Genomic DNA, 113,820 nt, shown 5'->3' with positions numbered 1-113,820 from the left:
CGACCAGTCGCCGGGTGTGCGCCTGCGCGGGACGGTCAGCTTCACCCCCGTCGACAGCGGCACCCGAATCACTGAACGGATACAGTTCGCAGCGCCTCGCCCGCTGGCCGCGTTCACCGTACGCGAGGCGGTCAAGGCGCACGCCAAAATGCTCGACGGCATCCGGCGGCATTTCGAAACTCGTTGAGTCAGCGAGGCTTCCACTCCGAAGTCAGAGCCCAGTCAGACAGGTATTTGGTAGCACTCCAGCCGCCGTCGACCACGATCGTCTGGCCGTTGATGAAAGCCCCGCCCGGGGAGCACAGGAACGCCACCGTGCTGGCGACGTCCTCGACCGTGCCCAACCGTTGATGCGGCGTCATTTCGGTGTTGATGCGCCGGAACCGCTCATCGCCCAGCCGATGCTCGGTCATAGCGGTCTGGATGACTCCAGGAGCCACTGCGTTACAACGGATTCCCTGCGCCCCGTACTGGCAGGCAATGTGAGTGGTCATCGCCGTGAGTCCGCCTTTGGCCGCGGAGTAAGCGCCGCCTCGCATGCCGCCGACGACGGCGAACGTCGACGTGATGTTGATGATCGCCGACCCGGGCTGCAGGTGCGGCAACACCTCACGGATCAAGCGGAATGGTGCCCGCAGCATCAATCCGAGGAAGTGGTCCAGGGATTCGTCATCGGTCTCGTGCAGCGGCTTCGGGCTGCCCACGCCCGCCGCGTTGATCAGGAAGTCGATGCGGCCCCAACGAGCGAGGGCGGCGCCGACGATTTCGCTGGGCGCCGCGTCGTCGGTGAGATCCACGGCGTGCGTAGCCAACCGGTCCGGATCGCCGACCCCCCGCGCCAGTTGGTCGAGCTTGGTTTCGTCGCGCCCGGTCGCGAAGACCGCCATGCCGGACTCGGCAAGCTTTGCGGCGCAGCCGGATCCGATGCCGCCGGTCGCTCCCGTCACGATCGCTACCTGCATGTCACTGCCCTGCCTCTTCCAGCGCCGCCTTGATCCGGTGCTTGAGCACCTTCCCGGCGTCGTTCTTCGGTAGATCGTCCCAAATGACCACCTGCTCGGGGGCTTTGAAACGGGCAACACCCGAGTCCTCCAAAAATGCGCGCAGGCTCGCGGTGTCGGGAATCGAGGCGGTGGCCGGCACGATTACCGCGCACGCCCGTTCACCAGTTCGGTCATCGGCCAGGCCGACGATGGCGATCTCGGCCACGTCCGGGTGGCTGACCAGGACGTCCTCGACTTCTTTGGGTGAGATGTTCTCTCCGTTGCGGATGATCACGTCCTTGGCCCTTCCGGTGACGACAAGGTAGTCGTCGTCGACCCAGCGGCCCAGGTCGCCGGTGCGAAAGTAGCCGTCGGCGTCGAAACATCCGGCGTCGTCTTCGGGGTGCAGATAGCCGACCAGCATCTGCGGTCCGCGCACCAGGATTTCGCCGTTGTCCAGCTTGACCGTGGCCAGGCCGACCCGGCCGTCGGTGTCCGCGGCGTAGTCGCGGTGCTGGGGGGACCCCACCGTCGTCACCGGCACCTCGGTGGATCCGTAGACGCGGGTAACTACTGCGGACCCGAAATATGCAGCCGCTCTTCGGATCAGCGAAGGCGACACGGAAGCGCCACCGCAAATGAACAGTTTCAGAGTGGGCAACCGGGTGCCCGCGCGCCGTGCCGCCGCCAACAGTTGCTCCAGGAATGGAGTCGCGCCCGCCATGTGGGTACAGCGCTCGGTGTCCATCAAGCGCACCGCCTCGTCGGCGTTCCAGCGTTCCATGAGGACCGCGGCGGCACCGAGCAGGAAAGGAGCTTCGAACGCGTAGATGGAACCGCCGATGTGAGCGATCGGCGAGGCCACCAGAAACGAGTCGCACGGCTCGACCATCCAGTGGTCGCGTATCTGGCTGAGCAGGGCGTTAATTGAATTATGGCTGTGCAGAACACCTTTCGGGCGACCGGTGGTGCCAGAGGTGTAGAGGATCATGCGCACCGCGTCGGGGTCCAGCGTCGGCAGCTGCACGGCCGCGGGACTCCCGGCGGTCAGCATCTCGAATGGCACCTGGTCGGAGCCGCAATCTCCGCGCAGCACAACCACATCCGGTGGCGACGCCAACTGGGCACCGACCCGGCGCAGCATCGCGGCGTAGTCGTGCCCGGCGAGGGTGGACGGAATGAAAATGATTCGGCTGTCGGCGTCTTCGAGGATGAAACGCAGCTCCCGATCCCGTAGCGATGGCAGGATCGGGTTAGCCACCATGCCGGCGAGGGTGGCGGCCAGGTACACCACCGCGGCTTCATGCCAGTTGGGCAGCATGAACGACACCACGCTGCTCGGCGGGATGCGCCGGAGCAGGGCGTGAGCCAGCGCTGTCGCACGCCGGTGCAGATCGGCACAGGTCAGTCGGTTGTCACCGTCGATCAACGCCACGCGCCCCGGAGTGTCCCGCGCCGCCGTCCGCACGGCGTCCCCCAGCGTGGTGTCCGTCCACCAACCACGCGAATAAGCAACGGCAGCGCGCTCGTCGTCCCAACGAACCCACCGCCCGTCTTTGAGCTGCCTAGCCACGCACTCGTCGCATCGTCATCGAATGGCGGAAGCGGGCCGCCGGGTGGGTGTTGATCGTGACCTGTGCGACTTGACCATCGGAGGCCCGGTATGTGCGCTGCACCTGGAGGGCGGGCGTGCCCGATTCGACGTCCAGGCCCGCGGCCAAATCGGATGACAGTAGTACGGCGACGATCTCCTGATGAACCTCAACGATACTGAGCCCGAACAAGTCCTCGATCAGCGGAAAGACGGGCCCTTGGTGTCGTTGCAATAGCCGTCCCACCGCCGCGAATGCACGGTTGATGTAGTACTCGGTTCGGCACAGCGGGGTGGCGGTGTCGCCGATCCCGTCGGTTTGACGGTAGCCGCGCACGGTGAGCCACTGCTCACCGAGGGCCAGACCGGTGCGGGCGGCGAGTTCATCGTCGATGCTGACCATCGCTACGGACTCCGCCGCAAATCGGGTACCGGTGGCGAATTCCAGCAGATCGTTGATCGACATGACGTGCTGCACGTAGGAGTCGGCCGAAGGTCGTGGCACCACCAGGGTTCCGGTGCGTGGACGCGATGAGACCAGGTTGTCGTCGCGCAGTCGGCGCAACGCCTCCCGGATCGTGTAGCGACTGACCGAGAATCGCTCGCACAGCTCGTGTTCCGTCGGCAGTTGGGAGCCGACCGGATAGACACCGTCGACGATTTCCTTGCGCAGCGTGCGCGCGACCTGCAAATAGCGGTGGTCGACAGCTTTGGTGTCCGACAACGCCGTGGCCCCTTCAGGTTTCCCGGCGCAGTGCCAGGACGCTGCCGTCGGCATCCGCCGACAGATAAAGGGTGCCGTCGGGGCCGGCCGCGATACCGGCGAACGGTCCCTGCGGCCCGGAGAACGGCGGCATCCCTCGCAGCGGTTTGGGACTGACACCGGGGGGCGCCCCCACCGGCAGGTCCGCGACGATGGTGCGCCGGGCTCCGCTGCTCAGGTTCACGGCGATGAGTTCCTTTGCGCCGGCGTCGATTACATAGATGTGATCGTCGAGCACCAACAGCCCCTGCGGCCGCTGCAGCCCCTCGAGTAGTGGGACAGTGTCGCCCAGCTTGAGCACCCGCCCGGCGCCGGCCTCGGAGACCAGGCAACCGCCGTCCCGGGTGACTGCCACGCCGACCGGTTCGGCCAGACCCGCTGCCAACACCTCGACGCCGCTGCTGTTGATGCCGAGCACCCGTCCGGTGCCCAGTTCGGCGACCACGAAGCTGTCCGGGGCGGCCACCGCTACCCCGTACAGCTGATCGAAACCGGTTGCCAGGAAGTCGCTTTCGTTACTGTCCGGCCTATATCGGGCTACTTCGCCGTTGGAAGTGGTGACGACGAACTCACCGGGGCCGGTGGCGGCCACGCCGCGCAGGAACCCCGGGTAACCGGGACTGAACAACATGCCGGCGGTACGCATCGCGCCATCCGCCAAGGCGTAGAAATAGGTTCCATCGGCGACGTAGAGACTGCCGTCAGCGCCGACGGTCAGGTCCAGCGGCCAGTTCAAACCACCGGGCAGCACGGCCCGGGTGGTGCCGTCACCCAGGATCTCGGTGATCTCGCCGGTGAAGTTGGAGACGAACAGTCGCTCGCCGACGAACGTCAGGTTGTCCAGTCCCGGATTCAGATTGGCGAGGACACTGCGCTCACCCGAGCGTGGATCAATGCGCAGCACCTGACCACTGTGCACCTGGGTCGAGACGATATGGCCCGCCGCGTCGAACTTCACCGCGTCGGGGACGCCGAGGTCCGCGGCGACCCGCTCCGGCTCACCGCCTTCGGGGTCGATGCGCCAGATCTCGTTGGCCCCCATCACCGGGAAGTACAGCAATCCGTCCGGCCCCACCTCCATCGCGTTGGGCGACGGGACGTCTTCCAGCAGTATCCGGGGTGCGCCGCCGTTGCGGTCGAGTTCGAGCAGGCGACCCCCCGCGCGGCATTCCCCGACGAACAGCCTGCCCCGGTGCACGGTGATGCCGTTCGCGGACGGAATGTCGTCACGAAGAACACGGCTGCGGCCGGCAGGGTCGCGCATGCTGACCCGCCCATCCATCACCTCGGTCGCATACAGGTTGCCATCCGGATCGAAAGCCACGTCGTCGGGAGCGATGATGTCGCCGCCCTTGGCGCTGACGGTGTCGAGTCGGCCGGTCGCCGGGTCCAGGGCACTGATCTGGCTGCCCGTCACCTGGGCGATGTAGATGCGTCCGTCGGGACCGGTGCGCAGACCGTTCGCCCCGAACAGTCGACTGGGCTCAGTGAGCCGGGTCAGCGTCCAGCCTTCGGCAACGCTGGGAGGCCGGGCGGCGCTGTAGCGAGCAGCCTTCACCGCTCGGACGATAGCAATCCCTATTGGTCCAGACAATAGCCCAGCACAAAAACCGCTACGGTCTTGACGTGCAGCGCAGTAGCAGAGAATCATGCTCTCTAATGGATGCACGTCATTATCTTGTCCGGACAATTACGTGACCGGGGATCTTCTCAGCCTGGCCGGCCGGGTCGTTGTGGTCGCCGGCGCCGGCGGCGGTGGGATCGGCACCACCGTCACGCGAACGGTCGCCGAGGCGGGGGCCACCGTCATCGCGGTGAGCCGCGGCCAGGACAATCTCGACGAGCACGTGGGACCGCTGATCGCCGACGGCCTGGCGGTGTTGCCAGTGGCGGCCGACGTGTCCACCGACGACGGCGTCAATGCTGCCCTGGACGCCGCGCGTGAGGCCGACGGCGAGTTGTACGGACTCGTCAACGTCGCCGGTGGGGCGGATCCATCGACGTGGATGCCGTCCACCCGCGTGACGCGCAGCGACTGGCGCGAACTCTTCACCCGCAACCTCGAGACCATGTTCTTCATGAGTCAGGCGGTGGCCGCCGAATTGAAGAGCCGCAAGCGATCCGGCTCGATCGTGTCCATTTCGTCGATCAGCGGGATGAACACCGCCCCGTTCCACATCGCGTACGGCACCGCCAAAGCCGCCATCGTGGCGGCCACCCGCACCATGGCCGCCGAACTGGCATGCGACGACGGAGGTGCCATCCGGGTCAACGCCGTCGCCCCGGGCGTCACCGAGACACCGGCATCCCGGACCTACACCGACGACGATCCCGAGCGTGACCGCCGCGCCATCGCGATGGGTCGACGTGGGCGTCCCGACGAGGTGGCCGGCGCGATCCTGTTTCTCCTGTCGGACCTGTCGACCTACATAACCGGACAGACCTTGCTGGTCGACGGCGGACTCAATTTGAAATGGGGACACCTGGGAGCGGACAACACGTCGTTGTTCCTCAAGGACGAGTCCTTCCGCGCCGCGATACAGCGCTGGGACTAAGGAGATCGCGATGGATGACGAACTGACCGCTCCGGTGACCATCGGGGTCGAGGCGTACATCTCCGAGGAGTATGCGCGTGCCGAACGGGACAGGCTGTGGCGCAAAGTATGGCAGCAGGTCGGACGCGTTGAAGATCTACCAAAGGTGGGCAGCTACCTCACCTACGACATACTCGACGACTCAATTCTGGTGGTGCGTACCGGCCCGGACACATTGACGGCGCACCATAACGTGTGCGTGCACCGCGGCCGTCGCCTGGTGGATACCCCCGCGGGCGCCAAAAGCGCTTGCGGACACAAGAAGTCCTTCGTTTGCGGATTCCACGGCTGGACCTACGACCACGACGGCAAGTGCGTACACATTCCCGAACAGGCCGATTGGCAGGGAGCGCTGACACCGGAGAACACCCATCTGACCACGGTGCACGTCGACACCTGGGGCGGTTGGATCTGGATCAACATGGATCCCGCGGCGGAGCCGCTGCGCGAGTACCTTGAACCCGCCGCCACCATGCTCGACCCCTTCAACCTGCAGAACATGCGGTGTAAGTGGCGCAAATGGCTGCATTTCCAATGCAATTGGAAGGTCGCGATGGAGGCGTTCAACGAGACCTACCACGTCGCCACCACACATCCGCAGTTCAACAAGTTCGGCAATTTCCGGGGCTGGGCCGCCGCCCACGGTAAACACAGCAACATCGGCTACGACGCGCCCAAAGATCTCTCCGAAACGAAATCCAAGATCCGGCTCGGCACCGGGGCAGACGCGCGCGTTTCGACCGCAGAGATGCAGCTGTACACCTTGGAAGAGACCAACGCCACCACCACCAGGACACTGGTCGATGCCGCGCTTCGCCTGGTCGACGAGTTACCCGAGGATGCGCCGCCTGACAAAGTGCTCAGTCACTGGCTAGCGTCGGCGCGCCGGGACGACGAAGCGCGCGGGGTGATCTGGCCGACCATAGATCCCGAGCACCTGGCCAACAGCGGCACCGCGTGGCAGATCTTCCCGAACTTCCAGATCGGGCAGGGCTTGACCACCGCACTGTGTTACAGCGCCCGTCCCCACGGTTACGACCCGGACCAGTGCATCTTCGAGGCATCCTGCTACGAGCTGTATCCGAAAGGCGAAGAACCGCAGACGGAGTGGGTGTATGCGCCACCCGACGACCCGAACTGGCGCAGCGTGTTGCCGCAGGACTTCTCCAACATGGCCGCGGTGCAACAGGGCATGAAGTCGCTGGGGTTCCGTGGCCCCAGACCAAACCCCTACATGGAGCGCAGTACCGCGAACCTGCACCGCAACCTGGCGGAGTACATGGGAACCGGGGCCCCGCGAGAGCTGGCCGCCGAATTCGAGAGAGAGACGGAGATGCAACGATGAAGGTCAATCTTGGCTTCGGAGCCCACAACTCCCAGGACTGGGACCGGGTGCTCGCAGAGGACTTCAGCCAGCCGCCCGCGACGCCGGACTGGGAGTGTGTGCAAGGTACGCTCGCGATCGCCGACCTCGCCGAGCCGCTGGGGTTCGACGGCGTCTGGATGCCCGAGCACTGCGGAACCCCATACGGCATGACGCCCAACCCGATTCAGGCGCTGAGCTACTTCGCCGGGCGCACCGAGCGGATCAGTCTTGGCACCTTCGTCGTGGTCGCACCGTGGTGGCACCCCATCCGGTTGGCGCATCAAATCGCCTACCTCGACATCCTCTCCAACGGCCGCTACGACACCATCGGGATCGGCCGCGGGGTCTCGAAGGGCGAATTCGAGGCCGTGGGTGTCCCCCGCGAAGAAAGCCGGCAACGCTTCAACGAGACCCTGGACATTCTGCAGTTGGCGTTTTCCGGGGAGCGGTTCTCCTACGACGGGGAGATCTTCAAGGTGCCGGAGATGTCACTGCGCCCCGAACCGCGCAGCCGCGATTTGTTCAATCGAATCTACAGCTCGTCGTCTACGGCGGAGTCGCTGGAAATCCTGTCCCGGCGGGGCATGGTGCCGCTGTTCGTGGGCAACAAACCCATCGAGGAGGCGGGGCGAGAAGTGCAGAAGGTCAACACTTTCCGTCGGGAAGAAGGCCTGCCGCCGTGCCAACCCAAGAACGTGATGTTCATGTACTGCACGGCCGACCCGGACGACGCCGCGCGATCCGAAGAGTGGATCTGGACGGCCAACCGTGACGTCACAGTGCACTATGGATTCGCGGACGCCTCGAATTTCAAGGGCGTCAAGGGATATGAAGCCTATGCGGCGCGGGAAGCCACCGCCACCGCGGTATTGGCGTCATCGGTCACCGGTTCCGAGAGCAAAGCAGCAAAGGGCCCCTCGAAGACGCCGGGTTATCACGCTTCCAATCTGTTGATCGGGACGCCGGAAGACATCTACCAGCGGATTACAGCGGCCCAGGAAGCGTGCTCATTCTGCGAGCTGACGATCGTCCCGCAGTTCGGCACCATGCCCTACGACGACGCGCTGGCCAGCACCCGGCTGTTCGCACAAGAAGTACTGCCGGCCGTCCAGAAGATGGACGCGCCACTGCATCCCGCGGCACTCCCGGAGAATGCCCTGGCATGACTGGATTCTCCGACTGCCCCCCGACAACGGCGCCCGTCGACATCGACTTGGACGCGTTGCGGGAGAAGTACCGCCAGGAACGCGAAAAGAGGCTGCGTCCAGAAGGTTCCAAGCAGTACATCGAACTGGTTGACGACTTCGCCGGATACTACGAAATCGACCCGCACTCGCCGGACCTGGTGCGCGATCCGATCTCGGCGGACATCGATGTTGCCGTGCTTGGCGGCGGATTCGGCGGCCTGCTGTGCGCAGCGCACCTGAAGAAGGCCGGCGTCGAGGACGTTCGCATCATCGAACTCGGCGGCGACTTCGGCGGCGTGTGGTACTGGAACCGCTACCCCGGACTGCAGTGCGACAACGAATCATACTGCTACATACCGCAACTGGAAGAACTGAACTACATCCCGAGCAAGAAGTTCGCCGACGGGACGGAAATCTACCAGCACTGTCAGCGCATCGGTAAGCACTACGGCCTCTACGATTCCGCGCTCTTCTCCACCCAGGTGCGGGCCCTGCACTGGGATGAGGACATCAAGCGCTGGCGGGTCGGCACCAACCGTGACGATGACATCCGGGCGCGGTTCGTCGTCGTCGCGTCGGGACCGTTTCACCGTCCCAAGCTGCCGGGAATCCCTGGGCTGCAGGACTTCCAGGGCCACAGCTTCCATTCGTCGCGCTGGGACTACAGCTACACCGGAGGGGACAGCAACGGCGGCATGGACAAGCTCGCCGACAAACGCGTCGCGGTAGTGGGCACCGGGGCGACCGCTATCCAGATAGTCCCGTTCTTAGGCCGGGATGCCAAGCACCTCTACGTTTTTCAGCGCACCCCATCCTCGGTAGGGGTCCGCAACAACACCCCAACCGATCCCGAATGGGTTAAATCGTTGCAGCCGGGCTGGCAGAAGGAGCGGCAGCGCAACTTCCATGCGTGGACGTTCGAAGGAATGGCGCCCGGACAACCGGATCTGGTCTGCGACTTCTGGACCGAACTCGGCCGCAACACCGCCGCCCGGGTGCTGGCCCTGGAAGATCCCGGTTCGTTGACCCCGGAGCAGTTCATGGCGATCCGGGAGGAGGAGGATTTCAAGGTCATGGAGCGGCTGCGTCACCGCATCCAAGACATCGTCGACGATCCCGACACCGCAGAGGCGCTCAAGCCTTATTACAACTTTCTGTGCAAGCGCCCATGCACCAACGACGACTACCTCCCGACGTTCAACCGTCCCAACGTGACGCTGGTCGACGTCTCGTCGTCCAAGGGGGTGGAGCGAGCGACCGCAAAAGGGCTGGTCGCGAATGGCGTTGAATACGAGGTCGATTGCATCATCTACGCCAGTGGGTTCGAGATCACGACGGAGATCAGCCGTCGGTACTCCCTGGAAGCAATCGAGGGCCGTGACGGTCTGTCACTCTTCGACTACTGGAACGACGGCTACAAGACGTTGCACGGCATGACCAGTAGAGGATTCCCCAACCAGTTTTTCACCGGATTCACCCAGGTCGGCATTTCGGCGAACATCGCTGCGAACTACGAATTGCAGGGCGAACACATCGCTTACATCATCGCCCAAGCGCTGGCCCGCGGTGCGACCACCGTCGAGCCCAGCCAGGAGGCGCAGGATCAGTGGGGCAAGACGATTCGCGAGACCGCGATCGACAACAGTGCATTCGATCAGGCCTGCACGCCCGGGTATTACAACAACGAAGGGGGCGGAGCCGAGGGCATCCGGTCACATCTAGGTGAGCCGTACGGGCCAGGCTTCTATGCTTTCGGTGACCTGCTCGCGGAATGGCGCGCCACCGGCACACTCGATGGCCTAGATCTGAAATCGTGATGACTGAACTCAGATTCGACGATCGGGTTGCGGTGGTCACCGGCGCCGGGCGCGGCCTCGGGCGTGCCTATGCCCTGATGCTGGCCGCGCGAGGTGCCAAGGTCGTAGTCAACGACACCGGCGGCACGCTGACAGGGGATGACGCTGACCCATCGCCGGCCCACCAGGTAGCCGCCGAAATCGCCACGGCCGGAGGGCAAGCCGTCGCCTGTGTCGAGTCGGTCACCACCCCCGCGGGCGGGCAGGCGATCATCCGGGCCGCAGTCGACCATTTCGGTCGCATCGACATCCTGATCCACAACGCCGGCACGGTGCGCCGCGGGTCACTGAAAGAGATGAGCTACCAGGACTTCGATGCCGTGCTGGACGTGCACCTGCGCGGCGCCTTCCATGTCGTGCGTCCGGCGTTCCCGCTCATGTGCGAGTCCGGTTACGGCCGGATCATTCTGACCTCGTCGATTGGCGGACTGTACGGCAACCACGGGGTAGCCAACTACGCCGCCGCGAAGGCCGGACTGGTGGGCTTGGCCAACGTGGTCGCGCTCGAAGGTGCGGCCGAAGGGGTGCTGTGCAATGTCATCGTTCCCTCGGCCGTGACGAGAATGGCGGACGGCCTTGACATCTCGGCGTATCCACCGATGGGTACCGACCTGGTGGCACCGGTGGTGGGCCTGCTGGCGCACGAATCCTGCCCGATCACCGGTGAGATGCTGATCGCCATCGCCGGTCGAGTGGCCAGAGCGGTGGTGGCCGAAAGCCCAGGGGTGCAGCGGTTGTCGTGGACGATCGAGAACGTCGCCGAGCAACTCTATGCGGTACGGGATCTGGCCGCGCCACTGGTCTTCCCGCCGGTGCCGAACGGACATGCCGATCACATCCGCTACAGCTTCGAGTCCGCCACGTGGGCGGGCCGGGAAAGCGCGCATCATGCCTAGTACCGGGCCACTGGCCGGCGTGCGCGTCGTCGACCTCACCGCAATGGTGATGGGACCTTACTGCACCCAGATCATGGCCGATATGGGCGCCGACGTCGTCAAGATCGAACCCCCGCAAGGCGATGACACCCGGTACATCTCGGTGGGGCCGGCGCCCGGCATGAGTGGTGTATTCGTCAATGTCAACCGCGGCAAACGAGGAATCACCGTCGACCTGAAGTCCGAAGCGGGCCGGACGGCCCTGCGCACACTGATCGAACGGGCCGACGTGTTCATCCACTCGATGCGATCCAAGGCGATCGCCCGGTTGGGATTCAGCTACACCGACGTCGCCGCGATCAACCCGGACATCGTCTACACCAACTGCTATGGCTACGGGAGGCGCGGACCAAACCGGGACCTGCCCGCTTACGACGACACCATCCAGGCCGCCTGCGGACTCCCGTCTGTGCAGGAGCAGCTGACCGGCGAGGCCAACTACGTCGGGACCATTCTGGCCGACAAGGTAGCCGGCCTGACCGCTCTGTACGCGACGATGATGGCCCTGTTCCATCGCGAACGCACCGGCGAAGGGCAGGAGGTGGAGATCGGCATGTTCGAGGCGATGGCGTCGTTCATGCTCGTCGAGCACGCCAATGGCGCCATGTTCGATCCGCCCCTGGGCCCGGCGGTCTATCCGCGCACGGTCGCACCCAATCGGCGGCCCTACCGCACCAGCGACGGCTACATCGCGGCGCTGATCTACAACGACAAGCATTGGGCGGCGTTCATCAACGCCGTCCGACCGCCCTGGACCAGCGATTTGTACGCCACGCTCGAGGGCCGGGCGCGCCAGATCGACACCGTGTACGCGCTGCTGGCCGAGACATTCGCCCAGCGCACCACCGGCGAATGGCTGGACCTGTTGCGCCGGCTGCAGATTCCGGCATCGCCGATCTCCAGTCCTGCCGCGCTGTTCGACGATCCGCACTTGGACGCCGTCGGGTTCTTCGAGACGGTGGACAGTTCGCACGGGCCGGTGCGATTCCCGGGCGTGCCGACGTGGTTCTCCCGCACCCCGGGACAGGTCGCGGGTCCGGCGCCGGAACTCGGTGCGCACACCGACGAGGTGCTCGACGAACTGGGTCTGCGGGCCGCGGAAGCCAATCCCGCCTGACCTAGCCGGACTAGCCGGCCGTAAACACCCGGTAGAAGTAGGTCAAGTTGTCAGGCTCGCCGTAGTCGACGCGTTTGAAGGCCTTGCTGATCGGGTTGGCGTGAGTGCGAGTGCCGGGGTGGTACACAGTGAGGGCGCCCAGATGCCGGGCCAGATCCGCCGGTGTGTCCACCCACACGTAACCGGCGTTGCGGACCATGACTTCACCGATGTAGCAGCCGAATACGAAAATCGATTCGGCCATGACGTCGGATCCCGGTTCGCGGAACCCGGCCAAGATCGCGTCTACGTGCTGCAGGGAGTCGGGCGTGTAGTCGAGTTCGATGCCGGACACCGTACGGGCGGCATCGGCGGCCCGTCCGGCCAACTCGGGTGCGGCGGCGGGTGTCGGCAGCGCCGGTAGACGGAGTGCCCGTCCGACCCAGGGCGGCCCGGCGTCTGTCCTGGGAGGGGTGTAGTCGCGCATGGCGCGGGCGGGAGAAGGGGCGGGAGGAGCGGTCCTTTCGCGCCGGGAGAACCAGCCCATGTCGTCGCCTTCTGTCCGGGTAACGCGTATTCGGAGTCCAGGATACGAGGCCCGTTGCGGCCGGCCCTGCCGCGCTACCCACGCAGGCGCAAAACCGTTGTGTGTCTTCGGCTATCCCGCGTGTCGGTCGGTTCGATCCAGCCGCGCCGGCTCTAAACTTTCTCGGATCAAGAGGAGGGGCAGCGACGTATCGGCATCAAATACGGCGCCGGACGGCAAGGTGGTCGCGGCGCGCTGACAGTCAGCACGGAACCGGGCGGAGATAACGCCGCACCGGCGGCTTCTGCTTCCCGACGTGCAGGGAAACCCCGTTGGGTGGCGCCGGTCCGCCGAGTGGGTCGGGTCGCGGATCGCCCCGAGCGGCAACGCGGTATTCCGGCCCTGGACGGTCTTCGGGCGATCGCCGTCGCGCTGGTACTGGTCGGGCACGGCGGCATCCCGGGTGTGGGCGGCGGATTCATCGGCGTCGACGTCTTCTTCGTGCTCAGCGGATTTCTGATCACGTCGCTCCTGCTCGACGAGCTGGGACAGTCCGGCCGTATCGACCTCGCCGGATTCTGGATCCGCCGGGTCCGCCGACTGTTGCCGGCGTTGTTGCTCATGGTTCTCACGGTCGGAGTAGCCCGCGAATTTCTGCCCTACCAGGCGCAGAACGGACTGCGCGGCGACGCCATCGCCGCATTCCTGTGGGTGGCCAACTGGCGGTTCGTGGCCCAGCAGACCGACTACTTCACCCAGGGCGCTCCCCCTTCGCCGTTGCAACACACCTGGTCACTAGGCGTCGAAGAGCAGTACTACTTCGTCTGGCCGCTGCTACTGATCGGCGTGACGCTGCTGATGGCGGCCCGAGCCAGGCGTTACTTCGCCAAGATCACCGTGGGCCACGTTCGGTTGGCCGCCTTCGTCATCGCCACCGTGGGAGCACTGGCGTCGGCGGTGGCCGCGATTGCCTGCACCTCCGACGCGACCCGCGATCGGATCTACTTCGGCACCGACACCCGTGCCCAAGCTTTGTTGGTCGGCGCCGCCGCTTCGGCACTGCTGGTGCGGGATTGGCCGGCGTTGAACCGGGGATGGTGCCTGATCCGGAGTAGGTGGGGCCGGCGAGTCGCGCGGACGCTGCCGCTGGTGGGCTTGGCTGTCCTCGCGGCGATCACGCATCTGGCCACCGGGGGCGCCGGCGAATTCCGACACGGTCTGCTGATCGCGGTGGCGATTGCCGCCGTCCTGGTAATCGCCCCCGTCGCGCTGGAACAGCGCGGCGCGGTGGCCCGGGTGCTGGCATGGCGTCCGTTGGTGTGGCTGGGCACCATCTCCTACGGCGTCTACCTCTGGCACTGGCCGATTTTCCTCACGCTCAACGGAGAGCGAACCGGCTGGACGGGCCTGGGGCTGTTCGGTGCCCGGTGCGCGGCGACCGTCGTGGTGGCAGGGGTGTCCTGGTGGGCGATCGAACAGCCCATCCGGCGCTGGCGACCGCAACGGGTCGCGCTGTTGCCACTGGCCGCCGCCACCGTCGCCAGTGCCGCTGCTGCGACGATCATGGTGGTTCCGGTCGGGACGGGGTTGCGCGAAGTCGGCCTGCCACCGGACGTGTCCGCGGTGGCCGCGGTGTCCCCGTCACCGCCGGGGGCCGGCCTGCCGACACCGCTCGGTCCGCGTGACCCCAATCAGCCATTCACCGTTTCGGTGTTCGGCGATTCGATCGGGTGGACGATGATGCACTACCTGCCGCCGACACCCGGCTTCAAGTTCCTCGACCACACGGTCATCGGATGCAGCCTGGTGCGCGGCACGCCGTACCGCTACATCGGCCAAACCCTGGAACAACGCGCGGAATGCGACGGCTGGCCGGCCCGCTGGGCGGCCCAGGTCAGCCACGACCGTCCCGATGTCGCCCTGCTCGTCATCGGCCGGTGGGAGACGGTGGACCGGGTCAACGAAGGCAAATGGACCCACATCGGTGACCCGACATTCGATGCTTATCTCGATTTCGAGCTGAATCGCGCGCTGGACATCGTGGGCGCGACCGGTGTCCGCGTCATGGTCGCCACCGTGCCCTACAGCCGCGGCGGTGAAAGGGCGGACGGCCGGCTGTACCCCGAGGATCAACCCGGTCGTGTCAACGAGTGGAACACCATGTTACGCAACGCAATCAGCCACCGGTCCAACGTCGGAATCGTGGATCTGAACAAAAAGCTATGTCCCGACGGTGTTTACACCGCCAAGGTCGACGGCATCAAGGTGCGCAGCGACGGCGTCCACCTCACCCCCGAAGGTGTCAAATGGTTGTTGCCGTGGCTCGAGGAGTCGGTTCGCTGACTAACCGGTTGTCCGGCAACTGAGTTCCATGCTGTCACTGGCCCGGGCCGGAAAGTTGAAGCTGACGTAACCATTACCTGGATCCCGGACGTGATCGAGATAGCTGCGGGTGTCGGTTGCCTCGGTGTTGTCTGCGATCACCAGCGCCCCCGGCGACAGCTTCGGCTCGATCAGCCGAATCACGGGTAGATACAGGTCTTTCCAACCGTCCAAAAGCACGAATCCGACTGGCTTGTTCAACTCGGCCAGCGTGACCAACGCATCCCCTTCCAGAATGGTGATCACATCGTCCAGACCGGTCTCGGCGAATGTCCGCCGGGCAGCAGCGATCTTGGCCTCGCTGAGTTCGGTGGTGATCACCCGGCCGGTGCCGTTGTCGCGCACGCCCGCCGCCAGGTGAATCGCGGAAATGCCGAAAGACATCCCGAATTCGACGATGGTCTCGGGGCGGGTCGCCCGCACCAGCGCGTACAGCAACCGGCCCGCATCAGGGGTCACCGGGATGTAGAACTCGCTCATCGCTTCGGTGCGCTCCTGCACGGTCATCGGCCGGGCAAACTCGCCCTGCCTGTCCCGTAACAGCGCCATCTGGTCTTGGGCGGCGGCGTACATCCGGTCGAGCGCCGAAGTGACCCTGGGGTCCTGCAAGGTGTTGGTCATGGCAGCGGTCAGCCCAGCGCGTTCTGATCTCAGGCGACGACGTTGATCGGGTCGCCGATCGTGACCATGTTGAAGTACCAGGCGGCGTTGTCCGGGCTCAGGTTGATGCACCCGTGGCTGACGTTGGCGTAGCCCTGCGAGTTCACCGACCACGGCGCCGAGTGGACATACACCCCGCTGCCGGTGACGCGTACCGCGTATTGGGCGGTGATCAGGTACCCGTCCGAGGAATTGAGTGGGATACCGATGGTGCGGGAGTCCATGACGACCGACCGTTCCTTCGACATCGCATTGAAATTACCGATCGGCGTGGGACGGCTCGGCTTGCCCATCGAGGCCGGCATGGTCCGGAGGATGACGCCGTCGCGGCTCACGGTGAATGTATGCGCGGATATGCTGGCGACGCCGAGCAGGGCGTCACCGGTCTCGAAGCCCTCGGTCAGCTCCTGAACGCCCACCGAGATGCGGGTGTGCGCAGGCCAGTACTGGTCCGGAATCCATTGCACGACATTGCCGTCCAACCACTGGTAGTGGCCCGTCGGATTGCCCGGGGCGCCGATGCGGATGGATCGTTCGGCCGCGCGGCGATCGGTGACCGGTGCGGTGAACGTCACCTCTACCGGAGCGCCCACGCCCACCACCGCCCCATTGGAGGGGAAGACGGACGCCACCGCGGGCAGCGGGTGCGGCACTGGAACGGCGCCGGTGGCGGGGCTGCCGGACCCAGCCGCGGCCATGGTCGTGATCGCGATCACCACGAATAGATACCGAACTGCTCGACGCATGGCGTTCACCCTTCGGGTTGGTGCGATCAACACAAGTCAATATTCTAGTGGCTATCCGTGTGGGGCGGGTCATAGCAAACAATTCCGATGTAGCCGAGTGCGCGACCACCGCTATCTTCCCGGGTCCGGATCGACGGGTTAGCCTCAGCGGGGACGCGGGCCATCGCCAAAGGAGGTGCGGGTGCTCTTTCGGCAGCTGGAGTACTTCGTCGCGGTCGCCCAGGAGCGCCACTTCGCCCGCGCGGCCGAACGGTGTTACGTGTCCCAGCCAGCGCTGTCCGCCGCGATTGCCAAGCTGGAACGCGAACTCAACGTGACGCTGATCAACCGGGGGCACAGCTTCGAGGGTCTTACCCCGGAGGGCGAGCGGTTGGTGGTCTGGGCCAAACGGATCCTGGCCGAGCATGACGCGTTCAAAGCCGAGGTACACGCGGTGCAGTCCGGCATCGCAGGAACGCTTCGGCTGGGCACCGTCCCGACCGCATCGACGACCGCGTCCCTGGTGCTGTCCACGTTTTGCTCGGCCCACCCCTTAGCAAAGGTACAGATCAGTTCTCGGTTGGCCACAACCGAGCTGTACCGACGCCTGCACGAGTTCGAACTGGACGCCGTGATAGCGCACCCGGCGCCCGAAGCCGGCCAGGACGTGGCGCTGGTGCCGCTCTACGAGGAGCAGTACGTGCTGCTGGCGCGCGCGGACATGTTCCCGCCCGGTGCGCGCGTGATGCGCTGGCCGGACGCGGCGCAACTACCGCTGGCACTGCTCACCCAGGACATGCGGGACCGGCAGGTTATCGACGCGGCGTTCGCCGAGCATGACATCACCGTGCGTCCCCAGGTCGAAACAGACTCGGTTGCTTCGCTGTTCGCGCAGGTGGCCAACGGAAACTGGGCAACCATCGTGCCGCACACCTGGTTGTGGATGACGCCGGCGCGCGGCGAGATCCGGGCGGTCGAATTGGTCGATCCGGTACTGCGGGCCCCGATCGCCTTGGCCACCAATGCCACTGGGCCGGGATCTCCCGTCGCCCGCGCACTCGTAGCGTCAGCGCAGCGGCTCGCCCTCGACGAGTTCTTCGACGCGCAGTTGCGCGGACTCACGCAGGCGCGCTAGCCCTGGCGGGGTTGAGACCGGCCAGATGCCCGCTCTCCACCCCGGCGGCGGGATCGAGTTCGCAGTCGATCAACGCCGGCCCCTGCGCGGCGAGTGCCTCGGACAACGCGGCGTCCAGTTCCGTCGGCGTGGTCACGTGATATCCCTTGCCGCCGAAGGCTGCTGCGAGCAGTTCGTGACGAGCGCCGGCGTTGAGCACGGTCGGCGCCGGGTCGGGTCCGGACACCGACTCGTCGCCCCGGTAGACGCCACCGTTATTGAGGACGACGACGGTGACCGGTAGCCGGTAGCGGCAGATGGTTTCGATTTCCATGCCGCTGAAACCAAAGGCGCTGTCACCCTCGATGGCGACGACCGGTCGCCCCGTCTCGACCGCCGCAGCGATGGAATAGCCCATGCCGATGCCCATCACACCCCAGGTTCCGGTGTCGAGCCGGTGCCGCGGCAACTCCATATCGATGACGTTGCGGGTCAGGTCCAGCGCGTTGGCACCTTCGTTGACCAGGTAGACGTCTGGGTTACGTTGCAGCACAGCACGAATGGCCGCTAGGGCGTTGTAGAACCGCATGGGGTGCGGATTCTCGGCCAGCCGCTCCCGCATCTTGGCGTCGTTGCATGCCTTTCGTTCGGCGAGCTGGTCAATCCAACCGGCCGGTGCTGTCACCGCGCGCGCTGCCGCGCCGTCCAGCAGCGCCGACAAAACCGAGCCGATGTCACCGGCCAGCGGTGCCGCGATCGGCTGATTGCTGTCGAACTCCGCTGCGGCGATGTCGATTTGAATGAACTCGGCATCTTTCGACCACTGTGGCGAATCACCGTGACCGAGCAGCCAATTCAGTCGGGCACCGACGAGCAGCACGGCGTCGGCGCGGGCGATCGCCAACGAACGGGCGGCTGCGGCCGAGCGCGGGTGCGAGTCCGGTAGCAAGCCCTTGGCCATCGACATCGGCAGGAAAGGAATCCCGGTAACTTCGACGAACTGCCGAATCACCTCGTCGGCGCGGGCATATGCGGCCCCCTTGCCCAGCACGATCAACGGCCGCTGCGCCCGGCTGAGCACATCCAGCGCCCGCTCGACCGCCTCCGGTGCCGGCAACTGGCGCGGTGCGGGATCCACAACACGCCAGACCGTCGACGCAGCGACGGACGTTTCCAGACACTGGCCCAGCACCTCGCCGGGGATGTCGAGATAGACCCCGCCCGGGCGGCCGGAGACCGCGGTCCGGATCGCCCGCGCCACACCGCGGCCGATGTCTTCGACCCGCCCAATCCGGTACGCCGCCTTGACGAACGGCCGCGCCGCGTTGAGCTGGTCAATGTCCTGGTAGTCACCTCGCTGCAGATCCACCACCGCGCGGCCACTCGACCCGGATATCTGGATCATCGGAAAGCAGTTGGTAGTTGCGTTCGCCAGCGCGGGCAGGCCGTTGAGGAAGCCGGGCCCCGAAGTGGTCAGGCACACGCCGGGCCGCTGAGTCAGGAACCCGGCTGCGGCGGCAGCGTGGCCCGCCGAACCCTCGTGCCGGAAACCGATGTACCGGATCCCGTTGGCCTGCGCGGTGCGCGCCAGGTCGGTGATCGGTATCCCGACGACGCCGTAGATGGTGTCCGTGCCGTTGGCTCGCAGGGCGTCCACCACGAGTTGAAAACCGTCGGTCAAGCCGGCTGCGTCCAAATGCGTCGTCATGGTTCCTCACTGTTGTCGGGACGGCCGAGGATGTCCAAGACCGGATCCCTATGCAGCGATTCACGCCGTCTATCGAGTCGTCGATAGCCGACGGCTATCAACCGTTAGCGGATCGGTATTGGACAGCGCGCATCGGCCACCGGCAGGGTTTCCTTAGCTGCCGGAGGTGCCGGCACCGTCGGCCCAGCCGGAAGGAGCAAAGGATGACATCCGAACGCAGCACCGGCAACCAGACGTTGGCGGAGCAGACCCCGGGAATTGCCGAGTTGATCGCAGCAACGGCCGCGCGGATGCCCGACGCACCGGCCGTTGTCATCACGGCCGACCGGGTCCCGGTTAGCTACCGCGACCTGATCCGGCTGGTCGACGACCTGGCGGACCAGTTGACCGGCGCGGGGCTGGCCCACGGTGACCGGGTGGGATTGCGCGCCGGCAGCAACGCAGAGTTCGTCGTCGCGCTGCTGGCGGCATTGCGCGCGAACCTGGTGGTGGTCCCGTTGGACCCGGCTCTGCCGCCGGGTGACCAACGCGCACGCAGCGAGGCGGCCGGAGCGCGGGTAGTGCTCGTCGACGGCAGGGCGCCGGGTGACGACTCAGAACCCGCCGTGCCGCGGTGGCCCGTAGCCGTGGCGGTCAGTCCGGATGCCGTACATCGCGGGTTTTCCGTTCAGCTGGACTCATCCGCCGCCGCCAATCCGAGCAGCTCGTCTCCGGAGGGGTTGCGGGTCGACGATGCCATGATCATGTTCACCGGCGGTACCACCGGATTGCCCAAGATGGTGCCCTGGACGCACGACAACATCGTCAGCTCGGTGCGGGCGATCATTGCCGGCTACCAGCTGGGCCCGCAGGACGCGACGGTCGCAGTGATGCCGCTCTATCACGGTCACGGTCTGGTCGCCGCGCTGCTGTCGACGCTGGCATCCGGGGGAGCGGTGTTGTTGCCGGCCCGCGGACGGTTCTCGGCGCAGACCTTCTGGGACGACATCGACGCCGTCGGGGCGACCTGGTACACGGCTGTGCCCACGATTCACCAGATTCTGCTGGAGCGGGTGGCGACCGGACCGGCGGAAGGTGCGAGCGCCGCCCTGCGTTTCATCCGCAGTTGCAGCGCGCCGCTGACTCCCGAGGTCGCCCGAGCCCTCGAGGCCGAATTCTCCGCACCGGTGTTGTGTGCATTCGGCATGACCGAAGCCACCCACCAGGTGGCCAGCACCAGCATCGGTCAGGAGGTGAACCCCGCGGTATTAACGGGTTTGGTGGGTCGCTCGACCGGGCCGGAGATCCGCATTGCCGGCCCCGACGGACAACCCGTCGCGCCGGAGGTCGTCGGGGAGGTGTGGCTACGTGGTCGCACCGTGGTGCGGGGTTACCTCGGTGACCCCAAGATCACCGCCGCGAACTTCACCGAAGGTTGGTTGCGCACCGGTGACCTGGGAACGCTGTCGCAGGCCGGGGAGCTGAGCATCCGCGGCCGGATCAAGGAACTCATCAACCGCGGCGGCGAGAAGATCTCGCCCGAGCGGGTCGAGGGTGTGCTGGCCACCCATCCAAACATCATGGAGGTGGCGGTGTTCGGGGTTCCGCACCCGATGTATGGGGAGGCGGTCGCAGCGGTGATCGTGCCCCGAGACGGCGTCCCCGGCGCCGAGGAGCTCATCGAATTCTGCCGGGACCGGTTGGCATCTTTTGAGATTCCGGCAACCTTTCAAGTGACCGACGAGTTGCCGCATACCGCCAAGGGCTCGTTGGACCGCCGCGCCGTGTCGCAGCGGTTCAGCCAGTCGGCCGGCCAATAGCGGCTGCCGACCGCTTACGCGGAGGCTTTCACCCGAGCCGCCGCGGATTCGGGCATGGCTTCGTAACGGGCGAATGAGCGGGTGAACGACGCCGCGCCGTGTGCGAGCGAACGCAGGTCGATGGCGTACCGGGTCAGTTCCACCTGCGGCACTTCGGCGTTGACCACGGTTCGCTCGTGTCCGGCTGTGTCGGTGCCCAGCACCCTGCCCCGACGCCCGGACAAGTCGCCCATCACCGCACCGACGAAATCATCGGGCACCAGCACCGAAATCTCGTCGATCGGCTCCAGCAGCACCACCTTCGTTGCGGCCGCGGCTTCGCGCAACGCAAGTGAACCGGCCATCTGGAACGCGAAATCCGAAGAGTCCACACTGTGCGCCTTGCCGTCGACCAGGGTGACGCGAATGTCGACCACCGGGTAGCCGGCGTGCACCCCTTTCTCCATCTGCGCGCGGACGCCCTTCTCCACGCTGGGAATGAATTGGCGCGGCACCGCGCCCCCCACCACCTTGTCGAGGAATTCGAATCCCGCACCCTCCGGAAGCGGTTCCACCTCGATGTCGCACACCGCGTACTGGCCGTGGCCGCCCGACTGCTTCACGTGGCGGCCATGACCTTTGGCCTTGCCGCCGAAGGTCTCTCGCAGCGGCACCCGTAGTTCGACGGTATCGACGGTGACGCCGTACCGGTTGGCCAGTGCGTCCAGAACCACCCCGACGTGGGCTTCACCCATGCACCAGAGCACCACCTGGTGCGTCTCCGGGTTCTGTTCGATCCGCAACGTCGGGTCCTCGGCGGCCAACCGGGCCAGCCCCACCGACAGTTTGTCTTCGTCGGTCTTTGCGTGCGCCGCAATGGCCACCGGAAGCAGCGGTTCCGGCATGGTCCAGGGCTTGAGCACCAATGGCTCGGCCTTGTCCGACAACGTGTCCCCGGTTTCCGCGCGGCTCAGCTTGCCGATCGCGCAGATGTCCCCGGCCACCACGGCGGGGGCGGGGCGCTGCTGCTTTCCGAGTGGGAAGGACAGCACGCCGATGCGTTCGTCTTCGTCATGGTCGGGGTGGGAATGCGTGGCCCCGCCGTTGCCGTTGCCGCCACCGAAAAAGGACGAGAAGTGGCCTGACACATGGACCGTCGCGTCGGGTTTGATGGTCCCGGAGAACACCCGCACCAGGCTGACACGTCCGACGTATGGATCGGAGGTCGTCTTGACGACTTCGGCCAGCAATGGCGAATTGACATCGCACGCCAATTCCTTGTGGCTGGCCCCTTGGGGTGTGAAGACCTCCGGCAAGGGGTGTTCCATCGGCGACGGAAAGCCCCGGGTGATGACCTCGAGCAATTCCCGTGTGCCCACGCCGGTGCTACTGCATACCGGGATCACCGGGAAGAACGAACCGCGAGCTACAGCCCTCTCGAGATCCTGAATCAGCACCGACTCCTCGATCGACTCGCCACCGAGGTAACGCTCCATCAGTGACTCGTCCTCGGACTCCTCGATGATTCCTTCGATCAGGGTTCCGCGTGCTTCCTCGATGAGGTCGGCGTCGGAGGCGTCGGGTGACGCTTCGGTGCGCTTACCGTCGGAATAGGTGTACTTGGTCTGGGAGAGCAGTCCGATCAGCCCTTTGCACGCGGCTGCCGACGTGGGGAGGTAGAGCGGTAAGACCTTGTCGCCGAACGCATTCTGTGCTGCCGCCAACGCCTCGTGGTAGTTGGCGCGGGCGTGGTCGAGCTTGGTGATGACCACCGCGCGCGGCATGCCGACTTGGCTGCACTCCTGCCACAGGGACTTGGTCGGTTCGTCGACGCCTTCGTTGGCCGCGATGATGAACAGCGCACAGTCGGCGGCGCGCAGACCGGCGCGCAACTCGCCTACGAAGTCGGCATATCCGGGGGTGTCGACCAGGTTGATCTTGATGCCCCCATGGGACAACGACGCAACCGCGACACCTACCGAACGCTGCTGTCGTATCTCGGCGTCGTCGAAGTCGCAGACGGTGCTGCCCTCGGTGACCGATCCCGGCCGGGACAGCACCCCGCCGGCCACCAGCAACGCCTCCACCAAAGTGGTCTTGCCGCCCCCCGATGGCCCGACGAGCACTACGTTGCGGATGCCGTCGGGAGCGTTCGCGGTGGGGGCGGCACCGGCGCCCTGGGAAGTATTCGCTCTGTCGGCCATGACGTTCCTCCAGTTCTCCCTGGGTGGCGCCGACGCCCGTCTGCCGCGGCGTGATCCAGCCCACAGGACGCATTGGCAACTTTTCCCCCAACGACCGCCCAGCACAAGGGCCCGCCACCACCGGAGGATCAGGCGTGCCAGCTGGACCAACGGGTCGTGGCAACGCTGATCACTGGGCCGCCCAACGAAACCGACTGATACTGAGGGTATTTGGCGCGCAGTAACCGGTATCCGGTGTCCAGTGCGGCGCCTTCGGATGCGATGGTGGCGGTGCCGTCCACCCGTACCCACCACAACTGCGTCCAGTCGTCGGCGTAATGGTCGACGAGCAGACTGACCGAGGGATTGCCTTCGATGTTGTCCAGCCGGCGCAGCCGCTGGGTGGTCTTGGGCTTGGCGTCCACCGCCGTGTAAATGGTCTTCCCGTCGACCGCGAAGACCACCGGCACCAGGTGCGGCTGGCCGTTCGGCGCCACTGTGGCCAGCCGTGCGATCGGCGACGCCGCAAAGCGGGCCCGCGGGTCGAAGTCCACTTTTCTAGCCTAGGGTTCCAGCCTAGGGTTCCAGCCTGACGTTCCAGCGTGACGTTCCAGCCTGCCGTTCCAGCCTGAGAATCAAGCCTCAAGCCCAGACTAAGGTCCACCGCCGCCCCGGCATTTTCGTGTCATCGCTCACATATTTGTTCGCGGAACGCATAACGCGGCGTATTCGGGCGTAATCGGAGGCGGGATTTCGACAATTCGTGGTCTGACCACCGCATTAATGGGTATCTGGATTACGGTGGTAGTGGCGACAACGTCCGCACCAACCGGCGCTTGTGGTCGGGGCAATTTAATTCTTCACCAGACGCAGGAGGATTACCGGATGAGCAAATCTCGCCACCGCGCATTCAGGTGGTCATGGTTGGTCGCCGTGTTGACCATGATCGGGTTGACCTCTGGTTTGGGTCCCGTCGCGCCCGCCCACGCGGTGCCGCTGAAGGAGTTTCCCGGCGTCCCGCTCGACCCGGCTGCTGCGGTGGCCCAGGTTGGTCCGCAGGTGGTCAACATCAACACCAAACTGGGTTATAACAACGCGGTAGGTGCCGGAACCGGCATCGTCATCGACCCGAATGGCGTCATCCTGACCAACAATCACGTCATTTCGGGTGCCACGGACATCAGTGCGTTCAGCGTCGGTGACGGCCGCACGTATGGTGTCGACGTCGTCGGATACGACCGCACGCAGGACGTCGCGGTGCTGCAGTTGCGCGGCGCTGGTGGGCTCCCCACCGCCGCGATCGGCGGTCCGGTCAATGTCGGCGAGCCCGTCGTCGCACTGGGCAACACCGGCGGGCAGGGTGGCGCTCCCCGCGCAGTTCCCGGCAAAGTGATCGCCGTCGGCCAGACGGTCCAGGCGTCTGATGCCCTGACCGGTGCCGAGGAGACCCTGAACGGATTGATCCAGTTCGACGGCGCGATCCAACCCGGAGACTCGGGTGGTCCTGTGGTGAATTCCGCCGGACAGGTTGTCGGGATGAACACCGCCGCCAGCGAGAACTTCCAGTTGTCCGGCGGACAGGGCTTCGCGATCCCGGTCGGCACCGCGATGGGTATCGCCAATCAGATCCGGTCCGGGGGCGGCTCGCGCACCGTGCATGTCGGGCCGACGGCCTTCCTCGGCCTGGGCGTCGTCGACAACAACGGTAACGGCGCCCGGGTGCAACGCGTGGTGGGCACCGCGCCCGCCGCGTCGGTCGGAATCGCGGTCGGCGACGTGGTCACCGCCATCGACGGCGTGCCGATCAATTCGGCCACCGCGCTCTCGGATGCGCTGACTCCGCACCATCCCGGTGATTCGATCTCGATCAGCTTCACATCCAAGTCGGGCGTCGCCCGTACCGAGAACGTGACGCTCGCCGAGGGGCCGCCAGCCTGATCGGACCGCTGTTCTGACCGCGAGAGCGTGTTTGCCAGGCGCACGAATTGCTGTGGTGCTAGCGGCTTTTCGATATCAGGGGCCGGGCAATGTCGCCTTGCGTGATTCTTAGTCAGGCCTGTCGGGTACCCGTGGCATCGTGGATTTGATGAATGACGCGACAGAGACCTCGAGGCAGGATTCCGCGCACCATCCGGTTGAGGGCAGTCACGTCGAAGGAGGTGTGGTCGAACACCCGACCGCGCAGGACTTCGACAATGCCGCCGCCCTCCCCGCCGACCCAACCTGGTTCAAGCACGCGGTTTTCTACGAGGTGCTGGTCCGGGCATTCTTCGACTCGAATGCCGATGGGTCGGGCGACCTGCGTGGACTCATCGACCGGTTGGACTATCTGCAGTGGCTCGGCGTGGATTGCCTCTGGCTGCCGCCGTTCTACGACTCGCCGCTGCGCGATGGTGGGTATGACATCCGCGACTTCTACAAGGTGCTGCCGGAGTTCGGCACGGTCGAGGACTTCGTCGCGCTGATCGACGAGGCCCACCAGCGGGGCATCCGGGTCATCACCGACTTGGTGATGAACCACACGTCGGAGTCGCATCCGTGGTTCCAGGAATCCCGCCACGACCCCGACGGGCCATACGGTGACTTCTACGTCTGGAGCGATACGAGCGAGAAATACACCGACGCCAGGATCATCTTCGTCGACACCGAAGAGTCGAACTGGACTTTCGACCCGGTACGGCGGCAGTTCTATTGGCACCGCTTCTTCTCTCACCAGCCGGACCTGAACTACGACAATCCGGCCGTGCAGGAAGCGATGATCGACGTCCTGCGGTTTTGGCTCGGTTTGGGTATCGACGGGTTCCGCCTGGATGCGGTGCCTTATCTGTTCGAACGGGAGGGAACCAACTGCGAGAACCTTCCGGAGACGCACGCGTTTCTCAAGCGGTGCCGCAAGGTCGTCGACGACGAGTTCCCGGGTCGGGTGCTGCTGGCCGAGGCCAACCAGTGGCCCGCCGACGTGGTCGAATACTTCGGGGACCCCAGCACCGGCGGGGATGAATGCCACATGGCATTCCATTTCCCGCTCATGCCGCGGATCTTCATGGCGGTACGGCGGGAATCCCGATTTCCGATCTCCGAGATTCTGGCCCAGACGCCGGACATCCCCGATTTGGCTCAGTGGGGGATCTTCCTGCGCAACCATGACGAACTGACGCTGGAAATGGTCAGCGACGAAGAGCGCGACTACATGTACGCGGAGTACGCCAAGGATCCACGGATGAAGGCCAACGTCGGGATTCGCCGCCGATTGGCGCCATTGCTGGAAAACGACTTCAACCAAATGCGCCTGTTCAACGCGCTACTGCTGTCGCTGCCTGGTTCGCCGGTGCTGTATTACGGCGACGAGATCGGCATGGGCGACGTCATCTGGCTGGGTGACCGGGACGGGGTTCGCACCCCCATGCAATGGACTCCGGACCGCAATGCCGGATTCTCTACCGCGAACCCGGGCCGCCTCTTCCTGCCGGCCAGCCAGGACTCCGTCTACGGTTATCAAGCGGTCAACGTGGAAGCGCAACGCGACACCAGCACGTCGCTGCTCAACTGGACGCGCACCATGCTTTCCGTCCGGCGCCGACACGACGCGTTCGCGGTCGGATCATTCCAGGAATTGGGCGGTTCGAACCCGTCGGTGCTGGCGTTCGTGCGCGAGACGCGCGGCGAAAACGGGGAGGAGGGTGACGTCGTGTTGTGCGTCAACAATCTGTCGAGGTTCCCCCAGCCCATCGAACTGAACTTGCAACAGTGGAACAACTACACGCCGGTTGAACTCACCGGGCAGGTCGAGTTTCCCCGCGTCGGCCACCTGCCGTACCTGCTGACACTGCCCGGGCACGGGTTCTACTGGTTCCAGTTGTCCGCATCGGAGGAGGAACGATGAACGCGACACCCGTGGCCACCCAGGCAGCCAAGCTGCCATGGGCGGAGTGGCTTCCGCAGCAACGTTGGTACGCCGGGCGGAATCGGGAACTTTCCCGCGCCGAGGTCGCGGTGGTGGTGCCGCTGCGTGAGGCGTTGGATCTGGTGCTGATCGATGTCGGGTATGTCGACGGTTTCAGCGAGCGCTACCAGGTGATCGTCCGCTGGGATTCGGAACCAGTCGCCGAATACAGCTCCCAGGCCACCATCGGGTCTGCCGACGACCACATCGGCTTCGACGCGCTTTACGACTCCAAGGCCCCACAGTTCCTGTTGTCACTGATCGACGAGTCGGCGACCCGCAGTTCGTCCGGCACCGAATTGAGGTTCAGCAAAGAGCCGGACGTCGAATTACCCCGGGATGCCTATCCTCGCGTGGCGGACGCCGAGCAGAGCAACACCAGCGTGATCTTCGACCGCCCGCCGGCCGCGATATTCAAGGTGTTCCGCCGGGTCAGCCAAGGCATCAACCCGGACATCGAACTCAACCGGGTCTTGGGCCGGGCAGGCAACCCGCATGTCGCCCGCCTGCTGGGTGCCTACGAGATCGCCGGTTCCAGTGCGGACGAGGCGTCCCCGCTGGGCATGGTGACCGCGTTCGCGGCCAACGCGGCCGAGGGCTGGGCGATGGCCACTGCCAGTGTTCGTGACCTGTTCGCCGAGGGTGACCTGTACGCCTACGAGGTTGGTGGTGACTTCGCGGGGGAGTCTTATCGGCTGGGTGAAGCCGTCGCGTCCGTGCACGCCGCGCTGGCCGAGCATCTGGGGACGGCACAGGCCACCTTCCCGGTGGAGACGGTGCTGGCGCGGTTGGCGTCGGCTGCGGCCACCGTGCCCGAATTGAGCGACTACGTGGTCACCATCGAGGAGCGGTTCGGCAAGCTCGCCGATGAGCCGATCACGGTGCAACGGGTGCATGGCGACCTGCATCTAGGGCAAGTCTTGCGGACCCCCGAGAGCTGGGTGCTGATCGACTTCGAAGGCGAGCCGGGCCAACCGTTGCAGGAGCGCCGGGCACCGGACTCCCCACTGCGTGACGTAGCCGGGGTGTTGAGATCGTTCGAGTACGCCGCGTACGGTCCGCTGGTCGATCAGGGCGGGGACAAGCAACTCGCCGCGCGAGCCCGGGAATGGGTAGAGCGCAATCGCACCGCGTTCTGCGACGGGTATGCGGCCGCGTCGGGAACCGACCCGCGGGACTCGGCACTGGTGCTGGGCGCCTACGAACTCGACAAGGCGGTCTACGAGACGGGTTACGAGTCCCGGCACCGTCCGACCTGGCTGCCAATACCGCTGCGGTCGATCGCGCGCCTGACGGTTTGACCCGGCGGCGCGCCGTCCACGGCATGATGTGGCGGTGCGCCTGGAAAAAGAGATCTACGACAGTGAGGCCAGACTGGCGTGGTTGCTAGCCGGCCTGGCCGGAGTGCTGGGGGCCACCGCGTTCACGCACTCCGCCGGCTATTTCGTTACGTTCATGACCGGCAACGCCCAACGTGCCGTGCTGGGTTTCTTCCGCCACGACGTGTCCTTGTCCGTCAGCGCCGCAACTTTGCTGCTGTGCTTTGTGGCTGGTGTGGTGTTCTCTTCGGTGTGTCGCCGACGCTATTGGGCGGAGCATCCGCACGGGCCGACCGTGCTCACCACCTTCTGTCTGATCTTCGCCACCGGGCTCGACATCGTATTGGGTGGCTGGGAGGATCCCCTGCTGGATTTCGTGCCAATCATGTTCGTGGTCTTCGGGATTGGCGCGTTGAACACGTCCTTCGTCAAGAACGGTGAGGTGTCGGTGCCGCTGAGTTATGTCACCGGCACGCTGGTCAAGATGGGCCAGGGCATCGAACGCCACATCGCCGGCGGCAAGATCGAGGACTGGCTGGGCTATTTTCTGATGTTCGCCACCTTCGTCGCGGGCGCCGCGGTCGGTGGCGCGATCAGCATGCTGGTCAGCGGCACCCAGATGCTTGGGGTTGCGGCATTCGCCTGCGCGGTGACGACGTGTTACACGTACCTGCACGCCGACCGGCGTGGCCTGTTGAGTTAAGAAACATCGGCAGCAGCGCTGGCCGTTGCGCTGCTGCCGATGTGGTCTTTTCCGGGTGGCCCCGGGATCAGGTGGCGGGCCCGGTGACCGGAGCGGCCGGGGCAGCCGGTGCCGGCGCGGGTGCGGGCGCCGGTGCGTTGACGGCGTTGATCACCTGCAGCATGTCCGGCTTCATTGCCATCAGCTGCTGGTTCCAGTAGTTCCACGAGTGAGTGCCGTTGTTGGGGAACTGGAAGACGCCGTTGCGTCCACCCGAGGCGGCGTACGTTTGCTGGAACTGCTGGTTGGTGCGCAGCGTCAGGCCCTCCAGGAACTTGGCCGGCATGTTGTCTCCGCCCAGGTCGCTCGGCGTGCCGTTGCCGCAGTACACCCAGATCCTGGTGTTGTTGGCTACCAGCCGCGGGATCTGCAGCATCGGGTCGTTGCGCTTCCAAGCCGGGTCGGTGGACGGACCCCACATACTGTTCGCGTTGTACCCCCCGGCGTCGTTCATCGCCAGGCCGATCAATGTCGGCCACCAGCCGTCGGCCGGGTTGAGGAAGCCCGACAGCGACGCTGCGTAGGGGAACATCTGCGGGTAGTAGGCGGCCAGGATCAGCGCCGAACCGCCCGACATCGACAATCCCACCGCGGCGTTGCCGGCCGGCGATACACCCTTGTTCGCCTGCAGGAAGGCGGGCATCTCGCGGGTCAGGAAGGTCTCCCACTTGTAGGTGTAGTTCTGCCCGTTGCCCTGGGAAGGTTGGTACCAGTCGCTGTAGAAGCTGGACTGGCCACCCACCGGCATGATCACCGACAGTCCGGACTGGTAGAACTCCTCGAATGCCGGTGTGTTGATGTCCCAGCCGCTGAAGTCATCCTGGGCCCGCAAGCCGTCCAGCAGATAGACCGCGTGGGGTCCACCGTTCTGGAATTCGACCTTGATGTTGCGGCCCATCGATGGTGAGGGAATCTGCAGGTATTCCACCGGCAGTCCCGGCCGGGAGAATGCCCCCGCTGTCGACGATCCGCCGACGGCACCGACCAGACCGGTCAGCAGGGCTGCCCCCATCGCTGCGATCGCCAGCCTCCGGGGCATGGCTGTCGCTGTGCTACGCAGCTTGTCCACGAACTTCATCGGTTGACCCATCCCAACTTTCATCTGCCGCTTGTGCGGAGGAATCTGTTCTGGGCGAGTGAAACACAATTGGCAGACGTCCTCCGGCCGTCACGGCCGAAGGGTCATGTCGCGGTTGGCTAACGATTAGGAATCGAGCCGGACTCCGCGGCGGAGCCGTTGCATTTCGATAACAATCAGGCCACGAGTCTACGCAGAACCGTTGATGCCGTGACGATTCCGACCACTGGGGCTACCAGCAGCACCGCGATGTCGACGGCGTGGAACGGGGCGCCGATCAACAGTGCCCGCAACACGTCGACCTCATAGCTCAACGGGTTGACCGTGCTCAGCGCGCGCAACCAGGCCGGCATGACATCGACCGGGTACAGCGCGTTGGATGCGAAGAACAACGGCATGGTGATGGCTTGCCCGATACCCATCAGTCGATCGCGGTTGCGGACCAGGCCAGCCAATGTCATTGACAGACAAGCAAAGAACGCTGCACCAAGCACGACCGCCGCCATCGCCGCCAAGATCCGCAACGGATTGGCCGTCAAACCGATCCCCATCACGTAAGCCAGCGCGAGGACCCCGACGACTTGAGCCACCGAACGCACGCCGGCCGCGAACGCCTTCCCCGTGATCAGAGCCGAAGCGGGGGCAGGCGTCACCAAGAGCTTGGCCAGTACGCCGGCATCGCGATCCCAAATGATCTGTATGCCATAGAAGATCGAGATGAACAGCGCCGACTGGGCAATGATGCCCGGGGCCAGAAATGCTTGGTACGAAACCGATCCGGTGTCGATCACGTGCAGGTGATTGAAGGTGGTGCCGAAGATCAGCAACCACAGGGCGGGCTGCACCATCCGCATCACCAACTCGGTGCGGTCGTGTCGCAGTTTCTGCAACTCGACGAGCGCGAACGCACCAACGCGGCTCAGTGTCGCTCCGACCAGGTCCATTCCGCGTGGTGCGCGGACCAGGCGCACTTGGTTGTGCTGACACTCCCGATCAACTGACATGACGTCGTGTCCTTCTGCTGGAACGAATTTCGCGCATATCAGCTGACGGGCTGTCCAGGTCTGATGCGGCGTAATGGCGGAACACGTCTTCGAGCGTGGCGTCCGGTGCCACGGTCGCCTTCAATTCATCCGGTGTGCCGACCGCTTGCAGCGCGCCCTTGTGCATCAGCGCCACCCGATCGCACAGCGCATCCGCCTCTTCCATGTAATGAGTGGTGAGCAGCACCGTCATACCGAACTGCTGCTGCATCTGCCGGACCTGTCGCCAGACTCCGTCGCGTGCGATCGGGTCCAGGCCCACCGTCGGTTCATCGAGGACCAGCAGTGACGGCCGATTGACGAGGGCCTGCGCCACTTCCAGCCGGCGAACCATACCCCCGGAGTAGCTCGAGGCCAGCCGGTCAGCGACGTCGAGCAGATCCATCGCGACCAGCGCCTGGTCGACGCGTTCGGCCCGTTCGGCGCGCGGCACCCCGTACAGTCGCGCGAACCACGCCACGTTCTGCCGTCCAGTCAAGGCGGTCTCGATCGAAAGTTGTTGCGGGACATAGCCTATGTTGCTGCGGATGTCGATGGTCTGGCGCCGCGCGTCGAGCCCGAAGATGTACAGATCGCCGTGTTGCACGGGAGCCAGCGTGGTCAACACACGCACTACGGTCGTCTTGCCGGCGCCGTTGGGTCCCAGCAGGCCCATGGTTTCGCCGGGCTGTACCGAGAACGTCACGTCGTCGACGGCGGTGTGCGAGCCGTACCGGTAGGTCAGGTGTCGGCAATCGATCGCGTCAGTCATCTCTGTTGCTCCTGCAGTTTCTTGGTCATCCCCGCGAGGACTTCCAATCCCTTGGCCAATACCCCGATCTGGTGGTCGTCAAGCTCGTCGAGCAGGTCAATGAGTACGGCGCGCCGCGCCGCGGCACTGACGTCCATCACCCGTTGGGCCGATTCGGTGAGGCGCAGTCGACTGATACGACGGTCGGTGGGGTCGGCCGTTCTTTCCAGCAAGCCGGCGCAAGACAATTTGGACACCAGCGTGGAGGCGGTGTTGGGCACCAGTCCGAGTTCGGCGGCCGCGACGCTGACCGAAACGCCTGGACGGTGCGAGACCAGTCGCAGCAGCTCGGCCTGGGACTCGGACAGCTGCCCGGATGCATACCCCGGGCCCGCGGCCCGCCGCAACTGACGGCGGAAGCGCCCCAGGATCCGCGGCAGGTCGGCGGCAAGATCGCTGGTCACTCTGACCACGATACCTCTTTAGCGAAGCTATCTATAAGCGTTCGATGCGATGCAGCCTCACGTCCATCGCTGCGGGGGTATCTTGCTCGAGCGTGACGACCATGTAGGTGCAGTAAGGCTGCCGCCGGCGGTCCGTCGGCGAACCGGGGTTGAGCAGCCGCAGGCCGGTCTGCGTCGTGGTGTCCCAGGGGATATGGCTGTGGCCGAACACCAGCACATCGGTGTCGGGGTAGAGCCGCGACATCCGTGCTTCACGGCCGGACGCGGCACCCGTCTCATGCACCACCGTGAATCGACGCCCGGCCAGGTCTGCGTCAGCGCGCTCGGGCAGGCGGGACCGCAGGCCGTCGCCGTCGTTGTTGCCCCAGCAGGCGATCAGACGCGCAGCCCGGGCTTCGAGCGCGTCGAGCAACTCGACTGTCACCCAGTCGCCGGCATGAATGACGACGTCGGCCGCCGCAACCTCGTCCCAGACCTGAGCGGGGAGGTCGCGCGCTCGTTTCGGGACGTGCGTGTCGGCGATCAGAAGGAGCCGCATAAGTTCTATGCATACCCCCAGCACAGGAGAAACCATGCGCACCTTCGAGTCAGTCGCCGACCTCACGGCAGCCACCGGCGAAACGATCGGACAGAGCGACTGGGTGACGATCAGTCAGGAAGAGGTCAATCTGTTCGCCGATGCGACGGGTGACCACCAGTGGATCCACGTCGATCCGGAACGGGCCGCCAAGGGTCCGTTCGGCACCACGATCGCCCATGGATTCATGACGTTGTCGCTGTTGCCCCGTTTGCAGCACGACATGTACACGGTCAAGGGCATAAAGCTGGCAATCAACTACGGCCTCAACAAGGTTCGGTTCCCGGCTCCGGTGCCGGTGGGTTCCCGGGTGCGTGCGACGAGTTCGCTGGTCAGTGTCGACGACGTCGGTAACGGCGCCGTTCAAGCGGTGGTGTCGACGACCGTCGAGATCGACGGGTCGGCCAAGCCTGCGTGCGTGGCCGAGAGCATCGTGCGCTACATCACCTAAGCCGCGCGAGCAGACGCAGAATCGCACGCCGGCGGCCCGACCAGTGCGATTCTGCGTCTGCTCGTCAGGGAACGTGCGCGGGCTCAGAACTCGGCGATCGAGTGTTCCAGGCGTGCGGCCAACCGCGCCTCGGCCTCGGCCTTTCGCGTCGGTATGTGTTGGGATGGGAAAGGCGTTGTCACCGGCTGATATTCGCGCAGAGTCCGGCGCGCCACCGTCATCTTGTGCAACTCCGTGGCACCATCGGCGATACCGAGTGACTCAGCGGCCACCAGCATCTTCACGAACGGCATTTCGTCGGAGACGCCAAGGGCACCGTGCAGATGCAGGGCGCGTTGGGCCACGTCATGCAGCACCTGGGGCATCGCCACTTTCACCGCGGCGATATCACGGCGGACCTTCTGGTAGTCGTGATGCTTGTCTATCAACCACGCGGTGCGCAGCACCAACAGTCGGAACTGCTCGATCTGAATCCAGCTGTCCGCGATCTTCTCCTGCGTCATCTGGAAATCAGCCAGCCGGCCGTGCCGGGTCTGACGCGACACAGCGCGCTCACACATCATGTCGAATGCCCTGCGGGCCAACGCAATCGTGCGCATTGCGTGATGAATTCGGCCGCCGCCCAGCCGGGTCTGGGCGATCATGAACGCCTGACCCTCGCCGCCGAGCACGTGATCGGCCGGCACCCGGACATCCTGGTACCGGACGTAGCCGTGCGTGGCGCGCTTGGACGATTCGGCGCCCACACCGACATTGCGCACGATCTCGATTCCCGGCGTCTCGGCCGGAACGATGAACAGCGACATCTTCTCGTAGGTGCGGCCTTCGGGATTGGTCACAGCCATCACGATGAAGAAAGAAGCGTGTTTGGCGTTGGTGGAGAACCACTTCTCGCCGTTGATGATCCAGTCGTCACCGTCGCGTGTCGCGGCCGTCACGAACAGCCCGGGGTCGGAACCACCCTGCGGTTCGGTCATCGAATAGCAGGACGTGATCTCGCCGTCGAGCAACGGCTGCAGATAACGAGCCTTCTGTTGATCGGTGCCGAATAGGGCCAGGATCTCGGCGTTCCCCGAGTCCGGTGCCTGGCAGCCGAACACCGAGGGCGCCCAGCGTGACCGCCCCAGGATTTCGTTCAGCAGCGCGAGCTTGACCTGCCCGAAGCCCTGACCGCCCAGCTCCGGGCGGAGGTGGGCTGCCCATAGTCCCTGGTCCTTGACCTGCTGCTGCAGCGGCCGCAGGACCGCCATCATCTCGGAGTTCTGCTTGTCGTACGGGTCAAGGGCAACCAGGTCGAGGGGCTCGAGTTCCTCGACCATGAATTTCTCCACCCAGTCCAGTTTGGCCTGGTATTCCGGGTCTGTTTCGAAGTCCCACATCGTCGGCACCGTTCCCCGGTGCACCGCGGCACCGGCATCGTTGAAGGAGCGACACCATCGTATGCGTCTCGGCCAACGCGTTCCTGCGCAGCCGCTCGACGGCCGGTTCGACTTCTCAGCTCTCGGCGAGGTCTTTGCGGAATTCGATGACCGCACGCGCGATTTCGACCAGGGGCGTATTGGATTCTTGGGAGAGCCGTTTCAGAAGATCGAAGGCCTGGACGGCATCGACGTCGAATCGCTGCATCAGTATGCCCTTCGCCTGGCCGATGAGATCTCGGCTGGCCAGGGCGCTGCGAAAGTTGTGCTCCCGGCGGACGCTGTCCCAGGCCAGCGCCGCGTGAGTCGCGAAGACGACGCCGATTTCACCGGCCTCGCGGTCGAATGCCCGAGGTGCCTCTGCGTAAATGTTCAGCGCGCCCAATGTGTGGTTGCTGGTGAACAACTCGAACGAGAGAATCGAGCGAATCGGGGTCTCCTCGAGCGCGGTTTGCTGATACTTCGGCCAACGTTTCTCGGTCGCGAGGTTGTCGACCCGCACCGTGTGGTGTTCCGACGCGGCGCTCAAGCACGGCCCTTCGCCGTAGCGCTGTTGAATCTCGTCGAGATATACCGGCCAACGGTGGGTGCTCGCCTGCGTCTGCACCTCGCCGTGCCGGGAGATGACAGTAAGGCCGCTGTACTGCGCACCGGGAATCGTCTGTGTCGCTGCGAATACCAAGCGGTCAATGACGTCCTGGCTGTCCGCGCCCGGTCTGTCGTGCAGCTCACGCGCCAATCCCGCGATTCGGTTGTGGAGTAGCCCGATGTCCCGTCGCACGGCTCGTCCCCTTCGGCTATCCGCCCCAACGTGCCGACGCCCATCCTAACCGACATCGGCCGGCTGTCACCAAGGGTGCGAAAACCGTTGCTAGTGAGCGCATTTGCGCGAATGTGTTCCCGCTATCGGATCAAAACCGGGCCTGAGCAGACACGGGTTCGGGCTGGATAGTCGCGAGACCCCGTCCTGTGTGCCTACCGCGAAGCAGCCAAACCGAATATGTCTCGTACCACGCAACTTTGGCTGCACCGTGACTGGTGAAGATCGCGGTGCGCCGGAGGTGCCGATGTGGTGGGACCTGTGCCGGACCACCTACTAGCCTGAGCAAGATGACCCCACATACCCGCGCCGCCCAGCGAGCCGATGTCCGCGAGTTGGGACGCACCTTGGGCCGGGCGTTCTTCGACGATCCGGTCGCGCTGTGGTTACTGCCCGACGCCGATGCGCGACGGGCGCATCTGGCGCGGTTGTTCGCGACCATGACGCGCCACCATCACCTGGGCGCCGGCGGCGTGGAAGTGGCGTGCGACGGTCCTGAGATCGGTGCGGCCGCCTTGTGGGATCCGCCGAATCGATGGCAGGAATCGCGCCGCGCCCAGTTGGCGCAAACCCCGACCTTCCTGCGGGTTTTCGGATTCCAGGCGGCGAAGGGGCGGGAGCTTCAGGAGTTGATGAAACGCAATCATCCCGAGGAGCCGCATTGGTATCTCGCGGTGATAGGCAGCGATCCCGCGGTGCGCGGCCGTGGCTTCGGGCAGGTGCTGATGCGGTCTCGGCTGGACCGTTGCGACGCGGAATACTGCCCGGCCTACCTCGAATCCAGCAAACCCGAAAACGTGCCCTACTACGAGCGTTTCGGCTTCCGGGTCACCGGTGAGATCGTGGTCCCCGGCGGCGGGCCGACGCTGTGGCCGATGTGGCGGGACCCGCGATGACCGCACCGCGATTCGCGAACAAAATCGCGTTAATCACCGGCGGAGCCGTGGGTCTCGGGCAAGCATTCGCCCGGGCCCTGGCCGCCGAGGGGGCCGATGTGGCGATTGCTGAGATCGATATGGACGGCGCACAGCGAACCGTGGCGGAATTGACCGCGACCGGTGCACGGGCGATCGCGGTGCCGTGCGATGTCGCGGACGAGCGCCAGGTGGACCGAGCCGTCGACACCGTCGTCGAAAAGCTCGGCGGCATAGACCTTCTCATCAACAACGCCGGCCGTCATCTGATGAAGTACAACCAGCCGTTCGGCGTGCTGTCCCGCGACGACCTGCGTGCAATGTTCGACGTAAACATCATGGGTGTGGTCAATTGCACTCTGGCGTGCCGTGATTCGATGCGTGACCGCGGCGGCGGGGTGGTGATCAACATGTCCTCGACCGCGGGTTTCCTCAGCGGGACCCCGTACGGGGTGTCCAAGCTGGCGGTGCGGGGCTTGACCGTTGCCTTCGCCGCCGAGTTGTCGCCCGATCTGATTCGCGTCAACGCGCTCGCGCCGGGGCTGACCAACACCCAAAGCGCACTTGCCGACGTGCCGCGGTCCCTGATCGACGGGTACGTCGAGGAACTGCAGCTGGTGCACCGGATCTGCACCATGGACGACGTCGTGGCGGCCATGTTGTATCTGTGCTCGGACGAGGCGTCCTTCATCACCGGCGAGACCCTGAAGGTCAGCGGCGGCTATCCGCTGTCGGTCTGAGCGGGTTTAGCCCTCAGACCTTGCGGGCAACCGTGGCGCATGGCTACCGATGATGCAGGTTCTGTCGATGGCGCGGACGTCCCGGAGGAAGGTGGACCGGGCGATACCTTGAACGCGGAAGAGTCGACCGACTCCGACGAACTTCTCAATGACGACGGCGACGTCGTCGTCGATCCGCCCGAGGGCTGGAGCGGGGCCGACAAATTCGGCATGACGGCGCGCGAAGAACGTGAGGGGGAACCGCTCGACGCGCGACTTGCCGCCGAGGAGCCGGACGTCACCGAGGGGTCCGCCACCACCGGGGTCCCCGACGACGGTGTCGGGCGCGCCCATCGGGGCCAGATCGACGGTGCACCCGAAGACGGCGACTCCCTCTTTCAAGTGGTCGACGAGTAATCAGGGACTGCTTTTCCACCCGGCGACGCCGATAGCGATCATGCGCAGCTGCTTGACCGCGATCCGGTGAATATCCTGCAGTCCTTCGGCGCTCTGGGCGTCCTCGATGGCTTCGGCGATGACGATCATGGCGTTGACGAATAGGCTCGCCAGCACGTTGAGGTCCTCGGTGCTCCACTCGTTGAGCCGCGGGAAACGCGCGAGGTCGGTGGCCAACTCGGAAGTGAGCAGTCGAATCTCGGTGCGAATCGCATAACGCAGCACCGAAACGCCGGTCGACCGTTCGCGGGAGATGAAACGCCAGTGCTCCCGCTGCTCGGCCACGCTGCCGATCAGAATTTCCACCGATGATTCGATCACCCGGTTCGGGTCCAGCTTGCCAGCGCGGGCTCCGCGCAATGTATCGCGCAGGCTGCGGAATGACTCATCGATCAGCACTAGGCCGAGCGCCTCCATTGACTCGAAGTGCCGGTAGAAAGCCGCGGGCACGATCCCGGCCTCGCGCGTCACCTCACGCAGGCTCAGCCCGCTGAAGCTGCGGTCGTTGAGCGCCTTGAGTGCGGCGGCGATGATTGCGCGCCTCGTCGCTTCCTTGCGTTCCTCCCGCGACGGGCTCTCCCGGCCGTTAGAACTACGCGAATCACGGGCCCTGTCCTGGGCCGATCGTCGCGCATGTGAGCTAGGAGTACGACTGTTCACTATGTGAACCGTAACACAGAGCCGTCGAAACCCTTGACCACCTGCGCATAACGATGCAACGGTGTACACATGTTCACTCAAACTTTCACTCGGACGATCGCGAAGCGGGTCCTGAGTTCCGACCTTATCGATCTGCTCACCGGGCCGCACGGCGTCGACCGGTACACCGAGCTTGTGACGCCGACCTGGACAGCGGGTGAGGCGCGCGCCAAGGTGGTCGACGTTCGCCGCACCACCCCCCGCAGCGTCACCCTGACGCTGGCCCCGAACGCGGCGTTCACTGAAGGTCACACCGTCAAGGCCGGGCAGTTCGTCAACGTCACGGTCGAGATCGACGGCCGTAAGTACTCCCGGTGCTACTCGCCGGCCAACGTCGAAGGCAGCACGCAACTCGAGCTGACCGTCGGCGTCCACGACGGCGGCCTGGTCTCGACCTACCTGTACGAGCGCGCTCGTCGCGGCATGGTGGTCGGCCTGGACGGCGTCGGTGGCGACTTCGTGCTGCCGGTTCACCGGCCCAAGCGGATCCTGTTCGTGGGCGGAGGCAGTGGCATCACGCCGGTCATGGCGATGCTGCGCACCCTGGTCGCCGAGCAGCACGTGCGATTCCGCCGGGGCGAGATCGCGTTCGTGCACTACGCGCGCACCCAAGAAGAGGCGTGCTATCGCGAGGAGCTGGCCGGAATGCGCGGGGTACGGGTACTGCACGGCTACACCCGATCCGGTGACGGCGACCTGCAGGGCCGCTTCGGGGCAGACCACCTGGCGGCCGCGATGGAATCCCCGGACGCGGTTTTCGTCTGCGGGCCAACCCCTTTGGTCGAGGCCGTCCGGCAGCACTGTGAAAACGTGTTCACCGAAAGTTTCGTGCCGCCCGTGATCGAAGCGCCGGCCAATCCCACTGGCGGGCGGGTGAGCTTCGCCGACAGCAGGGTCGACGTTGTCGACGACGGGCGCCCGCTGCTGGAACAGGCCGAAGCGGCCGGGTTGAAGCCGGAGAACGGGTGCCGGATGGGCATCTGCCACACCTGCACGCGACGGAAGACTTCCGGCACCGTGCGCAACCTGGTGACCGGTGCCGTGTCCACCGCACCGGACGAGAACGTGCAGATTTGCGTCACCGTGCCCGTCGGCGACGTCGAGATTGCTCTCTAACAACCCCAAAACGTAGGGAGAAAAATAATGGCCCAGAAAAAGATCACCCTGACCAAAGACCAGGCCGACGCCTTCGGCCGCGAACTCGACGCCATCAAGGAACGCGAGATGGCAGACCTGGGCGAGGAGGACGCCGAGTACATCCGTCGCATGATCAAGACACAGCGAGCGCTGGAAGTCGGTGGCCGCGCGCTGCTGTTCCTGCCGCCGGCCTGGCTGTTGGGCACCGGCATGCTGGGTATCGCCAAGATCATGGACAACATGGAGATCGGCCACAACGTCATGCACGGCCAGTACGACTGGATGCGGGACCCGACGATCTCCGGCCGCGATTTCGAATGGGACACCGCCTGCCCAGCCGACCAGTGGCGGCACTCGCACAACTACATGCACCACACCCACACCAACATCGTGGGGATGGACCGCGACATCGGCTACGGCATCCTGCGGATGAGTGAAGACCAGAAGTGGAAGCCGTACTTCCTGGGCAACCCGGCCTGGGCCTTCCTGCTCATGGTGCTGTTCCAGTACGGCGTCGCGCTGCACGAGATGGAAACCGAGCGCATAGCCTCCGGTGAGATCAGCCTGCGCGACAAGCGCGACACTTTGAAGGAGATCTGGAAGAAGACGCGTCGGCAGTCACTCAAGGACTACGTCGCGTTCCCGTTGCTGGCTGGGCCGTTCGCACCGTTCGTCTTCACCGGCAATCTCACCGCTAACCTGATGCGCAATGTGTGGTCGTACATGATCATTTTCTGCGGCCACTTCCCGGACGGCACCCAGGAATTCACCATCGAGGAGACCAAGGACGAGACTCGCGGTCAGTGGTATTTCCGCCAGGTGCTCGGTTCGGCGAACCTGACCGGCGGCGATCTCTTCCATGTGTTGTCCGGCAACCTGTCGCACCAGATCGAGCATCACCTGTTCCCGGACATGCCGGCCCGCCGGTACCCCAAGATTGCGCCCGAAGTGCAGGAGATCTGCGAGCGCTACGGCATTCCTTACAACAAGGGTCCACTGCTCAAGCAGTTCGGCACCGTGGTTCGCAAGATCGTGCGGCTCGCCGTTCCTGACAGCTGGCCGTTGCGGCGCAAAGCCACCGCGCCCGCGGAATTGGAGTTGGTGGCCGCGTAACGCGCAATGAGCCTGCGCCGATGGCGCCGAGACTGCATTCAGGGTGTGTCACTTAGACATCGGGTGACATCGGGTGACATCGGGTCACCCTGGACGCAGACTCGGCGTCATTTTTGGTGGACAATGGCTGGGTGCAGTGGACCGGCGCACGTTATTCGGACACGCCAACGGTAGAGGCCGCGACGTGGATTGATGCCGATCAACATCGTGTTTGGGATCTGGTTTCCGACATCGAGCTGATGCCGAGCCTCAGCAACGAGTTGCTGGCGGTCGAGTGGCTGGACGGTGCCACCGGCCCGCAACTCGGATCCCGGTTCGTGGGGCACAACGAGCACGACGCATTCGGACGGTGGAGCACCACGTCACAGATCATTTCCTGTGACCAGCCCCGCGAATTCGCCTGGGCGGTGGGAGAACCCGACCATCCGGCGGCAATCTGGCGGTTCCGCCTGGCACCCAGGGACGGCGGCACCGCGCTGTCGTTCTGGACGCAGCTAGGTCCGGGCCGATCCGGGTTGTCGACCGCCATCGACGCGATGCCCGACAAGGAGCAGAAGATCGTGTTCGTGCGGCTACGGGAATTCGAAGCCGCCATCGACAAGACGTTGGCGGCGATCAAGAGGCTGGCCGAGCACGGGGTGCGGTGATGCGGACCGCGACGACCGTCGAACTGTCCGCAGGCCACGCCGCACGAGAGACCATCGACTTCGTCGTCGAGTCGGAGCGAATGGGCCTGGACGTGTGCTGGGTGGCCGAAGCGTGGGGCGCCGACGCTCCGTCGGTGCTGGGTCACCTCGCGGCCCGCACCGATCGGATGCTGCTCGGTTCCGGCGTGATCCAAGTCGGTATCCGCTCGGCGGTCCTCGTCGCCCAAACCGCGATCACCCTGTCCAACCTCTCGGGTGGCCGGTTCCTGCTCGGTCTGGGCGCCTCGGGTCCTCAGGTGATCGAAGGCTTGCACGGCGTGCCGTTCGCCAAGCCGCTCGTCCGGGTACGCGAGACTGTCGAGGTCATCCGTCAGGCATTCGCCGGTGGCAAAATCTCCTACTCCGGCAAGCAGATTCACATTCCCCGGCCCGGCGGCGAGGCAGTGCCGATGCGATTGTCGACACGGCCCGAACACCGGATTCCGCTCTATCTGGCCACCCTGTCGCCGGCCATGCTGCGGTTGACCGGGCAGCTCGCTGACGGGTGGCTGGGCACCAGTTTCGTTCCCGAGGGCGCCGAGACGGCCTACTTCGCCCATCTGGACGAGGGACTGGCCGCCGCCGGGCGCAACCGCTCCGACATCGACATCTGTCAGGGCGCCGAAGTTGCCTTTGCCGACGACGAAGACACCTTGCGTGACATGCTTGCCGCCCGCAAGTCGGAGCTGGCGTTCAGCCTCGGCGGTATGGGTTCGGCCAGCACGAACTATTACAACCAGGCCTACAGCCGGCAGGGCTGGAGCGATGCTGCCGCGGCGGTGCGGGAACGGTGGCATGCCGGGGACCGTACCGGGGCGGCCGCGCTGGTTACCGACGACATGGTGCTGGCCACCACCCTGATCGGCACCGAGGAGATGGTCCGGGCGCGCCTGGCGGTATGGCGCGACGCGGGCGTGGACACGGTACGGCTCTATCCCGCGGGTGAGACGCTCGATGCCAGGCTCTCGACGCTAGGCCGCGCGATCGAGCTGGTTCGCCAGCTCTAATGCACCGCGGTCGGCGCGTCGGATACTTGGACCAGTTGCACTTCCGGGCGGGCCGGCACCGCGTCGGCGAGGAACCATCGAAACGCGAGGTTGCCGCGCGGATATCCCAGTGTGGTAAGGGAATTCGGGTGTGCAGTTTTGCCGCGGGACAACACGATCGTCACTGACCCGTCAGCGTTGGGCACGGCGCTGTGACCGTTGACGGAGCAACGTGCGTCCGGTCCTTCCGCAGCTCCGTAGGTGGCCATGAACTGGTTCCACACCACCATGTTCCAGAACCGGCACGCCGGCGGCCGGTGCGTGATGAGGAGTGCCTCGTCGTCATCGAGCACGAAACTGCCGTACGCATAGCAGGCGTCGCGCGCCGACCAGCCGAAGTTGGCATCGGGTACCTGATAGGGTTCCGCGAATTGGTTTGCGGTGTGCGCGATTTCGTGGCCCAGCGAATGCGTGTCGGCTCTATTTCCCACGGGCAGTGGGACAATCGCGAACATGGTGCGCAACCAGGTGGCGGCCGCCCGCAACCGGTCCGCCGTTTCGGCGTCGCCGTGTTCGATCGGGTCCGGATCGTCTAGCGCCTCGATGTTCCAGACGACGGGGCGACCGGTAACGGGATCGGCCTGGTAGTCCCTCGTGATCAAGGCGGCAGCGTCGGGGGTCGGCGGGAATTCGAAGGAGAAGTTGCCGTCGGCGTCGATGTCGAGATCGGTGTCGCGAATTATCGCCACCACCCGATCCGACCACGCTCCGGGCGAGGGCTCGTTGTAGGCGGTGACCGAAAAGTACACGCTGTCACCCCTATTGCCGCTGATGCGGTAGCGGCGGCTCTCCTCGACCGGACACATGTAGTAGTACGCGTCGGTGTTGTCGCCGCCCCAGCGACGATCGCGACGAAAAGGTGTGTTCACTGCGACGAACTGCGGGCGACCGGGTTCGGTGAACAGGTAGCTGTCCAACGCGACGCCGAGGGTTGCGGCAAGCATCCGGTAGCCGTCGGCGACGTGCCGTTCGTCGGTGACCGCCCGCTCGCCCTCGAGAAAGGAGCGGTCCAGATCGCCCAGCGCGGCCAGTAACTCACGCCACGCGGTGGTCGATTCGTGCGTCATGCGCTGATTCCTTTCAGGAGCAACGTGGTGGTGCGGTCGATCCAAGCGTCGTCGAGATCGTTCGGCCTGGTGAGCAGGCCCAGCAGTACGACTCCGGCGACGGCGTCGGCCAGTTCGGCAGCGGTGACGTCGGCACGGATCTCACCCCGGGCGGTGGCAGCGTCGAGCCATGCGACGAGGGTGCCGCCGATCAAGCCGGCGAAACGTTGCAACAGTGCCGAATGCAGACTGGGATCGGCGGCCATCTCCCCGATCAACCCGGGCAGCGCGGCCCTGGCCGCCGGTGTGGTCAGCACTGCCCTTGTGCGGCAGACCATTTCACGTAGGTCATGGTGCAGTGAGCCCGAATCAGGAATCGCCGTGGCGGCCCCGATGGGGAACACCGCCTCGTGAACGAGGTGTGCCTTGCCGGGCCAGCGCCGGTAGATCGCCGGCTTGGACGTGCCGGCCCGCTCTGCGATGGCAGCGACCGAGAGCCCGGCGTACCCCTTCTCGGCAAGCAACTCGACGGTGGCGTCCAGCACTGCGGCGTCGATGCGCGGATCGCGGGGACGGCCAAAGTCTACAACCATTACGAAACTGAGAGTAACATAAGTCGCCGTGACCGTACGTCTCGAGGACCTCGCCCTGCCGCGGTTCAGCTCGCAGGCCCAGCCGATCCTGGACATGATGGCCGCGATGGCCCCGGACTGCCCGTTGGATGCGGATGCGTTGCACGCCAAGGCAACTGCCGACACCGGCCTGACGGATTTCGGTCCCGCCGACTACCGGGAACGACTCGATGTCTACCTGGCGGCGCTGTGCGAAATCGACATGCACGGGGCGGGCGTGGTCAATTTTCACGGGCAACTGCTGCAGTTGCTCAAGAATCGCCTGCTGCTGGCCGACCTACTGGCTCGCCACCCCGAGATCCACGACATCGAACTGAGTTCGCCGGTGGTCATCGCGGGGCTGCCCCGCACCGGCACCACCCATCTGCACAATCTGCTGGCGACACCGGCCACCTTCCGCACCATGCCGTACTGGGAAAGTAACGAGCCCTTCCCGTTGCCGGCCGAGGCGGGGCTGCAGCCCGATCCGCGGCGCACCCGGATGGACGTCGCGGTGAGTGTGATCAATCTGGTGATGCCACATTTCGTGCTCATGCACGAGATGACCACCGATCACGTCCACGAAGAAATCCAGCTGCTGGCCAACGATTTCTCCACCATGCTGTTCGAGACGCTCGCTCATGTGCCCCGTTGGCGCGACTACTACCAGAGCCATGATCAGACTCCGCACTACGAGTACCTCGCGACGCAACTGAAAGCCATGCAGTTTCTCCGCGGCGGAGAACGCTGGCTGCTCAAGTCGCCTCAGCATCTCGAGCAGGTACCGGTGCTGGATCGGGTATTCCCCGACAGCATCGTTGTTTTCACCCACCGCGACCCGGTGCCGGTTGCGCTGTCGATGGTCGCGATGATCACCTATTCCGCGCGTATGCACCGATCGGTGGTGCCCGTCGAGCAGACTGCCCGCTACTGGATCGACCGCCTCGAGCAGATGCTCAACGCACTGGTTCGCGATCGCGACACCATCGGTCCGGATCGCTCGATCGACGTTCGCTTCGACGACTTCATGGCCGACGAACTCGGCGTCGCCGAACGGATCTACGCCTTGGCGGGTGCGTCGTTCACCGAGGAAGCCCGAGTTGCGGTGGCCGACTACCTGGCCGGCCACCGCCGCGGTCGGCTGGGCAGCGTCGAAGCGTCCTTCGAAATGTTCGGGTTGGACGAAGCAGACCTGCGCGCGCGCTTCGCGCCCTATGTCGAGCGCTTCCTGCGCTAGGACTACGTTCTCAACACATGACCACTATGCCAACGCTCGAAGGCGTCGAACACCGGTTTGTCGATGTGGGCGGCGGCGTCACGATCCACGTCGCCGACGCGGGGCCGGCCGACGGTCCGGCGGTGATGCTGGTGCACGGTTTTCCGGAGAACTGGTGGGAGTGGCACAAACTGATCGGGCCACTGGCCGCCGACGGCTACCGGGTGCTGTGTCCCGACCTGCGTGGGGCCGGCTGGAGTTCGGCGCCGCGGTCGCGATATACGAAGGCCGAGATGGCCGACGACCTCGCCGCGGTGCTGGACAAGCTGGGCGTGGCCCAGGTGCGACTGGCCGCGCACGACTGGGGCGGGCCGGTGGCCTTCATCCTGATGCTGCGGCATCCCGACAAAGTCACTGGGTTCTTCGGAATGAACACTGTGGCACCGTGGGTGAAACGCGACCTCGGCGCAATTCGCAACTTCTGGCGGCTGTGGTATCAGATCCCGATCTCGTTGCCGCTCATCGGCCCTCGTCTGCTCACTGACCCAAAGGCCCGCTTCGCGCGCCGCCTGGGGGCCTGGGTCGGGGGCGGCTTCAACCTGCCTGACGAAGACATCCGGCTCTACATCGACCGGATGCGCCAGCCCGGTCATGCGGAGGCCGGTTCGCGGTGGTACCGGTCCTTTCAGACCGGAGAGATGCTGAGCTGGGTGCGCGGCGAGTACGAGGACGCGCGCGTCGAGGTGCCGGTGCGTTGGCTCACCGGCACCGAAGACCCCGTGATCACTCCAGACTTGACCGACGGATATGCCGAACGCATCGCCGATTTCGAGGTTGAGTTGGTGCCCGGCGTCGGGCACTGGATTGTCAGCCAACGACCCGATCTGGTGCTGGACCGCCTCCGCGCCTTCTTGCGCCTCTAACCGGGCCGGACCAGGATCCGGATCGGGTTGCCCTCCTGGCGGTCCAGTTTTGCGATGCCGTCGTGGATGTCCTCCAGTGCGATGATCTCGCTGATCGACCGCGAAAGATCAAGGCGCCCAGCCGAAACCAGCTTAGCCAGGGTTTCGATGTCGACGTTCTGATAGCCCAGGTGGCCCAGTGCCTGCTTGCGGCTCAAGCCGAACATCGCGGTCGGGCCCACCGTCGGTGCCTCCGCGCTCATCCCGACTCCCACCAGCCGGCCACCTGACGTCAGGGAATCCAGCGCCTGCTCGAAGGTGGTTTTCAGGCCGACGGCGTCGAACGCCACGTCCAGCTTCCGGCCACCGGTGACTTCGGCGATCTTGTCCTGCAAGCGCGCGTCGCGGCTGTCGAACGCGTAGTCCGCGCCGATCTCCAGCGCACGCTCCAGCACTGCGGGATTGATGTCGAGCGCGATCACCGGCACCGCGCCGACGAGGCGGGCGAGTTGGACTATGTGGGTGCCGACGCCACCCACGCCCCACACCCCGACCGTTTCCCCGACCGTCACCTTGCCGGTGCGCACCACGGCACCGAACGGCGTCGAGACCGCGTCGGCCAGAATCGCGGCCTGCTCGAGGGGAACGTTGTCGGGTACGCGGGTCAGGCCGGCGGCCTGCGCGACGGTGTATTCGGCCCATGCGCCGTCGTAGGCAAAGGCCATCAGCTGGATTCGCAGGCAGTTCACCACGTCCCCGCGGCGGCAGTTCGGGCAGTGCAGGCAGGGGCGACCGGCGGCCACCACGACCCGGTCGCCCTCGGCCCAGCCGGTAACGTCGGGGCCGAGGCGGGCGATGGTGCCTGAGGCTTCGTGGCCCTGGGTCACTACTGGCGTCATGGCCGGGAAGGTGCCGTTGATCAGGCTCAGATCGGAATGGCAGATCCCGCAGAAGGCGACTTTGACCAGGACTTCACCGGGACCCGGCTCGGGGATCGGGACATCTTCCAGCACAACCCGTTTGGTGTCGGCGTAGAAGCGTTCGGCCAGCATCGTCGGGGCCATGACTATTCGACGCCGATAGTGACTTCGGTGGATTTGATGAAGACCGTCGCCGGCTGGCCCACCTGCAGGCCGAGGTCGACGGCGGCGTCTTTGGTGATCGACGATGTGATGACCTGGTCGCCCCCGTCGAGGCGGATTTTGACGATGGCCATGACGCTGCCGAGGTCTAGTTCGGCGATGGTCCCCTTGAGCTGGTTTCGAGTCGATAGGCGCATGCCAACCGAGCCTAGGCCCGTGGCCCGAGCAAGGCGATCGCCGCATCCACTGCGGGTTCGACGATGTCACGGGTCGACCTGCCGTCCTCGACCGCCAGGGCGACGAGTTCGCGAAGGCCACCCAGCAGGATCACCGCCAGCGGAGGGCTCAGCGGCGGCAGTCCGGCCCGCTGGAATCCCGGGCTACCGCTCAGGTCGATCAGCAGATTGGCGAGCAGATCCAGGCCCTGACGCTGGACGGGTCGGGCGACCTCGCCGAGGTACGGAAGCTCGCGAATCCAGCTCAGCGCGATCGCCGGTCGGGACTCGATACTGCCGACGTAGCCTTCCACGGCCTGGCGGATCTGTTTTTGCCAGTCGGCCGCGGGATCGACCGCGCCGCGAATGTCCTCGGCCGTGATCGCGACCTCCAGCCGCAACAACTCCAGGAAACATTGCTCCTTGCTGGCGAATCGGTCGTAGAAGGTGCGCTTGGACGTCCGGGCGTGGCGGACGATGTCGGCGACGGTGCTAGCGCGGTATCCGCGTTCGCGGATCGAGGCGTCGAGGCCGTCCAGCAGCCGAAGCCGGAACGGGTCGGACTCGGTCAGAACCGTGTCGCCAGCTACTGCCGTCACGGACCGAGCCCCTTTCGGTCGAATGCTTGTCAGCTTTGGTACCACTGCCAGCTTTGGTACCACTTGTCAGCTTTGGTACTACAGAGTACCGTACTGGGAAAGCCCTTGGTACGACGCCGTACCAGCCCTCTGCTGGGGGGCCGACGTTGGGAGTTGCACCTCCATGAGCCACGCCATCACCGACGCGCCCACGTTGTCCGAAGTCCACCTGCCGTCGACAGTTCGGGTACCGAAGCTGTTGCAGGGGTTCGGCTTTTCGATGTATCGGCGCGGAATGCTGCGGCGACTGGCCGATCATTACGGCACCGTGTTCACGGTGCACATCCCCATGTATGGCCGCATGGTGGTGGTCGGCGAGCCGCAACTGGCCAAGCAGATTTTCACCACCAGCCCAGACGCATTGGGCAATATCCAACCCAATTTGAGCCGGATGTTCGGCTCGGGTTCGGTCTTCGGCCTCGAAGGCGACGACCACCGCCGGCGGCGCCGCTTGCTGGCGCCCCCGTTCCACGGCAAGAGCATGAAGAACTACGAGACCATCATCGAGGAAGAGACCCTGCGGGAGACTGCCGGCTGGCCCGAAGGGCAGTCCTTTGCGACGTTGCCATCGATGATGCACATCACCCTCAACGCCATCCTGCGTGCCGTCTTCGGTGCCGACGGCGCCGAGCTAGACGAACTGCGCCGCATCATCCCGCCGTGGGTGACCCTGGGTTCACGACTGGCGGCGGTGCCCAAACCCAAGCGCGATTACGGCCGGTACAGCCCGTGGGGGAGGCTTACCGCGTTTCGGCGCGACTACGAGCGGGTCATCGACCGGCTGATCGAGCTGGAGCGCTCCGACGCCGACTTCGCCGAGCGCAACGACGTGCTCGCCCTGATGCTGCGCAGCAGATATGAGGACGGAACGGTCATGTCCCGCAAGGACATCGGCGACGAGTTGCTCGCGCTGCTGGCCGCCGGCCACGAGACCACGGCTTCGACGCTGGCCTGGGCTTTCGAGCGAATTACCCGTCACCCCGAGGTGCTGGCCGGCCTGGTCGAGGAAGCCGACAATGAGGGTTCTTCAGGCGGCAGTGAGCTACGGCAGGCCACCATCCTTGAAGTCCAGCGCGCGCGGTCCATCATCGATCTGGCGGGCCGGGAGGTTTACCCCGAGACTTATCAGCTCGGCGAGTGGGTGATTCCGCGCGGATTTTCGATCATTGTCAGCATCGGGCAGATTCACGAGAACCCCGACGTCTTCGAAGATCCGGAGCGTTTCGATCCGCAGCGCTACATCGGTGGCAAGCCGTCGGCCTTCGCGTGGATTCCCTTCGGCGGCGGCACCCGCCGCTGTGTGGGTGCCGCGTTCGCGAACATGGAAATGGACGTTGTGTTACGAACAGTGTTGCGCAACTTCATAATTGAGCCGACAACTGCCCCCGGTGAGCGGCGACACTGCCGTGGCGTCGCCTACACCCCCAAAGATGGCGGGCGAATCGTGGTGCACCGGCGCTAGCGGTTGGCCTCGGCGCGCCGCGGCAGTTTCCAGCCCGGCCGCACGAAGTGGCAGGTGTAGCCGTTGGGGTAGCGCTGCAGGTAGTCCTGGTGTTCGGGTTCAGCCTCCCAGAAATCCCCGGCCGGGCTGACCTCGGTCACCACCTTGCCCGGCCACAGACCGGAGGCGTCGACGTCGGCGATCGTGTCCAGGGCCACCCGTTTCTGCTCGTCGTCGAGGTAGAAGATGGCCGACCGGTAGCTCAGTCCCCGGTCGTTACCCTGGCGGTTTTTGGTGCTCGGGTCGTGGATCTGGAAGAAGAACTCCAAAATGGTGCGGTAGTCGGTGACCGAAGGGTCGAAGACGATCTCGACGGCCTCGGCATGCGTGCCGTGATTGCGGTAGGTCGCGTTGGGAACGTCGCCGCCGCTGTAGCCGACTCGCGTGGAAATCACTCCGGGTTGCTTGCGAATCAGGTCCTGCACGCCCCAGAAGCAGCCACCGGCCAGAATGGCCTTCTCAGTGCTTGTCATTGCTCCTCCTAACGTGGGCCGGGTTCCCGTGGACGCGCAGAAGCCCCACGCTACACTCCGCCCGTGAGGTGTAACGGCGCGTGAGCGCCCCGAAATTCCCCCGCAGCGAACTGGTCGAGGCCTTCGCAAAATTCGAGCAGACGGTCGCGCGGGCCGCCGAAACGCAGGACTGGGACGCATGGGTGCAGCACTACACGCCTGACGTCCTCTACATCGAGCACGCGGCGGGCACCATGCACGGCCGCGACGAGGTGCGGACCTGGATCAAACGCACGATGACGTCGTTTCCGGGCAGCCACATGGTGGAGTTCCCCTCCTTGTGGTCGGTCATCGATGAACCCACCGCCCGCGTGATCATGGAACTCGACAACCCGATGCGGGATCCGGGCGACGGCAGCGTGATCACCGCGACCAACATCTCGATCATCACCTACGCCGGTGACGGGCTGTGGCGACGGCAGGAAGACATCTACAACCCGCTGCGCTTCGTTCAGGCCGCACTCAAGTGGTGCCGCAAAGCCCAAGAGTGCGGCACCCTCGACGAGGAGGCCGCGCGTTTCATGAAGCAGTACGGGGGTGCTTCGTGAGCGCCGCACCGAAACTGGTGATCGGCGCCAACGGCTTTCTCGGGTCGCATGTGACCCGACTGCTCGTCGAAGACGGTCACCAGGTACGCGTCATGGTGCGCCCCAACGCCAACACGCGCTCGATCGACGACTTGGAGTTGACCCGCTTTCACGGCGACGTCTTCGATACCGCCACCGTGCGCGAGGCCATGGAAGGGTGTGACGACGTCTACTACTGCGTTGTCGACACGCGCGCATGGCTGCGCGATCCGTCGCCGCTGTTCCGCACCAACGTCGAGGGCTTGCGCAACGTCCTGGACGTCGCCGTGGAGAAGCCGATCGCTGCCAACCTGCGCAGACTCGTCTTCACCAGCACCTACGCCACGGTGGATCGCCGACACGGCCGGGTGGCCACCGAATCCGACCGAATCGGCCCGGATCGCAAGGTCACTCCCTACGTCCAGTCCCGGGTGCAGGCCGAGGATTTGGTGCTGCGCTACGTCGCCGAGCATGGCCTGCCCGCCGTCGCGATGTGCGTCTCAACCACCTATGGCGCCGGGGACTGGGGACGGACCCCGCACGGCGCGTTCATCGCGGGTGCGGTTTTCGGCAAGCTGCCTTTTCTGATGAAAGACATCCAACTCGAAGTGGTCGGGGTCGACGATGCCGCGCGGGCGATGCTCCTGGCCGCCGAACGCGGCCGCAACGGCGAGAAGTACCTGGTCTCCGAACGCATGATGGCCCTGACCGACGTGGTCCGCATCGCCGCCGACGAAGCGGGGGTGCCGCCGCCGCAACGCTCGATACCGGTGTCGCTGCTCTATGCCCTCGGCGCACTGGGCAGCCTGCGTGCCCGGCTGACCGGCAAGGACGCCGAACTCAGCCTCGACTCGGTGCGGATGATGCGCGCCGAAGCCCCTGTCGATCACGGCAAAGCGGTTCGCGAGTTGGGCTGGCAGCCGCGTCCGGTTGAGGAGTCGATCCGGGAGGCGGCCCGCTTCTGGCGCGACATGCGCAAGGGCAGGAGCCGGGCGAGTTAGCAGTGCTTCGCGCTCAGATGCGGTCGATCCGGTTGCGGCCCAACGTCTTCGCTCGGTACACGGCGGGCGGTGACGGCGGAGTTGTGCACCGCGTTCCTGAAAAATTCGTCAGCGGGGTTGTAGGGAAGGTGGGCGAGATTACCGTCGCAAACCAGCAAACCGACGATGCACGATGGTCCGACGACGAACGGTGGCAGTTGATCCGCCAGGGCGGTATCGAGGTATTCCGCCGGGAGGGATTTTCTCGTGCCCGCCTCGAGGACGTCGCCATCGAAGTGGGCATCGACCGCGCCTTACTGTGCCGTTACGTCCGGTCGAAGGAAGAGTTGTTCGTGGCGCTGGTCGAACAGCCGGCCTACGAGATGACGCGCCGTTGCCGCGAAGCACTTGCATCCGACCTGAGCGCCGACCAGAAACTACGGCTGGCCCTGCGTGCTTTCATCGAGGGCCTTGCCACGCACCCCGAGCTGTTCCTGCTGTTCAACGAAAGCCGTTATCTTGCAACAACGTTCGAGGCTCGAGATATCGTCGAGAACGCCGATTCCTACGGCAAGACGCTGTGCGCCATCGTTACGGAGGGCGTCAGATCCGGAGTGTTCCGCTCGGACCTGGACCCGCGCCTGGTCATGCTCGGCATCCTCGGCATGCACAACTGGATCCACCGTTGGTATGTCCCGGGCGGGCGCAACTCGTTGACCGAGATCGGCGACACCTTCGCGGAGATGGTCCTGGCCGGCCTGCGGCCAATAGGACGTTGAGCGCACCCGGCGGGAATGCTGACCCACGACAGGTGTTGCACATAACCATGAACCATCCGGAAATCAAAGAACCCAACGCCGGGCACCCCATCACCATCGAGCCGAACCCGGGCCGGGTGCAGGTGCGCATCAACGGTGAACTTGTCGCAGACACGACCGCCGCCCTGCAGCTGCGGGAGGCGACTTTGCCTGTGGTGCAATATATTCCGTTCGAAGATGTAGTCGAGGAGCGGCTGACTCGGACCGAGACCAGCAGCTACTGCCCCTTCAAGGGCGAAGCCAGCTACTACAGCGTGACCACCTCGGCCGGCGACACCGTGGCGGACGCGATCTGGACCTACGAACAGCCGTACCCCGCGGTCGCCGCCATCGCTGGGCACGTCGCCTTCTACCCGAACAAGGCCGAGATCACCCTCGGCTAGAACGGGCCTAGAACGGGCCTAGAACGGGCCTAGAACGGGCCTAGGACTCGGCGAACATTCTCGCGAAGGACTGGGTGTCGCTGTATTCGCGCAGTGCGGTGATCATGCCGTCGTGGGTGTCGAAGATGCAGACGAATGGGCTTTCGTATTTGGTGCCGTCGGCGTTGACGCCCTCGGTCTGTCCTTCGATCACCACCGTCTCTCCCTCGTTGACGCAGCGCAGCAGGTCGATGTTGCTGACCTCGAAGACCTGCATGCGCCGTTCGTTGGCGCGGCGCATCGCGTCCTTGTCCAAAGTGGTCCGGGTGACGATGCTCCAGTAGGTGAAGTCGTCGCTGAGCAGGGCGAAACCTTCCTCCAAGTCGCCACCCCGGCACAAGCTCTGCAGGAACATCCATGCCAGCTCGGCCTGCGGGTCGTCAAACGGCGTCATCACGGCGTCATCACAAAGGTCATCCTGGCTTGGAAGATAGTTAAGGGTCAATCGACGATGCCGGATACGGGATAACCGTTCGGCTGGCGGATAGGAAAGGCAGCGGCTTGACGATCGCGCGCACCGTCACCTTTCCCGGTGCCGTCAGCTTCGGGCACACGTTGGCGCCGCTGCGGCGGGGGCACGGGGACCCGTGCTTCCGCGCGTCGGGGGACGGCAAGATCTGGCGGACGAGTCTGCTGTCGAGCGGACCCGTCACCGCGCTGATCAGTCGGGTGGATGCCGCGCAGGTGCACTGCGCGGCTTGGGGTAGCGGCGCCGCCGAGTTCCTCGAACTCTTGCCGGCGATGCTGGGCGCTGACGACGACGACTCGGACTTCGTCCCGTGCCACCCGACCGTCGCCGCCGCACGCCAACGGGTGCCGCACCTGCGGCTTGGCCGCACCGGTCGGGTGTTGGAGGCCCTGATCCCGGCAATCATCGAGCAGCGAGTACCGGGCGCCGACGCCTTCCGGTCTTGGCGGGTTCTGGTCACCAAATACGGCACCCCCGCACCCGGACCGGCGCCGGTCGGCATGCGGGTGCAGCCCTCGGCCGACGCATGGCGGCATATCCCGTCCTGGGAGTTCCATCTGGCCAACGTCGACCCTGGACGGGCGCAGACCGTGGTCAGCTGTGCGCGGCGGGCGTCGTCGCTGGAACGGTTGGTAGGGATGCCGCCTGCGCAGGCTCGCGCGGCACTGATGTCGTTACCCGGTGTCGGCGTGTGGACCGCGGCCGAGACCGCACAACGCGCATTCGGTGATGCCGACGCGCTGTCGGTCGGCGACTACCACGTCCCGAAAATGATCGGCTGGACATTGATCGGCCGTCCGGTGGACGACGCCGGGATGCTCGAGTTGCTCGAACCGATGCGCCCACACCGGCACCGGGTGGTCCGGTTGCTCGAAGCCAGCGGGCTGGCCTACGAACCGCGCCGCGGCGCCCGGTTGCCGGTGCAGCACATTCGTTTTCTGTAGTGGTTCCTTGTCTGTAGTGGTTCCTTTTCTGTAGTGGTTCCTTTTCTGTAGTGGTTAAGGACAGGACCACCGGGTACCCAGCCGAGGGAACAGACCGGGTACCGAAATCAGGGAGAATTCCATGGCGCAGTTCACAATTCCAGGCTTGACGGACAAGCAGGGGGCGCGGCTCACCGAATTGCTGCAGAAGCAATTGAGCACGTACAACGATCTGCACTTGACCCTCAAGCACGTGCACTGGAATGTGGTCGGCCCCAACTTCATCGGTGTGCACGAGATGTTGGATCCGCAGGTGAAGACGGTCCGCGGATACGCCGATGAGGTTGCCGAACGCATCGCGGCGCTGGGTGGTTCACCGGAAGGCACTCCGGGTGCGATCATTCGGGATCGCACGTGGGACGACTACTCGATCGGCCGGGATTGCGTGCAGTCGCACCTGGCCGCACTCGACCTGGTCTACACCGGCGTGATCGAAGATCTCCGCAAGAGCATCGAGGAGACCGAGGAACTCGACCCGGTCACCCAGGATCTGTTGATCGGCCACGCGGGGCAGCTCGAGCAGTATCAGTGGTTCATCCGGGCGCACCTGGAGAGTGCGGGCGGCCAGTTGCATCACGAGGGCGCTTCGAGCGAAAAGGACGCCGCGAGCTCAGCCCGCGATCAGTCCTGATCCGACGCGGACTTTCGCGCGCGCTCGGCCTCCCGTTCGCGCCGTTCCCGCTGAGCGCTCCCGCGGTCGAGCCGCTGCGCCTCGTAGATGGTGACGTTGGTTCGCGACATCAGCAGTGCAGCGATTCCCACCGACAGGATGGCCCCAGGCACCACTGAGAACGAACCCGTCATCTCCGCGACCATGATCATGATCGCCAGCGGGGCGCGGGCGACGCTGCCGAAACACGTCATCATCCCCACCACCACGAAGATCCCGGGCTGCTCGGGCACCCCGGGCAGCCCGGCCAGGTCACTCAGTCGCCAGACCGCGGCCCCGACGAATGCGCCGATCACGATCCCGGGTCCGAACAGTCCCCCGGAACCGCCACTGCCGATGGACAGGCAGGTGGCGACAATCTTGGCGACTGGCAGCACGACGATGATCCACAGTGGAATCGCCATGAGCGATCCGCGATCGGCGGCCAACTGTGCCCAGCCATAGCCGCTGCTCAGTACCTGTGGGATCACCAGGCCCAGCAGCCCGACCAGCAACCCGCCCACTGCCGGCTTGACGATGGCTCCGCCCGGTAGTCGGCGCACCACAGCAAGCGTCGCGTGGAAGCTCCTGGCGTACAGATAGCCGACGGCAGCCGCGATCACCCCGATCACTACGAACCACAGCAGCGGGCCGGCCCGCTCGAAACGGTATTCGGCGTCGATGTAACCGAACAGCGGTTCGAACCCCAGGACGGACCCGAGCACCGCGTACGCGGTGCCCGAAGTGATGAATCCGGGCAACAGGCTGCGGTAATCGAAATCGTCGCGGTAGGTGATCGATGCGGCCAGCACGGCCCCACCCAGCGGTGCGGCGAAGATGGCGCCGATTCCGGCCCCGATGCCCAGGCCCACCGCGATGCGGCCGTCCTCGTCGGACAGATTGAGCCGACGGGTCAGCATCGAACAGAATCCGGCGCTGATGTGCGCCGTCGGCCCTTCACGTCCACCCGACCCCCCCGACCCGATCGTCAGCGCGCTGGCGACCATCTTCACCAGCACTGCCCGGCCGCGAATGGCGCGAGGATCGGTGTGTACCGCCTCAATGGCCTCGTCGGTGCCGTGGCCCGTCGCTTCGGGCGCGAACTTCGCGACGATCAGTGCCGAAAGCAGTGCCCCACCCGTCGTCACCAGCGGAATGGCCCATGGGCGGGAGAATCCGGCGGACCCGCGGCTGCCGCCTTCGCCTACCGGAGTGGGCACCTGGTACCCGGCCAGATAACCGAGCAGGAATTCACCGGTGTACTTCAACGCCAGGTAGAACACGACGGCACCCAGGCCGGCGATGACCCCGATGGTGACACCCAAAGCGAGCCATTTGGGCAGGTAAGACGAGTTTCTCAGGGAAGCCCCGAATCGTCCGCCGGCCGCCTCCGGCGGGGCTTCGTGGTCATCCACCGAACCCACTGTAGCCAAGCAGGAATAAGTGGACCACGGTCCGGTTATATGGGTAGCCCGTTGAGGAGGTCCCGATGCCAGCCATCACCGCAGACACGCTCACCCTGACCCGGATCGGCCGACCCGGCCCGGCCGACATCGAGCGACCCGTTCGATCGATCACCACCGGTCCGCGCGGCTACGAGGGACTCGGGTTCCCGGTGGTGCGCGCATTCGCCGGTGTCAGCACCGCCGCCCTCGACCCGTTTGTGCACATGGACCAGATGGGCGAGGTGGATTACGAACCCGGCGAACCCCGGGGAACCGATTGGCATCCCCACCGCGGGTTCGAAACCGTGACGTACATGATCGACGGAAAGTTCGCTCACCAGGATTCGTACGGGGGTGGTGGACTGATCACCGACGGCGCCACCCAATGGATGACAGCTGGATCCGGCATCCTACACATTGAAACCCCGCCCGTCGAGATGGTAAATCGCGGCGGGATTTTTCATGGAATCCAGTTGTGGGTCAATCTGCCGAAGCGGGATAAGTTCGCGCCGCCGCGGTATCAAGCCATCGAAGGCTCCGACACCACGTTGCTTTCCTCTGATGACGGCGGCGCGTTGGTTCGCGTCATCGCCGGTGAAATCGACGGTCATCGGGGACCGGGCATCACGCACACGCCCATCAACCTGGTGCACGCAACTCTCACGAGCGCTGCGCGACTTGACATTCCGTGGCCCCGCGACTTCAACGCCCTGGTCTATGCCATGGCGGGGAGAGGATCGATAGGGCCGGCCGGGCACCCGCTGGAGCAAGGGCAACTGGCCGTTCTGGGTCCCGGCGACCGGATTTCCGTCACGGCCGGGCGCTCCGCCCTGGACGTGTTGATCCTGGGCGGGCGGCCGATTCGCGAGCCGGTTTTCCACTACGGACCATTCGTGATGAACACCCGGGCCGAGGTGCTGCAGGCGCTGGAGGACTATCAAACTGGCAAGTTCCGTAGCATCCCGCAGAACGCACTGATGCCACGTCGTGGCGGTGGCACACTCTAGTAATGCCGAAAGTGGCAAGCCGCGGGCCAGGGCGCCCTCCGGCCGCAAAGGCCGACGAGACCCGCAAGCGAATTGTGCGTGCCGCGCGCCAGGTGTTCAGCGAGCGCGGCTACGACGGCGCGACGTTCCAGGCCATCGCCGTAATTGCCGACCTGACCCGGCCGGCGATCAATCACTACTTCGCCAGCAAGCGCGTGTTGTACGCGGAAGTGGCCGACCGCACCAACGAACTCGTGATCGACGCCGGCATCGACCGAGCGCGCGGGGAGACCACATTGATCGGGCGGGTGGCTGCGTTCATCACGGTGGCGATGGAGGTCGATGCTGAGAATCCGTGTACGGCGGCGTTCCTGGCGACGGCCGTGCTTGATTCGCAGCGGAACCCGGAATTGAGCCGCGACGAGAATGACGCGGTGCGCAGGACCCGAGAATTTCTGGTCTGGGCTGTCAACGACGCGATCGAGCGCGGGGAACTAGCCACCGACGTCGAGGTCGATTCGCTGGCGGAAGTATTGCTGCTGATGCTGTGTGGCGTCGGGTTCTACGCCGGGTTCGTCGGTACCTACCAGGACGTGGACCACATGATGGGCACCTTGCGGCAGTTGATCTCGGGCAGCTTATTGGCCCCGGGACGGCAGTGAACTAACGCACAAAGCGTATAGACTGCCTAACTTATTAGGTATCATGACCCAGTCATGACTGATCTCGACTTGCCCTCGCTGCGCACCGCAGGCGACAGTTGGCACATCACCGAGAGTGTCGGCGCTACCGCCCTAGCAGTCGCGGCTTCCCGGGCGGTGGAGACCGCGGGACCGCAGCCACTGATTCGCGACGACTTCGCCGCAGTCCTGGTCTCTTCGGCCGGCCCGGCTTGGGCGCGGCTGGCCGATCCGGACATCGCTTGGCTCGACGGTGACCGGCACGGGCAACGGTTGCATCGCGTCGGCTGCGACTACCAGGCCGTGCGCACGCACTACTTCGACGAATACTTCGCCACCGCCGGCAAAGCCGGGATCCGCCAAATGGTGATTCTCGCGGCCGGCCTGGATTCGCGCGCATATCGGCTGCACTGGGCGTCCGGCACCGAGGTGTACGAGATCGACCAGCCCAAAGTGCTGGAGTACAAGGCCGAGATCCTGGGTGGCTGTGGCGCCCTTCCTTCCGCGAGCCGGCACGCCGTCGCGGTCGACCTGCGCGACGACTGGCCCACCGCCTTGATCGCCGCCGGCTTCGAACCCAGCCGGCCGACCGCGTGGTTGGCTGAAGGCTTGCTGGCCTACTTGCCCAGCGACGCCCAGGACCGCCTTTTCCAGATGTGCACGGCGCTGAGCGCACCGGGCAGCCGCATTGCCGTCGAGGCGTTCACGATGCGGATCGACGGCAACAAACAGCGCTGGAACCGGATGCGCGACCGGCTGGGGCTGGATGTCAACGTCGAGGCGCTCACTTACCACGAGCCGGACCGATCCGACCCCGCACATTGGTTGGCCGAACACGGCTGGCAGGTCGACAGCATCGCCAACCACCTCGAGATGGCGCGACTGGATCGGCCCGTGCCGGAGGATCTGCTGGACGAGGCGGTTAGGACCACACTGATGTGGGCGTGCAAGACAACAGACGAGTCGCATAGGGCGGGAGCATCCGGATGAGCACACTGCGCAGCCACGACGACACCTGGGACATCAGGACCAGCGTCGGCACCACTGCCGTGATGGTGGCTGCGGCCCGAGCCGTCGAAACCGAGCAACCCGATGCGCTCATCCGCGATCCGTACGCCAAGCTGCTGGTCACCAATGCCAATGCCGGTGTGTTGTGGGAAGCCATGCTCGACCCCGCGGTCGCGGCCAAGGTGGAAAGCCTGGATGCCGAAGCCGCCGCGATGATCCGGCACATGCGCGGCTACCAGGCGGTGCGGACCCATTTCTTCGACACTTTCTTCGCCGAGGCCACCGCTGCCGGGATCCGGCAGGTGGTCATCCTCGCCTCGGGACTGGACTCCCGAGCTTTCCGGCTGGACTGGCCGGCCGGTACCACCGTTTACGAGATCGACCAGCCCCAAGTGCTGGAATACAAGTCTTCGACGCTGACCGACAACGGTGTGAGACCGTCGGCTGATCGGCGGCCCGTAGGGATCGACTTGCGCCAGGATTGGCCCGCGGCGCTACGCGACGCCGGCTTCGACGCGACCGCCCGGACGGCCTGGCTGGCTGAGGGGCTGCTGATGTACCTGCCGGCCGAAGCGCAGGACAAATTGTTCGCCCAGGTCGGTGAGTTGAGTCCGCCGGGAAGCCGGATCGCCGCCGAAACAGCCGCATCGCATGCCGACGAACGGCGCGAACAGATGCGGGCGCGCTTCAAGAAGATCGCCGAGCAGATCGGCCTCGAAGAAAGCATCGACGTCGGCGAGCTGATGTATCGCGACGAACACCGGGCTGAAGTGGCCGAGTGGTTGAACAGTCACGGTTGGCGAGCCACCGGGCAGAGTTCCGCCGACGTAATGCAAGGGCTGGGCCGCTGGGTTGCCGAAGTTCCGATGGCTGACGACAAGGACGCGTTCTCCGAGTTTGTGACTGCGGAGCGGCTGTAATGCCGCGCACCGCGGACGATTCCTGGGACATCGCAACGAGCGTGGGAGCAACCGCGGTCATGGTGGCATTGGCGCGGGCCGCGGAAACGGCCAGCCCCGACCCGTTGATCCGGGACGAGTTCGCCGAGCCGCTGGTGTCCACCCCGGAGCTCGCGGCGGTACGCGAGCAGGTGGCTGCGTGGTGGTCGCCGCAGCCGGAAGACGGTGAGGACACCGACTTCACCGTTGACTCCCAGCAGATGATCAATTACCAGGCCGTGCGCACGCACTTCTTCGACGACTTCTTCGCCGCCGCAACCGCATCCGGTATCCGGCAGGTTGTGCTGCTGGCCGCCGGGCTGGACTCCCGCGCCTATCGGCTGGACTGGGCGGCCGGCACCACCGTCTATGAGATCGACCTGCCCAGGGTGCTCGAGTACAAGGCGGCGACGCTTGCCGAGCTAGGCGCTGCGCCGCACGCGGACCGTCGCCCGGTCGCCGTCGACCTGCGTCACGATTGGCCGCAGGCGCTGCGCGACGCCGGCTACGACGTGAACCGACCGACCGCCTGGCTGGCCGAAGGTCTGCTGCCTTTCCTTCCAGCAACCGCGCAGGAGTCGATGTTCGCCTCGATCGACGCCCTGAGTGGAGCGGGCAGCCGGGTCGCCGTCGAGGTCTTCGGGGTCGACGACGAGAAACGGGAAGAAGCGCAACAGAAGTGGGCGCAACTCAGGGCCCGACGGGCCGCCCGCGGCGAGGACACCTCGTTCAATCCGTTCGATCTGTGGTTCGACGACGAGGGTCGTCCCGACCCGGTCGACTGGTTCGCCGCGCAGGGTTGGGCCGCCGAAGCGATCTCGGCGCGGGACGAGGGAGCGCGGTTGGGCCGGCCGCCAGAGTCCGACGACCGCCGCTTCTTGAACTATTTCGTGACCGCAGCCAAGCCCTGAGCCGCCGTTTGTCCTGATCTTTCCGATTGCCGTCCTACTGCCGTCTCGGCGGGGTGACTAGGATCGCGTTATCACGGGAAGGAAGGACAACGATGACCACCGAATCCCCACCCAAGGCCGCCGCCGCGCCGGCCAATGGGCACGCCGCACCTGAGGCACCCAACATTGCAGAGACCGTGGCCCGACTGCGCCGCACTTTTGCCACCGGACGCACCCGCGACATCGCCTGGCGTAAGCACCAGTTGGAGCAGCTGGCCAGGCTGGTGGAAGAGAACGAGCCTGCGATCGCCGCCGCCCTCGCCGAAGATCTGGACCGCAACCCGGTCGAGGCGTTCATCGCCGACATCGCCACCACGGCGGGCGAGGCCAAGTACGCGGCCAAGAAGCTGCGCAAGTGGACCCGTCGCAAGTATCTACTGCTCGAGGCTCCGCAGCTGCCCGGCCGTGGCTGGGTGGAATACGAGCCCTACGGAACCGTGCTGGTCATCGGTGCCTGGAACTATCCGATTTATCTGACGCTGGGCCCCGCGGTCGGCGCCCTCGCCGCCGGGAACACCGTCATCCTCAAGCCGTCGGAAATCGCCGCGGCGTCCTCCCGCCTGATGGCCGAGCTGGTACCCAAGTATCTGGACAAAGACGCAGTCGCAGTGATCGAGGGCGACGGCGCGATCACCCAGGAGCTGATCGCCCAAGGCCTGGACCGCGTGCTGTTCACCGGCGGCACCGAGATCGGCCGCAAGGTCTACGAAGGTGCGGCCAAGCACCTGACGCCGGTGACCCTCGAGCTGGGCGGCAAGAGCCCGGTGATCGTGGCGGCCGACGCGGACGTGGATGTCGCGGCCAAGCGGATCGCCTGGATCAAGATCCTCAACGGTGGCCAGACCTGTGTCGCACCGGACTACGTGCTGGCCGACGCCACGATCCGCGACGAACTGGTCGAGAAGATCGGCGCCTCCCTGACCAAGTTCCGGGCGAAGGAGAACCAGGCCGGACTGCGCATCGTCAACCAGCGCCAGTTCGACCGCTTGGCCGGGTACATCGCCGAAGCCGAGAACGACGCCACGTCCGGTGGTAAGTGCAAGGTGGCCGCGGGCGGCAAATGCGACGCATCGAGCCTGCGCATCCAGCCGACTGTGGTCGTCGACCCGGACCCGCAGGGCACGCTCATGCAGAACGAGATCTTCGGGCCGATCCTGCCGGTGATCACCGTCAAGTCGCTCGACGAAGCGATCGAGTTCGTCAACTCACGGCCAAAGCCGTTGTCGGCCTACGTGTTCACCAAGTCCAAAGAGACTCGCGAGCGAGTGATCAAAGAGGTTTCGGCCGGCGGCATGCTGGTCAACCACCTCGCCTTCCAGGTGTCGACCGCCAAGCTGCCGTTCGGCGGCGTGGGGCATTCCGGGATGGGTGCCTATCACGGCAAGTGGGGCTTTGAGGAGTTCAGCCACCGCAAGTCGGTGCTGACCAAACCGACCCGGCCCGACTTCTCCGCCATGATCTACCCGCCATACACCGAGCGGGCCTTCAAGCTGGCTCGCAAGCTGTTCTAGCCTGACGTTCGCCCGCCGGCACCGGTCGTTTCTGGTGCCGGCGCTCAACCCTGATAGCCCGCAGAGAGGAACCTGATGCCCGGAGTGCAGGATCGCGTCGTCGTAGTAACCGGAGCCGGTGGCGGATTGGGCCGTGAATACGCGCTCACGCTCGCCCGCGAGGGTGCCAGCGTCGTCGTCAACGACCTCGGCGGCGCCCGTGACGGCACCGGCGGTGGATCGGCGATGGCCGACCAGGTGGTCACCGAGATTCGGGACGCGGGAGGCCGCGCGGTGGCCAACTACGACAGCGTGGCCGAAGCCGAAGGCGCGGCCAACATCATCAAGACCGCGATCGATGAGTTCGGTGCCGTGCACGGTGTGGTGAGCAACGCCGGCATTCTGCGCGATGGCACCTTCCACAAGATGACGTTCGAGAACTGGGACGCCGTCCTCAAGGTGCACCTGTACGGGGGTTACAACGTAATCCGGGCAGCCTGGCCGCATTTCCGCGAGCAGAGTTTCGGCCGGGTGGTGGTCGCCACGTCGACCAGTGGACTGTTCGGCAACTTCGGCCAGACCAACTACGGGGCAGCCAAGCTGGGACTGGTGGGTTTGATCAACACGCTGGCCCTGGAAGGTGCCAAGTACAACATCCACGCCAACGCGGTCGCGCCGATCGCGGCGACCCGGATGACCGAGGACATCATGCCGCCCGAAGTGCTGGAGAAGCTGACGCCCGAGTTCGTCGCGCCCGTGGTGGCCTACCTGTGCACCGAGGAAAACCCGGACAATGCCTCGGTCTTCGTCGTCGGCGGCGGGAAGGTGCAGCGAGTTGCGTTGTTCCAGAACGAGGGGCTGAACTTCGACAAGCCGCCGTCGGTGCAGGACATCGCGGACCACTGGAGTGAAATCACGGACCTGTCCGCAGCGCAAAAAGCTGGATTCAAACTCTAAATGAAATGAAAGCCTGTGTGGTTCAAGAGCTTTCCGGACCGTCCGGCATATCGTATACCGATATCGACGACGTGCCCGACGGCGGTGGCAACATCGTCATCGAGGTACGTGCCGCCGGAGTGTGCTTTCCGGATCTGCTTCTGACCAAAGGCAAGTACCAGCTGAAGTTGCCGCCGCCGTTCGTTCCCGGCATGGAGACCGCCGGTGTCGTGCGGTCCGCGCCTGCAGACTCGGGCTTCCGCGTGGGAGAACGGGTTTCGGCGTTCGGCGTGCTCGGGTGCTACGCGGAGCAGGTGGCCGTTCCGGTCTCCAACGTGATCCGCAGCCCCGTCGAACTCGACGACGCCGAAGCGGTTTCGTTGCTGGTCAACTACAACACCATGTATTTCGCGCTGTCTCGGCGCGCGGTGATGCGGCCCGGCCAGACGGTGCTGGTACTCGGCGCGGCGGGCGGCGTCGGAACTGCCGCCGTTCAGATCGCCAAGGCGATGGGCGCCAGCCAGGTGATCGGCGTGGTACACCGCCGGACTGCGATGGATTACGTTGCGGCGCTTGGGGCCGATCATGTCCTGCACCTGAGCCGGGGCTGGACGGACAAGGTACTCGAGCACACCAACGGCCAGGGCGTGGACATCGTCGTCGATCCGGTTGGTGGCCGCGCGTTCGACGACGCCATTCGGGCGCTGGCGATCGACGGCAAGTTGCTGGTGATCGGTTTTGCGGCGGGCAGCATCCCGACCCTGACCGTCAACCGGTTGCTGCTGCGCAACGTCGGTGTGCTGGGCGTCGCCTGGGGCGAATACCTCAACAAGGTCCCAGGTTCGGCCGTGCTGTTCTCCTCGGGTCTCAATCAGCTTGTCGCGCTTGGGCTGAGACCCCCTCCGCCGCAACGTTATCCGCTGTCCGAGGCTCGGGCCGCGCTGCAAACGCTCGATGATGGCGGTGTGCTCGGCAAGGTAGTGCTCGAACCCTAAGCGAAGAGGGCGTTGACCTCGCTGGCGGCATCGAGGCTGAACCGGCGCCGAGTTGAACAGGCTTCGAGGACGAAGTGGCGCCGAGATTGAACGGGCCTCGAGGACGAAGTGGCGCCGAGATTGAACGGGCTTCGAGGACGAAGTGGCGCCGAGATTGACACCACGCACACCCTGATCGGCGTTTCTTGTGCGTGGTGTCAGTGTCGCGGGCGCACTGGGTTGCTAGCCCGGCCAGCCGCGCTCCATCTCGGCGAACGAGTTGCCGAATACGCTAAGGTCTCAGGTTCGGCCCTGTTCACTTCGGATCTCAACCGGCTTGTCGCGCTCGGGCTGAGACCCCCTGCGCTGCAACGTTATCCGCTGTCCGAGGCCCGGGCCGCGCTGCAAACGCTCGATAATGGCGGTGTGATTGGCAAGGTAGTGCTCGGACCCTAAGCGAAGAGGGCGTTGACCTCGCTGGCGATATCGCTCAACGCGTGCTGGAAAACCCGCACTTCGAATCCGGCCATCAGGACTCCCAATCCCACGGTTGCCGCAAGCGGCTTGCCGAATGCATTGGTCAGTCCTCCGACCGGATCGCCGTTGAGGGCCTGCAATATCCCGTTGCCGAAGAGGTCGATGTTGTAGGCGGGTAGGGCCGTCAAGGCAGCGTTGAAGATGTCGGCGGTGGGTTGCAGCGTTGAGTAGGCTGACGCGGCGACGGCCGATGTGGTGTAGCCCAGCTTGAGATTCGCGTCCAACAACGACTGGACGAAGTTCTGCGGCGACGACATCGAGTGCTGTGCGCCCGCTAGGACCTTGTTGAGCCCGGCGGTATCGAAGGTCGGGGCCAGGGCGGCGAAGTCCGACGAATCGATGAGCGAGATCTCGTGGGCGAAGTTGTTGATGCCCAACTGAGTTCCATTGGCCAGGGCGGAGATGATCTCGCCCGGTGGGACCGGCGGGATCACGCCGAACCCGGTGGCGACGTTCGGCGGGTCGGGTGACCAACCGTTGGTGGTGCTGCCGTAACCCAAGTTCACGATGACGCGCATATCGGGCTCGATCAGCTCCGCGAGGGGATGGCCGATGATCGGGATGGCGCGCAGCGGCGACAGGATCGGCAGGTTCTCGGTGCGGATCATGTAGTAGTGCGCCAACAGGTTGGGGTCGGTCGTATTGGTCAGCTCGATAGCCCCGGCCAGCTCTTGGGCGGACAGGTACGGGTAGTGGCCGTGGAGTTCGATAATGCCGAGGAACGCGTTGATGTCCGACACCACGTTCAGCGGGTACTGCGGGAAACCACCGAAGCCGTCGTACTCGATCGTGAAGATGTTCGTCGGGAAAGAGTTGTCCGGGGTGGCAACACCGAACACGTCTATTCCCAGACTAGGCAACCGCAGGCCGGGGAAGCGGGAGAGCAGCCCACCATTGGGGTTACTTGGATTGCCCACCAGGGTGAAATTCAAGTCGTTGAATATGCTGCCGCCGGGTGTGTTGCTGGGATTGAGCGCCAGCATCTCCATCGACGCGATGACCGAGCTTTGGGAGTAGCCGAAGACATTGACCGTAGTGGCGCCGAGTTGACCGAATGCGGCATTGATCGCGTTGTCCAGGATCGTCAGGCCGCGCGCCGCGGACACGTCGAAAGTCAGGTCTTTGATACCGGTGAGGGGATACAACCCCTCTGGGGTATTGATCCCGATGTTGGTGCCCCCCGGGTAGAACGGGTCGATGTAGAGCGGGGGGATTCCTTGGATGTAGTCCTCGATGGGGATGGGATAGCCGCTGGCGCCCATCACCAGGGTGATCGCGGCGGCGGGGGCGGCGGCGGCGTTGGTCAGCAGGGACCTGATCGGTGAAATGATCGGTTCCAGCGCCGTGCTGGCGGCGTTCGCGACTTCGCTTTCTAGGTAGGCGAGTCCGCCGGCGGCCATGATGCGGGCGAACTCGGCCTGGAATGCCGTCGTTTGGCCGATCATGGCTTGGCACTGGCGGCCGTACGCGCCGAACAGCGCAGCGAGCGCTTCCGACACCTCGTCCGCCGCGGCCGCGGCCAGACCCGTCGTCGGTGCTGTCGCGGCTGCGCCGGCCGCCGTGACCACCGAACGAATTTCTTCCAAATTGGCTGCTGCCGTTGCGATTAAGTCCGGCTGCACAGTCACGTACGACATTAGGCCCATCCTTTCCGACGAACCCCCCCGGATTACCGCATGGCGGTACGGGTCAGCGTAGAACTATTCGCGTCGGCGGGTGTGAGTTTTTTACGAACGCGTCAACCGATTCAGCCCGCGGCGCCGGCAAGGTCGCCGATGACGTTCGAGATCGTATCGATGGTCACGATCGTTTGGAACCCGCCGGCGAGGGTCAGCAGCGCTACGTCGGCGGCGAACGGGTTGCCGAATGCGTTGACGAAGCCCATCGGGTCGCCGTTGGCCGCCTGCTGGAGGCCGTCCAGGAACAGGTTGAAGTTGTACGACGGCAATGTGGTGACGATTGTGTTCGCGATGTCCGCGGTGGGGAGCAGCAACGCGTATCCGTCGGCGGCCGCGCTCGTAATCGCCGTGGTGACATTCGTATTCGCCGCCTTGATGGCGTCGAAGACGTCGTTGACCGAGAAACCTGTGGTCGGCGGCAGCGCGAACGGAAGGCCGCCGCCACCGCCACCGCCCCCACCGCCGCTGGGCAGCAGGTCGGTCAGCGACGGCAGCGAAGTCGGGACCATGGCGTTGATGTCACCGGCGAAGGCGCTGAATCCCTGGTTGGCGAGGGCGATCTGGTCGCCGATGAAGTTCTCCGGCATAGGCGGAATCAGCCCGAACGGAGTGTGCACATCGGCATAGCTGGTGGAGTAGCCGTAGTGTGGATCGCCGTAGCCCCAGTTCACCAGGTAGGTCAGGTTGGGCTCGACCAAGTCCGCGATTGCGTTCCCGAACACCGGGATTGACCGCAGCGGCTGCACGAGCGGCAGACCGTCGTAGCTGATCATGTAGTAGTGGTCCAAGCCCAGCGCCTGCGTCGCAGGAGACACCGGCAATTCCACCATTTTGTACCCAGGAGCGAGTTGGCCTGACGAACCGATGATGCTCGGGTAATCGCCGTGGACGGTTTGGATGCCCAGGAACGCGTTGAGGTCGGCGAGGAAGTTGATCGGGTAGCGCGGGAAGTCGGTGTACCCGTCGTACTGCAGCGAGAACATGTTGACTGGGTAGCCAGAGTTCGCGGGTGTCGGTCCGAAAAAGTCCAGACCGAGGGCTGGCATGGACAAGCCCGGGAAGCGCGACAGCAGGCCGCCGTTAGGGGCCATCGGATTGCCCAGCAGAGTGAAGCTGAGCAGGTCCTTCGCTGGACTACTCGCGGCGATCAAGTTGCGCAGCTCCATCGAGGACAGGATGGCACTCTGCGAGTAACCCAGTACGGAAACGCTCTGCCCCTGAGCTAATAACCCGGTCGGCGAGAAGATCGCATTGTGCAGCATCTGTGTGCCCAGTTGGACAGACTGGGTGAGCGGCAGGTCCTTGATCTGGGTGAGCGGGTACAACCCCTCGGGCGTGTTCAGCGGTATCGACAGCGGGTCGGTCACACCGAACCGGATCCAGGGACGAACGCTCGCCATGTAATCCAACGACGGTATGGGCGTGCCGCTGCCCGTCATGATCAACGCCACGTCGTAAAGCCCTTGCAGAGGCAAGGGCGTCGTGACCGGAGTTCCACCGCTCATGACGCCTGCGGGCGGGGCGAATAGCGACTGCAGGGGCGCGAACAACGACTGGATGGGTGCGAGCAGCGGCTGAAGTGGCGCAAGCACAGGCGCCAACAGAGCCTCGATTGGCGAGGCGGCGGCGAGCGCGCCCCCGACCGCCGCCGCGTTGAGGAATTCGGCGTCGGCGTACGCGGCGCTGGCCGCGGCCAGGACGCGATTGAATTCTTGATGGAACACCGCTGCTTGCCCGACGACCTGCTGGTACTCCTGCCCGAACGCACCGAACAGTTGGGCGGCGGCCGCTGACACCTCGTCGGCCGCGGCGGCCGCCAATCCCGTGGTCTGTCCGGCGACTGCCGCGTTGACTTCGGCCAACGACGCCTGGATGCCGGCCAGGTTTTCGGCGGCGGCAGTCATCAATTGCGGTTGCGTCGTCACGTAAGACATCGTCGAATCCCTTCACGCCCAAGGCTTTTCGCTCTCAGGCCCACTTCGATGAGCTGGCGCAGCCAGTCGCGACGGGGCCCGGCACTTGTGAGCGTAGAACGGTCCGCTGCTTAGGTTGGGAAAATAGCGTGGATAGCTCGGCTAATTTCCTGTGAGTTCGCTGGTGGGCCTCGCTTGAGCCGTTAGGCGAAAAGGCCCTGGATGTCCTTGACGTTGTTCGCGAGCGCCTCGATGACGGTGAGTCCGTAGACGGCGCCGGCTATCGTGCCCAATCCGACGTCGGCCGCAAGCGGATATCCAATCGCGTTGATGAGGTTGCCCGTAGCGAGCTGGCTCAGGAAAAGTTCGGCGTTGTAGACCGGCACCGAGGTCACCAGGCCAAGGCCGATGTCCGCGGCAGGCAACAAGAGGGCGTAGTCGGTCGAGATGATTGACGCAGCCGCGTTGACGATCTTCTCCGGTGACGGGAAGGCGGCCAATGCGTTGAGCGCGTCCGTCGGGGACAGCGCCGTGAACGACGGCGCGGTGAACGACGGCGCTGTCAACGACGGCAACGCGGGCGGTTGGGCCATGAGCTGGGCCATGTCGTGGCTGAAGTTGCTGACTCCCTGCTGCATCGATTCGCCCAGCGCGTTGATGACGGTGCTCGGAGCGACGTCGGGGAACAAGCCGAACGGAGTCGGCACGTCGGCGTAACTGGTGGAGTACCCGTGGTACGGGTCGCCGTAGCCAAGGTTGACCAACACTCTCGTGGTCGGCTCGATGAGATTGGCGAGGGGATTTCCAATGACGGGTATGGCGCGAAGCGGTTGCAGCAGCGGCAGATGTTCGGTGGGAATCATGTAGTAATGGGTGCTTCCAGTGGGCGCGTAGCCCGGCGAAGTCGGCAACTCGATTGCGCTGTTTACCTGGCTGAGCGGCAGGCTGAAATAGGTGGGATGAACGAAGACGATGCCGGCAACGGCGTTGAGATCGGCGAGAAGATTGAGCGGGTAGCGCGGGAAGTCGGCGAATCCGTCGTATTCCAGCGTGTAGATAGCGGTCGGGTAGGGGGTGTTCGCGGGTGTCGAACCGTAGAAGTCGAGCCCCAGGCTAGGCATGGACAGCCCCGGGAAGCGCGCGAGCATGCCGCCGTTGGGATTCATTTCGTTGCCGGTCAGCACGAAGTTGAGCTGGCCCGGGAGCGGGGCTCCCACCATGTTCGCCAGGTTCCGCATTTCCAGCGACGCCATAACGGCACTCTGGGAGACGCCGAAGACAGTAACCGTTTCGCCGGCGGCGATCTGGCTCATGATGGCGTTGTGCATGATCGTCAGGCCTTCATCGACCGACTGGTTGAAGTACAGGCTCCTGACGCCGGTCAGCGGGTACAGCTGCTCGGGGGTGTTCACCCCCAACGGGTTGAGCAGGGCCGCGGTGGGGCGAATGAACAGGTTCTCAGCGCCGTCAATCAGTTTCTGCGTCGGTATGGGTACTCCCGTGCCGCCGAAGATCAACTGAATTGAATTGGCCGCGAACGGCGGAAGGGTGGCCGCAGTCGCCGCGACAGCCGGCGCGGCGGGCGCCCCCAAGAGCCCCTGCAGACCGGTGGCGATCGCGGTCTCGGCATCGGCGTAGGCGGCGGCCGCCGCTGTCAATGACAGCTGGAATTGATTCTGCAGACCTTCCAGCCGGGTGAGCATCGACTGGGCCTCCGCGCCGTACGCGCCAAAGAGATTCGCGACGGCCGCCGACACCTCGTCAGCGGCCGCTGCCAGCACAGTCGATGTCGGTGCCGCGGCAGCCGCGCTCGCGGTGGCGAGCGCCGACCCGATTCCCTCGATGTTCGCGGCGGCGGCCGCGATGATCTCGGGCTCGGCAAGGAGAAACGACATCGGCACGACCCTTCACTGGCTGACCCCGGACCAAACTGTGGTCAGCGTAGAGGGATCACGTGAAACTGTCTGGCGATTAACGAGCTTGGGTCACAGCTGTTACGGAATGAGCGCGCGAATATCGCTGATGTTTTGCGAAATCGCCTTCGAAATGACAAGGAATTGAACGATGCCCGCGATGGTGGCCAGTCCCACGTCGGCGGCGATGGGATAGCCGATCGCGTTGACCAGGTTGCCTTGGGCGAGTTGTTCCAAGAACAGTTGCGAGTCGTACAGGGGCAAGGTGGTCGCGAACGCCAGGGCCGTATCGGCTGCGGGGAGAAGCACGGAGTAGTCGGTGGAGATGACCGTGGCGGCCGTGTTGACGATCTGCTCGGGCGACGGCAGGTTGGCCAATGTCGCCAGGATGTCCGTCGGTTGCGGCGGGACGAACGTCGGGAACTCGATCGGTTGTGCTGCCAGCGCCTGCAATTCGGTGCTGAAGTCCTGGATTCCCTGCTGGGTCCCCCTGGCGAAAGCGTCGATCAAGGTGCTCGGGCTGACTTCGGGGAACAGGCCGAACGGAGTTTGCACATCGGCGTAACCGGTCGAGTAACCGAGGTTGGGGTCGCCGTAGCCAAGGTTGACGATGACTTCCAGGTTGGGTTCGATCAACGCCGCAAGCGGGTTACCGATCACGGGTATGGCCCGCAGCGGTGTCAGCAGTGGCAGTTCCTCGGTGGGGATCATGTAGTAGTACGTCTTGCCGCCGTTTTCGTAATAGCCGGGCGACGTGGGCAACTGGATGGCGCTGCCGACCTGCTCGGGGGTCAGACTCAGATATTTGGTGTGCACGGTGGCGATACCGAATACCGCGTTCAAATCGGAGATGAAATTGATCGGGTAGCGCGGGAAGCTGGCGAAGCCGTCGTATTCCTGCGTGTAGATGGCGGTCTGGTAGGGCGTATTGGATGGTGTCGCTCCGTAGAAGTCCAGACCCAGCGTCGGCAGGGTCAGGTTCGGAAAGCGGGCGAGCATGCCGCCGTTCGGGTTCATCTCGTTGCCGACCAGGATGAAGTTGAGATCTGCGGGCGGAATCGGGAAACCCGCGGCTGCCAGCTGTTGCATATACAGCGAGGAGATGATCGCGCTCTGCGAGTAGCCGAAAACGGTGAGAGAGTTCCCCGGAATGGCTAGTTGTGACTGGACGTAATTCCCGAGAATGGTCAGTCCCTCCGACACCGACTGGTTGAGCGTCATACTTTTGACACCGGTGATCGGATACAGCTCTTCTGGGGTGTAGAGGATCTGACTTATGCCGGTCGCGTGTACGTAAAGCTCGTTGGCGAGCGTGGCATATGCCGGCGGTGGTATCGGGACGCCGGTCGGACCGATGAATACCGCGGTGTCCAAGGCTGGGAAGGGTGGACCGGTATAAGGCAGCGCCGGTGCCGCGGACACCGGAACTGCGGAAAGGCCCAGCGCTGACCGCAGGCTGTTGACGGCAGCAGTCTCCGTCTGGACGTAGGCGTTCGCCGCGGCCGCCAGATTCTGTTGGAACTGGCCGTGATACGCCTCGACCTGGTTGACGACGGCCTGGAACTCCTGCCCGTGCGTGCCGAAGAGATTCGCGATGGCCGCCGATACCTCGTCGGCGGCCGCGGCAACCAGACCGGAGGTGGGTGCGGCCGCAGCCGCGCTCGCCGCCCGGATGGTCGACCCGATCCTGTCGATGTTCGCCGTGACCGTGGACACGATCTGCGGATCAACCAGCAATTGCGTCATCGCATAACCCCCCAACCCCCGGCCGCCAGAACTCACTGGCGGAAACAAATTGTCAGGGTAATGCCTTATGGCCATTTGCGGCCTATTTTGAGTTATTGAATTACGTCTAATAAGACGTCATCCAAAATGGGACGTTTGTGCCGAATTATGTGCGATTCATAGAATTCGCTTTAGAGACCCAGGCTTTGCAAATCCTGAACGATTTCGGCTGCCGCCTCCACGACCGCGATGAACTCGATCATGCCGCCCAGCGCCGCCAATCCGGCGGTGGCGGCCAGCGGTAGTTCGATTGCATCGCGCAGGTTCCCCTGCGCGAGTTGGCTGAAGAACAGCGTCGCATCGTAGGCGGGCATGGTGGTCAGGAAGGCGGTGCCCAGGTCGGCCGTCGGAAGCAGAACCGAGTAGCCGGTGGACACCACCGACGCCAACGTGTTCGCGATGTTCACCGGCGTTGCCGGCACCACCGGCGGCGGAGCCGGGACGTATTGCTGGATCAACGGAGGGAACGCCGGCGGATTGATCACGGGCGCACTGGTCAGCGCGGTCGGGGTGACGGCCAGAAAGTCGTTGATACCCTGCTGGGTCCCAGCGACCAGGGCATTGGCGATCACGTCCGGGGGCACCTCGGGGAACAGTCCGAACGGTGTCGGTACGTTCGCGGGGCTGGTCGAATAGCCGTAGTTCGGGTCGCCGTAGCCCAGGTTGACGATGACCTTCAAGTTCGGCTGCAGCAGGGCCGCAATGGGTTCCCCGATGACGGGGATGGCCCGCACCGGGTCCAGCAACGGCAGATCCGGATGCGGGATGATGTAGTACTCGTTGACCGTCGGACCCTGGGTGGGTAGCAGGATTGCCGACTGAACCTGCGCGGGTGTGAGTTGGGCATATGTGGTGTGGACCGTGAGGATCCCGAACACGGCGTTGAGGTCCGACAGGAAATTGAGCGGGTAGCGCGGGAAGTCTGCGAAGCCGTCGTATTCGAGCGTGTAAGTGGTGGTCGGATATGGGCCGTCCGGAGTCGCGCCGTAAAACGGCAGGCCAAGGCTGGTGATATTCAGGCCCGGTATGCGCGCGAGGATGCCCCCGTTCGGGTTCATCTCGTTGCCGGTCAGGATAAAACTGAGTCGCGACGGGTCCGGCATGTTCGGGCCGAGGGAGATGTAATGATCCATCAGCAGCGACGAGATGATGGCGCTCTGGGAGTAGCCGAACACCGTGACGTTGTTCCCGGCCGCGAGTTGCTCGCCGACTGCCGTATTGAGGATCTGCAGGCCTTCGGCTACTGACGTCGCCAAGGGCAGCGATCGGACACCGGTGATCGGATACAGCTCTTCGGGTGTGAACAGAGCCTGGACGATTGCGCCCGGCGAAATCGGTTGCACGAACAAACTGTTCATGGCATTCAGGTAGGTCGATCCGGGTATCGGCGTCCCGGTGCCGCCCATGATGATCGCGGCGGTGATGTTCGTCGGCGCGCCCACCGTCGGCGTGCCGAGACCTGCCGTGATGCTGCGCACCAGTGCGGCGGTGTTGAGCGCCTCGGCGTTGGCGTAGTAATCCAGCGTGGCGTTCAGTCGCTGGACGATCCCGTCGTAAAGCGTCGCCAGTCGCGCGTTGACCAACTGGAATTCCTGGCCGTAGGTACCGAAGAAACCGGCGATCGCCGCCGATACCTCGTCCGCGGCCGCTGACAGGACCGTCGTCGTAGGGGCGACCGCTAACGCAGCGGCATCCTCGATCGCCGACCCGATCCCGGCCAACTCATTTCCCGCAGCTGCCAACGCCGACGGCTGTGCGAATACGAACGACAACTCACCCTCCCGGTACCCGTTGAGGGTAAGGCGATTCCGTGCCGCTGTCCGGGCTTTGGCCCCAGCTCACAGACAGCTCAGCCGAGCAGTGCGCTCCGCAGTTTCGACACGTCGGCCGCGGTGATCCCCGCGTCGCGCAGGTAGCTGTCCAGTGATCCGTAGGACTCGTCGATCGTTTGCCATGCCGACCAGAGGTATTCGGCGCGGACGCCCAGCACCCCGTCGGAAAGCCGCGCCTTGGTGAACGTCTCGACCTCGGGCGTCAGTTCGACGTCAGCACGCTGCTGGATCATCTCGGCGATCCGGGTACGCAGTTGCGGTACGGCATCGTTGCTGCGCAGGTAGTCGGCGATGATCGCGTCGCGGTCGAGGCCCACCGCTTCCAATACCGTCGCCACCACGAAACCAGTGCGGTCCTTGCCCGCGAAACAATGAGTGAGCACCGGCCGCCCGTCGGCCAGCAACGTGAACACGCGGCGCACCGCGCGTTGCGCCCCGTTGCGAGTCGGGAATTCGCGGTATTCGTCGGTCATGTAGCGCACGGCGTTGGCTTCGATGGCCTCGTCAGATTCGTCGGATTCACCGTTGGTGAGCAACCGCTTGAACGCGGTCTCGTGGGGCGCCTCCTCGTCGGTGCCCGCGTCGTCCTCGCCCAGGTCGGGGAACGGCAGCAGGTGAACCTCGACTCCCGCGGGGACCCGGCCCGGCCCGCGCCGGTTCACCTCGCGGGACGCGCGCAGGTCCGCCACATCGGTGATACCGAGCCCACGCAGTATGGTCCGGCCTTGATCGTCCAGGCCGCTCAGCTCGCTGGACCGGAACAACCGACCGGGACGAAGACCGGTGGTCGCGTCCGCGACATCACGAAAGTTCCACGCGCCCGGCAGATCTCGCAGAACCTCAGCCATGGTTGGTGACCGCCGCGGCCAGCGCGGACTGCTCGCGTCCGAGTTCAGTGCGGGCAATAGTGCGCATGTGCACCTCGTCGGGGCCGTCGAAGATCCGCATGGCGCGGTGCCAGCCGTACAGCCTGGCCAGTGGCGTGTCATCGCAGACACCGGCGGCACCATGCACCTGGATGGCCCGGTCGATAACGTCGCACGCCACTTGCGGTGCGACCGCTTTGATCTGCGACACCAACAGGTGGGCGGCCTTGTTGCCGTGCTGGTCGATGGTCCAGGCCGCCTTCTCGCACAGCAGCCGTGCTTGGTCGATTTCATTGCGGGACTTGGCGATTGCGTGCTGGACGAGACCCTGGTCGGCCAGTGGCCGGCCGAACGCGATCCGGTTGTTGGCGCGGTGTGTCATCAGCGCCAGCGCGCGCTCGGCTCCACCCAGGGCGCGCATGCAGTGGTGGATGCGACCCGGCCCCAGCCGGGCCTGCGCGATCGCAAAACCGGAGCCCTCCTCACCCAACAGGTTGGTGCTGGGCACCCGGACGTTGTCGTAGATGATCTCGCAGTGGCCGTGCTGGTCTTGCCAGCCGAAGACACCGGTGGAGCGGACCACTTCGACGCCCGGGGTGTCCATCGGGACCAGCACCATCGACTGCTGCTGGTGACTGGCCGCGTCGGGATTGGTGCGGCCCATCACGATGAGGATCTTGCAGCGCGGGTCCGCGGCGCCCGACGTCCACCACTTGCGGCCGTTGATCACGTAATCGGCACCGTCGCGCACGATCGAGGTCTCGATGTTGCGGGCGTCGCTGCTGGCGACCGCGGGTTCGGTCATCGAAAACGCGCTGCGGATCTCGCCGTTCAGCAGCGGTTCCAGCCAGTCCTTGCGTTGCTGCTCGGTGGCGAACAGGTGCAACGTCTCCATATTGCCGGTGTCGGGCGCCGCGCAGTTGAGGGCTTCCGGTGCGATCTCGAGGCTCCAGCCGGTCAGTTCGGCCAGCGGCGCGTACTCGAGGTTGCTCAGCCCGGACTCGGCCGGCAGGAACAGGTTCCACAGGCCGCGCTCTTTCGCCTTGGCCTTCAAGTTCTCGATCACCGGAGGCACGGTGTGGTCGCCGGGGCCTGCCTCCTGGCGGTACTTGTCATAGTCGGCCTCGGCCGGGAAGACGTGTTCGGTCATGAAGTCCGACAACCGCTTGTGGTAGTCACTGGCTTTGGCCGACATTGCGAAGTCCATGTCCGCCACGATATGACAGCGGTCGCCGCTCCCCGCGAGCAGACGCAGAATCGCATTCGGGAGCGCTCTTTAGTGCGACTCTGTGTCTGCTCGCGGCAGAACTCGCGGTAGAAAGGGGCATGCCCGCCCCGTTTCCGCCATTCACTCATGAGACCGCCGTGCAGAAAGTGCAGGCGGCCGAGGATGCCTGGAACACCTGTGACCCCGACCGGGTCAGCCTCGCCTACACCGTCGACTCCGAATGGCGAAACCGCGGCGAACACGTCGTCGGGCGGGAAGAGATCGTCAGGTTCTTGACACGGAAATGGCAGCGCGAACTTGACTACTCGCTGCGCAAGGGCCTGTGGAGCTTTAGTGACAACCGCATCGCCGTGCGCTTCCAGTACGAGTGCCATGACCGGACCGGCCAGTGGTTCCGTAGTTACGGCAATGAGTTATGGGAGTTCGACGCGGAGGGGCTGATGGCCCGTCGTGAGGCGAGTATCAACGATGTGCCGATCGCCGAATCCGAGCGGCGGTTACTCGGTCCCCGCCCGGCAAGCGAGCGAGGGGTGGACTTTCCGCTGTGGTGAGGCTTCCCGCTGTGGTGAAGCTTTAGACGGGCGGGTAGGCGGGTGGCGGGTATCCGTTACCGGACTCGACGCCACGTAAACCCCAGGTGAGGTAGCCGAAGAAGAACTCGATCTCGTCGCTTCCGTCGTAGTCAGGACTCGGGTCCATTACTCCACCTCTCCAAGCGACTGGGTTGTGTTACCGAGTCTAGTCCTATCCGCTGCGGCGCGACAGGGACCGCGTTGCTTAGACTGTCCAACCAGTTGATTGATAACGCAGCGACGATAGTGAGTGCACATGCCGTCCGGAAATGGCCTTTCGCGCCGCGAGGAGTTGCTGGCCGTCGCAACCAAGCTGTTCGCCGCCCGCGGCTATCACGGCACTCGGATGGACGACGTCGCCGATGTGATCGGACTGAACAAGGCGACGGTCTACCACTACTACGCGAGCAAAGCGCTGATCCTGTTCGACATCTACCGTCAGGCCGCCGAGGGCACCTTGGCTGCCGTGCATGACGACCCGTCCTGGACCGCCCGCGAGGCGCTCTACCAGTACACCGTCCGGTTGTTGACCGGCATCGCGAGCAATCCCGAGCGTGCCGCGGTGTACTTCCAGGAACAGCCCTACATCACCGAGTGGTTCACCTCCGAACAGGTCGCGGAGGTCCGCGAGAAGGAAGCGCAGGTCTACGAGCACGTGCACGGCCTGATCGACCGCGGCATCGCCAGCGGCGAATTCTACGAATGCGACTCGCACGTGGTGGCGCTCGGCTACATCGGGATGACGCTGGGCAGCTACCGCTGGCTGCGGCCGAGCGGACGGCGTTCGGCCAAGGAGATCGCCGCGGAGTTCAGCACCGCGCTGCTGCGCGGGTTGATTCGCGACGAGGCGATCCGCACCACTGCCCCGCTGGGGCCGTGATCGGCGTCAGTTGAAGATCGGCGGGATGATGTGCAGCACGTCGCCGAGCGTGCCGCTGAGCAGGGACAGTGCCGTCACCGGGGGTTGGCTCAGAGCGGGGCCGAAGTAGAGGTTCAGGCCGGGATTGACCATCGGAACCCAGGGATAGGCGTCGGGGAAATACTCCGGACCCCAAAGGCCGGCCTGCACGCCGATTTCCACCGCGGCGCCATAGGGAGCCTGCAGCAGGCCCTGTCCCATGTAGTAGGCGAACGTCAACGGGTTCGGGATGTTGATCAGGCCGGCGGGCGTGGGCAGGTCGGCGTACCCGTCCGAGTAGCCGAGGTCGATCATCACCCGCAGTGGCGGTTGCAGCAGGTCGGCGATCACCGGACCGGCGTACGGGATGGCGCGAATCGGCTCCAGGATCGGCAGGTTCTGGGTCAGGAACATGTAGTACTCGGTGTTGCCCGCGTACCCCGGTGAGGTCGGCAACGGCACGGCGTTGGTGGACAGCAGTTCCGGGTAGTTGCCGTGCACGTAGAAGTAGCCCATCAGCGCGTTGACGTCGGCCAGCACGTTGAGCGGGTACTGCGGCACGTGGGCGATGCCGTCGTACTGCGCGGTGTAGATGAATGTCTCGTAGGGGTTGTTCGCCGGCGTCGCACCGTTGAACAGCACGTCGAGGCCCGGGATGTAGAAGCCGGGGAATCGGGACAGCAGGCCCCCGTTGGGGTTGTTGCCGGCCGCGGCCATGATGAAGGCCAGCCGGTCCTGGTAGGGCGAGCCGGCCGCCATCAAGTTGACGATCTCGTTGTGGACTATCGATGCGCTCTGCGAGTAGCCGAAAACGGCGACATTGTTGGATGCTATGGCCATCTGCTGATTGATCGCGGTGTTGAGTTGTGCCACACCCCTGGCGACGGATTCGGCATAGGTCATTGTGCCGAGAGCCGGGGTGACCGGCCAGAACTGCTCGGGAGTGAAGAGGCCAAGGGGAGTGCCGCCCTTGAAAATCGGCTGAACGTAGTTCTTGTTGATGTCGGTTATGTACTGGGCCAGCGGCAGCGGGTTGCCGGTGCCGCCCATGATGATCGCGGTGTTGATTGCCAGCGAGGAAGCCGCCGGTGCCGCGAATGCCGTGCCCGTGCCGCCGCCGGACGTGCCGAGAAGTGCGGCTGCCGGCCCACCGCTGAGCAATGCCCCGTTGAGGGCCTCGACCTGCGAATAAGCCAGCGCCGCATTAGCCAGCGCCCGGGTGAACTCGCTCTGGAATACCGACGTCTGGCGCACGACAGCCTGGTATTCGTCACCAAAGCTGTTGAACAGCGCGGCAATTCCCGCTGACACCTCATCGCCGGCCGCGGCCAGGAGCCCGGACGTGCGGCCGGCCGCCGCGGCGTTGGCGGCGTGGATCGCTGCGGCGATTCCGTCCACGTCAGTAGCCGCTGCCGCGAGCGACTCAGGGACTGTGAGCAAATAGGACATGGGCCCCCGTCCTTCCGCTACCCGAAACCACGGGTAGTAGGTATCAGAAAGAGACTAGAGCGGGTCAGTCGGGAAATCCGGCGTTTCGGCCGTTAAACGCGGGCGCTGTGCACATGCCGATCGACGAAGACGGTCGGTTGCTGCCCGGTGGGCCCGCGGGGCGCTAACCACAATGCCGCGTTATCACCGACAAAATTATGGACTACTGTCTAGAAAAGTTCGCAGTGATGAGGGATGGAGGACACTCATGGCGATTCGCGTCGCCCATGTGGGCACTGGAAATGTCGGTGGGCTAGCCCTCGCCGCACTCATCACCAATCCAGCGTTCGAACTCACCGGCGTCTGCGTTTCCACGCCGGAGAAGGTCGGCAAAGACGCCGGTGAACTGTGCGGAGTGGGTCTGGATGGACCATTGAAAACCGGCGTCACGGCCGTGAACGACCTCGATGCGCTGCTGGCCACGCAACCCGACTGCGTCGTCTACTGCGCGATGGGCGATACGCGGCTGCCGGACGCGATGGGCGACGTCATTCAGATCCTGGCCGCCGGAGTCAACGTCGTGGGTTCGGCGCCCGGTCTCCTGCAGTATCCGTGGGGTGTTATGCCCGACAAGTACATCGGTCGGGTGGAAGCCGCTGCGCAGCAAGGCAATTCGAGTATCTTCATCACCGGGGTCGACCCCGGGTTCATCAATGACCTGCTGCCGTTCGCGCTGGCGGGCACCTGCCAGCGCATCGAGCAGGTGCGCTGCATGGAGATCCACGATTACGCGAGTTATGACGGCGCGGAGGTCATGCACTACATGGGTTTCGCTCGTCCGTTGGACGAGGTGCCGATGCTGCTGCAGCCCGGAGTGCTCAGCATCGCCTGGGGAACGGCGATCCGTCAGCTGGCGGCGGGCCTGGGTATCGAGGTCGACGAGATCACCGAATCCTACCGGCGGGAACCGGCACCGGAGGACTTCGACATCGCGGTCGGACACGTGGCCAAAGGCACCTTGGCCGCACTGCAATTCGAGATCCGCGGCATGGTCAAGGGCCGGCCCGCCATCGTGATCGAGCACATCACCCGACTACGGCCCGACCTGCAACCGGACTGGCCGCAGCCCGCGGCGGGCGGTGGCTCGTATCGCATCGAGATCACCGGTGAGCCGTCCTACGCGGTGGACATCGTTCCCAGTAGCCGAAAAGGCGACCACAACCACGCGGCGATCGTCGGCGCGGCCGGGCGGATCGTCAACTCCATTCCCGCGGTTGTGGCGGCGCCGCCGGGAATCCGGTCCACTCTGGATTTACCGCTGATCAGGGCAAAGGTCTGCTCACAGCGAGCTAACTACACGGAAAGGAACCCTCGATGGGGCGAGTAGACGGCAAGGTCGCGTTGATCAGCGGGGGCGCCCGGGGGATGGGCGCCGAAGACGCGCGTCTGCTGGTGGCCGAGGGCGCCAAGGTGGTGATCGGTGACATCCGCGACGACGAGGGTAAGGCGCTGGCCGCTGAAATCAACGGTGAATTCGGCGACGCCGCGCGCTACGTCCATCTCGACGTGACCCAACTTGACCAGTGGGAGGCAGCGGTCGCGACCGCGACGGGTGATTTCGGAAAACTCGACGTGCTGGTCAACAATGCCGGCATCGTCGCCGCGGGGCCGCTCCGGGAATTCCGAATGGACAAGTGGCAGAAGGTGATTGACGTCAACCTGACCGGTACTTTCCTCGGCATGCGAACGGCCGTCGACCCGATGACCGCAGCCGGCGGCGGGTCCATCATCAACGTGTCCTCCATCGAGGGGATCCGCGGGGCCCCACTGGTGCATCCGTACGTCGCATCCAAGTGGGCGGTGCGCGGCATCACCAAATCGGCAGCTCTGGAACTGGCACCCTTGAACATTCGGGTGAACTCACTGCACCCGGGATTCATCCGCACCCCGATGACGGCGCACCTACCCGAAGACATGGTCACCATCCCGCTCGGGCGGCCGGCCGAGGCTCACGAAGTCGCCACGTTCGTGGTTTTCCTCGCCAGCGACGAGGCGTCCTATGCCACTGGCAGCGAGTTCATCATGGACGGCGGCCTCGTGACCGACGTGCCGCACAAGGATTTCAGTGCTGGATAGGTATTAGCCCATGCTTCCGGGCCTGGCCGAGGTGGTGGGCGCTAGTCACGTCATCACCGACCCCGACGTGTTGGCCGGCCGTAGCGTCGACCACACCGGTCGGTACCGCGGCCGGGCAAGTGCGTTGGTGCGTCCGGGCTCGGCCGACGAGGTGGCCGCGGTCTTGGGGGCGTGCCGAGACTCGGGCTTGCACGTCACCGTGCAGGGCGGACGCACCTCGCTGGTCGGCGGCACCGTGCCCGAACACGACGACATCTTGCTTTCCACTGAAAGGCTCAGTGCGATAGGCGATGTCGACACGGTGGAGCGGCGGGTGGCAGTCGGTGCCGGTGTGACGCTGGCCGCGGTCCAGGCTGCGGCAGCGGCGGCGGGTTTGGTGTTCGGAGTGGACCTCGCCGCCCGCGACACCGCGACTGTCGGCGGCATGGCTTCGACGAACGCCGGGGGGCTGCGCACCGTCCGTTACGGCAATATGGGTGAACAGGTGCTGGGACTGGAGGTGGCACTGCCGGACGGTTCGGTGGTGCGCCGGCGCTCCCTGGTGCGGCAGGACAACACCGGCTATAACCTGCCGTCGTTGTTCGTCGGCGCCGAAGGCACCCTCGGCGTCATCACCGCGCTGGACCTGCGTCTGCACCCGGCGCCGGCGCATCGAGTGACGGCGGTGTGCGGGTTCGACGATCTCGCAACCCTGGTGGAGGCAGGTCGGGCATTCGCGGACGTCGACGGCATTGCGGCATTGGAGTTGATCGACGCCCGCGCGGCGGCGCTGACGAGGGAGCACGCGGGGGTGGGTGCCCCGGTTCCGGGTGACTGGCTGCTGCTGGTCGAGCTTGCCGGCGACCATGATCAGACAGACCGGCTGGCAGCACTGCTGGACAATGTGGACTCTGATGTGGACTCTGAGCCGGCTGTGGGTGTGGATGCGGCTGCGCAACAACGGTTATGGCGTGTTCGCGAGGCGCTGGCCGAGGTCTTAGGGGTATACGGACCACCGCTGAAGTTCGATGTGTCGCTGCCCTTGTCGGCTGTCAGCAGCTTCGAGCGCGATGCGGTTGCCCTAATCCGGCGGCACGTCCCGGATGCGCTGCCGGTGTTGTTCGGGCACATCGGCGAGGGCAATCTGCACCTGAACGTGCTGCGGTTCCCGGTCGAGCGTGAGCCGGAGTTGTACCCCGAGATGATGGACCTGATCGCCGGATGCGGCGGCAACGTCAGCTCCGAGCACGGCGTCGGCACCCGCAAACGGCCCTATCTAGGGATGTCGCGGGAGCCGGCCGACATCGCGGCGATGCGGACGGTGAAGGCGGCCTTGGACCCGACGGGTTATCTCAACGCGGCGGTCCTCTTCGATTAGTCGGATCCTTTGATACCGACCGCGTGCCGGAGCTGCGCCAGGAAGTGCTCGGCATCGTCGCTGCGGACCACGTAATGCGAGATCGCGATCCGGATCACCGTCGCCGCTTTTACCGCCGCGTTGGGTCCGGGCAGCAACCGTTGCAGGCCCGCACGCATCTCCGGGATGACACCCGACATCTGCGCGATCACGTGCTCGGGCTCGATGTCGACCATGCGCACCCCAGAGTAGGAGTATTGGTAATCGACGATGAATCGCAGTGCGGCGTCCAGTCTTTCGACCCCCTTGAGCCCTGCGGTTGCCTTGGCGAGACCTCTTTCGAAGATCTCCCGTTCGTAGCGGGAGAACGCCGAGAGCAACTCCTCCTTGGAGGCGAACCACCGGTAGAGCGTCGGTCTGGAAACTCCCGCCTGGGTTGCGACCTCGGAGAGACTGAGCTTGGTCTTGCCGCTGCGGGCCAGCACTTCGGCGGTGGCCGCCAGGATCCGCTGACGAGTCGAAGTGTCGGTGTCCAGGCCTTCTTCAACCTGGGAATTCTGGCTCATGAGTTCTCCCCTGGGGATTTCGGCGGCGGTGGAGTCTTCGGCGGCCTCGGCCGCACCAGCACGGATTGCTGAATGGCTCCCACCGCGCTGTGTTCGTCGAACAGCGTCCCAATCGTCGTGCCGATGCCGTCCGGCCCGTAGCTGGTTTCCGCGCGGATGCCGATCCAGTCTCCCTCTGGAACCCGGAATACGTGCACGGCCAGGTCGGTGTTGAGGAACGTCCACTTGGTGATGTCGAGCTTGCTACCGATGCCGTTCGCACAGTCGGCCACCGCGAACAACCGCTCCAGCGGGGTCATCGTCTCTCCGGCGACAAGATCGGCGATCGGCTTGATCCAGGATTCCCCGGGACCGGGCTTGAGGGGCTCGGTCAGCCACAGCCACTCCAGGCTGTGCACGTAGTTGCGGTCCCAGTTCATCGCTTTGAGATTGCGATTGCGGGCCTCCGACAGTGGACGGGGAAGTGGGGCGGGCGCATGCGCGACAGCCGCGGTGTCGAGTTGTTGCAGCCGCCAACCGCTGGCCCGGGCGACCGGCCGGGGCCGTCCGTCGGGGCCCAGCGCCAGCATCTCGGCGCTCACCAACTCGATCTGTTTACCGCCGCGTTGGAGGCTGGAGCGCACCCACAGGTCGCCCTCGGCCGGGACGGCGCCCAGCAGGTCGATGACGACCCGGCTGAGTCGGGTGTCGGCACGCGCGTCGCAGCGTTCCAGCGCCCGCACGAGCAGCCCGGACACCGGGCCGCCGTGCTGTATCGCCGCCGACCAGGTGCCCCGGGCCAAGTCGGTGGCCCTGAACTTCTCGCCCGTTGCGTCGTCGGCGTCGATCAGCTCGTAGTACGAGTCAGACATGGACTGAACCTTCTCGCTCAGGGCAGGCCGGCGCCGGGGATCTCCACCCGCACGGCGTCCAGCCGGGACAGGCGAGTACCGACCAGACGTTTGGGGTAGGCCTCGGTGCTGGACAGCAGAAACAATGTGCGCCGTTCCGGACCGCCGAGCGCGCATGCTATCGCCACCCGGTCACCCATGTCGATGCGGTCGGTCACCTCGCCGCCTTCGGTGATCCGCTCGAACTGGTTAGCCAGGGTCATGGCCGTCCATACTCCGCCCTCGGCGTCGAGTGCGATGCCGTCGGGTGGTCCGTCCAGTTTGTCCGCGAAGACCCGCCGGTCGCTGAGGTCTCCGTCGGGCGCGATGGTGAACGCGGTGAGTCGCCGGCCCATCGACTCCGCGACGATGAGTGTCTTGCGGTCCGGCGTGATGACCATCCCGTTGGGAAAGTCGAGGTCGGTGGCGACGACGGAGGCACGGTTGTCGGGATCGAGGCGGATGATGGTGCCGCCCTGGAATGCCTGGGCGCCGATGTAGGCGCGCCCGATGTCATCAACGACCATGTCACCCAGGTCGGCGGTCGCAAGCTCGGACAGGTCGGCGACGGCAAGAATGGTCTCGCCGTCATAGCTCAGCACCAGCCGATCCTCAGCCGAGGCGATCAGCAGGCAGCCGTCGGGGCGGAAACCCAGCCCGGACGGCGAGTGACCCGGTAGCGGCACGGTAGTGAGCGAGCCGCGGATGTCCGAAGTGTGGATTGCTTCGCCGAGCAGGTCGGAGAACCACAGCAAACCCTCAAACCAGCGGGGACCCTCGCCGAAGCAAAAGCCGTGGGCCAGCGGCGTTGGCGCCGCCATACCTTTACAAATCACTGCAAAAGTGTCATGCACCGTAGGCATTGCTGTCAACGCAGGTGCAGCTTTACAAATTTTGCGCAAAGTGTCACGCTGAGCCGTGAGCCGGCGGACGAGGGGTGAGCGCATTGACGACAGATTCTGAACAGGTCCAGTGGTCGGTCGAGAGTCTCCTGGAGCTTTTCGAAGTGCAAGAGGCCGGACCCGATCGGTTCACCGCTGCCACCGGCCTAGCCGGCCAGGACGGCCGGCAAGTGGTGGAGGGCACGCAGGTGGTCGCCCAGGCGATTGTGGCGGTGGCGAACCGCTTCCAGGGCAAGGCCGTTCGCTCGGCGCACGCGGTGTTCGCCCGCGCTGTCATGGTGGGCCCCCCGATCGAACTCGTCCTCGACGTGCTGAACGAGGGACGTTCCACCGCGACCGCAGTCGTCTCCGCCATGCAGAACGGCAAACGCTGCGTGACCGTCACGGTCCTGACCGACGTCCCGACCGACGACGTGATCCGCCACCAATTGCCGCGCCCCGATGTCGTGGCACCCGCGGATGCCAATGAGTCCGAGATGCCTATGGTTGGCCGGGAAGTGCGGCTCGTCGATGTGGTCGACGTCAACAGCCCCGACGAGGTCGGTCCGCCGGAGCTGTTCGCCTGGCTGCGCTACGATCCGATTCCGGAGCGCGACGACCTGGCCAAAGCGCTGGTCGCGTATTTCACTGGGCACCTGGGTATTTCGACCACCATGCGGGCCCACCCCGGTATCGGCACCAGTCAGGCGCACTTGACCGTTTCGACGGCGCCGATGTCGACCTTCATTTCGTTCCACGAACCGGTGCGCTGGGACGGTTGGTTGCTCTACTCCCACGAAAGCACCCAGGTCGGTGCGGGAATGTCCTACGTGCGCGGGACGGTGCACACCGAAGCAGGCGAGTTGCTCTGCTCCTTTGCCCAAGAAGCGCTCATCCGTCCGCTGCGCACCAGTGACACCTCGATCAACGCCGCAGCACGGTTCTAATTTTATGCGCTTCACGATCACTCACCCGATGCACACCCATCCCTACAACCCGGAGTTGGCCAGTGGGTCCGGTATCGCGACGGTAGCGGCGGCGGCGGAAAAGTCGGGATTTCACGGGTTCGGCTTCACCGACCATCCGGCCCCCTCGCAACGCTGGCTGGATGCGGGTGGGCACGACGCACTGGATCCCTTTGTCGCACTGGGCTTTGCGGCCGCGCACACCACCACTATTCGATTGATTCCGAATGTGGTGGTGCTGCCCTACCGAAACCCGTTCGTGGTGGCCAAGTCCGGCGTAACGCTGGATCTGCTCTCCGACGGCCGGTTCACGCTCGCAGTGGGAGTGGGTTACTTGCGGCGGGAGTTCGCAGCGTTAGGTGTGGACTACGACGAGCGGGCCGATCTGTTCGAGGAAGCGCTAGAGGTGATCCGAGCGGTCTGGACCGGTGATGACATCTCTTATGAGGGAAGGCATTTCACCGCCCGCGGGATCACCGCGCATCCGCGTCCGGTTTCGCAGCCGCACCCGCCGATCTGGATCGGCGGTAATACGGCGGCAGCCCGCAAGCGGGTGGCTCTGCACGGCGACGGTTGGTGTCCGTTTGCGGCGCCGGCGGGGTTGGCGCGCACTGCGGGCACCGCGGTCATCGACTCGTTGGATGCGCTCGCGTCAGGCATCGACGACATGCGCCGCCGGTGTGAGACCGCCGGCAAGGACTGGTCGGCTGTCGATATCACCTTCACCAACTTCGAGGGCGGCAGTCCCGCCAGCGATGATTTCGACGCCGACGCATATCTGTCCGGGGTGGAAAAGCTTGTGGCACTGGGAGTCACCTGGCTGCAGGTCGGCTTGCCCGGTGACAGTGTGGCCCATGCGCTGGAAAGCATAGAGCGGTTTGGTTCGTCGGTAATCGATGTGATCTGAATGGACTTCGCACGGGTATCGCTCTCGGCGGAAGACCGGGAATTCCACGACCGGATGCGCGCGTTCGTCACCGAACACGTCACCGACGAGGTGCGCCAGCGGAATCGTGAGTTCGGCGAAAACTTCGATGAATCAGTGCATCTGGCGTTGGGCGAAGCCGGGTACCTGGCCGCGGATTGGCGCTCCGAACCCGACGGCGGCTTCAGCGCTGTGCGACGGCGGATCTTCAACCTGGAGATCGGCCGGGCGCACACGCCGTGGTATCACTGGGGCACCACGTCGTCGGTCGCGCGGTTGGTCGAGCAGTTCGCCAAGCCGGAACTGGTGGAAATGGTGTTGCCCGGAGTGCTTTCCGGACACATCCGTCTGTGCCTCGGTTACACCGAGCCCGAGGGTGGGTCTGACGTCGCCACCTGCAAGACCCGGGCGGTGCGGGAAGCGGATGGATCAAGCTGGGTCATCAATGGCTCCAAGATGTTCACCTCGAATGCGCAGAACGCCAAATACGTCTTCCTGCTCACCAACACCGACCCGGAACGACCGAAACACCGGAACCTGACGATGTTCCTGGTCCCGCTGGATTCGCCCGGCATCGAGATCCGGGGCCTGCGTACCCTCGACGGCGACCGCACCAACATCGTCTTCTACAGCAACGTCCGAGTCGACGACCTTTACCGGATCGGCGAGGTGAACGACGGCTGGACGGTGATGCGGTCCGCGCTGGCTGCCGAGCATGGATTGACGGAGCGGGATGCCGAGGGTTTGCAGGATGTCGCGGCGATGGCCGGACACGCCATGCTGATGGCGGAAGCGGTCGACGAGGTCGCGGCACTGGTGGGTGACGTCGATGACGAGTCGGTGTTTCACCGCCTCGGCCGAAGTTTCGCCCGTATCGAGGCGGCGCTGTCCACCCCCGGAATGTTCGGTCGCGTCGCGATCGGACAGACGATGCGCGACGTCTCCGCCGACCTGATGGATCTGGTGGGGCCGGCGGCGGCATTGCCGACCGACGCCGAGGGATCCGTCGACGACGGTGTGACCGAGCACCTCTTTCGGCTGGCCCTGCCGATGGGAATCTATGGCGGCAGCCTGGAAGTGTTCCGCAATATGATCGCGCAGCACGAACTTTCGTTGGGGCGCCCCGCCTACGGCTCGGGAAGTTCCGCCGGCTCTGGAAGTTCCGCCGGCTCTGGAAGTTCCGCCTCGAGTTGAACCTTGTCGGCGTCGAAGCTGAAATACCCTCTGATAGGGCTGCTTTCGGGCTGCGGGTCGTTGTAGCTCCAGGCGATGTCGGCGACGATGGCATCATCGATAACCGCGGACCAGTATGTAGCGACGCCCTTGTAGTTGCAGTACGTCGACGTGGCGGTTTCCGCTAGCAGGTCGGTGCGGACGTGTTTCGGCGCTACGTAAAGCCTTGGTGCGAGCGCGGTTTCGAAGACGATGACGGTGTCGTCGGTATCTGCCAGCTGGGTGCCGTTAACTGAGACCCGCAAGCGTCTTCTGGTCGGGCGACAGTCAACCCGGTGATAGGGATTCGGCGGGTAGTGCACCAGTCTGCGGCCTTCCTCGAACCAGGCGTCGACGGCATCCCACGGAACGTGCACGTAGCCAGGTGCTTCGGGCTCGGCCTCGCTCGGCAGGTCGGTTATCTCTTCGATGGGAAAGGCGTAGCTGAGCGGGCGGTTTCGTCGGTGCACCAGAAGTGCCTTCTCGGTGTCGATAACGGTGCGTCCCTGGTGGACGGCCTGGACCCGGCGCGGATGGGGTTCGATATACACCACCTCTGCGGGTATCGGCGGCGTGAATTGTCCCGCTGGATCGGCACTCAGGGGGCCGCGACCGGCGACCAGGCTCATGGCGTTCCTCCGGTGTCTCGGCGCTTCGCTGGGCTGTTCGCCTCGGCTCCAGCCTTTCAGGTATGACTCCGTTTTATCCACACGTCGCGTGTTATCCACAAACTTGCGGTCTGTCAGAGGGTTTGGTCAGTGCAGCGCACTACTATCGAAACTATGTTCGACTCGATGTCTGACCTGGATCCGGCCGACCTGGTCGCCACGATCGAGGCCACCCATCGCACGGAGTCGGTCCTGGTGGCGCAGCGCATGGCGGCGGTGGCGGCCTTGCTGCGGCAGCGCAGAGCCGCTGCCGAACTCGTCGAGGATCAGCCCGGTTACTCCGAGATCGACGGATTCGACCAGACCAAAGCCGAAGTGGCGGCGGCGATGAATCTATCGCCGCTGGCCGCCAGTTACCTGGTACTGGATGCCGAGGCTCTGGATACCCGCTTGCCGCAGCTTGCAGCCCTGCTGGCTGAGGGCCGCGTGGATTGGCGCACCGTGCGGTTGATCATCAGCCGCACAGCCCTGGTGGTCGATGACGAGTTGGTGGCCAAGTTGGACGGTGCGCTGGCGGCGCGGATTGGTAACTGGCGCAGTTGGTCGCGCCAGCGGATCGTCAACGAGGTCGACGCCGCGGTCAAAGGCATCGATCCCGACGCCGCGCGGGAGCGTCGTGAGGGTGCTGAGGATGACCGCCACGTCCGGATTGACGCCATGGACAACGGAATGGCCGAGATCTCAGGCACGGTCACCGCCACTGCCGCCACAGCGTTCGATCGGGTTCTGTCACAGCTAGCCAGGCAGGTGTGTGTGTCGGACCCGCGGACGATGGATCAGCGACGCGCCGACGCCCTGGGTGCGCTGGCACAGGGTCGCGTATTGCCGTGCCGCTGCGGTGAAGACGGCTGCCCGGCGGCGTCCGTCGGCACTGACCAGGCGCCGGGTGGTGCTCGCGTGGTGATCAATGTCGTTGCTGCCGAGCAGACCGTGCTGGGCGACAGCGCTCAGCACGGTTATCTGATGGGCTACGGCGTCGTGGACGCCGAACAGGTGCGCCAGTTGGTCGCTTCCGCTGCCGTGCACGTGGTCGATCCCTATACCAGTCCGATCCGGGCGCTGGATTACCAGCCGTCCGCGGCCTTGGTGCGCGCGGTACAGTGCCGGGATCTCACTTGCCGCTTTCCGGGATGCAGTCGGCCTGCCGTCCGCTGCGACCTCGACCACACCATCCCCTTCAATCACCAGGATCCTGACGCCGGCGGGAAGACGGTATTTGAGAATCTCAAATGCCTTTGCCGCCAACACCATTTGCTGAAGACCTTCGGCGGTTGGCGGGATCGACAGCTTTCCGATGGCACGGTGATCTGGACTTCACCAACCGGTCATGTCTATACCACTCAGCCAGCCGGTGCGGATCTCTTTCCGCAGCTGGGCGCACCGGTGTGCGCTCCGCCGGTCAAGAACAGACACAACAGATTCCGGCAACGAGCAAGCCGAATAAAGCAGGCGCGCAGACACAATCGCGAACAGCGGCCGGTCAACGAGAGACGCCGCTGGCTGGAAGAAGCTCGGAGACAGGAGCTGGCCAACCGCCGATTCCGCAACCGCATGCGCGACATGCTGGCCATTTTCAAGGGAACGCCGAGTACCAGTCCGTTCTGCAAGTGGGTGAACGATCCTCGCGAGCCCGAAGTGCTGCCAGACGACTGGCAGCCCGAGTTTTCGACACCGGATCCGCTGCCGGACGATCCACCCTTTTAGAACGCGGTGCCGGACCTGGTTAGGGTTTGCTTATGGCCGGACCGGTAGAGGGCATAAAGGTTGTCGAACTCGGGGTCTGGGTGGCGGGTCCGGCGACGGGCGGCATCCTGGCCGACTGGGGTGCAGACGTCGTCAAGATCGAACCGCCGAGCGGCGACCCCGGACGGCTGTTCGGCCGGATGCTCGGCTGCGACCTCGGCGTGAATCCTCCGTTCGAGATGGACAACCGCTCCAAGCGAAGCGTCGTGCTGGACCTCAGCACCGAGTCCGGCCGTGACGCAGCCTTCGAATTGCTAGCTGCGGCAGACGTTTTCGTTACCAACGTCCGCCCGGGTGCGTTACAACGCCTGGGTCTGGATTACGAGTCGGTGGCTGCGGTCAATCCGAGACTGGTCTATGGACTTATCACTGGGTACGGCGACACCGGACCCGATGCTGACCGCGCCGCCTACGACGTGGCGGCCTTCTGGTCGCGCGGTGGGATCGCTCATCTGCTTACCCGCCCCGGCGACTCACCGCCCTTTCAGCGCGGCGGCATGGGTGACCATTCGGCGGGCATGACTCTGGCAGCGGCGGTGTGCGCGGCCCTGCTGGCCCGCGAGCGCACCGGTTCCGGCCAACTGGTGACCACATCCTTGTACCGCCAGGGCGCGTACACCGTGAGCTTCGACCTCAACACTTACTTGCTCACCGGCCAACCGATCGCGATCGGGCAACGCGCCACGATGGGCAACCCCTGCATGAACAACTACGCGGCCGGCGACGGACGGCACTTCTGGATAGTCGGCCTGGAGGCTGACCGGCATTGGCCGGCGTTGTGCAGGGTCGTGGGCCGGACAGACTGGCTGGACGATCCCCGATACGCCGACGGTCGCGCCCGAGCCGTCAACGCCGTACAACTGATCGCTGCCCTGGACGAGATCTTCGCAACGAAATCGCTGACGGAATGGTCGGAACTTTTCGACGCCGAACCGGATTTCTTCTGGTCGCCGATAAACACCATCGAGGACGTGGTGGCTGACGAGCAATTCCACGCCGCTGGCGGAATCGTCGAGGTGCCGGACGGCGATTCCTGCGTGCCGATGGTGGCCACACCTGCGGACTTCCACGGAACACCCTGGTCAGCGCGTTCGGTAGCCCCGAAGCTCGGTCAGCACACCGACGAGGTACTCGCCGAAATTGCCGCCCGCCGAAAAGCCTGAGGACCCGCGGACGCTTTACAAATTTATGTAAAACTGTCACGCTGTCCAGTGACCCGGGCCGCCCGATCGACGGCCACGGCGACAGCCCATGACAGCGCGACAGGCCACGCGAACGCACCGGTCCGGGTGTGGCGGTTGTGGCAAGAGGAACGGATCGATGGTCACTCAAACGTTCGACATCAGCGGTCAGCCGGCCAAGCGCGCACACCAGCATTTCGCCGAGGGGCAGGTGCAGCGGCATCGGCTGGACGTTATTGCCACCAGTCCCGGTGACGTCGTGCAGACCACCGGCGGCTGGCTCTTCGACCGGGTGATGGCGGGCTGGCAGGTGCACGTGTTCCTTCCGGGCGGCGGCACCGCACAGCCGCTACGAATCCTCGGCGTACAGGTGCTGGATCTGGAATCGGCACTGGACCCGTCCGGCCCGATGAGCCAAAGCCTTGCCGTCAGTGCCGAGGCGTTCACCGCCCACGAATGCGTGCGTGAGCGTGTGCGCAAGGCGCTGGACAATCGGCTGACCGAAGTTGCGCTGTGGGGCCAAGGCTGGCCCCTCGGGGTAGACCGGGGCCTGGTCCGGACCCAGTACCAGCTCAGTGCGGCGGCCCGAGCCTTCAAAGGACAGGCGTTGCGCGCCGCTGGAATCCCTTACCAGTCAATCGATCCCACCGAAACCGTGCTGACCGACTCGGCCTGGCTGGGCTAACCGGATGGCGATGAAGAAATACTTCGGCCACACCCTGCTCTACCTGCACGAAACGATCGACCTGGGATCCGGCCGGAGTGACGTCTTCACCGAAGTCTTCGTCGACACCTATCGACCTATGATGGAACAGCTTGGCGCAAGGTTGTTCTCGATCTGGGAGACCACTGCCTACAACGGGCACTGGCCGCAGGTGACGATCATCTGGGAGATCGACGCGTTCGCGGATTACGCCAGGATCGGTGCCGCGCAGGCACGCGGCGGTAGCCACGAGGCCGCCGCGGGCAAGTGGGCGACCTTTCTGGCCGGCATCGGTGCCAGGGGGGAAGGCCGGATCATGTACGCCGCACCCAGCAATAGGAACCTGTCCCAGCTACAGGACGCCAATTTCGATGCGACACTGGTGATTCAGGAGATCATGCAGACCAAGCCCGGCCGGCAGGACGACTACATCCGCGAACTGGAGCGGCTGTACGTGCCGTGGTCGGAGAGCACTGGAAAGCATTGGCTCGGGTCGTTCACCACGACCTTTCGCTTCAACGAGGTGATCCACTACTGGGCGCTGGAGGGTGGCTGGGAGTGCTTTGCCAACCACTACCCGTCCTGGAAGGACAGCCCACCCGCCGAGATCGTCACGTGGATGAGCGTGGCGCCGGCCCTGCGGGATGGCTGGGAGGACTCGATCCTGCAGGCGCTACCGCCTTCACCACTGCAGTGAGCTTCTCCTACGACCCCTTCGACGCGGAGGTGATGGCGAACCCGCTGCCGTATTACCGGACCTTGCGTGACCAGTATCCGATCTACTACATGCCGCAGTGGGACACCTTCGCGTTCTCCCGGTTCGACGACGTCTGGCGGGTGCTGGAAGTCAACGACGGCACCTTCGTCGCCTCGGAAGGGACGTTGCCCGCGGCGTCAGTGCTGGCACAACACAATTCCGGACCCGTGCCGGACCCGCCACTGCACCCGTTGCCGTTCCATGCGGTATTCGATGCGGGTCTGTACGGCGAGATCCGGCGAGCGCACTCGCAACCCCTGCGGCCCAAGTCGGTCATGTCGCTGGAGACCCGGATCCGCACGCTGGCCAACGAGCGCCTCGACGTGCTGCTGCCGCAGGGATCGTTCGACCTCACCCAGGATTACGGCGGCATCGTGGTTGCCTCGATCGTCTGCGAGTTGCTGGGCTTACCAACAGATCTCGCGCCGCAGGTACTGGCCGCGGTCAATGCCGGCAGCCTGGCCGAGCCCGGTGAGGGGGTCGACACCGCTGAGGCTCGGCCGAACTACCTGGAATTCCTGGTCCCGGTGGTGGAACGGCGGCGTGCGGAGCGAAGCGGAGCATTACCCGTCGTCGACGGCTTGCTCGACTACCACCTGCCCGACGGCAGCGCGCTCAACGACATCGAAGTGGCCACCCAAATGTTGTGCATCTTCATCGGCGGCACCGAAACCGTCCCCAAGATCGTCGCCCACGGCCTGTGGGAACTCAGTCAGCGGCCCGAGCAACTGGCGGCAGTGCGCGCCGACCCGACCACCAATGTGCCGATCGCCCGCGAAGAGATGATCCGTTACTGCGCACCGGCGCAATGGTTCGCGCGAACCGCGCGCAAGCCCTTCAGTATTCGCGGCCAGACCGTCGAGCCGGGCCAGCGTGTCATCACGCTTCTTGCATCGGCGAACCGCGACGAACGGGAGTACCCCGATCCCGACGAGTTCATCTGGGACCGGCCCATCAAGCGTTCCCTGGCGTTCGGGCGTGGCCAGCACTTCTGCATCGGCTACCATCTGGCCAGGCTGGAAGTTGCGGTCCTGATTCAGGAATGGTTGCGCCGGGTCCCCGACTTCGCCGTCCGCGGCCGGGACGCGAAACGGTTGCCCTCGAGTTTCCAGTGGGGATGGAACAACATCCCGGTGGAGGTCTGACGTGTGGTCCTACCGGATCATCGCCCCGTATCTCTTCGAGCGCACCGCGATCGCGGACAAGACAGCAGATTCTCTCGTGGATCGCCAAGTGCTGCTTCGCTTTCAGGCCGCGGGTATCTGCGGCAGCGACCTGCCCGGTTTCCGCGGCACCCAGGGGCGGCTACCGGGTGACGACGGCCGCAGCGCCGCGGAGAAGGACGGCTTCCCGATCCACGAGGTGGCCGGTGAAGTGATCGCCAGTCGCCATCCCGACCATCGACCGGGCGACCTCGTAGTGGGCTGGGCATCCGGATTCGACGGCATGATGGAGCGGGTGGTATGCGACGGCGACGGTCTAGCCGCCTACGACACCGCGCTCACCCCGGCTCAGGCGGTGGGTCTGCAACCACTGGCTTGTGTGCTCTACGCCTGCGAACAACTGCCTGACCTGTCCGGCCGGCACGTGGCCATCATCGGGCAGGGTTCGATCGGCTTGCTGTTCTCCTATGTGGCCAAAGCTTTCGGTGCCCGGCGTGTGACCGGGATCGACCCGATTGACCGCGAGAGCCTCTCGCCCGCCTTCGGTGTCGACGACGCGGTGCGCGCCACCAGTGACAGGTGGGTGAGCCGACTGGTCCCGGGGGAGCGAGCGGACGTGGTGATCGAGGCAGTCGGACACCAAGTCGCGACCCTGGGACACGCTATCGACGCCGCCGCACTCGGCGGCACGGTGCTTTATTTCGGCGTCGCGGACGACGAGATGTACCCGATCAACATGCGGACCATGCTGCGGAACAACTTGACGCTGAAATCCGGTGTGACATTGGACCGTCGGCGAGTCCTGCAAGCAGCCGGCAAGTTCGTCGCCGAACATCCCGAGTTGTTGGAGACCTACCTCACCCACACCTTCGCCGTCCACCAGATTCAGCAGGCCTTCGAACTGGCCTGCCAACCGGTGCCCCAGCGGGTAAAGATCGCGATCGCCGGATGAGTGTCTTCCGTGCTGCCAGAAGCGGCGACGCCCAGGGGCCAATCTGGGGCGGCTGGATCACCGGACCCACCCTGATCGCACCGGAGGAATTCGCCCGCGCTGGTTACGATTACGTCGCCTTCGACACTCAGCATGGTTATCTTGATGACGCTGACGTTGCGAATCTGTTGCGGCGCCTGGAACACGTGCCGGTCGCGACCGCCGTCCGGTTACCCAATGCGGATCCCGCTCCCATCGGGCGCGTGCTCGATGCCGGGGCCGACGCCGTCATCATCGCCATGGTCGAGTCGGCGGCCCAGGCCACCGCAGCCGTCGCGGCCACCCGCTATCCGCCGGTTGGGGTACGCAGCTTCGGTCCGCTCCGAGCCAGCCTGGGGCATGACCCCGCCGCGCTGGAATCCCGGACCGCTGTCTTCGCGATGATCGAGACCGCCGCGGCGTTGTCCGGGATCGAAAGCATCTGTGCGGTACCGGGTTTGACCGGAATCTACGTCGGACCCGCGGATCTGGCCATCTCGATGGGCGAGGATGTCGTCGGTGCCGCCAACAACGAGAGGGTGCTGGACGCGATCGCCCGGATCCATCGTGTGGCTACCGGCGCCGGGCTGGTCACCGGCATCCACGCCGGGGACGGCAAGGCAGGGAACACGATGGCGCAACTGGGCTTTCACATGATTACGCTCGCATCCGAGTCGCAGGCACTGCGTCGGGGGGCGGCCGAACATCTGCGCGAGGCCACCGCGCAATGAGCCACCCATCGGAGGTGCCGTCGCCATGACGCGAGTCGCGTTGGTCACCGGAGCCGCTGGCGGACAGGGCTGGGCGATCGTGCAAAGGTTGCGTGCCCAGGGGTATTCCGTTGCGGCTTGTGACGTCAGAGTCGAGGAACTGAACAATGCGGTCGCTGGGCTGGGTGACCACGAGGTGCTCAGCATTCCTTTGGACGTCACCGATCCGGTGCAGTGGGAGGCCGCGGTCACCGACGCCGTCGATCGATTCGGGGAACTCACCACGCTGGTCAACAATGCCGGCATGCTGCATCGCGCGCCGTTGGCCGACGAGACGGTCGCTGACTTCGAAAACTCTTGGCGGATAAACTGTCTGGGTGCATTCCTGGGGATGCAATCCGCGCTTGCTTACCTCAAACGGGCGCAGGCCGCCGCGATCGTGAACATCTGCAGTACCGGGGCGATCCGGCCGTTCCCGCAACACTGCGCCTACGGGTCGGCGAAGTGGGCGCTGCGCGGCCTGACTCAGACCGCCGCCGCCGAACTCGCACCGGCCGGCATCCGCGTCAATGCGGTCTTTCCCGGCCCGGTGGCCACCCCGATGCTCGAGGACGGCGTGCAGCAACGCCTGGCTGCGGTGGCCATGTTCGGCCGGCTAGGGCGTCCCGCCGAAATCGCCGACGCGGTCGCGTTCCTGGTTTCCGAAGAAGCCTCGTTCATCACCGGATCGGAACTGGTCGTCGATGGTGGGCAATGCCTGCAGATCCGCTGAGTATCGGGCACATCGACCGGTTGGACCCCGTGTTGCGCGAGGTCGCGATGACGCGGACGGTCTTCACTGCGGATGCGATCCCGCTGATCCGAGAATCGATGAACCAGCGGCGATTCGAAGCGGCACGACAGGACTCGGCCGGGGTGATGATCGAGCACGCGGTCGCCGAAACCGTGCCGGTGCGTATCTACCGGAGCGTTGCCGGCACGACACCGGTGGTCGTCTACTGTCACGCGGGCGGATTCGCGGTGGGCAATCTGGATACCGACCATCGACAGTGTCTGGAACTCGTGCGCCGCGTGGGGTGTTCCGTGGTTTCGGTGGACTACCGGCTGGCACCCGAGCATCCCTACCCGGCAGCCCTGCAGGACGCGTCAGCTGTCCTCAACTGGGTGGCGGACAACGCGGTTCACCTGAACATGGATCCTGATCGGCTCGCGGTCGCCGGTAGCAGTGCGGGTGCCGGCCTCGCCGCGGGTCTGGCGCAGCTGGCTGCCGACGGTGAGTTGCCGCCCGTGGTACTCCAACTGCTCCATCAACCGGTGCTCGATGATCGCCCCACCGCTTCTCGGCGGGAGTTCCGGGATACTCCCGCGTTCGACGGTGAAGGGGCCGAACTGATGTGGCGCCATTACCTGGGTGACCAGCCGGCGCGTGCGCCCGCCGTGCCCGGCCGGCGCAGCCGATTATCCGGTTTCGCACCGGCATTCATCACCTGCGCGGAGATCGACCCGTTTCGTGACGAGGCAGTGGAATACGCCTTGCGGCTACTGCGCGCCGGTGTCTCGACTGAGTTACACGTCTTTCCGGGCGCCTGCCATGGGTTTGATTCGCTCTTGCCCGAATGGTCGGCGTCGCAGCGCCTGTTCGCGTTGCAAGGCGATGCGCTGGCGCGGGCGTTCAGAAGGTGATGAGCTGACGCACGGCGGTGCCGTCGGCCAGGTGGTCCATCGCCTGGTTGATGTCGTCAAGCCGAATTGTCGACGACACCAGGGATTCCACCGGAAGACGGCCAGATTGCCACAGTGAGACAAACCGGGGGATGTCGCGGCTGGGCACCGCTGAACCGAGATAGCTGCCGATCAGTGCGCGGCCCTCGGCGACAAAACCCAACGGCGACAGGCTGACCCGGGCATCCGGCCGGGGCAGACCGACGGTGACGGTGCGCCCACCCGGTGCGGTCAGCGCGACCGCCGTCTCCAACGCTGCTGGGTGGCCGACGGCTTCGACCACCACGTCGGCTTTGATGCCCTCCACCTGCTCCGGGGTATAGGTTTCGTGTGCTCCTAAACTGGTTGCCGCCAAGAGTTTTTCGGGCAACTGGTCGACGCCGATCACCCAGACGTCGTCATAGGTGAGTGCGGTGAGCACCGCCGCCATGCCGACGCCGCCGAGTCCCACGACGGCCACCGACTGACCCGGCCGGGGGTTTCCCACGTTGAGCACGGCACCCCCGCCGGTCAGCACCGCACAGCCCAGCAGCGCCGCGACGCCGGGTGGCACGTCGGGCGGCACCGCCACCGCGCTGGCGCGGTTGACCACGGCGTGCGTCGCGAAACCCGAGACGCCGAGATGGTGGTACACCGGGCGACCGTCCCTACTCAACCGGATCCCGCCGCCGAGCAGGGTCCCGGCGTTGTTGGCGGCGCTGCCCGGTCCGCACGGCGTGAGCCCCTCGGTCGCGCAGGCGGCGCACTGACCGCAGCGCGGCAGGAACACCAACACCACCCGCTGACCGACGGGCAGGTTATGCACTCCGTCGCCGACCGCCTCGACGATTCCCGCCGCTTCGTGCCCCAACAGCATCGGCACCGGACGCACCCGGTTGCCATCCACGACCGACAGGTCGGAGTGACAGACGCCGGCCGCCTCGATGCGGACCAGCACTTCGCCGCGGCCGGGTTCGTCCAGGCCGACGTCACCAATGCTGATCGGTTGCGATTCGGCGTACGGGCGAGGCGCCCCGATTCGCTCCAGCACCGCGCCGCGGATGTGAAACATGTTGGAATACAACCATGACGTCAGTTCCGGACACGGGCAAGCTCACCAGTGCCGACTTTCCGGTGCACTGGCCGGTCCCGACCCGCTGGGCCGACAATGACATGTTCGGCCACCTGAACAACTCCGTCTACTACCAGCTTTTCGACACCGCGATCAACGGCTGGATCGCCACTGGCGCCGGCGTCGACCCGCTCACCATTCCCGAGTTGGGCATTGTTGCCGAGTCGGGTTGCCGGTACTTCGCCGAACTGGGCTTTCCGGAGAGCCTCCGGGTGGGCCTGGCCGTGACGCGACTGGGTCGCAGCAGTGCCACCTACCGACTCGGGATTTGGAAGGCACAGACCGCAACCGACGAACCTCAGCCGATCGCCGCGCTGGGGCACTGGGTGCACGTCTATGTCGATCGAGTGAGCCGCAGGCCCGTGCCGATTCCCGACGCGATCCGGTCCTTGCTCGCCACCGCCTGCGTGAGTTAGGCGGCGGCCGCCGCACGTATGCTTCGCCAATGCCAGTTATGAGCAAGACTGTCGAGGTCAGCGCCGACGCCGGCGCGATCATGGGCATCGTCTCCGACATCGAGCGGTACCCGGAATGGAACGAAGGCGTAAAAGGCGCCTGGGTGCTGGCCCGCTATGACGACGGCCGCGCCAGTCAGGTGCGCCTCGACACCAACATCAACGGCTTCGAAGGCGTTTATATACATGCTGTGTATTACCCGGGCGAAAACCAGATCCAGACGGTGATGCAACAAGGGGACCTGTTCGCCAAGCAGGAGCAGTTGTTCAGTGTCGTGCCCACCGGCCCCACCAGCCTGTTGACGGTCGACATCGACGTGGAGCCCAGCATGCCGGTACCGGCCCCGATGGCGAAGATGCTGCTGAACCAGGTGCTGGATCAGCTGGCCGCCAACGTCAAGCAGCGCGCGGAGCAACTGGCTACGAATTAAAGATCCCGGTCCGGTCCAGCGTCTCGGTCAGCCGGCGGGCTGCGTCGGTGAACTGCCACACCGTGTGTTCGACCACGGCGGCGGCGTCGCGGGCGTGTAGCCCGGCGATCAGGCGACGGTGATTGTCGATCGCGGATGCGCCCCACTGCGGGTCCGCGGCGTACAGCTGCGCCGGCATGTAGCGGGCGGCGTTCAGTAGGAACCAGGCCAGTTTGATCCGTCCGCTGGCCTGATTGAAGACGCGATGGAAAGAGAACTCGAGCGAGGCGATCGCCTCGGCGTCAGCGGCTGCCACCGCCGCCGTGAGCAGGTCATTGATGCGCTCCAGCTCAGCGATGTCGTGCTCGGTGATCCGGTTGGTGGCAGTGACCGCCAGTTGCCGCGCAATGGTGGCCTGCAACCAGAAGATGTCTTCAATGTCCTGACGAGTGAGCGGCAGCACCACGTGCCCGCGGTGTGGTTCCAGCTGGACCATGCCCTCACCGCGGAGCTTCAGCAGTGCCTCACGCACCGGGGTGATACTGACGCCGAGTTCTGCGGCGGTCTCGTCGAGCCGGATGAAGGTGCCCGGGCGCAGTGTCCCCGACATGATCGCGGTGCGCAGGTGGCCGGCCACCTCGTCGGACAGCTGTGCCCGGCGCAGCGACCGGCGTCGTCGAGGCTTCGACGATGCAGCCGATAACGGTGCGTTCACGTGGCCTGCCAGGCCTTTCAGCGGCTTATATGGGTCTCGGCTCAGCTCTTGTTAAGGACTATCCGGGCCGTTAATGTGACCCAGACAACACATGTTTTATCAAATATCAGCCTGGCGCAAGCGGTGCGTATGTGAAGTAAAGGCACCGAGGGGACTGAAGGGACCTAGTTGACCGCGCAACTGGCCGGCCACCTGACTGAGACGTCGGGGCGGGCCCAACCCCAAGCTCTCGAGCAGCCCTACCTTGCCCGTCGGCAGAATTGGGTCAATCAGCTCGAGCGGCACGCCTTGATGCAGCCCCAGGACCCGGCGCTGCGATTCCTCGGCCGCACGCTGACCTGGTCTGACCTGCGGCAGCGGGTGGCGACGCTGGCCGGGGCGCTGAGTCGCCGCGGGGTCGGCTCCGGTGACCGGGTGATGATCCTGATGCTCAACCGCGTCGAATTCGTCGAATCGGTGCTGGCAGCCAACATGCTCGGGGCCATCGCCGTCCCGCTCAATTTCCGGCTCACCCCGGCCGAGATCGCGTTCCTGGTGGAGGACAGCCAAGCGCGGGTGGTGGTCACCGAGGCAGTGCTGGCTCCGGTGGCGACCGGAGTCCGCGCGATCGCGCCACTGCTGGATTTGGTGATCGTGGCGGGCGCCGCGGCCGGGTCGACATCCGATGAGGGTGTCTTCTTCTATGAAGACCTTATGAATGAGGCGGGCGAGCAGCCCGCCCCGGTGGACATCGCCAACGAATCGCCGGCGCTCATCATGTACACCTCGGGCACCACCGGAAGGCCCAAGGGTGCCGTGCTGACGCACGCCAATCTGACCGGCCAGACGATGACGATGCTTTACACCAGCGGCGTCGACCTCAATAACGACGTCGGCTTCATCGGTGTCCCGCTTTTCCACATCGCTGGCGTAGGCAACCTGCTGCCCGGGATGCTGCTGGGCGTCCCCACGGTGATCTATCCACTCGGTGCATTCGATCCGGGACAACTGCTCGACGTGCTGGAAGCCGAGAAGGTCACCGGCCTGTTCCTGGTTCCCGCGCAATGGCAGGCGGTGTGCGCCGAGCAGCAGTCCAAGCCACGTAACCTGCGGCTGCGCGTGATGTCGTGGGGTGCCGCGCCCGCCCCAGATGTGTTGCTGCGGCAGATGTCTGAGGTATTCCCCGGCGCTCAGATCCTGGCCGCCTTCGGCCAGACGGAGATGTCACCGGTGACCTGCATGCTGCTCGGCGACGACGCGATCCGCAAACGCGGATCCGTCGGCAGAGTCATCCCGACCGTGGCGGCGCGCGTCGTCGACGACGACATGAACGACGTGCCGCTGGGCGAGGTCGGCGAGATCGTCTACCGCGCACCCACATTGATGAGCGGTTACTGGAACAACCCGGAAGCCACCGCGCAAGCGTTCGCAGGAGGCTGGTTCCACTCGGGAGATCTGGTCCGGATGGACGCCGACGGCTACGTCTGGGTGGTCGACCGCAAAAAGGACATGATCATCTCCGGTGGCGAGAACATCTACTGCGCCGAGGTGGAAAACGTTCTGGCAAGTCATCCCCGCATCGTGGAGGTGGCGGTCATCGGCCGGACGCACGAGAAATGGGGCGAGGTGCCGATCGCGGTGGCTGCTGTAACGGACGGACCCCTTCGGATCGAAGAGCTAGGTGAGTACCTGACCGAGCGGCTCGCGCGTTATAAGCATCCCAAGGCGCTCGAGATAGTAGACGCACTGCCCCGCAACCCCGCCGGGAAGGTCCTCAAAACTGAACTGCGTATGCGCTTCGGAGCCCACGACGGCACCGAAAATCGTGCTGCTGCAATGGATTCTGCGTCATGAGGGAAAGTCGACGGGCCGGAAAATGTTTGCCAGGTGCTGACGCGATGTCAATTGCCGAGTTGGTATACACACCTGACCGACCATCGGGTACATTCCTGTGGTCTCCGTTACTACCTGTCGGTAGGGAGCCGTTGGTCACACACGTAGGGTCGGGGCAAGGAGGGGGCGTGCGACATCATTCGCCGCAGCGCCGTCGTATCGGTGCTCCCACTGTGAGGGGGCAATTGTGACGACATCCTCGCGTCCCCGTCTGCTGGGCTACGTGCGCGATCAGCTCGAGACGCCGCTGACGATGATCGGCGGGTTCTTCCGGATGTGCGTGCTGACCGGTTCGGCTCTGTTCCGCCGACCGTTTCAGTGGCGTGAGTTGATTCTGCAGTGCTGGTTCATCATGCGGGTCGCCTTGCTTCCCACGATCATGGTCTCCATTCCGTTGACCGTGCTGCTGATCTTCACCCTCAACGTGCTGCTCGCTCAGTTCGGTGCCGCCGACCTCTCCGGTGCGGGCGCGGCGATCGGCGCCGTGACCCAGCTCGGACCGCTGACCACGGTGCTCGTCGTCGCCGGCGCCGGTTCCACCGCCATCTGCGCTGACCTCGGTGCCCGCACCATCCGCGAAGAAATCGACGCCATGGAGGTGCTGGGCATCGATCCCATCCACCGCCTGGTGGTGCCCCGGGTGATCGCCGCGACCGTCGTCGCGTTGCTACTCAACGCCCTGGTGATCACCGTCGGTCTGGTCGGGGGCTACCTGTTCGGCGTCTACCTGCAGAACGTTTCCGGTGGTGCCTACCTGGCCACCCTGACCACCATCACCGGGCTGCCCGAGGTGCTGATCGCCATGATCAAGGCCGCGACGTTCGGGTTGATCGCGGGACTGGTCGGCTGCTACCGCGGACTGACCGTCAGCGGTGGGTCCAAGGGCCTAGGAACCGCAGTCAACGAAACCGTGGTGCTGTGCGTGGTCGCGTTGTACGCAGTCAACGTCATCTTGACCACCATCGGGGTTCGATTCGGGACGGGGCGCTGAGATGTCGACAGCAGCGGTAGTCCGCGCGCGGTTCCCGCGAGCAGTAGCCAACGTCAATCGGTATGCGGGCGCAGTAACCCGAGGAGTCGACGAGTCCGGCCAGTTGGCCTGGTTCTTCATGACCAGCCTGGGCCAGATTCCGCACGCCATCAAGAACTACCGCAAGGAGACGCTGCGCCTGATCGCCCAGATCGGCATGGGCACCGGCGCCATGGCTGTCGTCGGCGGTACCGCAGCGATCGTGGGCTTCGTGACTTTGTCCGGTAGCTCGTTGGTGGCCATCCAGGGCTTCGCCTCGCTGGGCAACATCGGTGTCGAGGCGTTCACCGGGTTCTTCTCCGCGTTGATCAACGTGCGAATCGCCGGGCCGGTGGTGACGGGTATCGCCCTGGCGGCGACCGTGGGCGCCGGGGCGACCGCGGAGTTGGGCGCGATGCGAATCAGCGAGGAGATCGACGCGCTGGAAGTGATGGGCATCAAGTCGGTCTCGTATCTGACCTCGACCCGCATTGTCGCCGGACTGGTCGTGATCATCCCGCTGTACGCGCTGGCGATGATCATGTCGTTCTTGTCGCCGCAGATCGTCACAACGGCGTTGTACGGGCAGTCGACAGGTACCTACGAGCACTACTTCCGAACGTTCCTGCGTCCCGACGACGTGTTCTGGTCGTTCCTGGAGGCGATCATCATCGCGGCCATCGTGATGGTGACGCACTGCTACTACGGGTACAACGCCGGCGGCGGGCCCGTCGGTGTCGGTGAGGCTGTTGGCCGATCGATGCGCTTCTCGCTCGTATCGGTGCAGATCGTGGTTCTGTCCGCCGCGTTGGCGCTCTACGGCGTCAACCCCAACTTCGCACTGACGGTGTAGCGACATGACGGGTCCGCTGAAAACCAACAAGATCAAGAGCCCGCCCTACAAGACCGTGGGCCTGGCCGCTTTCCTGGTTTTGTTGCTCATCTTCACGCTGGTGTACTTCCAGTTCCGTGGCGACTTCACGGCGAAGACCAAATTGACGATGTGGTCCGATCGAGCGGGTCTGGTGATGGACCCCGGCTCGAAGGTCACCTACAACGGCGTTCAGATCGGTCGGGTCGGCGACATCCAGGAGAAACTCAAGGACGGTAAGCCCGCGGCCAAATTCACGTTGGAGATCTACCCGGAGTACATCGGTCCCAACGGGGTTGTGCCGGAGAACGTGGACGCACAGATCAAGGCGACCACGGTGTTCGGTGGAAAGTACGTGTCGCTGACGACGCCAAAGGATGACAAGGGCAACGTCATCGCCCGCGGTCACCTGACCGGCAAGAACGTGCTGAATGCCTCGGGCGTCACGACGGAGATCAACACGGTATTCCAGACCCTGACCTCGATCTCGGAGAAGGTCGACCCGGTCAAGCTGAACCTGACCTTGAGCGCGGCCGCGCAGGCCCTCACCGGATTGGGCGACAAGTTCGGGCAGTCGATCGTCAACGGCAACGCGGTCCTCGACGACATCAACCCGCAAATGCCGCAGGCTCGTCGCGACATTCAGCAGCTAGCAGCCCTGGGTGACGTCTATGCCGACGCCGCTCCCGACCTGTTGGACTTCCTCAACAATTCGGTGACTACGGCCCGCACTATCAATGCCCAGCAGCGCGACCTCGACCAGGCGTTGTTGGCGGCGGCCGGATTCGGCAACACCGGCGCCGACATCTTCGAGCGCGGCGGACCGTACCTGGCGCGCGGCGCAAAAGACCTGACGCCCACCGCGCAGTTGCTGGATACCTACAGCCCCGAGCTGTATTGCACGCTGCACAACTACCACGATGTCGAGCCCACGGTCCGCACCTTCCTGGGCGGCAACGGCTACTCGCTGAACACGCACTCGGAAATCTTGTCCGCCCTGGGCGCGCTCCTGAACCCTGTCTCGCTGGTACCGCTGCTGCTCTCGCAGGTCGGTGGTCTGGCCGCGGGTCTCGTCGGTGGGGCGCCGAACCCGTACACGTACCCCGAGAACCTGCCACGAGTGAACGCACGCGGTGGGCCCGGCGGTGCGCCAGGTTGCTGGCAGCAGATCACGCGTCAACTCTGGCCCGCGCCGGAGTTGGTGATGGACACCGGAAACAGCATTGCGCCCTATAACCACTTGGACACCGGTTCGCCCTACGTACTCGAGTACGTCTGGGGCCGTCAAGTAGGGGATAACACGATCAACCCATGAAAATCACCGGTACCCTCGTCAAACTCAGCGCCTTCGCGCTGGTGCTGCTGCTGTTCAGCATCATGATCATCATCGTCTTCGGGCAGATCCGATTCGACCGGACCAGCTCCTACAGCGCCGAGTTCAGCAATATCAGCGGGTTGCGCAACGGGCAGTTCGTCCGCGCGTCCGGGGTGGAGATCGGCAAGGTCAGCAAGGTTGAGCTGATCGACGGCGGCCACCGGGTGAAGGTGAACTTCAACGTCGACCGCGAGATCCCCCTCTATCAGTCGACCACCGCGCAGATCCGGTATCTCGACTTGATCGGAAACCGTTATCTGGAACTCAAGCGGGGCGAGGGTGACGGAACGAACAAGATCATGGCGCCAGGCGGGATGATTCCCCTGTCGCGGACGTCTCCGGCGCTCGACCTGGACGCGCTGATCGGCGGTTTCAAGCCGGTGTTTCGCGCCCTGAATCCGGACAAGGTGAACACCATCGCCGCGTCACTGATCACCGTCTTCCAGGGCCAGGGCGGAACGATCAACGACATCCTCAATCAGACCGCAGAGCTCACCTCCCAGCTCGCCGAGCGTGACCAGGCAATCGGTGAGGTGATCAAGAACCTGAATACCCTGCTGGATACGACGGTCCGGCATCGCAAGGACTTCGACCAGACCGTCAACAACCTCGAGGTGCTCATTACTGGACTCAAGGACCACGGCGACCAGCTCGCGGGTGGTACGGCGAATATCAGCAACGCCGCCGGAACGGTGGCCGACCTGCTGGCTGAGGACCGAGCGTCTCTGCACAAAGCGTTCAAGTATCTCGACACAATCCAACAGCCGCTCATCGACCAGCGGGAACAGCTCAACGACTTCCTGCACAAGGTGCCGGCCGCGTTGAACCTGATCGGTCGCAGCATTGGCTCCTACGGTGACTTCGTCAACTTCTATTCCTGCGACATCAGTCTCCGCATCAACGGCCTGCAGCCTGGTGGGCCGGTCCGCACCGTCCGGCTCTTCCACCAGCCGACAGGGAGGTGCACGCCCCAATGAGAACGCTGGAACCCCCGAATCGCTTGAAGATCGGGCTGATGGGCATTGTGGTGACCTTGCTGGTCATCGGGGTGGGCCAGAGCATCACGAGCGTGCCCATGTTGACGGCCAAGCCCTATTACTACGGGCAGTTCACCGACACCGGCGGTCTCAACAAGGGCGACAAGGTGCGCATCGCAGGTATGGATGTCGGCAAGGTCGAGGCCATCAAGATCGATGGCGACCACATCGTGATGAAGTTCTCGATAGGTACCGAAAGCATCGGCACCGAGAGCCGACTGAACATCCGCACCGACACGCTGCTGGGTAAGAAGGTGCTCGAGATCGAGACGCGCGGCAACCAGCCGTTGCGGCCGAATGGCGTGCTGCCGCTGGGTCAGAGCACCACGCCCTACCAGATCTACGATGCCTTCCTGGACGTCACCAAAGCGGCCACCGGCTGGGACATCGACACCGTCAAGAAGTCGCTGCATGTGCTGTCGGAAACCATCGACCAGACCTACCCGCAACTCAGTCCGGCCCTCGACGGCGTGGCAAAGTTCTCCGACACGCTCGGCAAGCGCGACGAGGAGATCAAGCACCTCCTTGCCCAGGCCAACCAAGTGGCCAGCGTCCTGGGCGACCGTAGCCAGCAGGTGGACCGGCTGCTCGTCAATGCCAAGACCCTGCTTGCAGCGTTCAACGAGCGTGGTCGCGCAATCGACGCGCTGCTCGACAATGTCGCCGCGTTCTCGACGCAGGTGCGGGCCGTGATCAACGAAAACCCGAACATCAACCATGTGCTCGAGCAGCTGCGCATCCTCAGCGACGTGCTCGTCGAGCGCAGGGAAGACCTGGCGAACGGGCTGCAGATGGTTGGCGGGTTCCTCCCGTCGTTGAACGAATCCATCGCCTCCGGACCGTTCTTCAAAGTGGTCATTCACAACCTGGTGCCTGGCCAGATCATCCAGCCGTTCATCGATGCCGCATTCAAGAAGCGCGGGCTGGACCCCGAGCAGTTCTGGCGCAGCGCGGGCCTGCCGGCCTACCGGTTCCCCGACCCGAATGGCACCCGATTCCCCAACGGGGCGCCACCGCCTGGGCCGCTGGTACTGGAAGGCACTCCGGAGCATCCGGGCCCTGCGGTACCACCTGGGTCGCCCTGCTCCTATACACCGCCTGCCGACGGCCTGCCCCGGCCGGAGAATCCACTGCCCTGCCTCGGGTTGAATGTCGGCCCGTTCGGTGGGCCTGGCTTCCCGGCGCCCTTGGACGTCCAGGTCGCGCCGCCGAACCCGAACGGAGTTCAGCCGGCACCGGGCATCCCGATCGCTGGGCGGCCGGGCGACCCCGCACCTGACGTGCCGGGCACGCCGGTGCCGCTCCCGCCGAGCTCACCACCGGGTGCACGCACCGAGCCAATCGGACCGGCGGGTCCGGTAGCACCGCCGTCGACATTCGCACCTGGGTTGCCCCCAGGCCCCCCGGCACCGCCCGGACCTGGGAACCAGTTACCCGCACCGTTCATCAACCCTGGTGGTACTGGCGGTAGTGGCGCGGCGGGAGGTAGCGAGAATTGAGCACCATCTTTGATGTCCGCAACATCCGCCTTCCGCGGATGTCCCGGGCCACGGTGATCATCGCCTCGCTGGTGGTGGTGCTGGCCCTGTTGGCCGCTTACTTCGGTTGGCAGCTGTATCAGAAGCTGACAACCAACACCGTCGTCGCGTATTTCACCCAGGCGCAAGCGTTGTATGCCGGGGACAAGGTCCAGATCATGGGCATGAAGGTCGGCACCATCGACAAGATCGAGCCGGCCGGCGACAAGATGAAGGTCACCTTCCACTACGAGAACCAGTACAAGGTTCCGGCCAACGCTTCTGCGGTGATCCTGAATCCGACCCTGGTCGCCTCTCGCGCGATCCAGCTGGAACCGCCATACAAGGGTGGGCCGGTACTGGCCAACAATGCGGTCATCCCGCTCGAGCGCACCCAGGTCCCGGTGGAATGGGACGAGCTGCGCAACAGCATCACGAACATCATCTCCAAGCTGGGCCCCACGGAGGCGCAGCCCAAGGGTCCGTTCGGTGAAGTCATCGAGTCCTTCGCGAACGGTCTGTCCGGCAAGGGCAAACAGCTCAACACCACGCTGGACAATTTGTCGCGGGCGCTGACCGCCTTGAACGAGGGTCGCGGCGACTTCTTCGCAGTCGTTAAAAGCCTGGCGTTGTTCGTCAACGCGCTGCACCAGGACGACAAGCAGTTCGTGGCGCTCAATCAGAATCTGGCCGACGTCACCGGACGACTCGCGAGTTCCGACCAAGCCCTCGCCCGGGCTATTCGGCAATTCGACGAGTTGCTGACAACGGTTCGTCCCTTCCTGGATCAGAACACCGAGGTGCTGACGCACGACGTCAACAACCTGGCGACCGTCACCAACACGTTGCTGCAGCCCGCGCCACTGGACGGGTTGGAGACCGCCCTGCACGTGCTGCCAACGGCTGCTGCCAACGTCAACCAGATTTATCACCCCTCACACGGCTCGCTGGTAGCCGTCCCGGAGATCACCAGCTTCGCCAACCCCATGCAGTTCATCTGCAGCTCGGTGCAGGCCGGAAGCCGACTGGGATATCAGGAGTCTGCCGAATTGTGTGCGCAATACCTGGCGCCGATCCTCGACTCAATCAAGTTCAACTATTTCCCGTTCGGTCTGAACACCTTCAGTACCGCAGAGGTGCTGCCCAAGCAGGTTGCGTACTCCGAGCCGCGGCTTCAGCCGCCACCGGGATATAAGGACACGACCGTGCCAGGGATCTGGGTGCCCGACACCCCGCTCTCACACCGCAACACCCAGCAGGGCTGGGTGGTCGCGCCCGGCATGCAGGGGCAGCAGGTGGGACCAATCACCGCCGGGTTGCTGACGCCGGAGTCCCTCGCGGAGCTGATGGGGGGACCCGACATTCCGCCAATCCAATCCACGCTGCAAACGCCGCCGGGACCGCCCAACGCGTATGACGAGTATCCCGTCGTGCCGCCGGTCGCGTTGAATGCTCCGGTGCCGGTGCAGCCGCCACCGCCGGGTCCGGGGGTGGTCCCCGGACCGGTAGCTCCGACACCGGCGGCCCCGGGGCCACCGCCAGCACCGGTCGGCGCACCGCTGCCGGCTGAGGCTGGAGGTCAGTGATGGGCGTGCTGCGTAAGGCCCGCCACCGCACCTGGCAGGTGTTGGTCTTGTTGGTAGCCAGCGCGATGCTGAGCTCCTGCGGGTGGAAGGGAATCTCCCAGGTGCCGATTCCGGGTGCGCCCGGCAGCGGGGACGGGGCCTACGTGGTTTACGCGCAGGTCCCCGACACCTTGGCGATCAACGGCAACAGCAAAGTGATGGTCGCCGACGTCGAGGTGGGCTCGATCCGCAAGATCGAGCTGAAGAACTGGATCGCCACCCTGACGCTCGGCTTGAAGAAAGACGTCAAGCTTCCGAAGAACTCGCTGCTGAAGATTGGCCAGACAAGCTTGCTGGGGTCACAGCACGTCGAGTTGATAAGCCCGGATAAGCCGTCCAAGGAGACCCTCCGGAATGGCGACCTCATCCCGCTGAAGAACTCGTCCGTCTATCCCAACATCGAGCAGACGCTCGCGGTGGTCTCGCTGATCCTGCGCGGGGGCGGCATCCAGAACCTGGAAGTGCTACAGAACGAGGTCTACGCGATCTTCAAGGGACGCGGAGAGCAGATCCGGGGCTTCCTGAACAAGCTTGACACCTTCACTCGGCAACTGAACGAACAGCGCAACGACATCACTCACGCCATCGACTCGACGAACCGGCTACTGGGTTACGTCGGTAATCGCAACGATGTGCTGGAGCGGGTGCTAACCGACTTCCCGCCGTTGCTCAAGCACTTCGCCGACACCAAGAACCTGCTGATCAACGCCGTCGATTCGGTCGGTCGGTTGAGCGGGGCCGCTGACCAGTACCTGTCGGAGGCGCGGCCCAGTCTGCACACCGATCTGGTAGCGCTGGAATGCCCGCTGCGGGAACTGGGTCGTGGTTCGCCGTACCTGATCGGCGCATTGAAACTGATCCTGACGCAGCCGTTCGACATCGACACGGTGCCGAAGATCTTCCGCGGTGACTACCAGAACGTAAACGCGACGCTGGACGTGACCCTTAGCTCGGTCGACAACGCGGTGCTCAGCGGGACTGGCTTCTCAGGGCTCCTTCGCGCAATCGAGCAGTCGTTCGGGCGCGATCCCGAGTCGATGATTCCTGACATCCGCTACACGTCGAACCCGAACGACGCACCGGGCGGGCCGCTGGTGGAAAGGGCGGAGCGAGGCCAATGCTGACACCGTTCATCAAACGCCAGCTGTGGATTTTCCTGGCACTGACCGTGGCGGCGCTGTCCGTGCTGGGCATCTACTACCTACAGATACCGACGTTGGTGGGCATCGGACGCTATGACCTCAAAGCCGAACTTCCGGCATCGGGCGGCCTGTACCCGACGGCGAATGTGACCTACCGCGGCATCACGATCGGCAAGGTCACCGAGGTCCAGCCGACACCCACCGGTGCCCGGGCGATCATGAGCATCGACAGCCGGTACAAGATTCCGATCGATGCGACTGCCAACGTGCACTCGGTTTCCGCGGTCGGCGAGCAGTACCTAGACCTGGTGTCCGAAGGTAATCCCGGTAAATTCTTCGCCTCGGGCCAGACCATCACGAAGGGCACGGTGCCCAGCGAGATCGGTCCGGCTTTGGATACCGCGAACCGCGGGTTGGCGGCATTGCCCGAGGAAAAAATTCCGGTGCTGCTCGACGAGACCGCCATGGCCGTCGGCGGCTTGGGTCCTGCGCTGCAGCGGCTCACCGACGCCACTCAGGCACTCGTCGGCGACTTCCGCAACCAGATCGGCGACATCAACGACATCATTCAGCACTCCGGGCCGATCCTGCAGAGTCAGGTCGATTCGGGTGGTGCGATCCAGCGGTGGGCGCGCAACCTCAACACGTTGGCCGCGCAGAGCGCTGCTGAGGATCAGCACCTGCGCAGCGTGCTGACCCAGGCAGCGCCGACGGCCGACCAGGTGAACGCGACGTTCACCGGCGTGCAGGAGTCGCTGCCGCAGACGCTGGCAAACCTCGAGGTTGTCTTCGAGATGCTCAAGCGTTACAACAAAGGTCTCGAGCAGGTAATGGTCTTCTTGCCGCAGGGCGCGTCGATTGCCCAGACAGTAGCGGCGCCGTTCCCGAACATGGCCGACCTTGACCTGGCGCTGGCGATCAATCAGCCGCCTCCGTGCCTGACCGGCTTCATCCCGGCGGACCAGTGGCGTTCGTTTGCCGACACCAGCGTGCAGCCGTTGCCAGTCGGCACGTACTGCAAAATTCCCATGGATACACCGTCGAACAGTGTGCGTGGGTCGCGCAACATTCCTTGTGTGGACGTGCCCGGCAAACGGGCAGCCACGCCGAAGGAATGCCGCAGCCCCAAGCCGTACGAGCCCGCAGGTACCAACCCCTGGTACGGCGACCCGAACCAGCTGCTGAGCTGCCCGGCGCCCGCGGCGCGCTGTGACCAGCCGGTAAAGCCGGGTCTGGTGGTTCCGGCGCCGTCAGTGAACAACGGATTGAACCCGCTGCCGGCCGACCGGCTACCTCCGGGCGGCCAAACGCCACCACCGATGAGCGACCCGCTGACGCGACCCGGTACCGGCGCCGTGCGGTGCAACGGGCAACAACCCAACCCCTGCGTCTACACTCCGGGCGGGCCCCCCTCTGCGACCTACAGCCCGCAGAGTGGCGAGCTGGTGGGCCCAGACGGGGTTAAATACTCCGTCGAGAACTCGACCAAAACAGGAGACGACGGATGGAAGGAGATGCTGGCGCCAGCCGGCTGAACCCCATCAACGAGAACGATTCGCTGAGCACGGAAGCATCGGGCGAGGTTTCGAAAGATTTCGAGACCGATGCTGAGCTGAGTACTGCTGCCGAGGCTGAAGCGCCGGACAACGCGGCGTCGGGGTCCGAGAACGCGTCGGGGTCCGAGAACGCATTGGAGTCCGAGGAAGCAGGGGAAACCGAGAACGCGTCGGAGTCAGATGAAGCGTCGGGGTCTGAGAACGCATCGGAATCCGACGAAGCACCGGCTGATGGACCGGGCGTCGCACGCCGTCCCTCTCGGGTGAATCGCGCGTGGTTGGCAGGTATTGCAGCCGTGCTGCTCCTCGCGGCCGGGGGTATCGGTGCCGCTGGGTATTACGCATTGCGCTCCCACCAAGACATCCAGGCGTTCGCGCGCAACGACGCGGCCGCTTTAAAGGCGGCCAAGGAATGTGTGGCAGCGACGCAGGCGCCCGACACCGGCAGCATGGCCGCCAGTGAACAAAAGATCATCGACTGCGGCACCGACCAATACCGCACCCAGGCACTGCTTTACAGCAGCATGTTGGTTCAGGCGTATCAGGCCGCGAACGTGCACCTGCAGGTGTCCGACATGCGGGCGGCGGTCGAGCGCAACAATCCGGACGGTTCTGTCGACGTCCTCGTGGCGCTTCGCGTGAAGGTATCCAACGATCAGGCCGAGAACCAGGAGACCGGTTACCGGTTGCGCGTGAAGATGACGCCTACCGAGGGCACCTACAAGATCTCCAAGCTCGACCAGGTGACGAAGTGACGGTGGTGGTCGACGACATTCAGACCACGGACACCGCCCAGGATTTACCCGAGAAGGCCGCGGCTCCGTGGCGGTTGCGGGCCGCCGCATTCTCCGTCGACGTCCTGCCGGCGCTGGCCGTCGTCGTCACCATGACGCTGACCTCGTTCGTTCTGCCGTCCCGGGACGTGTGGTGGTGGACGTGCATGTCCGTCCTCGGAGCGGTCGTCCTGCTGATGCTGGTGAACCGGTTGTTGCTGCCGACGGTCACGGGCTGGAGCGTTGGACGCGCGCTGTTCGGCATCGCGGTGGTCCGGCGGGACGGGACGCGGATCGGCCCGTGGCGCTTGCTCGTCCGGGAACTGGGCCACCTGCTCGACACTGCGGCTTTGTTTCTCGGCTGGTTGTGGCCGC

At 64.9% G+C, this 113,820-nt stretch carries 109 protein-coding genes and 1 pseudogene (1 of these 110 only partly in view); 69 read left to right on the top strand and 41 right to left on the bottom strand.

The window, feature by feature from the left end:
• A protein-coding gene (locus A5636_RS16390; protein WP_065159691.1) for an SRPBCC family protein crosses the window boundary here: on the top strand, window positions 1-187 show its 3' end. 275 nt of this gene lie to the left of the window's left edge; only the last 187 of its 462 coding nucleotides appear in the window; its start codon lies beyond the left edge, outside the window; its stop codon occupies window positions 185-187.
• A gap of 1 nt (window position 188) precedes the next feature.
• Here A5636_RS16390 and A5636_RS16385 read toward each other — a convergent pair whose 3' ends face one another.
• From A5636_RS16385 to A5636_RS16370, 4 genes are read right to left on the bottom strand one after another with little or no spacing between them, the layout of a single operon-like run.
• Entirely contained in the window at window positions 189-962 is a 774-nt protein-coding gene (locus A5636_RS16385) for an SDR family NAD(P)-dependent oxidoreductase (RefSeq protein WP_065159690.1), read from the bottom strand.
• Window position 963: 1 nt separating this feature from the next.
• Window positions 964-2,556 (bottom strand): AMP-binding protein, encoded by a 1,593-nt coding sequence (locus A5636_RS16380; protein WP_065159689.1) that lies wholly within the window; start codon window positions 2,554-2,556, stop codon window positions 964-966.
• On the bottom strand, window positions 2,549-3,352 hold the full coding sequence (locus A5636_RS16375) for a GntR family transcriptional regulator (protein ID WP_081287826.1): 804 nt from the start codon (window positions 3,350-3,352) through the stop codon (window positions 2,549-2,551). Before A5636_RS16375 ends, A5636_RS16380 begins: the two co-directional genes overlap by 8 nt.
• Window positions 3,312-4,913, bottom strand: coding sequence for an SMP-30/gluconolactonase/LRE family protein (locus A5636_RS16370; protein WP_065159704.1), 1,602 nt, complete (start codon window positions 4,911-4,913; stop codon window positions 3,312-3,314). The genes A5636_RS16375 and A5636_RS16370 overlap by 41 nt, the downstream gene beginning before the upstream one ends.
• Before the next feature lie 118 nt (window positions 4,914-5,031).
• On the opposite strand from A5636_RS16370, the gene A5636_RS16365 reads away from it, so the two are divergent.
• Genes A5636_RS16365 through A5636_RS16340 form a run of 6 tightly spaced genes read left to right on the top strand, consistent with a single transcriptional unit; the run spans window position 5,032 to window position 12,392 of the window.
• Window positions 5,032-5,892 (top strand): SDR family NAD(P)-dependent oxidoreductase, encoded by an 861-nt coding sequence (locus A5636_RS16365; protein ID WP_172827251.1) that lies wholly within the window; start codon window positions 5,032-5,034, stop codon window positions 5,890-5,892.
• A gap of 10 nt (window positions 5,893-5,902) precedes the next feature.
• On the top strand, window positions 5,903-7,276 hold the full coding sequence (locus tag A5636_RS16360; RefSeq protein WP_065159687.1) for an aromatic ring-hydroxylating oxygenase subunit alpha: 1,374 nt from the start codon (window positions 5,903-5,905) through the stop codon (window positions 7,274-7,276).
• Window positions 7,273-8,463, top strand: coding sequence for an LLM class flavin-dependent oxidoreductase (locus tag A5636_RS16355; RefSeq protein ID WP_065159686.1), 1,191 nt, complete (start codon window positions 7,273-7,275; stop codon window positions 8,461-8,463). Before A5636_RS16360 ends, A5636_RS16355 begins: the two co-directional genes overlap by 4 nt.
• Window positions 8,460-10,301, top strand: coding sequence for a flavin-containing monooxygenase (locus tag A5636_RS16350; protein ID WP_065159685.1), 1,842 nt, complete (start codon window positions 8,460-8,462; stop codon window positions 10,299-10,301). Before A5636_RS16355 ends, A5636_RS16350 begins: the two co-directional genes overlap by 4 nt.
• Window positions 10,301-11,236, top strand: coding sequence for an SDR family NAD(P)-dependent oxidoreductase (locus A5636_RS16345; RefSeq protein WP_065159684.1), 936 nt, complete (start codon window positions 10,301-10,303; stop codon window positions 11,234-11,236). Before A5636_RS16350 ends, A5636_RS16345 begins: the two co-directional genes overlap by 1 nt.
• Window positions 11,229-12,392 carry a CaiB/BaiF CoA transferase family protein gene (locus tag A5636_RS16340; protein ID WP_065159683.1) on the top strand — a complete coding sequence of 388 codons (1,164 nt, stop codon included), beginning with the start codon at window positions 11,229-11,231 and terminating at the stop codon, window positions 12,390-12,392. Before A5636_RS16345 ends, A5636_RS16340 begins: the two co-directional genes overlap by 8 nt.
• A gap of 10 nt (window positions 12,393-12,402) precedes the next feature.
• Here the strand turns inward: A5636_RS16340 and A5636_RS16335 are convergent, their stop codons facing one another.
• On the bottom strand, window positions 12,403-12,918 hold the full coding sequence (locus tag A5636_RS16335) for a hypothetical protein (RefSeq protein WP_253900607.1): 516 nt from the start codon (window positions 12,916-12,918) through the stop codon (window positions 12,403-12,405).
• Between the two features lie 315 nt (window positions 12,919-13,233).
• Here A5636_RS16335 and A5636_RS16330 point away from each other — a divergent pair, with 315 nt between their 5' ends.
• The gene (locus A5636_RS16330) at window positions 13,234-15,240 is read left to right on the top strand and encodes an acyltransferase family protein (RefSeq protein WP_065159681.1); all 2,007 of its coding nucleotides are present in this window, start codon (window positions 13,234-13,236) and stop codon (window positions 15,238-15,240) included.
• Here the strand turns inward: A5636_RS16330 and A5636_RS16325 are convergent, their stop codons facing one another.
• Window positions 15,241-15,900: an O-methyltransferase gene (locus A5636_RS16325; protein ID WP_065159680.1), complete on the bottom strand. Its 660-nt coding sequence runs from the start codon at window positions 15,898-15,900 to the stop codon at window positions 15,241-15,243.
• A gap of 29 nt (window positions 15,901-15,929) precedes the next feature.
• Complete coding sequence (locus A5636_RS16320) at window positions 15,930-16,685, bottom strand: L,D-transpeptidase (protein WP_065159703.1); 756 nt, start codon at window positions 16,683-16,685, stop codon at window positions 15,930-15,932.
• A 181-nt stretch (window positions 16,686-16,866) separates the two neighbouring features.
• Here A5636_RS16320 and A5636_RS16315 point away from each other — a divergent pair, with 181 nt between their 5' ends.
• A complete protein-coding gene (locus tag A5636_RS16315) occupies window positions 16,867-17,799 on the top strand; it encodes a LysR family transcriptional regulator (protein WP_065159702.1) in 933 nt (310 codons plus the stop codon).
• On the opposite strand, the gene oxc is transcribed toward A5636_RS16315, so the two are convergent.
• A complete protein-coding gene (gene oxc / locus A5636_RS16310; protein ID WP_065159679.1) occupies window positions 17,783-19,486 on the bottom strand; it encodes an oxalyl-CoA decarboxylase in 1,704 nt (567 codons plus the stop codon). The two genes, A5636_RS16315 and oxc, sit on opposite strands and share 17 nt — an antisense overlap.
• A 203-nt stretch (window positions 19,487-19,689) precedes the next feature.
• On the opposite strand from oxc, the gene A5636_RS16305 reads away from it, so the two are divergent.
• On the top strand, window positions 19,690-21,285 hold the full coding sequence (locus A5636_RS16305; protein ID WP_065159678.1) for a FadD7 family fatty acid--CoA ligase: 1,596 nt from the start codon (window positions 19,690-19,692) through the stop codon (window positions 21,283-21,285).
• A 14-nt stretch (window positions 21,286-21,299) separates the two neighbouring features.
• Here A5636_RS16305 and A5636_RS16300 read toward each other — a convergent pair whose 3' ends face one another.
• Window positions 21,300-23,468 carry an elongation factor G-like protein EF-G2 gene (locus A5636_RS16300; protein ID WP_065159677.1) on the bottom strand — a complete coding sequence of 723 codons (2,169 nt, stop codon included), beginning with the start codon at window positions 23,466-23,468 and terminating at the stop codon, window positions 21,300-21,302.
• Between the two features lie 128 nt (window positions 23,469-23,596).
• The gene (locus A5636_RS16295; protein WP_065159676.1) at window positions 23,597-24,001 is read right to left on the bottom strand and encodes a TIGR03668 family PPOX class F420-dependent oxidoreductase; all 405 of its coding nucleotides are present in this window, start codon (window positions 23,999-24,001) and stop codon (window positions 23,597-23,599) included.
• Window positions 24,002-24,332: 331 nt separating this feature from the next.
• On the opposite strand from A5636_RS16295, the gene A5636_RS16290 reads away from it, so the two are divergent.
• The 4 genes from A5636_RS16290 (at window position 24,333) to A5636_RS16275 (ending at window position 29,412) form a co-directional block, all read left to right on the top strand.
• Window positions 24,333-25,385: a S1C family serine protease gene (locus tag A5636_RS16290; protein WP_065159675.1), complete on the top strand. Its 1,053-nt coding sequence runs from the start codon at window positions 24,333-24,335 to the stop codon at window positions 25,383-25,385.
• A gap of 148 nt (window positions 25,386-25,533) precedes the next feature.
• Complete coding sequence (treS, locus tag A5636_RS16285; RefSeq protein WP_065159674.1) at window positions 25,534-27,330, top strand: maltose alpha-D-glucosyltransferase; 1,797 nt, start codon at window positions 25,534-25,536, stop codon at window positions 27,328-27,330.
• Window positions 27,327-28,691: a maltokinase N-terminal cap-like domain-containing protein gene (locus tag A5636_RS16280; RefSeq protein WP_065159673.1), complete on the top strand. Its 1,365-nt coding sequence runs from the start codon at window positions 27,327-27,329 to the stop codon at window positions 28,689-28,691. Before treS ends, A5636_RS16280 begins: the two co-directional genes overlap by 4 nt.
• Window positions 28,692-28,731: 40 nt before the next feature.
• Entirely contained in the window at window positions 28,732-29,412 is a 681-nt protein-coding gene (locus A5636_RS16275; RefSeq protein WP_065159701.1) for a YoaK family protein, read from the top strand.
• 67 nt (window positions 29,413-29,479) lie between these two features.
• On the opposite strand, the gene ag85C is transcribed toward A5636_RS16275, so the two are convergent.
• The 5 genes from ag85C to A5636_RS16250 form a co-directional block, all read right to left on the bottom strand.
• Complete coding sequence (gene ag85C, locus A5636_RS16270; protein ID WP_065159700.1) at window positions 29,480-30,529, bottom strand: diacylglycerol acyltransferase/mycolyltransferase Ag85C; 1,050 nt, start codon at window positions 30,527-30,529, stop codon at window positions 29,480-29,482.
• A 176-nt stretch (window positions 30,530-30,705) separates the two neighbouring features.
• Window positions 30,706-31,533: an ABC transporter permease gene (locus A5636_RS16265; protein ID WP_065159672.1), complete on the bottom strand. Its 828-nt coding sequence runs from the start codon at window positions 31,531-31,533 to the stop codon at window positions 30,706-30,708.
• A complete protein-coding gene (locus A5636_RS16260) occupies window positions 31,523-32,323 on the bottom strand; it encodes an ATP-binding cassette domain-containing protein (protein WP_065159671.1) in 801 nt (266 codons plus the stop codon). Before A5636_RS16260 ends, A5636_RS16265 begins: the two co-directional genes overlap by 11 nt.
• Window positions 32,320-32,775, bottom strand: coding sequence for a MarR family winged helix-turn-helix transcriptional regulator (locus A5636_RS16255; RefSeq protein WP_155763841.1), 456 nt, complete (start codon window positions 32,773-32,775; stop codon window positions 32,320-32,322). The genes A5636_RS16260 and A5636_RS16255 overlap by 4 nt, the downstream gene beginning before the upstream one ends.
• Window positions 32,776-32,797: 22 nt before the next feature.
• Window positions 32,798-33,304, bottom strand: coding sequence for a metallophosphoesterase family protein (locus A5636_RS16250; protein ID WP_065159669.1), 507 nt, complete (start codon window positions 33,302-33,304; stop codon window positions 32,798-32,800).
• Between the two features lie 34 nt (window positions 33,305-33,338).
• Here A5636_RS16250 and A5636_RS16245 point away from each other — a divergent pair, with 34 nt between their 5' ends.
• The gene (locus tag A5636_RS16245) at window positions 33,339-33,794 is read left to right on the top strand and encodes a MaoC family dehydratase (RefSeq protein ID WP_065159699.1); all 456 of its coding nucleotides are present in this window, start codon (window positions 33,339-33,341) and stop codon (window positions 33,792-33,794) included.
• Between the two features lie 83 nt (window positions 33,795-33,877).
• Here the strand turns inward: A5636_RS16245 and A5636_RS16240 are convergent, their stop codons facing one another.
• Window positions 33,878-35,173 (bottom strand): acyl-CoA dehydrogenase family protein, encoded by a 1,296-nt coding sequence (locus tag A5636_RS16240; protein WP_065159668.1) that lies wholly within the window; start codon window positions 35,171-35,173, stop codon window positions 33,878-33,880.
• A 115-nt stretch (window positions 35,174-35,288) separates the two neighbouring features.
• Complete coding sequence (locus A5636_RS16235; RefSeq protein WP_065159667.1) at window positions 35,289-35,993, bottom strand: GAF and ANTAR domain-containing protein; 705 nt, start codon at window positions 35,991-35,993, stop codon at window positions 35,289-35,291.
• A 329-nt stretch (window positions 35,994-36,322) separates the two neighbouring features.
• Between A5636_RS16235 and A5636_RS16230 the strand changes: the two genes are divergently transcribed.
• Genes A5636_RS16230 through A5636_RS16220 form a run of 3 tightly spaced genes read left to right on the top strand, consistent with a single transcriptional unit; the run spans window position 36,323 to window position 38,082 of the window.
• The gene (locus A5636_RS16230) at window positions 36,323-36,928 is read left to right on the top strand and encodes a GNAT family N-acetyltransferase (RefSeq protein ID WP_065159666.1); all 606 of its coding nucleotides are present in this window, start codon (window positions 36,323-36,325) and stop codon (window positions 36,926-36,928) included.
• Window positions 36,925-37,686, top strand: a complete 762-nt coding sequence (locus A5636_RS16225; protein WP_065159698.1) for an SDR family NAD(P)-dependent oxidoreductase — start codon at window positions 36,925-36,927, stop codon at window positions 37,684-37,686. The genes A5636_RS16230 and A5636_RS16225 overlap by 4 nt, the downstream gene beginning before the upstream one ends.
• A gap of 39 nt (window positions 37,687-37,725) precedes the next feature.
• On the top strand, window positions 37,726-38,082 hold the full coding sequence (locus A5636_RS16220) for a hypothetical protein (protein ID WP_065159665.1): 357 nt from the start codon (window positions 37,726-37,728) through the stop codon (window positions 38,080-38,082).
• Here A5636_RS16220 and A5636_RS16215 read toward each other — a convergent pair whose 3' ends face one another.
• On the bottom strand, window positions 38,083-38,781 hold the full coding sequence (locus A5636_RS16215; protein WP_065159664.1) for a TetR family transcriptional regulator: 699 nt from the start codon (window positions 38,779-38,781) through the stop codon (window positions 38,083-38,085).
• A gap of 69 nt (window positions 38,782-38,850) precedes the next feature.
• Between A5636_RS16215 and A5636_RS16210 the strand changes: the two genes are divergently transcribed.
• From A5636_RS16210 to A5636_RS16195, 4 genes are all read left to right on the top strand, one after another.
• Window positions 38,851-39,936 (top strand): flavin reductase family protein, encoded by a 1,086-nt coding sequence (locus A5636_RS16210; RefSeq protein WP_065159663.1) that lies wholly within the window; start codon window positions 38,851-38,853, stop codon window positions 39,934-39,936.
• A 27-nt stretch (window positions 39,937-39,963) separates the two neighbouring features.
• Complete coding sequence (locus A5636_RS16205; protein WP_065159662.1) at window positions 39,964-41,070, top strand: fatty acid desaturase family protein; 1,107 nt, start codon at window positions 39,964-39,966, stop codon at window positions 41,068-41,070.
• 131 nt (window positions 41,071-41,201) lie between these two features.
• On the top strand, window positions 41,202-41,717 hold the full coding sequence (locus A5636_RS16200; protein ID WP_065159697.1) for an SRPBCC family protein: 516 nt from the start codon (window positions 41,202-41,204) through the stop codon (window positions 41,715-41,717).
• A complete protein-coding gene (locus tag A5636_RS16195) occupies window positions 41,717-42,763 on the top strand; it encodes an LLM class flavin-dependent oxidoreductase (protein WP_065159661.1) in 1,047 nt (348 codons plus the stop codon). Before A5636_RS16200 ends, A5636_RS16195 begins: the two co-directional genes overlap by 1 nt.
• Here the strand turns inward: A5636_RS16195 and A5636_RS16190 are convergent.
• Both A5636_RS16190 and A5636_RS16185 read right to left on the bottom strand, forming a co-directional pair.
• A complete protein-coding gene (locus A5636_RS16190; protein ID WP_065159660.1) occupies window positions 42,760-43,869 on the bottom strand; it encodes a DUF1214 domain-containing protein in 1,110 nt (369 codons plus the stop codon). The two genes, A5636_RS16195 and A5636_RS16190, sit on opposite strands and share 4 nt — an antisense overlap.
• Window positions 43,866-44,441 (bottom strand): TetR/AcrR family transcriptional regulator, encoded by a 576-nt coding sequence (locus A5636_RS16185; RefSeq protein WP_065159659.1) that lies wholly within the window; start codon window positions 44,439-44,441, stop codon window positions 43,866-43,868. The genes A5636_RS16190 and A5636_RS16185 overlap by 4 nt, the downstream gene beginning before the upstream one ends.
• A gap of 28 nt (window positions 44,442-44,469) precedes the next feature.
• Here A5636_RS16185 and A5636_RS16180 point away from each other — a divergent pair, with 28 nt between their 5' ends.
• Together A5636_RS16180 and A5636_RS16175 are read left to right on the top strand one after the other, a co-directional pair.
• Window positions 44,470-45,696 carry a sulfotransferase family protein gene (locus A5636_RS16180; RefSeq protein WP_065159658.1) on the top strand — a complete coding sequence of 409 codons (1,227 nt, stop codon included), beginning with the start codon at window positions 44,470-44,472 and terminating at the stop codon, window positions 45,694-45,696.
• Between the two features lie 17 nt (window positions 45,697-45,713).
• Window positions 45,714-46,598, top strand: a complete 885-nt coding sequence (locus tag A5636_RS16175) for an alpha/beta fold hydrolase (RefSeq protein ID WP_065159657.1) — start codon at window positions 45,714-45,716, stop codon at window positions 46,596-46,598.
• On the opposite strand, the gene A5636_RS16170 is transcribed toward A5636_RS16175, so the two are convergent.
• The 3 genes from A5636_RS16170 to A5636_RS16160 are packed head-to-tail and all read right to left on the bottom strand — an operon-like array spanning window position 46,595 to window position 48,473.
• Complete coding sequence (locus tag A5636_RS16170; protein ID WP_065159656.1) at window positions 46,595-47,641, bottom strand: zinc-binding dehydrogenase; 1,047 nt, start codon at window positions 47,639-47,641, stop codon at window positions 46,595-46,597. The two genes, A5636_RS16175 and A5636_RS16170, sit on opposite strands and share 4 nt — an antisense overlap.
• Window positions 47,642-47,643: 2 nt before the next feature.
• Complete coding sequence (locus tag A5636_RS16165; protein WP_065159655.1) at window positions 47,644-47,856, bottom strand: TOBE domain-containing protein; 213 nt, start codon at window positions 47,854-47,856, stop codon at window positions 47,644-47,646.
• Between the two features lie 11 nt (window positions 47,857-47,867).
• Window positions 47,868-48,473 carry a TetR/AcrR family transcriptional regulator gene (locus A5636_RS16160; protein WP_065159654.1) on the bottom strand — a complete coding sequence of 202 codons (606 nt, stop codon included), beginning with the start codon at window positions 48,471-48,473 and terminating at the stop codon, window positions 47,868-47,870.
• A gap of 163 nt (window positions 48,474-48,636) precedes the next feature.
• On the opposite strand from A5636_RS16160, the gene A5636_RS16155 reads away from it, so the two are divergent.
• A complete protein-coding gene (locus tag A5636_RS16155) occupies window positions 48,637-49,974 on the top strand; it encodes a cytochrome P450 (RefSeq protein WP_065159653.1) in 1,338 nt (445 codons plus the stop codon).
• Here the strand turns inward: A5636_RS16155 and msrA are convergent.
• Window positions 49,971-50,486: a peptide-methionine (S)-S-oxide reductase MsrA gene (gene msrA, locus A5636_RS16150; protein WP_065159652.1), complete on the bottom strand. Its 516-nt coding sequence runs from the start codon at window positions 50,484-50,486 to the stop codon at window positions 49,971-49,973. The two genes, A5636_RS16155 and msrA, sit on opposite strands and share 4 nt — an antisense overlap.
• Window positions 50,487-50,566: 80 nt before the next feature.
• Between msrA and A5636_RS16145 the strand changes: the two genes are divergently transcribed.
• The 4 genes from A5636_RS16145 (at window position 50,567) to A5636_RS16130 (ending at window position 53,272) form a co-directional block, all read left to right on the top strand.
• Complete coding sequence (locus tag A5636_RS16145) at window positions 50,567-51,073, top strand: nuclear transport factor 2 family protein (RefSeq protein ID WP_065159651.1); 507 nt, start codon at window positions 50,567-50,569, stop codon at window positions 51,071-51,073.
• Complete coding sequence (locus A5636_RS16140; RefSeq protein WP_065159650.1) at window positions 51,070-52,092, top strand: NAD-dependent epimerase/dehydratase family protein; 1,023 nt, start codon at window positions 51,070-51,072, stop codon at window positions 52,090-52,092. The genes A5636_RS16145 and A5636_RS16140 overlap by 4 nt, the downstream gene beginning before the upstream one ends.
• A gap of 83 nt (window positions 52,093-52,175) precedes the next feature.
• Window positions 52,176-52,850: a TetR/AcrR family transcriptional regulator gene (locus tag A5636_RS16135; RefSeq protein ID WP_253900606.1), complete on the top strand. Its 675-nt coding sequence runs from the start codon at window positions 52,176-52,178 to the stop codon at window positions 52,848-52,850.
• A 47-nt stretch (window positions 52,851-52,897) separates the two neighbouring features.
• Window positions 52,898-53,272: a DUF427 domain-containing protein gene (locus A5636_RS16130; RefSeq protein ID WP_065159649.1), complete on the top strand. Its 375-nt coding sequence runs from the start codon at window positions 52,898-52,900 to the stop codon at window positions 53,270-53,272.
• A gap of 40 nt (window positions 53,273-53,312) precedes the next feature.
• On the opposite strand, the gene A5636_RS16125 is transcribed toward A5636_RS16130, so the two are convergent.
• Window positions 53,313-53,705, bottom strand: a complete 393-nt coding sequence (locus tag A5636_RS16125) for a nuclear transport factor 2 family protein (protein WP_065159648.1) — start codon at window positions 53,703-53,705, stop codon at window positions 53,313-53,315.
• 107 nt (window positions 53,706-53,812) lie between these two features.
• Here A5636_RS16125 and A5636_RS16120 point away from each other — a divergent pair, with 107 nt between their 5' ends.
• On the top strand, window positions 53,813-54,724 hold the full coding sequence (locus A5636_RS16120; RefSeq protein ID WP_065159647.1) for a DNA-3-methyladenine glycosylase family protein: 912 nt from the start codon (window positions 53,813-53,815) through the stop codon (window positions 54,722-54,724).
• A 121-nt stretch (window positions 54,725-54,845) separates the two neighbouring features.
• A complete protein-coding gene (locus A5636_RS16115; RefSeq protein WP_065159646.1) occupies window positions 54,846-55,394 on the top strand; it encodes a Dps family protein in 549 nt (182 codons plus the stop codon).
• Here the strand turns inward: A5636_RS16115 and A5636_RS16110 are convergent.
• Window positions 55,385-56,875 carry a chloride channel protein gene (locus tag A5636_RS16110; RefSeq protein ID WP_155763840.1) on the bottom strand — a complete coding sequence of 497 codons (1,491 nt, stop codon included), beginning with the start codon at window positions 56,873-56,875 and terminating at the stop codon, window positions 55,385-55,387. The two genes, A5636_RS16115 and A5636_RS16110, sit on opposite strands and share 10 nt — an antisense overlap.
• A 26-nt stretch (window positions 56,876-56,901) precedes the next feature.
• Here A5636_RS16110 and A5636_RS16105 point away from each other — a divergent pair, with 26 nt between their 5' ends.
• From A5636_RS16105 to A5636_RS16070, 8 genes are all read left to right on the top strand, one after another.
• Window positions 56,902-57,864, top strand: a complete 963-nt coding sequence (locus A5636_RS16105; RefSeq protein ID WP_065159645.1) for a pirin family protein — start codon at window positions 56,902-56,904, stop codon at window positions 57,862-57,864.
• A gap of 2 nt (window positions 57,865-57,866) precedes the next feature.
• Window positions 57,867-58,505, top strand: a complete 639-nt coding sequence (locus tag A5636_RS16100; RefSeq protein WP_065159644.1) for a TetR/AcrR family transcriptional regulator — start codon at window positions 57,867-57,869, stop codon at window positions 58,503-58,505.
• 54 nt (window positions 58,506-58,559) lie between these two features.
• The gene (locus A5636_RS16095) at window positions 58,560-59,513 is read left to right on the top strand and encodes a class I SAM-dependent methyltransferase (RefSeq protein WP_065159643.1); all 954 of its coding nucleotides are present in this window, start codon (window positions 58,560-58,562) and stop codon (window positions 59,511-59,513) included.
• Window positions 59,510-60,451: a class I SAM-dependent methyltransferase gene (locus tag A5636_RS16090; protein WP_065159642.1), complete on the top strand. Its 942-nt coding sequence runs from the start codon at window positions 59,510-59,512 to the stop codon at window positions 60,449-60,451. The genes A5636_RS16095 and A5636_RS16090 overlap by 4 nt, the downstream gene beginning before the upstream one ends.
• On the top strand, window positions 60,451-61,380 hold the full coding sequence (locus A5636_RS16085; protein WP_065159641.1) for a class I SAM-dependent methyltransferase: 930 nt from the start codon (window positions 60,451-60,453) through the stop codon (window positions 61,378-61,380). The genes A5636_RS16090 and A5636_RS16085 overlap by 1 nt, the downstream gene beginning before the upstream one ends.
• Window positions 61,381-61,472: 92 nt before the next feature.
• Window positions 61,473-62,930 carry an aldehyde dehydrogenase family protein gene (locus A5636_RS16080; RefSeq protein WP_065159640.1) on the top strand — a complete coding sequence of 486 codons (1,458 nt, stop codon included), beginning with the start codon at window positions 61,473-61,475 and terminating at the stop codon, window positions 62,928-62,930.
• Window positions 62,931-63,005: 75 nt separating this feature from the next.
• Window positions 63,006-63,866: an SDR family NAD(P)-dependent oxidoreductase gene (locus tag A5636_RS16075; protein WP_065159639.1), complete on the top strand. Its 861-nt coding sequence runs from the start codon at window positions 63,006-63,008 to the stop codon at window positions 63,864-63,866.
• A gap of 5 nt (window positions 63,867-63,871) precedes the next feature.
• The gene (locus A5636_RS16070; RefSeq protein WP_065159638.1) at window positions 63,872-64,840 is read left to right on the top strand and encodes an NADPH:quinone oxidoreductase family protein; all 969 of its coding nucleotides are present in this window, start codon (window positions 63,872-63,874) and stop codon (window positions 64,838-64,840) included.
• Between the two features lie 431 nt (window positions 64,841-65,271).
• Here the strand turns inward: A5636_RS16070 and A5636_RS16065 are convergent, their stop codons facing one another.
• The 7 genes from A5636_RS16065 to A5636_RS16035 form a co-directional block, all read right to left on the bottom strand.
• Window positions 65,272-66,993: a PE family protein gene (locus A5636_RS16065; protein WP_065159637.1), complete on the bottom strand. Its 1,722-nt coding sequence runs from the start codon at window positions 66,991-66,993 to the stop codon at window positions 65,272-65,274.
• A 110-nt stretch (window positions 66,994-67,103) separates the two neighbouring features.
• On the bottom strand, window positions 67,104-68,969 hold the full coding sequence (locus tag A5636_RS16060) for a PE-PPE domain-containing protein (RefSeq protein ID WP_065159636.1): 1,866 nt from the start codon (window positions 68,967-68,969) through the stop codon (window positions 67,104-67,106).
• Between the two features lie 182 nt (window positions 68,970-69,151).
• Window positions 69,152-70,843: a PE-PPE domain-containing protein gene (locus tag A5636_RS16055; RefSeq protein ID WP_065159635.1), complete on the bottom strand. Its 1,692-nt coding sequence runs from the start codon at window positions 70,841-70,843 to the stop codon at window positions 69,152-69,154.
• Window positions 70,844-70,942: 99 nt separating this feature from the next.
• A complete protein-coding gene (locus A5636_RS16050) occupies window positions 70,943-72,607 on the bottom strand; it encodes a PE family protein (protein WP_065159634.1) in 1,665 nt (554 codons plus the stop codon).
• A gap of 170 nt (window positions 72,608-72,777) precedes the next feature.
• Window positions 72,778-74,418, bottom strand: coding sequence for a PE family protein (locus tag A5636_RS16045; RefSeq protein WP_065159633.1), 1,641 nt, complete (start codon window positions 74,416-74,418; stop codon window positions 72,778-72,780).
• A gap of 77 nt (window positions 74,419-74,495) precedes the next feature.
• The gene (locus A5636_RS16040; protein WP_065159632.1) at window positions 74,496-75,326 is read right to left on the bottom strand and encodes a tyrosine-protein phosphatase; all 831 of its coding nucleotides are present in this window, start codon (window positions 75,324-75,326) and stop codon (window positions 74,496-74,498) included.
• Entirely contained in the window at window positions 75,319-76,539 is a 1,221-nt protein-coding gene (locus A5636_RS16035; RefSeq protein ID WP_155763843.1) for an acyl-CoA dehydrogenase family protein, read from the bottom strand. Before A5636_RS16035 ends, A5636_RS16040 begins: the two co-directional genes overlap by 8 nt.
• 131 nt (window positions 76,540-76,670) lie before the next feature.
• Here A5636_RS16035 and A5636_RS16030 point away from each other — a divergent pair, with 131 nt between their 5' ends.
• Window positions 76,671-77,123, top strand: coding sequence for a DUF1348 family protein (locus tag A5636_RS16030; RefSeq protein WP_065159630.1), 453 nt, complete (start codon window positions 76,671-76,673; stop codon window positions 77,121-77,123).
• Window positions 77,124-77,145: 22 nt separating this feature from the next.
• On the opposite strand, the gene A5636_RS26190 is transcribed toward A5636_RS16030, so the two are convergent.
• A complete protein-coding gene (locus tag A5636_RS26190; protein ID WP_155763839.1) occupies window positions 77,146-77,271 on the bottom strand; it encodes a hypothetical protein in 126 nt (41 codons plus the stop codon).
• 129 nt (window positions 77,272-77,400) lie between these two features.
• Here A5636_RS26190 and A5636_RS16025 point away from each other — a divergent pair, with 129 nt between their 5' ends.
• Window positions 77,401-78,024 (top strand): TetR/AcrR family transcriptional regulator, encoded by a 624-nt coding sequence (locus A5636_RS16025; protein ID WP_065159629.1) that lies wholly within the window; start codon window positions 77,401-77,403, stop codon window positions 78,022-78,024.
• Window positions 78,025-78,030: 6 nt separating this feature from the next.
• Here A5636_RS16025 and A5636_RS16020 read toward each other — a convergent pair whose 3' ends face one another.
• Entirely contained in the window at window positions 78,031-79,491 is a 1,461-nt protein-coding gene (locus A5636_RS16020; protein ID WP_065159628.1) for a PE family protein, read from the bottom strand.
• A 247-nt stretch (window positions 79,492-79,738) separates the two neighbouring features.
• On the opposite strand from A5636_RS16020, the gene A5636_RS16015 reads away from it, so the two are divergent.
• The 3 genes from A5636_RS16015 to A5636_RS16005 are packed head-to-tail and all read left to right on the top strand — an operon-like array spanning window position 79,739 to window position 82,963.
• Window positions 79,739-80,857: an NAD(P)H-dependent amine dehydrogenase family protein gene (locus tag A5636_RS16015; RefSeq protein ID WP_065159627.1), complete on the top strand. Its 1,119-nt coding sequence runs from the start codon at window positions 79,739-79,741 to the stop codon at window positions 80,855-80,857.
• Window positions 80,845-81,606 (top strand): glucose 1-dehydrogenase, encoded by a 762-nt coding sequence (locus tag A5636_RS16010; protein ID WP_065159626.1) that lies wholly within the window; start codon window positions 80,845-80,847, stop codon window positions 81,604-81,606. The genes A5636_RS16015 and A5636_RS16010 overlap by 13 nt, the downstream gene beginning before the upstream one ends.
• Before the next feature lie 10 nt (window positions 81,607-81,616).
• Window positions 81,617-82,963 (top strand): FAD-binding oxidoreductase, encoded by a 1,347-nt coding sequence (locus A5636_RS16005; protein ID WP_065159625.1) that lies wholly within the window; start codon window positions 81,617-81,619, stop codon window positions 82,961-82,963.
• On the opposite strand, the gene A5636_RS16000 is transcribed toward A5636_RS16005, so the two are convergent.
• From A5636_RS16000 to A5636_RS15990, 3 genes are read right to left on the bottom strand one after another with little or no spacing between them, the layout of a single operon-like run.
• On the bottom strand, window positions 82,960-83,508 hold the full coding sequence (locus tag A5636_RS16000; protein ID WP_065159624.1) for a TetR/AcrR family transcriptional regulator: 549 nt from the start codon (window positions 83,506-83,508) through the stop codon (window positions 82,960-82,962). The genes A5636_RS16005 and A5636_RS16000 overlap by 4 nt on opposite strands.
• Complete coding sequence (locus tag A5636_RS15995; RefSeq protein WP_065159623.1) at window positions 83,505-84,359, bottom strand: thioesterase family protein; 855 nt, start codon at window positions 84,357-84,359, stop codon at window positions 83,505-83,507. Before A5636_RS15995 ends, A5636_RS16000 begins: the two co-directional genes overlap by 4 nt.
• A 17-nt stretch (window positions 84,360-84,376) precedes the next feature.
• Window positions 84,377-85,198: an SMP-30/gluconolactonase/LRE family protein gene (locus A5636_RS15990; protein ID WP_065159622.1), complete on the bottom strand. Its 822-nt coding sequence runs from the start codon at window positions 85,196-85,198 to the stop codon at window positions 84,377-84,379.
• Between the two features lie 116 nt (window positions 85,199-85,314).
• Here A5636_RS15990 and A5636_RS15985 point away from each other — a divergent pair, with 116 nt between their 5' ends.
• From A5636_RS15985 to A5636_RS15975, 3 genes are read left to right on the top strand one after another with little or no spacing between them, the layout of a single operon-like run.
• Window positions 85,315-86,205 (top strand): acyl-CoA thioesterase, encoded by an 891-nt coding sequence (locus A5636_RS15985; protein ID WP_065159621.1) that lies wholly within the window; start codon window positions 85,315-85,317, stop codon window positions 86,203-86,205.
• A gap of 4 nt (window positions 86,206-86,209) precedes the next feature.
• Entirely contained in the window at window positions 86,210-87,130 is a 921-nt protein-coding gene (locus A5636_RS15980) for an LLM class F420-dependent oxidoreductase (RefSeq protein ID WP_065159620.1), read from the top strand.
• A complete protein-coding gene (locus A5636_RS15975) occupies window positions 87,131-88,342 on the top strand; it encodes an acyl-CoA dehydrogenase family protein (protein WP_065159619.1) in 1,212 nt (403 codons plus the stop codon).
• Here A5636_RS15975 and A5636_RS15970 read toward each other — a convergent pair.
• A complete protein-coding gene (locus A5636_RS15970; protein ID WP_065159618.1) occupies window positions 88,276-88,989 on the bottom strand; it encodes a DUF427 domain-containing protein in 714 nt (237 codons plus the stop codon). The two genes, A5636_RS15975 and A5636_RS15970, sit on opposite strands and share 67 nt — an antisense overlap.
• A gap of 153 nt (window positions 88,990-89,142) precedes the next feature.
• Between A5636_RS15970 and A5636_RS15965 the strand changes: the two genes are divergently transcribed.
• The 9 genes from A5636_RS15965 (at window position 89,143) to A5636_RS15925 (ending at window position 97,938) form a co-directional block, all read left to right on the top strand.
• Complete coding sequence (locus A5636_RS15965; RefSeq protein ID WP_065159617.1) at window positions 89,143-90,732, top strand: HNH endonuclease signature motif containing protein; 1,590 nt, start codon at window positions 89,143-89,145, stop codon at window positions 90,730-90,732.
• A gap of 32 nt (window positions 90,733-90,764) precedes the next feature.
• Window positions 90,765-91,934, top strand: a complete 1,170-nt coding sequence (locus tag A5636_RS15960) for a CaiB/BaiF CoA transferase family protein (RefSeq protein ID WP_065159616.1) — start codon at window positions 90,765-90,767, stop codon at window positions 91,932-91,934.
• A 157-nt stretch (window positions 91,935-92,091) separates the two neighbouring features.
• Entirely contained in the window at window positions 92,092-92,637 is a 546-nt protein-coding gene (locus A5636_RS15955) for a hypothetical protein (RefSeq protein ID WP_065159615.1), read from the top strand.
• 10 nt (window positions 92,638-92,647) lie between these two features.
• A complete protein-coding gene (locus tag A5636_RS15950; RefSeq protein ID WP_065159694.1) occupies window positions 92,648-93,352 on the top strand; it encodes an NIPSNAP family protein in 705 nt (234 codons plus the stop codon).
• Window positions 93,349-94,557, top strand: coding sequence for a cytochrome P450 (locus A5636_RS15945; RefSeq protein WP_065159614.1), 1,209 nt, complete (start codon window positions 93,349-93,351; stop codon window positions 94,555-94,557). Before A5636_RS15950 ends, A5636_RS15945 begins: the two co-directional genes overlap by 4 nt.
• Before the next feature lies 1 nt (window position 94,558).
• Window positions 94,559-95,527 carry a zinc-binding dehydrogenase gene (locus tag A5636_RS15940; RefSeq protein ID WP_065159613.1) on the top strand — a complete coding sequence of 323 codons (969 nt, stop codon included), beginning with the start codon at window positions 94,559-94,561 and terminating at the stop codon, window positions 95,525-95,527.
• Complete coding sequence (locus A5636_RS15935) at window positions 95,524-96,276, top strand: HpcH/HpaI aldolase family protein (RefSeq protein ID WP_065159612.1); 753 nt, start codon at window positions 95,524-95,526, stop codon at window positions 96,274-96,276. Before A5636_RS15940 ends, A5636_RS15935 begins: the two co-directional genes overlap by 4 nt.
• Window positions 96,277-96,301: 25 nt before the next feature.
• Window positions 96,302-97,027, top strand: coding sequence for an SDR family NAD(P)-dependent oxidoreductase (locus tag A5636_RS15930; RefSeq protein WP_065159611.1), 726 nt, complete (start codon window positions 96,302-96,304; stop codon window positions 97,025-97,027).
• Window positions 97,009-97,938, top strand: a complete 930-nt coding sequence (locus A5636_RS15925) for an alpha/beta hydrolase (protein ID WP_065159610.1) — start codon at window positions 97,009-97,011, stop codon at window positions 97,936-97,938. Before A5636_RS15930 ends, A5636_RS15925 begins: the two co-directional genes overlap by 19 nt.
• Here the strand turns inward: A5636_RS15925 and A5636_RS15920 are convergent.
• Window positions 97,928-99,028 (bottom strand): alcohol dehydrogenase catalytic domain-containing protein, encoded by a 1,101-nt coding sequence (locus A5636_RS15920; protein WP_065159609.1) that lies wholly within the window; start codon window positions 99,026-99,028, stop codon window positions 97,928-97,930. The two genes, A5636_RS15925 and A5636_RS15920, sit on opposite strands and share 11 nt — an antisense overlap.
• A 14-nt stretch (window positions 99,029-99,042) precedes the next feature.
• Between A5636_RS15920 and A5636_RS15915 the strand changes: the two genes are divergently transcribed.
• Both A5636_RS15915 and A5636_RS15910 read left to right on the top strand, forming a co-directional pair.
• Window positions 99,043-99,504, top strand: coding sequence for an acyl-CoA thioesterase (locus tag A5636_RS15915; protein WP_065159608.1), 462 nt, complete (start codon window positions 99,043-99,045; stop codon window positions 99,502-99,504).
• Window positions 99,505-99,533: 29 nt separating this feature from the next.
• Window positions 99,534-99,974 (top strand): SRPBCC family protein, encoded by a 441-nt coding sequence (locus A5636_RS15910; RefSeq protein ID WP_065159607.1) that lies wholly within the window; start codon window positions 99,534-99,536, stop codon window positions 99,972-99,974.
• Here the strand turns inward: A5636_RS15910 and A5636_RS15905 are convergent.
• Window positions 99,964-100,668: a GntR family transcriptional regulator gene (locus tag A5636_RS15905; protein WP_065159606.1), complete on the bottom strand. Its 705-nt coding sequence runs from the start codon at window positions 100,666-100,668 to the stop codon at window positions 99,964-99,966. The genes A5636_RS15910 and A5636_RS15905 overlap by 11 nt on opposite strands.
• A gap of 168 nt (window positions 100,669-100,836) precedes the next feature.
• Here A5636_RS15905 and fadD5 point away from each other — a divergent pair.
• The 11 genes and pseudogenes from fadD5 to A5636_RS15850 form a co-directional block, all read left to right on the top strand.
• Window positions 100,837-102,515 (top strand): annotated as a pseudogene (fadD5, locus tag A5636_RS15900) (fatty-acid--CoA ligase FadD5); the annotation flags it as partial.
• A 278-nt stretch (window positions 102,516-102,793) separates the two neighbouring features.
• Entirely contained in the window at window positions 102,794-103,531 is a 738-nt protein-coding gene (locus A5636_RS15895; RefSeq protein ID WP_437339839.1) for an MlaE family ABC transporter permease, read from the top strand.
• A gap of 1 nt (window position 103,532) precedes the next feature.
• Entirely contained in the window at window positions 103,533-104,402 is an 870-nt protein-coding gene (locus A5636_RS15890) for an MlaE family ABC transporter permease (RefSeq protein ID WP_065159603.1), read from the top strand.
• Between the two features lie 4 nt (window positions 104,403-104,406).
• Window positions 104,407-105,735: an MCE family protein gene (locus A5636_RS15885; RefSeq protein WP_065159602.1), complete on the top strand. Its 1,329-nt coding sequence runs from the start codon at window positions 104,407-104,409 to the stop codon at window positions 105,733-105,735.
• On the top strand, window positions 105,732-106,772 hold the full coding sequence (locus A5636_RS15880) for a virulence factor Mce family protein (protein ID WP_065159601.1): 1,041 nt from the start codon (window positions 105,732-105,734) through the stop codon (window positions 106,770-106,772). Before A5636_RS15885 ends, A5636_RS15880 begins: the two co-directional genes overlap by 4 nt.
• On the top strand, window positions 106,769-108,331 hold the full coding sequence (locus tag A5636_RS15875; protein WP_065159600.1) for a virulence factor Mce family protein: 1,563 nt from the start codon (window positions 106,769-106,771) through the stop codon (window positions 108,329-108,331). Before A5636_RS15880 ends, A5636_RS15875 begins: the two co-directional genes overlap by 4 nt.
• The gene (locus tag A5636_RS15870) at window positions 108,328-109,935 is read left to right on the top strand and encodes a virulence factor Mce family protein (protein ID WP_065159599.1); all 1,608 of its coding nucleotides are present in this window, start codon (window positions 108,328-108,330) and stop codon (window positions 109,933-109,935) included. The genes A5636_RS15875 and A5636_RS15870 overlap by 4 nt, the downstream gene beginning before the upstream one ends.
• Window positions 109,935-111,098: a virulence factor Mce family protein gene (locus A5636_RS15865; RefSeq protein ID WP_065159598.1), complete on the top strand. Its 1,164-nt coding sequence runs from the start codon at window positions 109,935-109,937 to the stop codon at window positions 111,096-111,098. The genes A5636_RS15870 and A5636_RS15865 overlap by 1 nt, the downstream gene beginning before the upstream one ends.
• Window positions 111,092-112,651, top strand: a complete 1,560-nt coding sequence (locus A5636_RS15860; RefSeq protein ID WP_065159597.1) for an MCE family protein — start codon at window positions 111,092-111,094, stop codon at window positions 112,649-112,651. Before A5636_RS15865 ends, A5636_RS15860 begins: the two co-directional genes overlap by 7 nt.
• A complete protein-coding gene (locus A5636_RS15855) occupies window positions 112,621-113,427 on the top strand; it encodes an Mce protein (RefSeq protein WP_065159596.1) in 807 nt (268 codons plus the stop codon). Before A5636_RS15860 ends, A5636_RS15855 begins: the two co-directional genes overlap by 31 nt.
• Window positions 113,424-113,820: RDD family protein (locus tag A5636_RS15850; protein ID WP_172827250.1), on the top strand; the 397-nt coding region annotated here is incomplete at its 3' end. The genes A5636_RS15855 and A5636_RS15850, both read left to right, overlap by 4 nt.

This window comes from Mycobacterium asiaticum (genome assembly GCF_001673315.1).
GTDB classification, from domain to species: domain Bacteria; phylum Actinomycetota; class Actinomycetes; order Mycobacteriales; family Mycobacteriaceae; genus Mycobacterium; species Mycobacterium asiaticum_B.
The sequence above is the reverse complement of the archived record's forward strand: the minus strand, read 5'-3'. Positions and strand labels throughout refer to the sequence as shown.

Bases quoted from the DNA above. Each gene is read 5' to 3' on its own strand.
- A5636_RS15925 (WP_065159610.1), top strand. From the start codon at position 97,009: ATGCCTGCAGATCCGCTGAGTATCGGGCACATCGACCGGTTGGACCCC.
- A5636_RS16225 (WP_065159698.1), top strand. From the start codon at position 36,925: ATGACCGCACCGCGATTCGCGAACAAAATCGCGTTAATCACCGGCGGA.
- A5636_RS16050 (WP_065159634.1), bottom strand. From the start codon at position 72,607: ATGACGCAATTGCTGGTTGATCCGCAGATCGTGTCCACGGTCACGGCG.
- A5636_RS15935 (WP_065159612.1), top strand. From the start codon at position 95,524: ATGAGTGTCTTCCGTGCTGCCAGAAGCGGCGACGCCCAGGGGCCAATC.
- A5636_RS16035 (WP_155763843.1), bottom strand. From the start codon at position 76,539: ATGTCGGCCAAAGCCAGTGACTACCACAAGCGGTTGTCGGACTTCATG.
- A5636_RS16155 (WP_065159653.1), top strand. From the start codon at position 48,637: ATGAGCCACGCCATCACCGACGCGCCCACGTTGTCCGAAGTCCACCTG.
- A5636_RS16345 (WP_065159684.1), top strand. From the start codon at position 10,301: ATGACTGAACTCAGATTCGACGATCGGGTTGCGGTGGTCACCGGCGCC.
- A5636_RS16360 (WP_065159687.1), top strand. From the start codon at position 5,903: ATGGATGACGAACTGACCGCTCCGGTGACCATCGGGGTCGAGGCGTAC.
- oxc (WP_065159679.1), bottom strand. From the start codon at position 19,486: ATGACGACGCATTTGGACGCAGCCGGCTTGACCGACGGTTTTCAACTC.
- A5636_RS16350 (WP_065159685.1), top strand. From the start codon at position 8,460: ATGACTGGATTCTCCGACTGCCCCCCGACAACGGCGCCCGTCGACATC.
- A5636_RS16130 (WP_065159649.1), top strand. From the start codon at position 52,898: ATGAACCATCCGGAAATCAAAGAACCCAACGCCGGGCACCCCATCACC.
- A5636_RS16165 (WP_065159655.1), bottom strand. From the start codon at position 47,856: ATGCGCCTATCGACTCGAAACCAGCTCAAGGGGACCATCGCCGAACTA.
- A5636_RS16250 (WP_065159669.1), bottom strand. From the start codon at position 33,304: ATGCGGCTCCTTCTGATCGCCGACACGCACGTCCCGAAACGAGCGCGC.
- A5636_RS16325 (WP_065159680.1), bottom strand. From the start codon at position 15,900: ATGACCAACACCTTGCAGGACCCCAGGGTCACTTCGGCGCTCGACCGG.
- A5636_RS15990 (WP_065159622.1), bottom strand. From the start codon at position 85,198: ATGGCGGCGCCAACGCCGCTGGCCCACGGCTTTTGCTTCGGCGAGGGT.
- A5636_RS15910 (WP_065159607.1), top strand. From the start codon at position 99,534: ATGCCAGTTATGAGCAAGACTGTCGAGGTCAGCGCCGACGCCGGCGCG.
- treS (WP_065159674.1), top strand. From the start codon at position 25,534: ATGAATGACGCGACAGAGACCTCGAGGCAGGATTCCGCGCACCATCCG.
- A5636_RS15860 (WP_065159597.1), top strand. From the start codon at position 111,092: ATGCTGACACCGTTCATCAAACGCCAGCTGTGGATTTTCCTGGCACTG.
- ag85C (WP_065159700.1), bottom strand. From the start codon at position 30,529: ATGAAGTTCGTGGACAAGCTGCGTAGCACAGCGACAGCCATGCCCCGG.
- A5636_RS15970 (WP_065159618.1), bottom strand. From the start codon at position 88,989: ATGAGCCTGGTCGCCGGTCGCGGCCCCCTGAGTGCCGATCCAGCGGGA.
- A5636_RS15895 (WP_437339839.1), top strand. From the start codon at position 102,794: ATGATCGGCGGGTTCTTCCGGATGTGCGTGCTGACCGGTTCGGCTCTG.
- A5636_RS16090 (WP_065159642.1), top strand. From the start codon at position 59,510: ATGAGCACACTGCGCAGCCACGACGACACCTGGGACATCAGGACCAGC.
- A5636_RS15960 (WP_065159616.1), top strand. From the start codon at position 90,765: ATGGCCGGACCGGTAGAGGGCATAAAGGTTGTCGAACTCGGGGTCTGG.
- A5636_RS16105 (WP_065159645.1), top strand. From the start codon at position 56,902: ATGCCAGCCATCACCGCAGACACGCTCACCCTGACCCGGATCGGCCGA.
- A5636_RS16025 (WP_065159629.1), top strand. From the start codon at position 77,401: ATGCCGTCCGGAAATGGCCTTTCGCGCCGCGAGGAGTTGCTGGCCGTC.
- A5636_RS16075 (WP_065159639.1), top strand. From the start codon at position 63,006: ATGCCCGGAGTGCAGGATCGCGTCGTCGTAGTAACCGGAGCCGGTGGC.
- A5636_RS16195 (WP_065159661.1), top strand. From the start codon at position 41,717: ATGCGGACCGCGACGACCGTCGAACTGTCCGCAGGCCACGCCGCACGA.
- A5636_RS16070 (WP_065159638.1), top strand. From the start codon at position 63,872: ATGAAAGCCTGTGTGGTTCAAGAGCTTTCCGGACCGTCCGGCATATCG.
- A5636_RS16100 (WP_065159644.1), top strand. From the start codon at position 57,867: ATGCCGAAAGTGGCAAGCCGCGGGCCAGGGCGCCCTCCGGCCGCAAAG.
- A5636_RS15950 (WP_065159694.1), top strand. From the start codon at position 92,648: ATGAAGAAATACTTCGGCCACACCCTGCTCTACCTGCACGAAACGATC.
- A5636_RS16055 (WP_065159635.1), bottom strand. From the start codon at position 70,843: ATGTCGTTTCTCCTTGCCGAGCCCGAGATCATCGCGGCCGCCGCCGCG.
- A5636_RS16260 (WP_065159671.1), bottom strand. From the start codon at position 32,323: ATGACTGACGCGATCGATTGCCGACACCTGACCTACCGGTACGGCTCG.
- A5636_RS26190 (WP_155763839.1), bottom strand. From the start codon at position 77,271: ATGGACCCGAGTCCTGACTACGACGGAAGCGACGAGATCGAGTTCTTC.
- A5636_RS16085 (WP_065159641.1), top strand. From the start codon at position 60,451: ATGCCGCGCACCGCGGACGATTCCTGGGACATCGCAACGAGCGTGGGA.
- A5636_RS16355 (WP_065159686.1), top strand. From the start codon at position 7,273: ATGAAGGTCAATCTTGGCTTCGGAGCCCACAACTCCCAGGACTGGGAC.
- A5636_RS15865 (WP_065159598.1), top strand. From the start codon at position 109,935: ATGGGCGTGCTGCGTAAGGCCCGCCACCGCACCTGGCAGGTGTTGGTC.
- A5636_RS16305 (WP_065159678.1), top strand. From the start codon at position 19,690: ATGACATCCGAACGCAGCACCGGCAACCAGACGTTGGCGGAGCAGACC.
- A5636_RS15975 (WP_065159619.1), top strand. From the start codon at position 87,131: ATGGACTTCGCACGGGTATCGCTCTCGGCGGAAGACCGGGAATTCCAC.
- A5636_RS16190 (WP_065159660.1), bottom strand. From the start codon at position 43,869: ATGACGCACGAATCGACCACCGCGTGGCGTGAGTTACTGGCCGCGCTG.
- A5636_RS16080 (WP_065159640.1), top strand. From the start codon at position 61,473: ATGACCACCGAATCCCCACCCAAGGCCGCCGCCGCGCCGGCCAATGGG.
- A5636_RS16300 (WP_065159677.1), bottom strand. From the start codon at position 23,468: ATGGCCGACAGAGCGAATACTTCCCAGGGCGCCGGTGCCGCCCCCACC.
- A5636_RS16030 (WP_065159630.1), top strand. From the start codon at position 76,671: ATGCCCGCCCCGTTTCCGCCATTCACTCATGAGACCGCCGTGCAGAAA.
- A5636_RS16015 (WP_065159627.1), top strand. From the start codon at position 79,739: ATGGCGATTCGCGTCGCCCATGTGGGCACTGGAAATGTCGGTGGGCTA.
- A5636_RS15955 (WP_065159615.1), top strand. From the start codon at position 92,092: ATGGTCACTCAAACGTTCGACATCAGCGGTCAGCCGGCCAAGCGCGCA.
- A5636_RS16065 (WP_065159637.1), bottom strand. From the start codon at position 66,993: ATGTCGTACGTGACTGTGCAGCCGGACTTAATCGCAACGGCAGCAGCC.
- A5636_RS16010 (WP_065159626.1), top strand. From the start codon at position 80,845: ATGGGGCGAGTAGACGGCAAGGTCGCGTTGATCAGCGGGGGCGCCCGG.
- A5636_RS15920 (WP_065159609.1), bottom strand. From the start codon at position 99,028: ATGTTTCACATCCGCGGCGCGGTGCTGGAGCGAATCGGGGCGCCTCGC.
- A5636_RS16040 (WP_065159632.1), bottom strand. From the start codon at position 75,326: ATGGCTGAGGTTCTGCGAGATCTGCCGGGCGCGTGGAACTTTCGTGAT.
- A5636_RS16000 (WP_065159624.1), bottom strand. From the start codon at position 83,508: ATGAGCCAGAATTCCCAGGTTGAAGAAGGCCTGGACACCGACACTTCG.
- A5636_RS16175 (WP_065159657.1), top strand. From the start codon at position 45,714: ATGACCACTATGCCAACGCTCGAAGGCGTCGAACACCGGTTTGTCGAT.
- A5636_RS16185 (WP_065159659.1), bottom strand. From the start codon at position 44,441: ATGGTTGTAGACTTTGGCCGTCCCCGCGATCCGCGCATCGACGCCGCA.
- A5636_RS16335 (WP_253900607.1), bottom strand. From the start codon at position 12,918: ATGGGCTGGTTCTCCCGGCGCGAAAGGACCGCTCCTCCCGCCCCTTCT.
- A5636_RS15890 (WP_065159603.1), top strand. From the start codon at position 103,533: ATGTCGACAGCAGCGGTAGTCCGCGCGCGGTTCCCGCGAGCAGTAGCC.
- msrA (WP_065159652.1), bottom strand. From the start codon at position 50,486: ATGACAAGCACTGAGAAGGCCATTCTGGCCGGTGGCTGCTTCTGGGGC.
- A5636_RS16095 (WP_065159643.1), top strand. From the start codon at position 58,560: ATGACTGATCTCGACTTGCCCTCGCTGCGCACCGCAGGCGACAGTTGG.
- A5636_RS16220 (WP_065159665.1), top strand. From the start codon at position 37,726: ATGGCTACCGATGATGCAGGTTCTGTCGATGGCGCGGACGTCCCGGAG.
- A5636_RS15930 (WP_065159611.1), top strand. From the start codon at position 96,302: ATGACGCGAGTCGCGTTGGTCACCGGAGCCGCTGGCGGACAGGGCTGG.
- A5636_RS16265 (WP_065159672.1), bottom strand. From the start codon at position 31,533: ATGTCAGTTGATCGGGAGTGTCAGCACAACCAAGTGCGCCTGGTCCGC.
- A5636_RS16060 (WP_065159636.1), bottom strand. From the start codon at position 68,969: ATGTCTTACGTGACGACGCAACCGCAATTGATGACTGCCGCCGCCGAA.
- A5636_RS15965 (WP_065159617.1), top strand. From the start codon at position 89,143: ATGTTCGACTCGATGTCTGACCTGGATCCGGCCGACCTGGTCGCCACG.
- A5636_RS15915 (WP_065159608.1), top strand. From the start codon at position 99,043: ATGACGTCAGTTCCGGACACGGGCAAGCTCACCAGTGCCGACTTTCCG.
- A5636_RS16375 (WP_081287826.1), bottom strand. From the start codon at position 3,352: ATGCCGACGGCAGCGTCCTGGCACTGCGCCGGGAAACCTGAAGGGGCC.
- A5636_RS16205 (WP_065159662.1), top strand. From the start codon at position 39,964: ATGGCCCAGAAAAAGATCACCCTGACCAAAGACCAGGCCGACGCCTTC.
- A5636_RS16170 (WP_065159656.1), bottom strand. From the start codon at position 47,641: ATGGCCCCGACGATGCTGGCCGAACGCTTCTACGCCGACACCAAACGG.
- A5636_RS16245 (WP_065159699.1), top strand. From the start codon at position 33,339: ATGCGCACCTTCGAGTCAGTCGCCGACCTCACGGCAGCCACCGGCGAA.
- A5636_RS16320 (WP_065159703.1), bottom strand. From the start codon at position 16,685: ATGCGTCGAGCAGTTCGGTATCTATTCGTGGTGATCGCGATCACGACC.
- A5636_RS16340 (WP_065159683.1), top strand. From the start codon at position 11,229: ATGCCTAGTACCGGGCCACTGGCCGGCGTGCGCGTCGTCGACCTCACC.
- A5636_RS16005 (WP_065159625.1), top strand. From the start codon at position 81,617: ATGCTTCCGGGCCTGGCCGAGGTGGTGGGCGCTAGTCACGTCATCACC.
- A5636_RS16020 (WP_065159628.1), bottom strand. From the start codon at position 79,491: ATGTCCTATTTGCTCACAGTCCCTGAGTCGCTCGCGGCAGCGGCTACT.
- A5636_RS16385 (WP_065159690.1), bottom strand. From the start codon at position 962: ATGCAGGTAGCGATCGTGACGGGAGCGACCGGCGGCATCGGATCCGGC.
- A5636_RS15995 (WP_065159623.1), bottom strand. From the start codon at position 84,359: ATGTCTGACTCGTACTACGAGCTGATCGACGCCGACGACGCAACGGGC.
- A5636_RS15875 (WP_065159600.1), top strand. From the start codon at position 106,769: ATGAGAACGCTGGAACCCCCGAATCGCTTGAAGATCGGGCTGATGGGC.
- A5636_RS15855 (WP_065159596.1), top strand. From the start codon at position 112,621: ATGGAAGGAGATGCTGGCGCCAGCCGGCTGAACCCCATCAACGAGAAC.
- A5636_RS15880 (WP_065159601.1), top strand. From the start codon at position 105,732: ATGAAAATCACCGGTACCCTCGTCAAACTCAGCGCCTTCGCGCTGGTG.
- A5636_RS16290 (WP_065159675.1), top strand. From the start codon at position 24,333: ATGAGCAAATCTCGCCACCGCGCATTCAGGTGGTCATGGTTGGTCGCC.
- A5636_RS16125 (WP_065159648.1), bottom strand. From the start codon at position 53,705: ATGACGCCGTTTGACGACCCGCAGGCCGAGCTGGCATGGATGTTCCTG.
- A5636_RS16115 (WP_065159646.1), top strand. From the start codon at position 54,846: ATGGCGCAGTTCACAATTCCAGGCTTGACGGACAAGCAGGGGGCGCGG.
- A5636_RS16230 (WP_065159666.1), top strand. From the start codon at position 36,323: ATGACCCCACATACCCGCGCCGCCCAGCGAGCCGATGTCCGCGAGTTG.
- A5636_RS16280 (WP_065159673.1), top strand. From the start codon at position 27,327: ATGAACGCGACACCCGTGGCCACCCAGGCAGCCAAGCTGCCATGGGCG.
- A5636_RS15885 (WP_065159602.1), top strand. From the start codon at position 104,407: ATGACGGGTCCGCTGAAAACCAACAAGATCAAGAGCCCGCCCTACAAG.
- A5636_RS15980 (WP_065159620.1), top strand. From the start codon at position 86,210: ATGCGCTTCACGATCACTCACCCGATGCACACCCATCCCTACAACCCG.
- A5636_RS16240 (WP_065159668.1), bottom strand. From the start codon at position 35,173: ATGTGGGACTTCGAAACAGACCCGGAATACCAGGCCAAACTGGACTGG.
- A5636_RS16210 (WP_065159663.1), top strand. From the start codon at position 38,851: ATGTTCACTCAAACTTTCACTCGGACGATCGCGAAGCGGGTCCTGAGT.